The 99,007-nt window shown below is 46.2% G+C and carries 72 protein-coding genes, 1 tRNA gene, 3 rRNA genes and 1 riboswitch; of the genes, 58 read left to right on the forward strand and 18 right to left on the reverse strand.

Annotation, left to right across the window (positions count from 1 at the left end; translation table 11 throughout):
- Positions 1-194 precede the first annotated feature (194 nt).
- Positions 195-2,516 (reverse strand): primosomal protein N', encoded by a 2,322-nt coding sequence (locus tag F557_RS18495; RefSeq protein WP_019000657.1) that lies wholly within the window; start codon positions 2,514-2,516, stop codon positions 195-197.
- Between the two features lie 136 nt (positions 2,517-2,652).
- Here F557_RS18495 and rpmE point away from each other — a divergent pair, with 136 nt between their 5' ends.
- From rpmE to murI, 4 genes are all read left to right on the forward strand, one after another.
- The gene (rpmE, locus tag F557_RS0102385) at positions 2,653-2,868 is read left to right on the forward strand and encodes a 50S ribosomal protein L31 (RefSeq protein WP_019000658.1); all 216 of its coding nucleotides are present in this window, start codon (positions 2,653-2,655) and stop codon (positions 2,866-2,868) included.
- Positions 2,869-3,156: 288 nt separating this feature from the next.
- Positions 3,157-4,407, forward strand: a complete 1,251-nt coding sequence (locus F557_RS0102390) for a malic enzyme-like NAD(P)-binding protein (RefSeq protein WP_019000659.1) — start codon at positions 3,157-3,159, stop codon at positions 4,405-4,407.
- A 190-nt stretch (positions 4,408-4,597) separates the two neighbouring features.
- Positions 4,598-4,776: riboswitch (cobalamin riboswitch) on the forward strand.
- Positions 4,777-4,804: 28 nt separating this feature from the next.
- A complete protein-coding gene (locus F557_RS0102395) occupies positions 4,805-6,655 on the forward strand; it encodes a TonB-dependent receptor domain-containing protein (protein ID WP_019000660.1) in 1,851 nt (616 codons plus the stop codon).
- Positions 6,656-7,493: 838 nt separating this feature from the next.
- A complete protein-coding gene (gene murI, locus F557_RS0102400; RefSeq protein ID WP_019000661.1) occupies positions 7,494-8,309 on the forward strand; it encodes a glutamate racemase in 816 nt (271 codons plus the stop codon).
- Positions 8,310-8,374: 65 nt separating this feature from the next.
- Here murI and F557_RS0102405 read toward each other — a convergent pair whose 3' ends face one another.
- On the reverse strand, positions 8,375-8,947 hold the full coding sequence (locus F557_RS0102405) for a hypothetical protein (RefSeq protein WP_019000662.1): 573 nt from the start codon (positions 8,945-8,947) through the stop codon (positions 8,375-8,377).
- A 504-nt stretch (positions 8,948-9,451) separates the two neighbouring features.
- Here F557_RS0102405 and F557_RS0102410 point away from each other — a divergent pair.
- The 5 genes from F557_RS0102410 (at position 9,452) to F557_RS0102430 (ending at position 15,628) form a co-directional block, all read left to right on the forward strand.
- Positions 9,452-10,990: ribosomal RNA gene (locus F557_RS0102410) — 16S ribosomal RNA — on the forward strand.
- 83 nt (positions 10,991-11,073) lie between these two features.
- Positions 11,074-11,149 (forward strand) — tRNA-Glu (locus F557_RS0102415).
- A gap of 259 nt (positions 11,150-11,408) precedes the next feature.
- Positions 11,409-14,260: ribosomal RNA gene (locus F557_RS0102420) — 23S ribosomal RNA — on the forward strand.
- An 81-nt stretch (positions 14,261-14,341) separates the two neighbouring features.
- Positions 14,342-14,456: ribosomal RNA gene (rrf, locus tag F557_RS0102425) — 5S ribosomal RNA — on the forward strand.
- The 16S, 23S and 5S rRNA genes sit together here with 1 tRNA gene alongside, the layout of an rRNA operon.
- A 626-nt stretch (positions 14,457-15,082) precedes the next feature.
- The gene (locus F557_RS0102430) at positions 15,083-15,628 is read left to right on the forward strand and encodes a P-loop nucleotide/nucleoside kinase family protein (protein WP_245539379.1); all 546 of its coding nucleotides are present in this window, start codon (positions 15,083-15,085) and stop codon (positions 15,626-15,628) included.
- Between the two features lie 293 nt (positions 15,629-15,921).
- Here the strand turns inward: F557_RS0102430 and F557_RS0102435 are convergent, their stop codons facing one another.
- Positions 15,922-17,196: a hypothetical protein gene (locus F557_RS0102435; RefSeq protein ID WP_019000664.1), complete on the reverse strand. Its 1,275-nt coding sequence runs from the start codon at positions 17,194-17,196 to the stop codon at positions 15,922-15,924.
- Between the two features lie 757 nt (positions 17,197-17,953).
- Here F557_RS0102435 and F557_RS0102440 point away from each other — a divergent pair.
- Both F557_RS0102440 and metH read left to right on the forward strand, forming a co-directional pair.
- The gene (locus F557_RS0102440) at positions 17,954-18,874 is read left to right on the forward strand and encodes a homoserine O-succinyltransferase (RefSeq protein WP_019000665.1); all 921 of its coding nucleotides are present in this window, start codon (positions 17,954-17,956) and stop codon (positions 18,872-18,874) included.
- Between the two features lie 59 nt (positions 18,875-18,933).
- Complete coding sequence (gene metH, locus F557_RS0102445) at positions 18,934-22,611, forward strand: methionine synthase (RefSeq protein WP_425425331.1); 3,678 nt, start codon at positions 18,934-18,936, stop codon at positions 22,609-22,611.
- Between the two features lie 95 nt (positions 22,612-22,706).
- On the opposite strand, the gene F557_RS0102450 is transcribed toward metH, so the two are convergent.
- The 4 genes from F557_RS0102450 to F557_RS18505 all read right to left on the reverse strand — a co-directional run bounded on the left by F557_RS0102450 (position 22,707) and on the right by F557_RS18505 (position 27,705).
- Entirely contained in the window at positions 22,707-23,294 is a 588-nt protein-coding gene (locus tag F557_RS0102450; RefSeq protein ID WP_019000667.1) for a hypothetical protein, read from the reverse strand.
- Between the two features lie 229 nt (positions 23,295-23,523).
- Complete coding sequence (locus F557_RS18500) at positions 23,524-23,931, reverse strand: DUF2750 domain-containing protein (protein ID WP_019000668.1); 408 nt, start codon at positions 23,929-23,931, stop codon at positions 23,524-23,526.
- Between the two features lie 36 nt (positions 23,932-23,967).
- On the reverse strand, positions 23,968-26,811 hold the full coding sequence (uvrA, locus tag F557_RS0102460) for an excinuclease ABC subunit UvrA (protein ID WP_019000669.1): 2,844 nt from the start codon (positions 26,809-26,811) through the stop codon (positions 23,968-23,970).
- A 99-nt stretch (positions 26,812-26,910) separates the two neighbouring features.
- The gene (locus F557_RS18505) at positions 26,911-27,705 is read right to left on the reverse strand and encodes a single-stranded DNA-binding protein (RefSeq protein ID WP_019000670.1); all 795 of its coding nucleotides are present in this window, start codon (positions 27,703-27,705) and stop codon (positions 26,911-26,913) included.
- Between the two features lie 434 nt (positions 27,706-28,139).
- Between F557_RS18505 and F557_RS0102470 the strand changes: the two genes are divergently transcribed.
- The 21 genes from F557_RS0102470 to tldD all read left to right on the forward strand — a co-directional run bounded on the left by F557_RS0102470 (position 28,140) and on the right by tldD (position 47,926).
- Positions 28,140-29,135 (forward strand): hypothetical protein, encoded by a 996-nt coding sequence (locus F557_RS0102470; RefSeq protein ID WP_019000671.1) that lies wholly within the window; start codon positions 28,140-28,142, stop codon positions 29,133-29,135.
- Positions 29,122-29,754: a hypothetical protein gene (locus F557_RS0102475; protein WP_019000672.1), complete on the forward strand. Its 633-nt coding sequence runs from the start codon at positions 29,122-29,124 to the stop codon at positions 29,752-29,754. The genes F557_RS0102470 and F557_RS0102475 overlap by 14 nt, the downstream gene beginning before the upstream one ends.
- Complete coding sequence (locus F557_RS0102480) at positions 29,751-30,383, forward strand: hypothetical protein (protein ID WP_019000673.1); 633 nt, start codon at positions 29,751-29,753, stop codon at positions 30,381-30,383. The genes F557_RS0102475 and F557_RS0102480 overlap by 4 nt, the downstream gene beginning before the upstream one ends.
- 19 nt (positions 30,384-30,402) lie before the next feature.
- The gene (locus F557_RS22560; RefSeq protein WP_169335152.1) at positions 30,403-30,723 is read left to right on the forward strand and encodes an MSHA biogenesis protein MshK; all 321 of its coding nucleotides are present in this window, start codon (positions 30,403-30,405) and stop codon (positions 30,721-30,723) included.
- Positions 30,710-32,392, forward strand: a complete 1,683-nt coding sequence (gene mshL, locus F557_RS18510; RefSeq protein WP_019000675.1) for a pilus (MSHA type) biogenesis protein MshL — start codon at positions 30,710-30,712, stop codon at positions 32,390-32,392. Before F557_RS22560 ends, mshL begins: the two co-directional genes overlap by 14 nt.
- A gap of 4 nt (positions 32,393-32,396) precedes the next feature.
- Positions 32,397-33,302 (forward strand): ExeA family protein, encoded by a 906-nt coding sequence (locus F557_RS0102495; RefSeq protein ID WP_019000676.1) that lies wholly within the window; start codon positions 32,397-32,399, stop codon positions 33,300-33,302.
- Positions 33,299-34,594 carry a tetratricopeptide repeat protein gene (locus tag F557_RS0102500; RefSeq protein WP_019000677.1) on the forward strand — a complete coding sequence of 432 codons (1,296 nt, stop codon included), beginning with the start codon at positions 33,299-33,301 and terminating at the stop codon, positions 34,592-34,594. Before F557_RS0102495 ends, F557_RS0102500 begins: the two co-directional genes overlap by 4 nt.
- Complete coding sequence (locus F557_RS0102505; RefSeq protein ID WP_019000678.1) at positions 34,591-36,351, forward strand: GspE/PulE family protein; 1,761 nt, start codon at positions 34,591-34,593, stop codon at positions 36,349-36,351. The genes F557_RS0102500 and F557_RS0102505 overlap by 4 nt, the downstream gene beginning before the upstream one ends.
- Positions 36,351-37,580, forward strand: a complete 1,230-nt coding sequence (locus tag F557_RS0102510) for a type II secretion system F family protein (RefSeq protein WP_019000679.1) — start codon at positions 36,351-36,353, stop codon at positions 37,578-37,580. The genes F557_RS0102505 and F557_RS0102510 overlap by 1 nt, the downstream gene beginning before the upstream one ends.
- Positions 37,581-37,582: 2 nt before the next feature.
- On the forward strand, positions 37,583-38,116 hold the full coding sequence (locus F557_RS0102515; protein ID WP_019000680.1) for a hypothetical protein: 534 nt from the start codon (positions 37,583-37,585) through the stop codon (positions 38,114-38,116).
- Between the two features lie 18 nt (positions 38,117-38,134).
- Positions 38,135-38,833 (forward strand): prepilin-type N-terminal cleavage/methylation domain-containing protein, encoded by a 699-nt coding sequence (locus F557_RS0102520; protein WP_019000681.1) that lies wholly within the window; start codon positions 38,135-38,137, stop codon positions 38,831-38,833.
- An 8-nt stretch (positions 38,834-38,841) separates the two neighbouring features.
- On the forward strand, positions 38,842-39,309 hold the full coding sequence (locus F557_RS20900) for a prepilin-type N-terminal cleavage/methylation domain-containing protein (RefSeq protein WP_019000682.1): 468 nt from the start codon (positions 38,842-38,844) through the stop codon (positions 39,307-39,309).
- Complete coding sequence (locus F557_RS20905) at positions 39,300-39,971, forward strand: type IV pilus modification PilV family protein (RefSeq protein ID WP_019000683.1); 672 nt, start codon at positions 39,300-39,302, stop codon at positions 39,969-39,971. The genes F557_RS20900 and F557_RS20905 overlap by 10 nt, the downstream gene beginning before the upstream one ends.
- Entirely contained in the window at positions 39,971-40,750 is a 780-nt protein-coding gene (locus F557_RS0102535; RefSeq protein ID WP_019000684.1) for a type II secretion system protein, read from the forward strand. Before F557_RS20905 ends, F557_RS0102535 begins: the two co-directional genes overlap by 1 nt.
- Entirely contained in the window at positions 40,740-41,366 is a 627-nt protein-coding gene (locus tag F557_RS0102540; RefSeq protein ID WP_019000685.1) for a pilus assembly PilX N-terminal domain-containing protein, read from the forward strand. The genes F557_RS0102535 and F557_RS0102540 overlap by 11 nt, the downstream gene beginning before the upstream one ends.
- 199 nt (positions 41,367-41,565) lie before the next feature.
- On the forward strand, positions 41,566-42,630 hold the full coding sequence (locus F557_RS0102545; RefSeq protein ID WP_019000686.1) for a rod shape-determining protein: 1,065 nt from the start codon (positions 41,566-41,568) through the stop codon (positions 42,628-42,630).
- A 55-nt stretch (positions 42,631-42,685) separates the two neighbouring features.
- Complete coding sequence (gene mreC / locus F557_RS18525; protein WP_019000687.1) at positions 42,686-43,606, forward strand: rod shape-determining protein MreC; 921 nt, start codon at positions 42,686-42,688, stop codon at positions 43,604-43,606.
- Positions 43,606-44,118: a rod shape-determining protein MreD gene (mreD, locus tag F557_RS0102555; RefSeq protein ID WP_019000688.1), complete on the forward strand. Its 513-nt coding sequence runs from the start codon at positions 43,606-43,608 to the stop codon at positions 44,116-44,118. The genes mreC and mreD overlap by 1 nt, the downstream gene beginning before the upstream one ends.
- The gene (locus tag F557_RS18530) at positions 44,108-44,701 is read left to right on the forward strand and encodes a Maf family protein (RefSeq protein WP_019000689.1); all 594 of its coding nucleotides are present in this window, start codon (positions 44,108-44,110) and stop codon (positions 44,699-44,701) included. Before mreD ends, F557_RS18530 begins: the two co-directional genes overlap by 11 nt.
- Positions 44,698-46,170, forward strand: a complete 1,473-nt coding sequence (locus F557_RS0102565; protein ID WP_019000690.1) for a ribonuclease E/G — start codon at positions 44,698-44,700, stop codon at positions 46,168-46,170. The genes F557_RS18530 and F557_RS0102565 overlap by 4 nt, the downstream gene beginning before the upstream one ends.
- A gap of 229 nt (positions 46,171-46,399) precedes the next feature.
- Positions 46,400-47,926: a metalloprotease TldD gene (gene tldD / locus F557_RS0102570; RefSeq protein WP_019000691.1), complete on the forward strand. Its 1,527-nt coding sequence runs from the start codon at positions 46,400-46,402 to the stop codon at positions 47,924-47,926.
- Between the two features lie 109 nt (positions 47,927-48,035).
- On the opposite strand, the gene F557_RS0102575 is transcribed toward tldD, so the two are convergent.
- On the reverse strand, positions 48,036-48,353 hold the full coding sequence (locus F557_RS0102575; RefSeq protein WP_019000692.1) for a rhodanese-like domain-containing protein: 318 nt from the start codon (positions 48,351-48,353) through the stop codon (positions 48,036-48,038).
- Positions 48,354-48,467: 114 nt separating this feature from the next.
- Positions 48,468-49,031, reverse strand: coding sequence for a ribosome biogenesis factor YjgA (gene yjgA / locus F557_RS0102580; protein WP_019000693.1), 564 nt, complete (start codon positions 49,029-49,031; stop codon positions 48,468-48,470).
- 69 nt (positions 49,032-49,100) lie between these two features.
- Between yjgA and F557_RS0102585 the strand changes: the two genes are divergently transcribed.
- Together F557_RS0102585 and glpX are read left to right on the forward strand one after the other, a co-directional pair.
- Complete coding sequence (locus F557_RS0102585; RefSeq protein ID WP_019000694.1) at positions 49,101-50,453, forward strand: metallopeptidase TldD-related protein; 1,353 nt, start codon at positions 49,101-49,103, stop codon at positions 50,451-50,453.
- 152 nt (positions 50,454-50,605) lie between these two features.
- On the forward strand, positions 50,606-51,640 hold the full coding sequence (gene glpX / locus F557_RS0102590; protein WP_019000695.1) for a class II fructose-bisphosphatase: 1,035 nt from the start codon (positions 50,606-50,608) through the stop codon (positions 51,638-51,640).
- Between the two features lie 105 nt (positions 51,641-51,745).
- On the opposite strand, the gene F557_RS0102595 is transcribed toward glpX, so the two are convergent.
- Both F557_RS0102595 and gpmM read right to left on the reverse strand, forming a co-directional pair.
- Complete coding sequence (locus tag F557_RS0102595) at positions 51,746-52,165, reverse strand: acetyl-CoA sensor PanZ family protein (RefSeq protein ID WP_019000696.1); 420 nt, start codon at positions 52,163-52,165, stop codon at positions 51,746-51,748.
- A gap of 224 nt (positions 52,166-52,389) precedes the next feature.
- Positions 52,390-53,928 (reverse strand): 2,3-bisphosphoglycerate-independent phosphoglycerate mutase, encoded by a 1,539-nt coding sequence (gene gpmM, locus F557_RS0102600; RefSeq protein ID WP_157617730.1) that lies wholly within the window; start codon positions 53,926-53,928, stop codon positions 52,390-52,392.
- A 355-nt stretch (positions 53,929-54,283) separates the two neighbouring features.
- Here gpmM and pulA point away from each other — a divergent pair, with 355 nt between their 5' ends.
- The 4 genes from pulA (at position 54,284) to gpsA (ending at position 59,843) form a co-directional block, all read left to right on the forward strand.
- Positions 54,284-57,670: a pullulanase-type alpha-1,6-glucosidase gene (gene pulA, locus F557_RS18535; RefSeq protein WP_019000698.1), complete on the forward strand. Its 3,387-nt coding sequence runs from the start codon at positions 54,284-54,286 to the stop codon at positions 57,668-57,670.
- A gap of 157 nt (positions 57,671-57,827) precedes the next feature.
- Entirely contained in the window at positions 57,828-58,295 is a 468-nt protein-coding gene (locus F557_RS0102610; protein WP_157617731.1) for a rhodanese-like domain-containing protein, read from the forward strand.
- Positions 58,296-58,341: 46 nt separating this feature from the next.
- The gene (secB, locus tag F557_RS0102615) at positions 58,342-58,836 is read left to right on the forward strand and encodes a protein-export chaperone SecB (protein ID WP_019000700.1); all 495 of its coding nucleotides are present in this window, start codon (positions 58,342-58,344) and stop codon (positions 58,834-58,836) included.
- An 8-nt stretch (positions 58,837-58,844) separates the two neighbouring features.
- Entirely contained in the window at positions 58,845-59,843 is a 999-nt protein-coding gene (gene gpsA, locus F557_RS0102620) for an NAD(P)H-dependent glycerol-3-phosphate dehydrogenase (RefSeq protein WP_019000701.1), read from the forward strand.
- A 100-nt stretch (positions 59,844-59,943) separates the two neighbouring features.
- Here gpsA and F557_RS0102625 read toward each other — a convergent pair whose 3' ends face one another.
- Both F557_RS0102625 and F557_RS0102630 read right to left on the reverse strand, forming a co-directional pair.
- Positions 59,944-60,534 (reverse strand): NifU family protein, encoded by a 591-nt coding sequence (locus tag F557_RS0102625; protein ID WP_019000702.1) that lies wholly within the window; start codon positions 60,532-60,534, stop codon positions 59,944-59,946.
- A gap of 90 nt (positions 60,535-60,624) precedes the next feature.
- A complete protein-coding gene (locus F557_RS0102630) occupies positions 60,625-60,819 on the reverse strand; it encodes a hypothetical protein (protein WP_019000703.1) in 195 nt (64 codons plus the stop codon).
- A gap of 354 nt (positions 60,820-61,173) precedes the next feature.
- Between F557_RS0102630 and pckA the strand changes: the two genes are divergently transcribed.
- Both pckA and greB read left to right on the forward strand, forming a co-directional pair.
- Positions 61,174-62,784: a phosphoenolpyruvate carboxykinase (ATP) gene (gene pckA / locus F557_RS0102640; protein WP_019000705.1), complete on the forward strand. Its 1,611-nt coding sequence runs from the start codon at positions 61,174-61,176 to the stop codon at positions 62,782-62,784.
- Positions 62,785-62,898: 114 nt separating this feature from the next.
- Positions 62,899-63,525: a transcription elongation factor GreB gene (gene greB, locus F557_RS18540; protein ID WP_019000706.1), complete on the forward strand. Its 627-nt coding sequence runs from the start codon at positions 62,899-62,901 to the stop codon at positions 63,523-63,525.
- Positions 63,526-63,558: 33 nt separating this feature from the next.
- Here the strand turns inward: greB and F557_RS18545 are convergent, their stop codons facing one another.
- The 3 genes from F557_RS18545 to F557_RS0102660 all read right to left on the reverse strand — a co-directional run bounded on the left by F557_RS18545 (position 63,559) and on the right by F557_RS0102660 (position 65,581).
- The gene (locus F557_RS18545) at positions 63,559-64,434 is read right to left on the reverse strand and encodes a putative metalloprotease CJM1_0395 family protein (protein ID WP_019000707.1); all 876 of its coding nucleotides are present in this window, start codon (positions 64,432-64,434) and stop codon (positions 63,559-63,561) included.
- A gap of 10 nt (positions 64,435-64,444) precedes the next feature.
- Positions 64,445-64,717 (reverse strand): hypothetical protein, encoded by a 273-nt coding sequence (locus F557_RS0102655; protein WP_019000708.1) that lies wholly within the window; start codon positions 64,715-64,717, stop codon positions 64,445-64,447.
- An 81-nt stretch (positions 64,718-64,798) separates the two neighbouring features.
- Entirely contained in the window at positions 64,799-65,581 is a 783-nt protein-coding gene (locus F557_RS0102660; protein ID WP_019000709.1) for an alpha/beta fold hydrolase, read from the reverse strand.
- Positions 65,582-65,938: 357 nt separating this feature from the next.
- Between F557_RS0102660 and F557_RS0102670 the strand changes: the two genes are divergently transcribed.
- Positions 65,939-67,288, forward strand: coding sequence for an ammonium transporter (locus F557_RS0102670; protein ID WP_044142860.1), 1,350 nt, complete (start codon positions 65,939-65,941; stop codon positions 67,286-67,288).
- A 219-nt stretch (positions 67,289-67,507) separates the two neighbouring features.
- Here F557_RS0102670 and hslO read toward each other — a convergent pair whose 3' ends face one another.
- Both hslO and hslR read right to left on the reverse strand, forming a co-directional pair.
- Positions 67,508-68,398 (reverse strand): Hsp33 family molecular chaperone HslO, encoded by an 891-nt coding sequence (gene hslO / locus F557_RS0102675; RefSeq protein ID WP_019000712.1) that lies wholly within the window; start codon positions 68,396-68,398, stop codon positions 67,508-67,510.
- Positions 68,399-68,430: 32 nt separating this feature from the next.
- The gene (gene hslR, locus F557_RS0102680) at positions 68,431-68,829 is read right to left on the reverse strand and encodes a ribosome-associated heat shock protein Hsp15 (protein WP_019000713.1); all 399 of its coding nucleotides are present in this window, start codon (positions 68,827-68,829) and stop codon (positions 68,431-68,433) included.
- A 254-nt stretch (positions 68,830-69,083) separates the two neighbouring features.
- Between hslR and gspC the strand changes: the two genes are divergently transcribed.
- The 17 genes from gspC to F557_RS20920 all read left to right on the forward strand — a co-directional run bounded on the left by gspC (position 69,084) and on the right by F557_RS20920 (position 98,725).
- Positions 69,084-70,094, forward strand: a complete 1,011-nt coding sequence (gene gspC, locus F557_RS18550; protein ID WP_019000714.1) for a type II secretion system protein GspC — start codon at positions 69,084-69,086, stop codon at positions 70,092-70,094.
- Positions 70,095-70,226: 132 nt separating this feature from the next.
- Complete coding sequence (gspD, locus tag F557_RS0102690) at positions 70,227-72,188, forward strand: type II secretion system secretin GspD (protein ID WP_019000715.1); 1,962 nt, start codon at positions 70,227-70,229, stop codon at positions 72,186-72,188.
- 8 nt (positions 72,189-72,196) lie between these two features.
- A complete protein-coding gene (gene gspE, locus F557_RS0102695) occupies positions 72,197-73,798 on the forward strand; it encodes a type II secretion system ATPase GspE (RefSeq protein WP_019000716.1) in 1,602 nt (533 codons plus the stop codon).
- 2 nt (positions 73,799-73,800) lie between these two features.
- Positions 73,801-75,054 carry a type II secretion system inner membrane protein GspF gene (gene gspF, locus F557_RS0102700; RefSeq protein ID WP_019000717.1) on the forward strand — a complete coding sequence of 418 codons (1,254 nt, stop codon included), beginning with the start codon at positions 73,801-73,803 and terminating at the stop codon, positions 75,052-75,054.
- A gap of 13 nt (positions 75,055-75,067) precedes the next feature.
- Positions 75,068-75,520 (forward strand): type II secretion system major pseudopilin GspG, encoded by a 453-nt coding sequence (gspG, locus tag F557_RS0102705; RefSeq protein ID WP_019000718.1) that lies wholly within the window; start codon positions 75,068-75,070, stop codon positions 75,518-75,520.
- 59 nt (positions 75,521-75,579) lie between these two features.
- A complete protein-coding gene (gene gspH / locus F557_RS0102710) occupies positions 75,580-76,224 on the forward strand; it encodes a type II secretion system minor pseudopilin GspH (protein ID WP_019000719.1) in 645 nt (214 codons plus the stop codon).
- A complete protein-coding gene (gene gspI / locus F557_RS0102715) occupies positions 76,221-76,601 on the forward strand; it encodes a type II secretion system minor pseudopilin GspI (protein ID WP_019000720.1) in 381 nt (126 codons plus the stop codon). The genes gspH and gspI overlap by 4 nt, the downstream gene beginning before the upstream one ends.
- A 19-nt stretch (positions 76,602-76,620) precedes the next feature.
- Entirely contained in the window at positions 76,621-77,220 is a 600-nt protein-coding gene (gene gspJ / locus F557_RS0102720) for a type II secretion system minor pseudopilin GspJ (protein ID WP_019000721.1), read from the forward strand.
- The gene (gene gspK, locus F557_RS0102725; protein ID WP_019000722.1) at positions 77,217-78,278 is read left to right on the forward strand and encodes a type II secretion system minor pseudopilin GspK; all 1,062 of its coding nucleotides are present in this window, start codon (positions 77,217-77,219) and stop codon (positions 78,276-78,278) included. The genes gspJ and gspK overlap by 4 nt, the downstream gene beginning before the upstream one ends.
- A complete protein-coding gene (gene gspL / locus F557_RS0102730; RefSeq protein WP_019000723.1) occupies positions 78,271-79,494 on the forward strand; it encodes a type II secretion system protein GspL in 1,224 nt (407 codons plus the stop codon). The genes gspK and gspL overlap by 8 nt, the downstream gene beginning before the upstream one ends.
- Positions 79,494-79,988: a type II secretion system protein GspM gene (gspM, locus tag F557_RS0102735; protein ID WP_019000724.1), complete on the forward strand. Its 495-nt coding sequence runs from the start codon at positions 79,494-79,496 to the stop codon at positions 79,986-79,988. The genes gspL and gspM overlap by 1 nt, the downstream gene beginning before the upstream one ends.
- The gene (locus F557_RS0102740) at positions 79,989-80,762 is read left to right on the forward strand and encodes a type II secretion system protein N (protein WP_019000725.1); all 774 of its coding nucleotides are present in this window, start codon (positions 79,989-79,991) and stop codon (positions 80,760-80,762) included.
- A 2-nt stretch (positions 80,763-80,764) separates the two neighbouring features.
- On the forward strand, positions 80,765-81,328 hold the full coding sequence (gene nudE / locus F557_RS0102745; protein ID WP_019000726.1) for an ADP compounds hydrolase NudE: 564 nt from the start codon (positions 80,765-80,767) through the stop codon (positions 81,326-81,328).
- A 244-nt stretch (positions 81,329-81,572) separates the two neighbouring features.
- Positions 81,573-86,078: an alpha-amylase family glycosyl hydrolase gene (locus F557_RS23450; protein WP_084761397.1), complete on the forward strand. Its 4,506-nt coding sequence runs from the start codon at positions 81,573-81,575 to the stop codon at positions 86,076-86,078.
- A gap of 61 nt (positions 86,079-86,139) precedes the next feature.
- On the forward strand, positions 86,140-87,828 hold the full coding sequence (locus tag F557_RS18560) for a PKD domain-containing protein (protein WP_019000728.1): 1,689 nt from the start codon (positions 86,140-86,142) through the stop codon (positions 87,826-87,828).
- A 188-nt stretch (positions 87,829-88,016) separates the two neighbouring features.
- Positions 88,017-93,089 carry a PKD domain-containing protein gene (locus F557_RS20915; RefSeq protein WP_157617732.1) on the forward strand — a complete coding sequence of 1,691 codons (5,073 nt, stop codon included), beginning with the start codon at positions 88,017-88,019 and terminating at the stop codon, positions 93,087-93,089.
- A 275-nt stretch (positions 93,090-93,364) separates the two neighbouring features.
- Positions 93,365-98,725, forward strand: a complete 5,361-nt coding sequence (locus F557_RS20920) for an alpha-amylase family glycosyl hydrolase (protein ID WP_019000730.1) — start codon at positions 93,365-93,367, stop codon at positions 98,723-98,725.
- The last annotated feature ends 282 nt before the right edge of the window (positions 98,726-99,007 follow it).

Here is a 99,007-nt window from a genome sequence, read left to right on the forward strand (position 1 = left end):
TTATGTACCGGACCATGAACTTACAACGGTCTAGTACTTTCTTTCATGGGGTATGTCAGGGATAAAACGGCCATACCCTGGGTGATTTGTATGTTTTATTCTGGACAAGCTATGAAAACGAGAGTTTGCGAACCCTGTAATGTGTGGTAAATACTGATTCTGTGATCATCATATACTGTCTACGCAGATTGTCTTTAGAAAGTGGTGGAGGGATCTACGTCAATTACGGTTCGGCAGTTATTCGCCCGTCTGATTTCGTTTTTATGGTGTATCAAAGATGTAAGGAATTTTTGAAGCTCTGCACGGGTATCTGACTCTATGACAATATTAAGATAATATCTGTTGCCTTTTCTTTCCATGGATGCTGCCATAGGCGGGTGAATTTTTGTGTGGGGATACTCTGTACAAATCTCCAGCAGATAAAAATAAATCTCATCCATAAGATCGGATAGAGATCTGTGACTTGGCGAACTGCCTCTGATAACGGCGTGACTGGTTATAGGTGGGAGTTTTAGCCTTTCTCTGCGGGACAGCTCCTCACTTGCGAAAGCGTTGTAACCTTCTTTTATGAGAAGTTCCAGCAAAGGGTGATTAGGCCAGTAGGTCTGAAGAAGTACTCTCCCTTTTTTGGTAGCTCTCCCGGCACGTCCGCTTACCTGAATGATCAGCTGTGCTAGCTTTTCCCGGGAGCGAAAATCTTCACTGATGAGACTGCTGTCAACATTGATTATGCCTACCAGTGTTACTTCAGGAAAATCATGCCCTTTGGCCAACATCTGAGTTCCTATGATTATGCGGTGCTTTTTATCATTAATCTCCTGAAGATATTGTTCCAGTACACCTTTTTTGGTAATGCTGTCCCGATCAATGCGGACAATGCTTTCATTAGGGAAATGATTTTTAAGGCAACTTTCCAGTTGTTCTGTTCCGTTTCCAGTGACTGTAAGATTTCTGCTTTTGCAAAGAGGACATTCCGAAGGGACGGGATATCTGGTTTCACAGTGATGACACAGGAGAATATGACGGTCCTGATGATAACAAAGACTGGAATCGCAATTACTGCATAAAAATATATATCCGCAGTCGTGACAGATAATTTTAGGGGCATAACCGCGGCGGTTAAGCATTATTAAAACCTGATTGTTCTGTTCCAGCTCGGATCGAATTGCAATAAGCATAGAATCTGAAATACCGTGAAACTGTCCTTCCCGGCACATATTAATGGGAATAATTTTTGCTGGCTGGGCATTTCCAGCTCTTCTGAGAAGTTTTATCTCATGGAATTTTCCGATCTTGACGTTGTAAAGACTCTCTAGCGACGGGGTTGCGGATCCGAGAATAATTGGAATATTCTCCATCCGGGCTCTCACAGTTGCGAGATCTCTGGCGTGATAACGGAAGCCGTCTTCCTGGCGAAAAGAGCTGTCATGTTCTTCATCAATAATAATTATTCCCGGAAATCGCATAGGGGTGAAAACGGCACTTCTGGTTCCAATAAGAATGGCGGCATTTCCGCTCGAAAACAGCAGAAATGAATTAAGTCGTTCTTTTGCAGGCATCGCTGAGTTAATGCATACGATTGGGACTGAGAAACGCCGGTAAAAACGTTTTACAGTCTGTGGTGTTAAGTTTATCTCCGGAACCAGTACCATTGCCTGAAGTCCCTTGCGGATTATTTTTTCGATTATGTTAAGATATACCTCAGTTTTTCCGGAACCAGTTACACCGTTTATGAGGAAAACATTGAATCCGCTTTTTGCACTTATTTCAGTGACAGCGCTATTCTGTTCCTCATTCATTGTAAATTCGTGATTAACGGAAATTTCTCCCTGATACCATGGTTTTTGACGTTCCCTTAGATTAATTCGTTTCAGCAGCCCTTTTTTTTCTAGTCCTTTAAGGATTGTGCCGGGGATTCCGATGTTTTTAAAATCCGCTGTTGACAGAGATTGTTTTTGAAGGCAGTTCCAGGCTTCTTTGGCTTTACAGCTACGCCCAAGCAGTTTTTCCGGGGCAGCGGTTTCGGTTTTCTCCCATCCTTCTATCTCTGGCAGTTTTGCAGGGTAACAGCTCTTCAGGAGTGGTGGAAGTGCCGAAAAGAACACTTCACCCACAGGATAATGGTAATATGACGCTGCCCAGAGCAGTACAGAAATTACGTTATGGTCAAATATCGGCACCTCATCAATGAATCTGAGAATCTTCTTTATATTTCCCTGAGTGGCATTGTCCCGTGAAAGTTCATTTTTTGTGTGTTCAGAAACAACTACACCCATAAGCTCCCGGGATCCCACAGTGACCAAAACCCGGCACCCTACCATGATTTTCGGGTAACGATCCGGGGCTTTTTCTGCCGTTAAAACGTCGGGATTTTGATTTTTGTAGGAAGTGGATTCCGAAAATATCAGTCCAAGGGCGTTGTCATCTGGGGAACAGTGATCTTCCGTTGTTTCATCGGGGGTCGCATATTTGAGGGTGTGGTAAATGTGGATATTTACGGCAACTTGCAGATACATTATTTTTATTACACCTATTGCACATTCTCTCTCAATAATATATCATGCGACCCGTTTTTTGACTTTTACTTTAACTATGTGTGGTGTCAGGCGCGAAAGTGGTCTGATGGCGACACAGCCTGAATGAGGTTTTTCCATGAAAAAAGATATTCACCCAGCATATGATTTTATTACCGTTAAATGTTCTTGCGGTAACACCTTCAAGGTACGTTCAACTCTCGGCAAGGATCTCAGCATTGATGTTTGCTCTTCATGTCATCCTTTCTTTACCGGTAAGCAGAAGATAGTTGACAATGCTGGACGTGTTGAGCGTTTCAATAAGCGTTTTGGCATGTTTGGCGCCAAGAAGTAAGCTGAATTTCTCTAAGTTCCATGAAAATCCCGTACTGAAACATGTTACGGGATTTTTGTTTTTTCATTATTATAAAAGTTGTCCCACTGAACAATTTTTGTTTCATTTTCCCAATTTTGTCGCAATATTGTTTATTCTTTGATCACGGCGGGTATTTTTTTGATGGGGATTATGCGATCCCAGCCCGTTTTTGGAGCAGATAATTCTGTTTTTTCAGGTCGTTTTCGTCTGTTTCGGACTTTTCAGATACAATAACAGTCACAGTCCTGTTTATTGGAGTTTTTTCTTATGGCTGACAGTAAATTACATGAAGAAGCTTTGGAATATCACGAACACCCGACACCGGGGAAGATTTCCATCAGCATTACCAAACCCGCGGAGACCGCTCATGATCTGACATTGGCATATAGCCCGGGAGTGGCTGAGCCGGTGCGTGAGATAGCGGACAGTCCTGACAATGCCTATAGGTATACCATCAAGGGCAATCTGGTCGCGGTTATTTCCAATGGAACGGCAATTCTTGGTCTTGGTAACCTAGGACCTCTGGCATCGAAGCCAGTAATGGAAGGGAAGGCCCTGTTATTTAAGAAATTTGCCAATGTTGATGCCATAGATATTGAGGTTAAACACAAGGATATTGATGATTTTGTTAATACTGTCGCCAATATAGCTGATACTTTTGGAGGTATCAATCTTGAGGATATAAAGGCTCCTGAATGCTTTGAAATTGAAAGACGTCTTAAAAAACTTTGTTCCATTCCTGTGTTTCATGATGATCAGCATGGTACTGCCATAGTAACAACAGCTGGCATTCTCAATGCCCTTAAACTACAGGGAAAGAATATTGAGGATTGCAAGGTGGTGTGTCTGGGGGCCGGTGCTGCAGGTGTTGCATGTTCGGATCTGCTTCTTGCCAGTGGGGCGAAGAGGGAACGTTTCTTCATGGTAGACCGCCATGGAATTATTCGTTCTGATCGTACAGATCTTAATGGAGAGAAGCCTCGTTTTGTAAATGATTCTGGTCCAACTACTTTGACGGAGGCTCTTAAGGATGCCGATGTTTTCCTGGGTGTTTCTGGTTCAAATCTGGTGAGCGAGGAACAGGTTAAGAGCATGGCACCGAAGGCTGTTATTTTTGCGTGTTCGAATCCTAATCCGGAAGTGGCTCCTGAAATTGTTAGGAGAGCTCGTCCGGATATTATTTTTGGTACCGGACGTTCTGATTATCCTAACCAGATCAACAATGTTATCTGTTTTCCGTTCCTTTTCAGAGGAGCTCTTGATGTCAGGGCCACAGAAATCAATCTTGAGATGAAGAAGGCGGCTATGAATGCTATTCGGCTTCTTGCTCAGGAACCGGTTCCAGAAGAGGTGGTTAAGGCTTCTGGGGCTGACACCTTGGAATTTGGTCCAGAATACATAATGCCGAAGCCGATGGATCGGCGTCTTGTTAAGCGCGTTGCCAAAGCAGTTGCAGAGGCTGCGGTACGGACTGGTGTTGCTAGGATTCCGATGCCTGAGCATTATATGGAAGACTGATATTTTTTGATTTGCACTAGCCGAAGCCATGGTTAACAGAGTCCATGGCTTTTTTATTTGTCTGTTGTTGTTTTTTGTTATTCACCACTGACAGTTTCTTTGTCTGAGCAGGCCTCTGTTCTGATATCTCTACCTCAATAGCTCTCGATTTTCACATGGTCGATACTATATTTTCCTGAAATTATCCTTGCTCGTGATTATAATTCGCGGTTGTCCGGAGGTGTTTTGCTTAAAAAGGAATCTGGTGAAAATCCAGAACTGTCGCGCAGCGGTAACTTTGTAGCTGATTCTGATAATGACACTGCCTGATGGTGGGAAGTCTCAGAGTTTTAAAGAAGTCCGAATACTTGCCCCGGTGTCTGTTAACTTTTCACGCGTAATGAATAAGGACTTATCAATGAAAATTAAATACATGATGCTTGGGATGCTTTTTCCAGCGATGGTTTCTGCTGAGACCTTAAGGACAGAGGATGTTGTAGTTACAGCTTCCAGAATAATGGAAAGCGAGTCATCTGTTCTGGCACCTGTTGAAGTAGTAACCAGAGAGCAGATAGAAAAAATGGAGCTTCACACCGTTAAGGAGGTTCTTGAACTTCTTCCTGGTATTGATGCTATAAGTTATGGCGGACGTGGCCAGTCCGCAAATTTTTACGTTCGTGGGGGAAAGGCCGAACATGTGCTGGTTCTGCTTGATGGCAATCCTTTGAATTCAACGGGCATTGCTGCTGTTAATCCAAATTATCTGCCCGCTGATATAATTGAAAGAATTGAATATATCAGAGGACATCGTGCCACTGTTTATGGAGCCAACGCCCTGTCTGGTGTTATCAATATCATTACTCGCCCGGCTTACAAAAACCATCAGGAACTGAGTTATTCCTTTGGAACTCATGAGGCTCATGATCTTTCTGTTAATAACGCCGTGGCTCTTTCCGATAGCGATGTGATTAAAGTTGCCGGTGGAGTATCTAGTGCAGAAGGTTATAACGTGCATCCTCTTCCCGGACTTAATGAAGGCGATAGGCATGGTTATAAGAACAAAAATCTTGAATTGTTATATGCGCATACTACTGGTGCGGGAATTGAAATTTCTGGAAGCTATAATTACATTTTTAACCGTGGAGATTATGATAATTCATATTATTCTGACTGGGGGAACGTTCATGAAACAGACCGCAATCAGGTGGAAAGAAATATCTTTAATGTTGGATCTAACTATACCGGAGAGCTATACCGTTATGATCTGGGACTGATGTTTTCTAAGAGTAATGATTATAACTACCCCAAAGGTCAGGCTCTCTACGGCCTTTCATCTTCGGTTTTCAAGGTTCAGGCCTTCAACGGTCACTTTGTAAACTACTGGAATCCTTTAGGGGATTTGCTGACAGGTTTTGGTCTGGATTATGACAATAATGTGTTGGATCGTGATTCCAATACTTACGGAACAAAATTTGGAAATAGGGATATTTCTTTAGTAAACAGAGGATATTCCCTGCTTGCAAAATACAACGATGAAATGTTTCTCGGAGAAGCATCCGTACGTTTGGATGATAATTCCAGATTTGGAACCAAAACAACCTTTGATGCTGGTTTGGGTGTGAAAATTATTCCGTTACTGGCGATCTCGGTACGAGGTGGTACGGCTTTCAGAGCTCCGACTCTTTCGGAGCTCTATTATCCGGCAACATTTGGTCCGGCAGGAAACATTAATTTGAAGCCTGAAAAGTCTTCAAGTGTGGAATTTAATATTAAGGGAGGTGCTGAGAATTTCGGTTATTATTTGAACGGATACCTTAATAATGTTAGAGATATGATAGCCTGGGTTAACGGTTATGAAAATGTATCAAAAGCCAGAATTCGCGGATTGGAAGCCGGATTGGAGTATTCGTTTGCCAAATGGCTTTCAGTAAAGGCTATGGCTGATTTGATGGATCCAGAGGATCGTGAGACAGGAAAGGATATTGCTTACAGATCTCGTCAGACTTATAAGGCTCTCATAAATGGTGAGGCCTGTAATTTTGATTATTTCGGCAATTATCGTTTTGTATCACACAGGAATGTTGGATATGGCCCACGTTTGCCGGGGTATGGAACGGTCTCTATCGGGGTAGGATATACCTGGAATGACAGAGTGCGTTTTGGAGTGAAAGCTGATAATCTGTTCGACAGGAAGTATGAAACACAAAGAGGATATCCGTCTGAAGGAGCCGTTGTTAGCGGAACCATAACTCTGAAAAATTTCTTTTAATGTTTTAAGAGGTTCCTGAAATCTACTCTGTATCATTTCAGAGGTTGTTTTTTTGAAGCCATTTGCGAAAAAACCGCAGATGGTTTTTGCTTTTTATCCATATCTGGGGGATATCGTTGTACGGAGTAGGGGAGGGATCACTTTTATAATACTCGTGGAGTGTTTGGCAGAACTTCAGATAATTAGACAATATCATACTCACACCGAGTTTGTTCCTCTTTCTAATCATTAATTATCGTTCCATAAACTGGCAAAAGCGGTAATTGTGCAGTAATTATGATGTTATTAGCTTATACCTAATTTTTTTGAAATTGTGGACAGATCATTGAGGATAATTGACCAACTCACAGAGTAACGGCATTTTTGACTGTGAAATTGACAGGTTGTTTTATCTTGCACACTCAAGTCCATTATTGGGGATAATTACTACAATGCACAGGTATACCACAGGATATTGAGAGATTTGTAAACACTTTATTCTCAATAATTGTGCATTGTACTGGTAAGCAGATGTATTTTTTTTGAAAGTGATAATTGCAGACTATACAGTAACAGTTTTAATAACATGGCAGTAAGCATTGATTTGTTGTGGATATGTGGGTGTTTATATTTGTTTAGGTGGGGACAGGGGGTGTGATTTGTGAGGTAGTAAAGCGGGTGGCTAAGAGGATATAGTTGTTAACAACATGTGTATTATTTGACGATAAGTGTTAATAAATCCGAAATATTGTGAATAATCAGGGTGTGAATTGTGTTTAAGAACCAGAAGTTAATGATTATCATATTGATGATTTGTTTAACTGGATTGTCGTAAGGAAATGCTTGTTGAGGTATAGAGATGTTTAATGTACTGTTTTTTGATTCAGGGGTGGGAGGTTTGTCTGTTTACCGGGATGTGATAGCTGAATATAAGGATATTGAACCGTGTTTTTTGTTTGACAATGCTTATTTTCCGTATGGCGATAAAGCATCTGATTTTATCAGGAACAGAGTTACTGCTTTGATAAGCAGAATAACAGAGATTTATCATTTTGATATGGTGGTGATAGCCTGCAATACTGCCAGTACCATAGCACTTCAGTCTGTAAGATCCGTTGTAAATATTCCGGTAGTGGGGGTGGTTCCTGCCATTAAACCGGCGGCGCGACTTACAAAGAGAAAAATAATTGGGCTTTTGGCTACTCCTGGAACTGTTGCCAGAAGTTACACTCACGATCTAATAAGGAGTTTTGCTGGCGGAGTTCAGGTACTTAGTATAGGTACTACTGAGCTGGTACGTATTGCCGAGGATATGCTTGCAGGACTCTCATGCAATGTCGAGGAAATTGCAGAAGTGCTAATGCCCTGGACATCTCTTCCTGCTAACAGCCAGCCAGATGTAATAGTACTTGGGTGTACACACTTTCCTCATATTAAAAACGAGATTCATTGTATTATGCCGGAGGCACTGCTTGTTGATTCTGGCAGGGCCATTGGAAGAAGGGTTCGATCCTTGCTGAGCGCAATGTCGGAAAAGAGACAGTCCGTAAGCAGGGAATTTGCTGGAAAAATTGCTTTCTGTACAGATATAAGCATTCTTTCAGAGCAAAACAGGCAGGTATTTAATAAATTCGGTTTTTTGAAGTGTTTGGAATTCAGGCCTTGTGCTGGCTAAGAATTCAGGCAAACGACGTTTGTCAGTACGCAGTTATATTACGAGAAAAAACTCCTCCAGGCGCTTCAGGTTTTAAGAGAATTGTCCATTTTGGCTGGCCTGATAACCTTTACCCGATTTTTTTGGCGTATCAATGCGAGTTCGTCGGGGGTTGCTACGGCGGGGTTTATGGAATCAATATCAGTGTTCTGTGAGGTTCTGGAATATTCTGAACCTCGAATTTTGACGGTAATCCCGGTTTTTTTTGAAGTGTCGTAGCTATTATCACCTTGTCCTGTAATTTTGGCAGGTATTTCGGTGTTGCTGTTTTCTGATTTTACGTCTCTAGGTACATTAACGTCAGAATCGGTATCATGTTTCAATACAGAGTAATGTGCGGAAAGTGTTGTCTGGTTTGCACTTTCTGGCACGGATATATCTGGTCTTGCAGCTTCCTTGTGAGAGGTTGTGTATTTTCCAGACATGAAAAGAGTTAAAGGTGATATAGCACCTGACATGAATATCAAAAAAGTGCTTAAAACGATAAATGCTCCAGTTTCTTCTGCGATATTGTCAATAAATCTGGTAACAAAGATGACATACAAAAGGGAGATAACTAACGCGATAAAGCATGATTTTAGATATTTGGTGGATTTCATTGTGTATGTTACCCCGTATAAAACAGCGCATGAGGAACTTTTGTGCGTAATTCTAGCAAAAACATGAAAACTGTAATGAGCCTAGTCGTTCAATAGAGTGACAATTGTCAGGTGTTGATACAGACGGTAATCGAGTAGAAGTTTGTCTGTATGTTGCTTGATAAATAACAATAAATGCTGAAAATCGTAAAATAATTGAATTTGATGACCATCACATAATGAAAAGTGGTTTGTTTTTGAGCAATTTGATTAAAAAATGGTCAAAAACTTGAAAAAAGAGATGAATTTTGAAAAAAGTGTTGACGAGGTTCAAAAAATCTCTAAAATACGCACTCGCTGACAGGGTAAAGCTCAGCGAAGTTCTTTAACAAACAGTTTAGACAATCTGTGTGGGCACTCGGCAGGAATTATCGGAAGGCTAAAAAAAGAAGTCTCGATAATAGGAACTGCAGAGTGAACAACAAAACAGTTGAATTCATTATTGAGCAAAAGAAACAAACTTTTGAATTGAAGAGTTTGATCATGGCTCAGATTGAACGCTGGCGGCAGGCTTAATACATGCAAGTCGAACGGTAGCAGCAGGAAAGCTTGCTTTTCTGGCTGACGAGTGGCGGACGGGTGAGTAATACCTGGGAAACTGCCTATAAGAGGGGGATAACACCTGGAAACGGGTGCTAATACCGCATAAACCCTGAGGGGAAAAGGATGGGAAACCATGCGCTTATAAATGTGCCCAGGAGGGATTAGCTAGTTGGGGAGGTAAAGGCTCACCAAGGCGACGATCTCTAGCTGGTCTGAGAGGATGATCAGCCACATTGGGACTGAGACACGGCCCAAACTCCTACGGGAGGCAGCAGTAGGGAATATTGCACAATGGGGGAAACCCTGATGCAGCCATGCCGCGTGTGTGAAGAAGGCCTTCGGGTTGTAAAGCACTTTCAGCGGGGAGGAAGCTGAAGTTCGAACAGGGCAGAAAGCAGACGTTACCCGCAGAAGAAGCGCCGGCTAACTCCGTGCCAGCAGCCGCGGTAATACGGAGGGCGCAAGCGTTAATCGGAATAACTGGGCGTAAAGCGCACGCAGGCGGTTATGCAAGTCAGATGTGAAATCCCAGCGCTTAACGTTGGGCGGTCATTTGAAACTGCAAGACTAGAGTACTATAAGGGGAGCTGGAATTCCAAGTGTAGCGGTGAAATGCGTAGATATCTGGAAGAACACCGGTGGCGAAGGCGAGCTTCTGGATAGTAACTGACGCTCAGGTGCGAAAGCGTGGGGAGCAAACAGGATTAGATACCCTGGTAGTCCACGCTGTAAACGATGTCAATTAGGAGTCTAGTCCGAAGAGGCTGGGTTCCGCAGCTAACGCTTTAAATTGACCGCCTGGGGAGTACGGCCGCAAGGTTAAAACTCAAATGAATTGACGGGGGCCCGCACAAGCGGTGGAGCATGTGGTTTAATTCGATGCAACGCGAAGAACCTTACCTGAACTTGACATATACGATGATCTGTCTGAGAGGATGGAGTACCCGCAAGGGAATCGTAAACAGGTGCTGCATGGCTGTCGTCAGCTCGTGTCGTGAGATGTTGGGTTAAGTCCCGCAACGAGCGCAACCCTTGTTCTTTGTTGCCAGCGCGTAAAGGCGGGAACTCAAAGAAGACTGCCGGTGATAAACCGGAGGAAGGCAGGGATGACGTCAAGTCATCATGGCCCTTACGTTCAGGGCTACACACGTGCTACAATGGTTTGTACAGAGGGAAGCGAAGTCGCGAGACGGGGCAGATCTCAGAAAGCAAATCGTAGTCCGGATTGGAGTCTGCAATTCGACTCCATGAAGTCGGAATCGCTAGTAATCGCGAATCAGAATGTCGCGGTGAATACGTTCCCGGGCCTTGTACACACCGCCCGTCACACCATGGGAGTGAATTGCACCAGAAGTAGTTAGCGTAACCGCAAGGGGCGCGATTACCACGGTGTGGTTTATGACTGGGGTGAAGTCGTAACAAGGTAACCATAGGGGAACCTGTGGTTGGATCACCTCCTTAACAGGAAAAGCGTCTGATAAATTGTTGCTGAATGTTCACACAGATTGTTTAAGCTGAATGAAAGAGACAGTGGAATGAAGTATGTCCCCATCGTCTAGTGGCCTAGGACATCGCCCTTTCACGGCGGTAACATGAGTTCGAACCTCATTGGGGACGCCACACCGGTCTCGGAGAGAGAAACCAGAGTAATTGCGGTTCAAGGGAGCTGAAATTACTGCGGTTTTTCACGACTGCAAGTTCTTTAAAAATTTAATCAAGCTGAAAATCAAAAAGAGTTCAAACAAGCAAGTGTCTTGGAACTTTTTGGCGTAAACAAATGTTACGAAACTGAGCTGAAAGAAGTTCAGGATCTTTGTTTAAGAATACGGCGAAGGGAAGAAAGGAAGGGGAACCCCTGACAGACTTTCCGGGGTTGTATGGTTAAGTGAAGAAGCGTGCATGGTGGATGCCTTGGCAATAAGAGGCGATGAAGGACGTACTAACCTGCGAAAAGCCGCGGTAAGCTGGTAAGAAGCGTAAAAGCCGCGGATGTCCGAATGGGGCAACCCGACACAGAAGTGTCATTCCGAAAGGAAAGCGAACCGGGAGAAGTGAAACATCTCAGTACCCCGAGGAAAAGAAATCAACCGAGATTCTCCAAGTAGTGGCGAACGAACGGGGAAGAGCCCAAAATCTCTGCATGTGCAAGCCGAAATGTCTGGGAAGGCATACGAAAGAGGGTGACAGTCCCGTAGGCGGAAGCGGGTGCAGGGTGAAAAACGAGTATGGCGGGACACGTGGTATCCTGTCAGAAGATGGGGGGACCATCCTCCAAGGCTAAATACTACTTATTGACCGATAGTGAACAAGTACCGTGAGGGAAAGGCGAAAAGAACCCCTGTGAGGGGAGTGAAAAGAATCTGAAACCGTGCACGTACAAGCAGTGGGAGCCCGAAAGGGTGACTGCGTACCTTTTGTATAATGGGTCAGCGAGTTGCTTTCAGTGGCGAGGTTAACCGAATAGGGGAGCCGAAGGGAAACCGAGTATTAACTGTGCGCTGAGTCGCTGGGAGCAGACCCGAAACCTGATGATCTAACCGTGGGCAGGATGAAGGTAAGGTAACACTTACTGGAGGTCCCGACCCACTAGTGTTGCAAAACTAGGGGATGACCTGCGGTTAGGGGTGAAAGGCCAATCAAATCAGGTGATATCTGGTTCTCCCCGAAAGCTATTTAGGTAGCGCCTCAATGGATAATTGCCGGGGGTAGAGCACTGTTTCAGAAAGGGGCCCAGCCAATGGGTTTCCGATTTGATGCAAACTCCGAATACCGGCAAGGAAGAAATTGGGAGACAGACGGCGGGTGCTAACGTTCGTCGTCGAGAGGAAAACAATCCAGACCGCCAGCTAAGGTCCCGAAGTCAATGTTAAGTGGGAAACGAAGTGGGAAGGCATAGACAGCTAGGATGTTGGCTTAGAAGCAGCCATCATTAAAAGAAAGCGTAATAGCTCACTAGTCGAGTCGGCCCGCGCGGAAGATGTAACGGGGCTAAACATTGCACCGAAGCTGCGGAATCGCAGAAATGCGGATTGGTAGGGGAGCGTTCTGTAAGGTGAAGAAGGCATACCGGAAGGAGTGCTGGAGCTATCAGAAGTGCGAATGCTGACGTGAGTAACGATAATGCGGGTGAAAAACCCGCACGCCGGGAGACCAAGGGTTCCTGTCCAACGTTAATCGGGGCAGGGTGAGTCGGTACCTAATGATAAGCTGAAAAGCGAGGCAGATGGAAAATCGGTTAATATTCCGATACTGGCATTAGCTGCGAAGGAGGGACGGAGAAGGCTAGGTGCGCCTGCTGTTGGATGCAGGTGAAAGGATGTAGTTCCGGCGCGTACGAAAAAAGGCGAGCTGAAGGATGAGATCTGAGAGGATTGCACTACGGTGCGAGAAGGCATTGATGCCAGGCTTCCAGGAAAAGCTTCTAAGCTACAGGCTAATGCGAGCCGTACCCGAAACCGACACAGGTGGTCGAGTAGAGAATACCAAGGCGCTTGAGAGAACTCGGGTGAAGGAACTAGGCAAAATAGTACCGTAACTTAGGGAGAAGGTATGCTGACGAAAGTGAAGGACTGCGCGTCCGGAGCAAGAGTCAGTCGCAGCGAAGAGGTGGCTGGGACTGTTTAACAAAAACACAGCACACTGCGAACACGGAAGTGGAAGTATAGTGTGTGACACCTGCCCGGTGCTGGAAGGTTAAATGATGATGTCATCGCAAGAGAAGCATCTGATTGAAGCCCCAGTAAACGGCGGCCGTAACTATAACGGTCCTAAGGTAGCGAAATTCCTTGTCGGGCAAGTTCCGACCTGCACGAATGGTGTAACCATGGCCACGCTGTCTCCACCCGAGACTCAGTGAAATCGAAATTGCTGTGAAGATGCAGTGTACCCGCGGCTAGACGGAAAGACCCCGTGAACCTTTACTATAGCTTGACACTGAACATTGAGTACATTTGTGTAGGATAGATGGGAGACAGAGAAACCTGTACGCCAGTATGGGCGGAGTCGACGTTGAAATACCATTCTGATGTGCTTGGTGTTCTAACTTCGGAAGGAGGACAGTGTCTGGTGGGTAGTTTGACTGGGGCGGTCTCCTCCCAAAGGGTAACGGAGGAGCACGAAGGTTGGCTAATCACGGTCGGACATCGTGAGGATAGTGCAATGGCAGAAGCCAGCTTAACTGCGAGACAGACGAGTCGAGCAGATGCGAAAGCAGGTCATAGTGATCCGGTGGTTCTGAATGGAAGGGCCATCGCTCAACGGATAAAAGGTACTCTGGGGATAACAGGCTGATACCGCCCAAGAGTTCATATCGACGGCGGTGTTTGGCACCTCGATGTCGGCTCATCACATCCTGGGGCTGCAGCAGGTCCCAAGGGTATGGCTGTTCGCCATTTAAAGTGGTACGCGAGCTGGGTTCAAAACGTCGTGAGACAGTTTGGTCCCTATCTGCCGTGGGCGCAGGAAGATTGAAGGGGATTGCTCCTAGTACGAGAGGACCGGAGTGAACGAACCGCTGGTGAGAGGATTGTAATGCCAATTGCATAGTCCGGTAGCTAAGTTCGGGATCGATAACCGCTGAAAGCATCTAAGCGGGAAGCGAGCCCTGAGATGAGTCTTCCCAGACCTTGAGTCTGTAAGGACCGTCAGAGACGATGACGTTGATAGGTGAGGAGTGGAAGCGTTGCGAGGCGTGGAGCGGACTCATACTAATGATCCGAGAGGCTTAACCATACAACGCCCGGAAAGTTTGGCGCTTGCGGGTTTGAACGGAAGAAGTGATTTGAGGCGAGATTAAATTTTTAAACCGGATTGCCTGATGAAGATAACGTTCTGGAACCACCTGTATCCATTCCGAACACAGAAGTGAAACGGAACAGTGCCGATGGTAGTGTAGCATTCGCTATGTGAGAGTAGGTCATTGTCAGGCATTTTATTTGAAAGAGGGAGTTCCTTTGCGGAGCTCCCTTTTTTCGTTATTACCCTTTAGTTCTTTACTAGATGCGGTACAGTTTATAGGCCTGAATATATTTAGTACTTACATAGAACTGTTAGAATTTTAATGATCTATGATGTTTTGAGGATCTGTTTTATTATTGATAAGCTATGATACCGTTGCTGACTTCATTATAGGTTTAGTAATTTAAGTTTTAATTGCTAATATCACTCAGTGATTCGGATTGGTTGTACTGCTTTGATAGTGATTCTCTCTTGAAATTTTTATATTGGTGAATATATTTTATATCACAAAATATTGATGCGATAATGCTAGCGAATATGATGTAAAATAGTGAGGTATATGGGAAACTGCTTGCCGTGGTTTTGTTCCTTTTCTTAAAAAGTCCGTGCCTGTTTTTCATGAGAAAAGTTAGTATGTCGTGTTTTTGAATACACAACATGGTGAATTCTTTTAAAAAACGTTTTCACGTGGTAAAATGTAGAGCCGGGATTTATGAGGGAAATTTTTCCAAAACATTTTATAAGCGTTGGCAGTCCCAGTAGTTGTTTATTTAAATCATTTGATTAGTGACCATAATTATGAAGAGTTTGATTCTTGTGACATCACCACCGGCCTGTGGTAAGACATATGTATCTAAGGCAATTGCTAAAAAGTTAGATCATGTTGTATATCTTGATAAGGATACGCTCATTGTTCTTTCTAAACAGATTTTTGTGGTTGCTAATCAGGAATACAACCGCAGCTCTGATTTTTTCGAAGAGCATATCAGAGACTATGAGTACTACGCCATTCTTGATTTGGCTTTTGAGGCTCTTGAATACGAAGATAACGTGCTTATAAACGCTCCGTTTACCCGAGAGGTTAGAGATCCTTCGTATATTGCCGATTTGAGAACAAAACTTGCCAAGATTGGGGCTCGTTTGGTTTTGGTTTGGGTTGATACTTCTCCGGAAACTTGTCACCAGCGCATGATCAAGAGAAATTCTAGCCGTGATACCTGGAAGTTGGAACATTGGGACGAGTATATTTCCCGTTGTAATTTTACCATGCCCGAAAATGTGGGTGATGTTTTTGTGTTCAAGAACAACAACGGAGCTGAATTTGACGAGTCTCTAGATCGGATTGCCGAGTTCCTGAACTGATAGTCACTGTTCTGTGTTGTCAAAAAAAGGAGTCATTACATAATGACTCCTTTTTTATTTTTCTGATTTTTCGGAACAAAGTTCCAGAATCCATTTATGTTTGTCTCCTCGAGGTCTTTAATTATAAAACAAGGGGCGCAGTGACGGATGAGCGAAGGTGTTGACTGTTATAAGAGCATTCACAAATGACATTGGTCAGTAATTCTAAAAACTATTGACCAATGTAATGTCGGTTGAGTGATTATATATTGAGAAAAACAATGATAAACACACCAAACGTCTACAGTATTTTATCAGTTAAAGAATGAATCCACTAACAAACTGGCATTCTCATAATAATTGTATTCAGCATTGAAATTTCCTGACTCCACAGCCCCAAAAAGGCTGATAATAACCAGAATGCCGGTGATTAACGACATTATCAGGAGATGTCTTGATAGTTTTGCTTCTGATAATTTGTCAATAATAAGCAATACTGGCAGAAGACTGAAGGCGAATACTACATTTAGTTCGTCGGATGACAGCAGTACTGGCGCTATACCGGCAAAAACTGTGGTTGCCAGTAAGGCGTATGTGGAAACAACGGAGAGGTAGCCTGAATTACTCTCCGGTTCATTTCTTGTGAATACGTATCCTTTGGCTTCTATTACTGCCGCCCAGTTTCCCAAAACACTCCACAGCATGGTCATAAGTCCTACGATGTAGATCCCTGCCAGCCAGACTATTCGGAAGAACTGTGCAATAATTTCTGAAGCACTGATCCAATTAAAACTTGTTTCCAGAACCAGATGATTCTGTCCCAGAGCAGAACTGAATCTAAGCCAGTATAATACCGATTTCAATATTGGATATACGTGGGTAATTCCAAAGCCTGGATAACCTTCCTGAAAGTCATGGGTGATATACATGCCGGTATTGGTTCTGGCTGCCACAACACCAAGGTATATCAGAAATCCCGAAGCACACGATCCCAAAATCAATCCCAGAATGTTAATGTGAAGGATTTTTCTAATCATTAGGGCCATGGATATCAGGCAAAGTATGGTTCCCGAATAGTGAAAGTGAAGACACCAGCCGATGGCTAAAATATGCAGGGAACTCCAAATAAAATAGGACATGAAGCTTTCAGGGCGATTCCTTAGCTTTACAAGTGTAAGGAGGTAAAGTGCTGCTCCAATTTCCATATATGAAGTGTAGGAGAAATGAGTATTGTAGAGAAACCATGGTGATAAGAGATAGATTATTACGGTCCAGGCAAGAGTTGTCCGTGACACATAGCTATAAAGAGCCCATAATAAAAATCCCAGTGATCCAAGTCTCAGCAGAATCAGCACTAGCAATGGGGATAGTACGCTTTCATAAACCCGAAGCGGTGCAGATATGACTAAAGTCAGCAGATTATTGTCGCTGAAATTCTTTGCATCCTGAAGGTAATGAACGGCAAATCCGTTTTTCAGAATTTCAGTGGCCTCGGCATTCATATACTGGTTGTTTCCGTAGATAACCGCCAGTACCAGATAGAAAAAAGCTATGGTACCTGTGATTAAGGCTAGTTGCAGACGGGACATTTTAAGTTCTCCTGTTATTCCTTAACTGAGGAATGCTTATGTAATCCGTTTCTGAGATTTTTTCACGATACACTTCAGGCGGATCATTGTGTGCGGAGTGCCTGTTCGGCAAATACTCAGGATTCCTCTGAAACTTCAGAGATGTTTTAGCTGAGAAATGCTGATAAAGAGCAGGACGTAGCCCGGCACTGTTTCATTGTAAAACTGTTAGCGTAAAATGTATTCTTTTCTTTAATTTTATTCGGAGATTCTGAGCTTGTTAGCCGAATCTTGAGAAATATCATGATTTTCGTCGCAGCCTTCGGGTCATAACCGGTATTCTTGCAAATTTTCTGGAGGGACTATCCAAGAGTAAAAACGTGTTAGACGGTCATATGTTCAGCACTAACATGAAAATACTGTTCTTGGCAAGCTGCTGTTTCACGTACTGTGGCAGGCTATGTAACTAGAATCCATTGTTAAAGGTTTTATTCTGACTGCGATTTCTTGGTATCAGCAGACTAGCAACACCGAATTTTGAGCTTTAGGTTTCCGAAAGCGAGTGGGGAGCAGACTGTTTATAATGCCTTTTCCAAGTTACTGAGCAGGTTTCTAACTAATCCTCGCTGCCAGTGTATTCAGAACTCTTTCTGTCTGCTCCGAAAACTGGGATTATTCATCATCCGTATTCTGTGTATAATGCTTCCATAGTAGTTATTTTTTACTCTGTGATCATATCACAGTTGACCTATGGCTGAATAAGACCGGGGGACAGAATATGCCGATTAAAATTCCGGATGCTTTGCCTGCTGCATCCATCCTTACTGCTGAAAACGTGTTTGTCATGACTGAGACTAGGGCGGTACACCAGGATATTCGCCCCCTCCATGTGCTGATTCTGAACCTGATGCCAAAAAAAATTGAAACGGAAACACAGTTTATGCGGAAGCTGTCGAATTCGCCATTGCAGGTGGTTGTTGATTTGCTGCGTATTGACAATCATATTTCAAAAAATACTCCCAGAGCTCATCTTGACACGTATTATCAGAATTTTGATTCCGTTAAGGACAGATATTATGACGGCATGATTGTCACCGGCGCGCCATTGGAACACGTTCCCTTTTCGGAGGTAAGTTACTGGAATACCCTTACTGAAATTATGGAATGGTCCCGGGAACATGTTACCTGTACCAGTTTTCATTGCTGGGGGGTACAGGCTGCATTAAAGGTGTTTTACGGATTGGAACCCCAGCTGAGGAAGGTAAAATTGTCTGGTGTTTTTCGGCATAGTACCGCTAAAATTCCGGATCCTTTGATCCGGGGGTTTGATGATTATTTTCTGGCTCCTCATTCCCGGTTCATGGATTTTAAAACCAGGTTTATCGAAGAAAATACTGATCTGGAGGTGCTTGCTGATTCAGATGTTACCGGGGTGTATTTGGCTGTATCTCCGGACAGAAGACAGGTATATGTGACGGGACATCCGGAGTATGACGCCAATACCCTAGATAATGAATACCGACGTGATATCAATGCTGGGCTAGATCCGATTATTCCTGAGAATTATTATCCCAATAATGATCCCTCGGCAACGCCTCTCTGCACCTGGAGGAGTCATGGATTTTTGTTGTTTTCAAACTGGCTGAACTACTATGTTTATCAGGCAACACCGTTTGATATAAGTGCTAAGCGTGACTGACCTATTTTAATTGATGGCTGCTGTTGGTAAACAAACGTGGGGAATATACTGTGAATGCATTGCGAGATACTATTATCCGGGAACTTAATAAGCGCATCCTGATTATAGATGGTGCTATGGGGACAATGATTCAGGGGTTCGGGCTTACGGAAAATGATTATAGAGGAACCCTTTTTAAAGACAGTCCGGTTGATCTTAAGGGCTGTAATGATGTTCTCTGCCTTACACGTCCCGATATTATAAAAAGCATTCATATGTCATATCTGGATTCCGGAGCGGATATTATTGAGACTGACAGTTTTAATGCTACCCCGGTTCCGTTAGCTGATTACCGTCTTTCAGAGCTGGCGTATGAGATTAATCGCAGAGCTGCGGAAATTGCGGGAGAGGCTCGGGATTTTTTTAATAAAAAGACTCCAGAAAAACCACGTTTTGTGGCAGGCGTACTCGGGCCCACAAACCGTACATGTTCCATATCGCCGGATGTCAATGATCCTGGAGCAAGAAACATCACTTTTGATGAACTGGAATCTGGCTACGCTGAAGCTGTCAGAGGTCTTATTGATGGCGGAGCTGATCTGATTATTATAGAGACTATTTTTGACACGCTTAATGCCAAGGCGGCCGTATATGCTGCAGAAGCTGTTTTTGAGGAAAAGAAAACAGTACTGCCGATAATGATTTCCGGAACCATTACCGACGCTTCTGGAAGAACTCTTTCCGGTCAGACTCCGGAAGCTTTTTACAACAGTTTGAGACATGCCAGTCCGCTTACATTTGGATTTAACTGTGCTTTGGGTCCCGAGGAGTTGACCGGTCATGTGGAGGAGCTTAATCGTTATTCGGAAACCTATGTGGCGATTTACCCAAATGCAGGGCTGCCAAATGCCTTCGGGGGGTACGATCTGTCACCGGAAGATATGGCAGCATCTATCAGATGCTGGGCTGAACAGGGACTTGTTAATGTTGTTGGTGGCTGTTGTGGAACCACGCCTGATCATATCAGAGCTATTGCCAATGCCGTTAATGGGCTGTCTCCGCGTCCTTTGCCGGCTACACCTGTTCATTCGTGCCGGCTGTCAGGTCTTGAGCCTCTTACAATTGACGAGAACTCGCTTTTTATTAACGTCGGTGAGCGTACAAATGTTACTGGAAGTGCCAAGTTTAGACGTCTTATAAAATCCGGAGAATTTGAAGAGGCTGTGGATATTGCACGAATTCAGGTTGAGAACGGAGCACAGATTATTGATATCAATATGGACGAAGGAATGATTGATGCGGTATCGTCCATGAGAACGTTTCTTAATTTGATAGCGTCTGAACCTGCCATTGCCAGAGTACCCGTGATGATTGATTCTTCAAAATGGGAGGTTGTTCAGGCCGGATTACGATGTGTTCAGGGGAAGCCGATAGTAAATTCTATTTCCATGAAAGAAGGAGTGTCTAAATTTCTGGAACATGCCAGGGAAATTCTCCGATTTGGCGCTGCTGCTGTTGTTATGGCCTTTGATGAAAAGGGGCAGGCAGATACCTATGAGAGAAAGATAGAGATCTGTACCAGAGCTTATCGTTTATTGACTGAAGAAGTAGGATTTCCGCCGGAAGACATAATTTTTGACCCGAATATTTTTGCAGTGGCCACTGGCATTCCGGAGCATGACAATTATGCCCGAGATTTTATTGAGGCTGTTAAAACCATAAAGGAAACTCTGCCGTATGCCAAAATTTCAGGAGGTGTTTCCAATGTATCATTTTCATTCCGCGGCAATGAGCCTCTGAGACAGGCCATACATACAGTTTTTCTTTACTATGCCATAAGAAACGGTATGGACATGGGGATTGTCAATGCCGGTCAGCTGGCTGTATATGATGATATTCCCGAAGAACTCAGAACATTGGTGGAGGCGGTAATTCTTAACACATCTCCGGACGCTACGGATCATTTGCTTGCTGTGGCTGAAAAATATAAGAACGGCGGTAAATTGAATAATCCCAATGCTCAGGATGAGGATCTTTCCTGGAGAGATGATATTCCTGAAAAAAGAATAGAATTCTCGCTGGTAAAGGGAATAGACAAGTTTATCGAAGAAGATACCGAGGAACTAAGACAAAAGTTGCCCCGTCCGATTGATGTGATTGAAGGTCCTTTGATGAATGGCATGAACCTGGTAGGTGATCTGTTCGGAGCCGGTAAGATGTTTTTGCCCCAGGTTGTTAAATCTGCCCGGGTCATGAAAAAGGCTGTGGCATGTTTGGAACCATTTATTCGGTCAGAACAGAAGTCGGTGCGTTCCAACGGAAAGATTGTCATGGCTACTGTAAAAGGTGATGTTCATGATATCGGCAAGAATATTGTGTCAGTTGTTTTGCAGTGCAATAACTATGAAATTATAGATTTAGGTGTGATGGTTCCGTGTCAGGACATCATTAATGTTGCTATAAGAGAGAAAGCAGATATTATTGGGCTTTCTGGGCTTATTACTCCTTCCCTGGATGAAATGGTTCATGTGGTTAGGGAATTGGAAAAGCAGGGGCTTCATATTCCGGTGATGATTGGCGGAGCTACTACTTCAAAAGCTCATACAGCAGTGAAACTGGAGCATGAATATTCTTCTCCTGTGGTTTATGTTGCAAATGCCAGCAGGGCGGTTACTGTAGCTCAGTCCCTATTATCCGCGGATCTCAGACCGGCCTATCTTAAGAAACTTAGGGAAGAGTATGCCTTTGAAAGACATCTTCATGAGCTGAAATATGCCAGGATGGAGACGGTGTCTTTTGAAGAAGCTGAGCACAGGGCTTTTTGTCCGGATTTTTCCAGATCTAAGCCGGCGTTTCCTTTGTTTACAGGTATTAAAATTCTGGAACTGAAGTTGAGTGCTATAAGACCGTTAATATGGTGGCAGGGATTTTTTAATCTTTGGGAATATCGTAAGGATTATCGTGAGCTTTTGTCTCATCCGGAACAGAATCCTTCTGCAGTAAAGCTTTATGAAGAAGCCAATGCTCTTCTGGACGAACTGGAAAATCAGCAGGATTTTCGGATAAAGGCTGTATTCGGTATATTCCCGGCCGAGCGTTCTGGTAGAAACACGGTAACTGTTCATACGGAAGACGGAGATCGGATATTTAACTTTTTGCGTTCCCAGACAGTTGGAAAAGGAGAAAAGCTGCAGAACCCGTGCCTTGCCGATTTTATTGATACTGTTGATGATGCCATGGGTATTTTTGCCGTGAATGCAGGTGCAGAGGATCTACTGAATAAGTATCGGGCGGAGAATGATATTTATACCGGATTGCTGTTGCAATCGCTTACTGACAGATTGGCTGAGGCAGGAGCCTCTTACCTGCATTATCTGATACAGTCAAAATACTGGGGCTATTCCCAGGAATCATCAGATCCGGAAGATATTTTTCTGGAGAAGTCTCCGGGAATCCGTCCGGCTCCGGGATATCCATCTTGTCCGGATCATCATGAAAAACAGCTTATCTGGGATATTCTGCATCCTGATACTGCAATCGGGCTAAAACTTACCGAAAGCTTTATGACACTTCCGGTAAGTTCGGTAACTGCTTATGTTTTTGGAAACAGCGAAGCTGAATATATAACTGTGAGCGGAGTAGGCAGAGATCAGCTGGAAGATTACAGCAGACGTACTGGCAGAAATGTTGCGATCTTGGAAAAAAACCTTGCTTCCTGTTTGGGATATATCCCCGACAGCCTGAAGATATCTGACTGAAAAAGTAAGAACAGCCAAGGCAGGCAGAGGGCTACTACTACACCAGAGTTTGCGTCGGACGTTGGACAAATATGCTACTTATCAAGCACCTCTGTTCAGCAGCCGTCGGTAATAACGCGGATCTGCAATCCTTTCAGGTTGCCGTCAAATTTATAGTATGTCGGATCCTGAAAGCATGGTGTATTGTAGAAAATATAGCACATGTTTTTATATGTCCACTCATCCTCGGATTGGAAGGCATCCGGTATGGGCAATCCCTTCTGGGTTACTAGTATCTGCGTGGCGTCTTTGTTCCATTCTTTATATACATACAGCCATTTGGTATTTGGCTCGGGTTTGTCATCTTCCTTTAACCCGATATTGAAATCAAGAGCCCTGATAATCCCGTCAGGTGTGGCATCTGGAAAACCGCATCTCATTTTGATTTTTTCATCATCAGTACACGATTGGCCTTCTCCTTTGGGGCAGAAATAGCCATCGGGATCGATGTGTCCTTTTACAGCAGCTTTGGCATTAACAAGATCCGCAGTGTATCTCATGGTTCGAACCATAGATTTCAGAATATCGATACGAGCCGCGGTATGGCTACCGGCAACAGCTTCTGGGTGCAGAATAAAAACAGAAGACAGAACCGTGAGTGCTGCGATATTTTTCAGCGAAAAAAACTTGTTGCATAACCCCATAGCCAGGCATTCCTTTTGAAACAATAAAACAGTTCCGATTCATGTTTAATACTGAAATCCTCTTGTCAAAATTTTATTTTTTTGCAGGAATCATATCCATGTTTTAGTATCTGAATTATGACTAAGGCACCGTTTTTATCGTGATGATATTTGTTTTGCAAATACTTTCTGATTATAAAAAAAACCGCCGGTGCATTGACGGCGGTGTAATATTTTCAGGGATATGAAATTATTTTGCGGAATCGTAATCGAAATCTTTTTGAAGATCGGCATCGGTTACTATGTTGCAATCATTTTCTCCAACCGGGAATACTGCGTATTCGATGCCGGAAGCGCGGAGCTGGGGTAGCCAGGTTTCAAGAAATACTGCCAGACTTATTGGCTGCGGATGATAGCCGCTGGCGATTTCATTGTGTTCAGCATAGTTGAGAGCGTAACGTTCATGACTCCAGACAGGCAGCACGCTGATAGTTTCCTCATTTTCATCGGTTTCCAAAAAGAGGATATCGTCTTCCTCTTTTTTTAGCACAAAAATTTCCAGTCCCTTTTTGGCACTTTCCACAAAATAATGATATCGGTACTCGGCATTAAGCTTTAATGCAGCATTGTACTGAATGTCGTCCAGTTTGAAAGACATAGCGTATCCTCTGTAATTATTGAAACCTTCAAGGCGCTATTTTAAGTAGTTTTTGAGAAATTGTCCCGTGTATGATCCGTTTTTATGGCAGTTTGCTACAATTTCTTCGGGAGTTCCTTCTGCGATAATCATTCCGCCTCGGTCTCCGCCTTCTGGTCCCAGATCAACTATATGGTCGGCACTTTTAATCACATCCATGTTGTGTTCGATAACAACAATGGTATTTCCCAAATCCCGCAACCGGAAAAGTACGGAAAGCAACATTTTTACGTCATGGAAATGAAGTCCGGTGGTAGGTTCATCCAAAATATAAAGTGTTGATCCGGTTTGAGGTCTGGAAAGTTCTTTAGCTAGTTTGATTCTCTGAGCCTCTCCTCCAGAGAAGGTGGTGGCGCTCTGCCCCAGAGAGATGTACGAAAGACCTACATCACAAAGAGTTTGCAGCTTTCGTTTCAGCAATGGAAAAGCGCTGAAAAAATCTAGGGCTTCTTCAGCTGTCATGTTAAGAATCTCATTGATATTCTTTCCCTTAAATTCGATATCAAGAGTTTCGGGATTATATCTCTTACCGCGGCATTCTTCGCATTCAACATATACATCAGGGAGAAAGTTCATTTCTACTTTGATGAGTCCGGCTCCCTGACAGGCTTCGCACCGACCGCCCTTTACGTTGAACGAAAATCTTCCTGGTTGGTAGCCTCTGGCCCGGGCTTCCTTGGTATCGGCAAAAATGCTTCTGATGGGGCCGAAGAGGTCAATATATGTTGCAGGATTGGAACGTGGTGTTCTGCCAATGGGAGACTGATCAATGCTGATTACCTTGTCAAATAGATTCAGTCCGGAAATTGATTCGTAAGGAGCAGGGTGTGCGAGAACTGCTCCGTTGAGCTCTTTTTCGGCGGCCAAAAAAAGAGTGTCGTTTATCAGAGTTGATTTGCCAGACCCTGAAACACCGGTAATACAGGTGAAAAGTCCGGCTGGAATTTTCAAGGTTACGTTTTTAAGATTATTGCCAGAAGCTTTTCTAATAACCAGATAATCCTTGCCGTTTTTCCTTCTTGACGGGATAGGAATGCTCAGTTTCCCGGAGAGATACTGTCCAGTGAGAGATGATTCGTTTTTAACTATTTCCGCAATTGTTCCTTCAGCGACCACATTTCCTCCGTGAATTCCGGCCATAGGTCCCATATCGATAATGTGATCGGCTTTTTTGATAGTGTTTTCATCGTGTTCCACCACAATTACAGTGTTCCCCAGATCCCGGAGGTGGAACAGAGAGTTCAGAAGTCTTTCATTGTCTCTTTCGTGCAGGCCGATGCTGGGCTCATCCAGCACGTACATTACACCTGTAAGACCGGAGCCTATTTGGCTAGCCAGTCTTATCCGCTGGCTTTCTCCGCCGGAAAGAGTTTCGCTAGAACGATTGAGAGTGAGGTAATCAAGACCGACATTTACCAAAAAATTTAGCCGATTTGATATTTCTTTTAGAAGTCGTTGTGCAATTTTTTGGTTCTGTGATGAAAGCTCCAGTGTTTTAAAGAATTCAAGGTTTTCTCTGACAGTCTGATTTCCCAGTTCTGAAAGCGAAAATTCTCTGCCGGAGACATCTCTCAGAAAAACATGACGATATCCTTTTTTAAGGCGGGCTCCATTGCATGATGCACAGGGGAGCGCAGTGAGATATTTGGCAAAATCTTCTTTCTGTCGGTCAGGAGCTTCCTTGTATTTTCTGGTGAAATTTGGAATTATTCCTTCAAAAACGGTAGTTTTGCGGTATTCTCCTTCTCCGAAGCTGAATGCTATTTTTATTTCGTCAGTACCGGAACCGTAAAAAATTTTGTGAATGACATCCAGTGGTAAATCTTGTAACGGCACATCAAGGCTGAACCTGTATTTTTCAGAAAGAGCTCTTATAAAGGAAAAATTATAGCTTGAAGAGGGACTCCAGTATTTTATTGCTCCGTCGTTGAGAGATTTTCCTTTATCAAGAATAAAGCTCTCCGGAATAAATACTTCCTTTACACCCAAACCGTCGCATTCCGGGCAGGCCCCGTTGGGGTTGTTGAAGGAAAAATTTCGAGGTTCGAGTTCCGGCAGGGTGTAATTGCATATCGGGCAGGCATATTTGTCAGAAAAATCGAGAGCCGGAAAACAGTCATCCATGGATACAGCCCGGGCACGACCTTCGGCCATTTTGAGAGACAATTCCAGCGCATCTGCTATGCGTTGTCTGATTTCTGCTGATGATCTGACTTTAAGACGGTCGATAATTATCTCAATGGTATGTTTTTTGTGAAGTTCCAGTTCTGGAGGATCGGATAGCTCGCAGTTCTCTCCGTCGATCCGTGCTCTTATGTATCCTTGTCGCGACAGATCGCTGAGAAGCTGCCGGTATTCCCCTTTGCGGTTTCTTACTACCGGAGCCAAAATCATGATTTTTGAATCCTGTGGCAGGGACATGATGGCATCAGTCATCTGTTTCACTGTTTGGGCCTTTAGTTCACACCGATGTTCAGGACAGCGGGCAATGCCGGCTCGGGCATACAGAAGCCGGAGATAATCGTAAATTTCGGTTATGGTTCCTACGGTTGATCGGGGGTTGTGAGAGACCGCCTTCTGTTCAATGGATATTGCTGGAGACAGTCCGGTTATGCTGTCCACATCGGGCTTGTCCATCAGATCCAGAAACTGCCTGGCATAAGCGGACAGAGATTCTACGTATTTTCGCTGACCTTCTGCATAAAGAGTGTCAAAAGCCAGTGATGATTTTCCGGACCCGGACAGTCCGGTAATTACGCAAAAATTGTTTTTAGGAATTTTTACACTTATGTTTCGGAGATTGTGGGTGCGGGCTCCGGTAACAGCAATTTCCGCTGGCATAGGTACTCCTGGAAGCAATGAAGTATAAGATGGGAGGCTACTGAAAAAAACGGAGCCAGAGCTCCGTTTTTGAACTTACGCAATTAAAGCTGAGGCAACTCAGAATGGCAGATCGTCATCCTTGAAAGGACGATTGTCGCCATCATCGGACAAGGCAGGTTCTCCGGAAGGAGCTCCGGCAGAGTTACCAGCATTCTCCGGTATCTGAAAACTGCTGGGATTCGGCATTGCCTGGGATGGCTGGGGCATCACCGGTTTTTCCGGAAGTTCCTGAGACGGAGGGGGCAGGGGAACAGCCCCTGCTGGTGTGGCGTTTCGGAAATTTCCGGCTCCTGAATTGTTCATTTGGGAGCCAAAGCCACCTCTCTGGGGGTATCCAGAATTGTTTCTGTAGCCTCCCTGGTTTGACATTCCTCCCGATTGTTGCGGATAATCACCCTGCTGCTGGTATCCGCCCGGAGCCTGCTGAAAACCTCCGTTCTGCGGATAGCCGTTCATGTTCTGGTAAGCACCAGGCTGTGGGAATCCGGCATTTGGATACCCGCCGTTCCCCTGTTGCTTAGAAGAAAGAAGGTGAAGCTCGGTAACATGAATTTCCGTTGTGTATCTCTTGATTCCTTGCTGATCCTCGTAGGAACGGGTTTTGATTTTGCCCTCAACATAAATTTGGCTACCCTTTCTCATGTAGTCCCGGGCGATTTCGGCAGTACGTCCCCAGAAAACCAGCCGATGCCACTCGGTCTGCTCAGTTATATTTCCGTTCTGATCACGATAGCTTTCGTTGGTGGCAAGACCAACAGTGGCGATGCTGGTGGAACCGTTGGACAAAACTCGGAAATCCGGTTCTGCCGCGGTATTTCCCAAAAGGATAACCTTATTAACTCCGCGTACCATAAATAATCTCCTATAACGTCCTGCTGACGGCAATTACGTGCGGAAACCGTCAGCCATTGCCCGAAAGAAGCACCTGAAACAGGCAGTTCGTTCGGTATGTCTCCTGTATTATAACTATTTTTACAAAAAATAAAAGTATTCACAGAATATAATGTCCGGATGATGAATTCCGGATTGGAAACGGTGATCATTCTTATTGTTTTATGAGGAAATATCAAGATTTTCATCAAGTTTTCTGCAGGAAATCGTTTCAGCAGTCATTTTTCTTAGGCATGAAACTCCGGTTTGCGTTTATATGTGGCGGTTAGGCGTAGTAAGTATTGAAAAATGGAAAATCATAAAGGCAGATCTAAAAATGACACTTTATGATATAGCAATAATAGTTCCGACGTGCTAAAGTTCAATTGCTTGTAACGGAGAGATAGGGTTATTTTATGTCAAGGAAAAATCAGCCGAATGTGGCTGTCGCCCTGAGAGCGGACGGTGTGTGGTTTCTTTCCCTGAATCGTGACAAGAAAAAAGCGGATTTTAAGGCCTGCAATTCAACACAGGACTGGATCGTTGCGATAAAGGATCTTTTTGGAAAAAACGGAGTGCATGCGAAAGATCGGGTTTGTGCTGTACTGGATGTTTCTCTTACCAGTTCAATTCAGCTACCACAGAATGAAACTCTTACTGACGAAGAGCTTCATGGTATCGCCATGTACAAGGATCTTGAAGGAGCGGTTGCCGGTAAAATCGGAGATTATACATGGGATTTCTATCAAGCATTTACCAGCAAAACCTCGCACCCTATGCTGAATTTTGTGCTTGCCGAGAAGAGACTTATTGCTCTTATATCGGATGTGATTAACAGTATTGCGATACTGGATTCCATTTCTATAAGCACTTTGGCAATGGCCGATTTTATTTCTTTTTATCAGTATGAAACCGTTAAAAAAAAGGATGCGTCCATTCCTTTACAGTATGTGGAGCAGCTGGCTTTGCTTCTTTATATGGAAAAGGGCAAGGATCTTACGGTGTACGGTGTTTATAACGGTGAACTCTGCTATACACGTGTTATGCGTAATTATCGTGGACTTGAGGGCAATGTTCTTTTAGGAAACGAGACCGGGCTTCTTGAGCAGCTGGATATGGATCTGCTACGGCTGTGCGATGATTTCTTTACCGCAAGACTCGGGCTTCCGCCGGTAACAAAAATGATTATTCTGATGGATACAGATCAGGTGGAGACTATTTCTCAGACACTTGCTGAAAACAGACGTTATGTCGAGGTGATTCCGAGTTCCAAGCATCTTTTTAAAAATTCTAAGCCGTCATTTGCAGTGTGCGATGACAAAACTGTTTGTGAGCTATGCGACATCGGGGTGCAATATCTTCCCCTTTACGGAGTTCTTAAGGGAGGAAGTTTGAAAAGTGCGCAGGAGTAGACTTGATTTATACCGTCCGGAATTCCGTCCCAAGAAGGTAATACTGAGTATTGAGCACATGATCATTGTCTGGCTTTGTGTGGCCGGTATTATAGCTCTTCTGATTATGAACGCCAGTGAGGAGAACAGGCGTATCAAAAAACAGGAGCAGGAACTTAATGAACAGCTAAGCGATACTCAGGCGCAGTTGGCGGAGGTTCAGGCCAGAGTGGCGGTACAGCAGCTTGACAAGGTTCTTCAGAAGGAAGTTCAGGATCTGAAGGTTCTCGTTGACAGCAAGCGAAAGATGTATGAGCTTATCAGTTCCAGTGATAAGCTGAAAAGTCATGGCTATGCCGGTTTTATGTACGGTCTTGCTGAGGTTAGTTCATCTGATATCAGTGTTACTTCTTTCAGACTTTCAGGGCTTAATGCCAATATATCTGGTATTGCCAGCAGATCAGATTCAGTGCCGCAACTGGTTTCGCGTTTTGGAGTTAATGAGAATATGAAAGATGTGACCTTTGGTGCTCTCAGGATTTACACCGACAGCGAAACCGGGATACTGCACTTCAGTTTGTCCGATGCTGAAGCTGTAGGCGGAAAGGAATCCGAAGATAACGGAGAATCCGAAAAATGAGCTACAGAGATCTACAGAAAAAGGTAGCTTCCCTTTCAATGCGAGAGCGGATACTGGTGTGTCTTGTGGGAGTTGCTCTGTTTGTCTTTCCGGGATATCTCTCTTTTGTGGACAGGTATAAAACGGATACCAGAAGAACCCAGGACAGCATGGGAGCCAGGGGCGCCGAACTGGCTGAAGTTCAGGAGGAGCTTGCCAAGTGGCAGGGGATGCTTACTCAGAATCCTAATGATGTTCTTCGCAGTGAAAAAGAGGAGTATCAGAAGATTCTTGCCGAGTTGGATGAAAGTCTCGACAGGGAAACGATGAATCTGATAAGTGCTTCTCAAATGGCGGGAATTCTGACAGGGGTGCTGTCCGGGAATTCCTCGGTGAAAATTACAAAAACGGAATCGGTTCCTCCACGGCTTTTGTTTCATAAGGATGATGTGAAGCTGTACCAGCATGGAGTGATTATTACTCTGAACGGCAGATACATGGATATCATGAGATATCTTGAAGGTTTAGAAGCCATGAAAACCAGCTTTTTCTGGAAATCGTTCGATTACAGGGTAACAAAATATCCGGAAGCGGAAGCGGTTCTGGAAATATACACGCTCAGTATAAATAGGGACTTTATTCGTGGTTAAATTATCATTGGTATTAACAGTGACTGCGTATCTCTGCTTCGGAGCAGCCGAAGCAGGAGTGCTGAGAGATCCAACGACACCTTTGTACGGAACAGTGCAGACTGCGGCCAGTAATACAGGAAAGGGCAGTCTGAAGCTACAGGCCATAATGCGGGGAAATGGCAGGGCTCGTGCTGTTATAAGCGGACAGACCTGTTATTTGGGGCAAAAGTGTCAGGGGTATGTTCTGATATCCTTAACCAAAAGCAGTGCTATCATGATAGCGCCGCAGGGAGATGAAAGACTTGAGTTATCGCTTTATACCTCCGGAAGACGTGAGACTAAAAATGAAGATAAATAAATTCTCGGTTCTGGCGCTGTCCGTGGCGCTGGCTCTAACATCTGGCTGTACCTACAGGCATCCGGCTCCGACTGAAATTAAGGAGGAACTGATAAATGCTACCAGGGCTCCCGCAAAGCTTGCGGTGCCGGAAGAGGTTCTCAATGAACTTAATCCTGATCTGCCAGTTCAGAATGAATCTTTTGCCGAAGATTCCAAGAGGATAAGCGTGGCGGCAAATGAAGTTCCGGCAGCGGAATTTTTTGCAAGGCTTATGGATAATTCAGGCGCTTCCGTGGTGGTACATCCGGATGTTTCTGGCACCATTACTGTGAATCTTGACAATGTCACTGTTGATCAGGTTTTTGATGCAGTATACAGAATGTACGGATATCGTGCTGAAAAGCAGGGTAAAATTTATTTTGTCTACCCTGCCGGAGTTCATACCGAAACCATTCCGGTGGATTATATGCTCCTAACCAGGGAATCCACCACTTCCGTATCTATCAGCAATAATTCCCTCAGAGACGGAGATTCCAGTTCAGATTCCTCCTCCTCATCAGATTCTTCCTCATCCAACAGTTCTTCTGACAGTGACAGTTCCGACAGCTCCAGCGGGGTTTCTTTAAGCACCAATTCCAAGAGCGATTTCTGGACGGAACTGGAAAAGACTCTTGGTAAGATCCTTGGCAGCGGGGAGGGGCGGGTGGTCAGTGTGAATCCGCAGGCTGCCACGGTGACTGTCAGAGGCATGCCCTCTGAAATTCAAAATGTCCGTGATTACCTTAATCAGACTAAAAACGCACTCAGAAGACAGGTGGTAATTGAGGCCAAAATACTGGAAGTTCATCTTAATGAAGATTATGCTCAGGGAATTGACTGGAGTCTGATACTGGGTAATCCGAATTCTCAGTACGTGAAGGGCCTGGGAAACAGCGCTGCCAGCACCAGTCATATAGAAGGGAGCGTGTTTTCTCTTCTGGGAGGTGGCTTTCAGTTCAGCATGTCAGACAAGCGCTATTCCGTGCTCATTAATCTGCTTCAGACTCAGGGGGATGTTACCACTTTGTCCAGTCCGAGAATAACAGCACTTAATAATCAGCGCTCTGTGATGAAGATTGGCAAGGATTCCTACTATCTCACCGATATAAGTACGGATTCCAGTACCTCCAATTCAGATAATAACATTGTTTCCTCGTCTTTTGATTTTTCGCCTTTCTTCAGTGGTGTGTCATTGGATGTACTGCCTCAGATAAGTGATGACGGCCGGATTTTGATGCATGTTCATCCAGCAGTAATCAGTGTTCAGGATGATAATAAGACTATTAATCTTGGAGAAGGCAAGCATATGGAACTGCCTCTGGCTACTTCGGATGTCCGGGAGACCGATACTGTGGTTGAAGCTCAGTCCGGCGATGTAATTCTGATTGGCGGTCTGATGAGACATGAAAAGGGAACTCAGGAATCAAAGGTCCCAGTGCTTGGAGATATTCCTCTGGTGGGAGAGCTGTTTAAGAACCGCTCTATCTATGACAACAAGTCGGAACTGGTAATTCTTCTTCGTCCGGTAGTTGTAGGCGGAGATACCTGGAGACAGGAAATTAAGAGAAGTACTGATCTTCTGGAAAAATGGTATCCAGATAATGCGGAGGATAAGCCGCGGGGCTTTGTAATGCAAGGTACAGACTGATTTTATGTATGAAAAGTTTTTTGGCCTGGAACAGAAGCCCTTTGGACTGACCCCAAATACCAGTCTTTACTTCGGACTTCCTCCTCATGAAGAGGCGGTGCAGGTTCTTGAAGAGGCTCTTCGCGAAGGAGAGGGGTTTATAAAGATTACCGGTGAAGTGGGAACCGGTAAAACTATGGTTCTGCGGCTTTTTCTTTCTAGGCTGGCCGACGAGTTTGAACTGGTATATATTCCAAATCCGGTATTGAGTCCTGACGAATTCAAGATTTCCATTGCCAGAGAACTGGATATCAATACGGCGAACTGCACTACCCTTTCGCTTAATGACGATATCAACAGAAAGCTTCTTGAAATTCACGCTGCGGGACGGAGGACGGTTCTGGTTATAGATGAGGTTCAGTCTGTGGCAGAAGATACCCTGGAAGCTATCAGGCTTCTCGGAAATCTTGAAACCGAGCATGACAAGATTATTCAGATAGTTCTTTTTGGTCAACCGGAGTTGGATGAGATGCTTGACAAGCAGAATCTCAGACAGCTTCGGCAGAGAATCGCCTTTTCATATCATTTGCGTCCTCTGACTGAAGATGAAACGGAGGCTTATCTTAATTATCGCATGCAGAAGTCGGGATATTCCGGAAAGCCGGTGTTCGGCCATCGTTCGTCCAGAGACATATTCAGGTTCAGCGGGGGGATTCCCCGGCTTATAAACATTATTGCCAATAAAAGTCTGATGCTGGCATACGGTTATGGGGTGCATGACATTTCGAGTGCCATGGTGCGGGAAGCGGCTCTTGATACTGTAGATGTAAGGAATAATAAGTCTGTTATGCTGCTGTACATATCGTTAGGAGCTTTCTTACTGCTGGCTGTAATTGGCGGGGTGATACTTTCCAGTGGAGGGTTTGAATGAGTGTTATAAATAAAGCCCTTTCCGAGTTGGATAAAAGGGAAAGGGGGGCACAGTACGGGAAGTATGTACCGCCGAAAGAGAAATCTTCTTTTTTCCCGGCTTTGGCAGGTGCTGGAATTATGGCAGTGGTGGCTTTGACAGGAGTTGCCGGCTATTTTTATTACACCTTCGGAAAGCAGCAAGTTCCTGCTACTGGCAGCACTGAGGCGGGGCAGACCGCTATTGGTCTTTCAGACGGTACTTCGGTAAGTGTTTCTCCGGGAAGTAATATCTCCAAAGGAGGAGCCGACCAGACTGCGCAGTCTTCTGAGACTGTAAACGAAGACAGGGGAGCTCCGGCACAAAGCAGCGACAGTGTGGAACTGATGCTTTTGGCTGAAGGCGCAGTTAATCAGGAAACCGGCGGAGTTGTTCCGGTTTCTGCTCCTGGAGCTCAGCCCGCTAGAGAAGTCAGTGGAAAGCCGTTGGATTCTTCATTGGCAAAAGATGTGCGTTATCCCGGAAATGCCTCTGAAAAACGAATTTCTGCTCATTCCGGTGCAGTCCGGACTTCAAAAGTAATTCCGGATGTTTCTGACGGTGTACAGATTGCCGATATTGCTTCTCCGGAAATTATAATCGATGACAATGCTCCGGAGAATTTTGTGATTGTTGAGGAACCGCGGGTACAGGCAAGAAATTCTCCTTCTATGAGGGTGAAGCAGAAAAAACTAACACCAAAGGAAGAGGCGGATCTTCTCAGAAAGGAGGCAGAAAACTCTCTTCTTCGAGGGGACAATACCGGAGCAATCAAGTCCTACGAGGTGCTTCTTAAAAAGAATCCCGGAGATAGCAGGACCCGAGAAAAGCTGGCCAGCCTTTATTATGGAAAAGGGAGATCTCTTGATGCCATTAAGACTCTGGATCGGGGTATTATTCTGGATCCTGCCCATTATGACTACCGTCTTTATCTGGCACGTATTTATTCAGCTCAGGGGCAGGATTCTCAGGCTATTAAGGTACTGAGACAGGGAAATCCTCCGGCTCGCGGTAACATGGATTATTATGCGACTTTAGCCGGGCTGGCTCGGAAGAATAACGATTATCCTGAAGCGATAAGAGCTTATCAGAAGCTGGCCAGTGCCGAAAAACAGGATGGTAAATGGTACCTGGGACTGGCTATTTCGCTGGAGGAAACCGGAAAGGTCCGAGAAGCTCTTGATGCATACCGTAAGGCATCGGCTCTTTATCTTAGTGCCCAGTCCCGTAGCTTTGCGGAGCAGAGAATTGGTGTGCTGGGAGGAAAAAAATGACAGAAAGCAAACCTCAGCAGAAACGACTTAGAATCGGAGATGTGCTGGTACAGTCCGGAGTTATCACCGATGAGGATGTGACCAAGGCTCTGGCCTACTCCCGTGCCCACAGCATGAAACTGGGACAGGCCGTGGTGGCAATGAAACTGGCTTCCGAGAGCGATATCTGCAAGGCTTTGGGGCAACAGCTGCATATGACAGTGTTTGACGACCTGTCCAAGATTAATATCGATGCCAGTACAGTACAGCTCTTGCCGGAAGCCATGGCCAGAACTCTCCATGCTTTGGCCATTTCCCGCAACACCAATCCAATTTCAGGAAGTGATGTTATTACGGTGGCGCTTTCGGATCCCCTGGACTACCCGGCACGTGACAAAATATCTGATCGTCTTAATCAGTACGATGTTGATTTTGTCATTTCTCCGGAGGCTGAGGTCATCCGCTGTATTTCCATGTTTTACAGGAATACGGATGCCATAGCCAAGTTTGCGGATCAGCTGCAGACACAGGTTACTAAGAACCCTTTTGAAATAAATACCATTGAAACCCTCGGAGAGGAGGGCGGTTCAGATGCTGCGGTGGTTAATCTTTTGCGTTCGGTGTTTGAGGACGCCATTAATTCCGGAGCTTCGGATATTCATATAGAGCCTGATGCGAATGTTCTGCGTATTCGACAAAGAATTGACGGAAGCCTTCGGGAACAGGTTCTCAATAATGTAGAAATTGCCCCGGCGATATCCCTTCGTCTTAAGCTTATGTCAGGCCTGGACATTTCTGAAAAGCGTCTGCCTCAGGATGGGCGTTTTCCGGTGGTTATTTCTGGCAAGAATATTGACGTGCGTTTGTCCACATTGCCGACACAGTATGGCGAATCAATGGTAATGCGACTTCTGAATCAGTCAAACGGCCTTTTGTCATTGGATAAAACCGGAATGCCGGTAGACATTCTAAATCGTTTTCGCATTCAGTTGCATCGTCCTCATGGAATGGTTCTGGTTACGGGCCCTACAGGATCCGGTAAAACCACCACTCTTTACGGCTCTCTCAATGAACTTAACGATCCCTCGGTGAAAATTATTACTGCTGAGGATCCTGTGGAATATCGTCTTCCCAGGATCACTCAGGTTCAGGTAAATGAAAAAATTCATTTGGATTTCAATACAGTGCTTCGTTCTTGTCTTAGACAGGATCCGGATGTAATTCTGGTCGGGGAAATGAGAGATCAGGAAACCTGCGAGATTGGCCTTCGCGGGGCAATGACTGGTCATCTGGTGCTGTCAACACTGCATACTAACGATGCTATTTCCAGTACGTTACGCCTTATGGATATGGGGGCTCCGGGATATCTTGTGGCCGGATCCCTGAGAGCTGTTTTGGCGCAGAGACTGGTGCGTAGAATTTGTCCCAAATGCAGTGCGGAGTGTCCGCCAGATCCGGTACAGATGAACTTTATTCAGGATGCTTTGGGAATTCCGGTGGAGCAGCAGAAACAAGAGCATTTCCGGATGGGAAATCAGGGGCGGGGCTGTCAGTACTGCAATTTTACAGGATATAAAGGACGTGTAGGTGTTTTTGAACTTCTGGTGCTTGATCAGAATATGATGGATGCTCTGAGACGCAATGATAATGAAGGTTTTGCCATTGCTGCCAGAGAATCGGAGAATTATAAGCCTCTGGCAATGATGGCCTATGAATTTGCACAGCAGGGACTTACTTCCATTGAAGAGGTTATGAAGCTTGCGGAGATCAATAAATAATGCCGTTGTACAGTTATAAGGCCAAGGATGCTGGTGGTGGCTACAAGCTCGGCAAGGTGGAGGCTCAGACAGAGGCGGATGCCATAGACGAGGTATCACGCATGGGGCTGATGCCTATTTCCATCGAGGAGTCCCGGGGGTTTGTCGGTGCTAGCTTCAGCCTTGATTTAAAGGAACTTCTTCGCGGGAGAGTCGGACTGTCGGAGCTGGTGATGCTGTGCCGTCAGATGTATTCTCTGTCAAAGGCCGGAGTTCCTATAATCAGGGCGATCGGAGGATTGGCAGATTCGACTGATCATTACGGCCTTAAAAAGTCTTTGACAGCTCTGAACCGGGATCTGATAGGAGGCCGTTCTCTGACTCAGGCGATGAGCGATCAGCCAAAAATCTACAATTCTCTTTTTGTTTCCATGATTAATGTAGGTGAAAACACCGGACGTCTTGAGGACGTTTTCTACCAACTGGCGGAATATTTCAGTCTGGAGCAGGAAACACGAAAGCGCATTTCCAGTGCCATGCGTTATCCCTTTATGGTTATTATCTTTATAGGAGTGGCCATCACCATCCTGAATATTTGGGTGATTCCGGTTTTTAGCACCATGTTTGCAAAATTCGGTGTAGAACTGCCGCTGACTACTAGGATTCTTATAGGCACTTCGGCTTTTTTTGTCAGTTACTGGCCTTATATGCTTGGAATTGTAGTGGCGCTTCCGTTTGTGATCCGTCGGGCGCTACGGGTGAAAAGCGTGCGTTATCAGTGGGATCGTCTGAAGCTCCGAATTCCGGTTATCGGTTCTATTCTGCGCCGGGCTCTTCTGGGCCGTTTTTGCCGTAGCTTTTCACTGATGCTGCGAGCAGGTGTGCAGCTTAATATGGCTCTCACGCTGGTGGCCAGTGCTATTGATAACAGATTCCTGGAAGAGCGGGTAAATGTCATGCGACGGGAAATCGAGCACGGAAACTCACTTGCTACAGTTGCTGTGCAGAGCAACATGTTTACTCCCCTGGTGCTTCAGATGTTTGCGGTAGGGGATGAAACCGGCCGCGTAGACGAGCTTCTTCTGGAGGCGGCAACCCATTACGAAAGGGAGGTTGATTATGATCTGAAGGCTCTGACTTCCAAGATTGAACCCCTTCTGCTGGTTTTTGTGGCCTTGCTAGTGGGGGTTTTGGCATTGGGTATCTTTACACCTATGTGGGATATGTATGGAGCCATGCAGGGTAAATAGTTATGAACAGGGAGGATAACAGTAACGAAAAACTGTTGAAAATCTGGCAGTTTCTCTGGGTCTGTTCGGTTATTGTTCTGGTTGTCTGTATTTTTGTGAGCAATTTTATCCTCCCGCAGTCGGATCGGACATTGGAAACCTCCATGGATACTGTGGCTCATAATTTCGGAGAACGTCTGGCGCTTCTTCACAGCCTGTGGCTCCAGGACGGAAAAAGAAAGAACATGAAGGTTCCTTCATGGGTAAATCTCTATGCTGGGGCCGATGAAAGCCGATTGGGCTTTAATCCCGACAGAGTGGTGTATGTCATGAGTCCGCAAGGCTGGCCGATGGATGTCAGGGGTATTTCCCGAGATGGGCAGGAACCCTGCAAGCTGATTTGGCTTGGCCTGTTGGGACGTGATGAGTCTCTTTTTATCGCTAAGGTTATGGTGAGGTCAAACCCTGACAAAAATGAGTGTGTGTTCACTACAAACGTATCCGGATTCGTTTATAATTATTCTGACGGTTCTGTAAATAAATTCTTAGCCGAATAAGCTTGGTAGGGTATTGTTATGATTGGAAATCGAACCAGAGGTTTTACTTTAATTGAACTGATTATTGTAATTGTTATTCTCGGTATTCTGGCTGCTACGGCTCTGCCGCGTTTTCTTGATGTGACTGAAGAGGCCAAAAAAGCTAGCGTCGAGGGGATTGCCGGCAATTTTGCCACCGGTATCCTTTTGGTTCGCGCCCAGTGGGAAGCCAAAGGTCGGCAGAAGGTAAACAATATCAACAGCACCCTTTATGACGGAACCAGATTCTATCTGACCACTCCTACAAACACTAAAATCAATGACGGTACCATGAGTCCGGGATATCCGATTATGGCGACCACCGCAGGAGCAACCAAGCCTTCCACTATTACTGATGAAAGTGCCAGTGGCTTTGCTGTTCCCAATAATCTGGCAAACTGCATTAATATCTGGGAGAAGATGCTTCAGAATCCGCCCCGTATTACCGGAGATATCAATGCTCTTAACAGTGATGACATTGACTATAAGTATTTTGTAACCTACAGTACCGGTGCAGTGGACGGATCTACGGTATCTGGGTACGGGATCTGTCGTTATTATCTGGTGCTTTCCCTGGAGAAGGGGGACACTGGTTCCTACAAGGCTCCGGACGCTGATAACCATGATCGCTACATGAGCTTCAGCTATATTCCCTCTCTTGGGCTGGTGCAGCCTCATATAAACAGCAGTGCCAATTAGAGGAATCTATGAGGCGGAGTTCCGGTTTTACTCTGGTTGAACTGGTGACAGTGCTGGTTCTTATCGGAATCCTGGCAGTGGCAGCCACCGCGAAGCTGACAGCTGCCAACGGTCAGGAGTACGTTTCATGCCGGGAAGCCGCAACCCGTCTGGCTACAGTTCAGTCCATCAATATGAATCAGGGCAGCAGTCCTGATGTGAGGTTTTTTATCAACAGAGATGGTGTCTTTGGATACTGCATCGGGCTGGACTGCTCCAACACCCCGGCTACGTGGCATGGTATCGGAGGGGGGGATCGGGTCGTGGCAGATACCGATGGCTATATTGGTTTTGACTATCTCGGAAAAGTTCATCAGGGCAATACAACCCTGGGGCTGAAGGAGGCTGGATACTATCAGTTTTCTTTCAGACCGTCTCAGGGGGCGGGCAGCTGTGCGGTTCGTGTATATCCGGAGGGAGGGATCGCATGGAAGTAGCAGCCAAGGGCTTTACTCTCGTTGAACTGGTTATCGGCATTGTGGTTATGGGAATTGCTGTGGCCGGTATTACCAGTATTCTCTTTTCATTTGCCGTGTCATCGGCCAATCCTGTATTTGAGGTGAAATCCTCGCTTCTTGCGGAAAGGGTTTTTCGGGAAATTCTAGCGCAGGAGTACGATCAGAATTCTGACCATCATGGAGGCGTATGCCGTTGTGGAGAGACTGTTGTTTCCGGAGGGGAACGGCTTTGTGATATTGGATCCTGTACCGCCGAGAGTGGCTACGGTCCTGATACCCCTGAGGAAAGAGCAGCGCAGTATTCATCTGTTTTTAATGATATTGATGATTATGATACTTCTAGGTTATGTGCCGTTAAAACAGGTAGCGTTGCTTGTCAGATGTATGCTAGTCCTGACTTCTGCAACGGGCTTGATTCCTGCAGTGGGGTACCGGCAGATTTTTTCCTGGGAAAAAACTACAGTGAGTGGAAGGCATCAGTTCAGAAGGATTTGCCCGATGCCGGATATGCCGGATATTACGTAACAGTTCGGGTTTCTCAGGTCGCTGTAGGAGGTTTTGCCTTTAAAGAGATTCGGGCCAGTGTCTTGGATCCCCGGGGCGGGGTATATCGCCTGTCGGCATTGCGGGGGAATTACTGATGCGCGGTAAATCGGGCTTCACTCTTATAGAAATTGTAATTGTCATGGTGATAATGGGTATTACCGTGGTCAGTGTGGCGGGATTTGTATCCCAGGGGGCACTGCTGATGGCAGAGTCCTCTGCACGGGTTGCGCTGGCACAGTTTACCAGAAATGTCACAGAAAGAATTTCGCGGGAAGTCCAGGGAAGCATTCCTTATCAGGTTTCCATATCCAAAGACGAACATGATAACGGAGTTTTAAGCTTCAGGGTTCCTCTTTATGTTTTAAGGGTGTATCGAGTTTCGGAGGATTCGGCTTCCGCTCTGAAATATGCCTATGTTTTTCCCTCGAAAGGGACCGGTTTTACATGCGAGAGTATCGCTTCTTCCCACCAGGACCGGGTGAGTATTCTCGGGATACTGAAAAGTGACGGTTCTCTTTCTGAGAAAAAGATTTCCGGGGGAGACTGTGCCGCATCAGGAAATTTTATCAGGTTCGATATTTCCGGTCTGGATGTGGATTCCGGGCTGAATAGGCTTTACCTGATGAATGACTGGAGTCAGGTGTCTTATTCTATTGGTTCTGAAGGATATCTTTTGTATCATCGGGGTGCCTCTGTTGCCACTATCAATGCAGATGGAAGGAACAAGGTTAAGAAGCTTCTTTTTGAGGTTCCAGGCAGTTCCGGACAGCAGAATGCTTCGCATCTTAACAGTGTTTTTATGGCTCTTTTCAGTGAAACTGACAGCGAAACAATGAGCGTGGAGCAGCTTCTGGAGGCGGAAAATGTACTATAAGTCCTGTTCTTTTTCCCGCGGTTCTATGCTGATAACTGCAGTTTTTGTCCTAGTGGTGTTTTCCGGGATCGCCGCTGTTCTCGGACAGATTTTGATTCAGGATCGTCAGGTTCAGCTTAATGCCGTTCTGGGAAGTCAGGCGAAGCTTATGGCTGAGAGCGGTTTGGAATACGGTATGTCCTCCCTGTTTTCGCTAGGACGGGAAAAATCGTATTCTGAAAACACCGAGGGCTACAGTAGAGTATGGCAGGCCATCAGGAACGATATTAAAACCTCCGGACACGCTTCATACGATTTTATTGAAAAGGAGAGCGGAGTTTTCGGAAACTGCAATGCAGCTGCCGCAGGTTCCAATACATATTTCTGCAAGGATCTTTATTCTCAGTGCTGGCTTTCCAGACTTACTGTGGAGGCCGTGGATCTGGCTTATCTCAGTCCTGGAGACAGCACGGTTTCTCTTGATTCTCGTATAGAGTACACCGTAACGTCCGAAGCTTCCTGTCAGATTCCCATTCTTGATGATGACAACGGCCGGTCCGATGACGTGTATACCATTATCAGAAAGGCTGAGATTACGGCTACCGATTTGCGCTACTCCGGTAGCCGGATAAACTGAATCTTTTCCAGTAACAGTCTTCTTGCCTCCGCCTGTTGCCGGGGGCGCTTTAAGTTCGTTCGAAGCCATGCCAATACATTGCTTTTTCGGCGGGGGCAAATAATTAAAATCACCGGTTATATATGCTATAATCCGCACCTGTTATTATGAAGAAGGTTCCTTATTGGAATCCTTAAAGATTTATTTCCGGAATTTTAATATGTTTAAGAAACTCAGAGGTCTTTTTGCAAATGACCTGTCTATAGATCTGGGTACTGCCAATACGCTTATATATGTCAAATCAAAGGGTATTGTACTGAATGAACCGTCAGTGGTTGCCGTCAGTGATGAAAGACGTGGCGGTTCGATGACATCCGTAGCTGTCGGACGGGAAGCCAAGCAAATGCTGGGAAAAGCTCCTGAGAATATCAAAGTGGTTCGTCCGATGCGCGACGGCGTTATTACGGACTGCAAATATACGCAGAAGATGCTGGAAGAGTTTATGCGTATAATTCAGCATAAAACCAACAGATTTATGGGGATAATCAAGGGATCTCCGCGGGTACTGGTATGTGTGCCTTACGGATCTACCCCAGTGGAAAGAGCTGCTATCAAGGCGGCAGTAAAACGTTCTGGCGCCAATGAGGTATTTCTGATAACCGAACCCATGGCAGCAGCGGTGGGGGCAGAGCTTCCGGTAACTGAGGCCAAAGGATCTATGGTTATTGATATCGGCGGCGGTACTACGGAAGTGGCTATTATCTCGCTGGGTGGGGTGGTTTATGCAGCTTCTGTCAGAACTGGCGGGGACAAGCTGGATGAGGCTATTATTTCCTATGTCAGAGACAAGCACAGAATTGAAATTGGCGAAGTCACCGCCGAGAATCTGAAGATCCAGATTGGCTGTGCCAGCGAGAATGATGAGGATGAGAAGCTTTCTATGGAAATCCGAGGCCAGAGCATCATTAATCAGGTGCCCATGTCGGTAACCATCACCTCCGAAGAAGTGATGGAGGCTATTCAGGATCCTCTGAAGAATATTCTCGGAGCGGTTCAGGATGCCCTCAGCAATGTTCGTCCGGAGCTGTCTGCCGATATTTCCGATCAGGGGATGGTTCTGACTGGAGGCGGGGCTCTTTTGCGTAATCTGCATCGTTTGATTTCGGAAAAAACGAATGTAAACGTCCGGGTTGCCAAAGATCCGCTCACCTGTGTTGCCAGAGGCGGTGGTGCAGCACTGGAGCTCTATGATTCTACCGGATATTCGCTGTTTGAACGCGGGTAACCGAACCGGTATAGCCCCTTATGATGGGGCTTTTTTGTTTTGAGGTCCGTGGGTAATGGTTGATAAGCTGAGTTATTTTGGAATTTCTTCAACTGCCAGGTTCATTATCTGCGGTATTTTTTCGCTCATACTCATAGTGTGTGATTCCCATTTTAATTACTTCAGGGATCTCCGTTATACTCTCGAAAGCTGGCTTACTCCAGTCTATTATGTTGCCAATATGCCTGTGGTATTCGGAAGAGGAATTTCCGAAAGTCGCTATTCTTATCAGGAGCTTTTGCGGGAAAACAATTTTTTGAAACGGGAGATTTCTGATATCAGGGTTGACCTGCTGCGCTATGACAGTCTGGTGGAGGATAACGAGCGTTTAAGACGGCTCAGCAATTCCCCTATACAGGATGATTTTCGCAAAATCGGGGCTGAGGTTATCATGGTTGATACCAACCCTTTTTCTCTTACAGTGATGATTAACCGGGGAACGGATGACGATGTTTATGAAGGTCAGCCGGTGGTTAACGAGGAAGGAATTGTCGGTCTGGTAATCAGTGTTTCTAAATCCACCAGTAGGGTGCTCCTGATATCGGATCAGAATCATGCTGTGCCAGTTGTAGTTCTGAGAAACGGTATTCGGGCCATTGCATCGGGAACTGGAGTGGTTAATGAGCTTAGTATTATTAACATGCCCAGAAATGTGGATATCAGGGAAGGTGATCTTCTGGTAACCTCTGGACTGGGTGGAAAGTTTCCCCGAGGATATCCGGTAGCTAGGGTCTCAACATTTGACCGTCGGGAAGGGGTGCAGTTTGCTGAAATCAAGGCACAGCCCACGGTTTTTCTGGATCGCCTGAGACACATGTTTCTGATATGGGTGCCGGAATCCCAGAGGGATCAGTTTTATTCCGGAGTTGCTGATGTCGGGGATCGGAATAAAACTGATTCGCAGAATGGTGAAAACAATAAATCCGGAGGTAATTAATGAATATCAGACACGCCGGTGTTTTTGTTGTTATATGGGGTTCGTTATTTATCGGTCTTCTGTTATCCCTGGTAAAGCTTCCGGCAGAGGCTGATATTTTTTCACCGAATTATGTGGTATGCGTGCTTCTGTATTGGGTTATTGTAGTTCCCGAAAAAGTAAATGTCGGAATTGGCTGGCTTACCGGACTTTTTTTCGATTTCCTTCTGGGGGCGACTTTGGGCATCCATGCTGCAGCTTTTGCTTTTATGTCATGGATTGTTGCCTGTCAGTTTAAAAATATTCGTTACTATTCGTTGATTCAGAAGACCATCGTTGTTGGGGCGGTTAACTGTCTGGGACAGTTTCTCCTTTTCTGGGTGGAGCATATCTTTGGGGTGGTAACAGTGGATTATCAGGTATTCTGGTCATGTCTTTCCACAGTGTTACTTTGGCCGTTGGTGTATCTTGTTTTAACTTTGATTTACGAAGCGGTATCTCCGAAAAGTGCTCTTGAACTGTATGACTACTGAACTGATATTGGCTTCCGGCTCTCCTCGGAGACGTGAGATTCTTGAAAAGCTGGGATTTGTTTTTCGTGTACTTAGACCCGAAATCGATGAATCTCGCCATGATGGGGAATCCCCTGAGGCGTATGTGAGACGTCTCTCATATGAAAAGGCCCGGGCAGTTCAGAAATTCCCCGGTGTATCTCCTTTTACTGTTATTCTGGCAGCTGATACCACTATTGACTTGGATGGTGATGTTATCGGAAAACCGGCCTCAAAATCTGATTTTTTTGAAATAATGACACGGCTGGCCGGAAATACTCACCAGGTTATTACCGGATTTACGGTACTCTGTGGCAGGGATACTCATATTGAGACAGTGGTGAGTCAGGTTAGCTTTTGCCGGCTTACTCCATTTGAGATTGAATGGTATTGGAATACCGGTGAGCCATGCGACAAGGCTGGCGGATATGCGATTCAGGGAATTGGCCGTAAATTTGTCAGTGATTTTCATGGCAGTTTCAGCAATATTATCGGTCTGCCAGAAGATGAGGTTCTTCGGGGACTCTCCGGATTTGGTGTTTTTCCTTCTGGGGGGCATGGATGAGAGTTTTGTTCATTGAGGATATTCCGGGATCCTTCAGGGCAGGAATAGCTGACGACGGAATCCTTACGGATTTCGTGATAGCTTCTGGAGAGTGTTCGAAATCAGTGTATCCCCGCAGGGGGGCTGTATATTGCGGCAGGGTAACGAGAGTTATCCCCGGTATGGCTGCTTTTGTGGATATTGGCGATTCCCGGGCAGCGTATCTGGAGCCGGGAAAAAATGGTTTTTCTCAGGAAGTTATTCCTGGTGGCCATGTTCTTGTTATGGTGGAAAGAGAGCGTGTAGGTTCTAAAGGGTGCCGGCTTTCATTGGAACCGGTGATTACCGGAAGGTATCTGGTGCTTGAGTCTGGGGCAGGCCAAAATCGTATATCACGGAAAATTCCATCTCCCAAAAGAGATTTAATCACAGAAATTGCTGACCGAATGGTGGATAACCATGTTTATAAGTATCCAGGACATTTTGTGATTCGGACAGCGGTTGCCGAAATCCCGGATCAGGATATTTTTGATGTTCTAAAGACTGAGGCCAATTATCTTTATGAGGTTCTCGGCAATCTTAAAAGCACGGCCTGTGCTTCCGGCCGGGTCGGTCTTCTTTACGATAGTCCGGATGCAGCTGAATGTCTGGTAAGAGACAATTCTTTAGATGCCATAGTTGTAAGTTCAAAGGAGTCTTTCCGCAGATTTTCTGCAGTTACTGAGAAATATTTTCACGATTATCCATGGGGGCCTGAACTCAGGATTTTTGAAAGAAGTGAGCAGGAACTGCTATTTGATAACTGCGGACTGGATATTCAGATTCAGAATTCTTTTCGGAGAACATGCAGTCTTTCCTCCGGCGGAGAAGTTGTTTTTGATGAGGCAGAAGCTCTTACGGCTGTGGATGTTAATTCAGGAAGCGCAATTTCAGGATCTTCTGATGAAGAAAAAGCTTTTATGGTCAATAAGGAAGCGGCTATGGTCATTCCGTCCCAGATCAGGGTACGGGGAATAGGCGGTATCATAGCGGTTGATTTTCTTAACATGCGTAATAATATGCACAGATCCGAAATTTTGCGCATTTTAAAAACTCTGCTTAAGAAGGATTCGCTGGTTTCCCGGGTTTCCGATTTCTCCGAGCTGGGGATTGTGGAGATTTCCCGTATGAGAGTTCACGACAGCAATCTTGTGCACCATTCTGAAGTGTGTCCGCTGTGCCATGGCTCTGGGAGACTTCCGGATGTGGATATGGTTCTTGGGGCTATTTCCCGGGAATTGTTCAGGAGAAGTGTAGCGTATCATGATTATGAACAGATTCTGATTCTGAAAGACGGACTTCTGAGTTTTTTTCGGTCCAAAAATGGTCGTTCATTTTTAGGGAGGCTTTCTTCTGAATTGGGGATAACTGTTGTTATTAGGGAAATGACAGGGGATTCCCGGGACTCATGGGCAATTATTTCCGGTAACAAAAATCAGAGTGTGCAGTAATTTGCAATCAGCAAAGTCCGCAATTTCAGTCCGGGGCAGACAGTACCCGTTTGGTTTAAAATGTTTTTTGGAATGCTGTTTCCCGGGAACTCTCAATCAATGGGGGAATCAGCGTTTTGGCAATTAATCGGCACTGTTTTGCAAAACTAAGGTAAAACGTTTGCGCTGTCGCTTTTTTACGGATATTCTGACAGCCCGAAAATGCAGTAAACAGGAGTACCACCGCAATATGTCCTTTGATTCCTCACAGGCACTGATTTCCTATGTTGAAGATCATTTGCTTAAAGCAAATAATCTTGATATTTCCTATATTGAAAAAATGCTGGGACGTCTTAACAGCACAAAAATTGATTTCGGTGATATATATTTTCAAAAAAAGATTAGCGAGTCATGGTCGATAGATGACCAGGCTGTTAAAAACGGCAGTTTCTCAATAGATCAGGGCTTTGGCGTCAGATCGGTTCTGGGTGAAAAAACAGCCCTTGCCTACTCTGATGAAATTAATGAAAGAGCCTTGCATCAGACGGTACGTGCCGCCAGAAGCGTATCCAAGCAGGCAGGTTCTGGAGAGGCTAAGATTGATTTTTCCAAAGGATATCGGGTACGCATAAAGGATCAGTTTGATCCCATAGGCTCCATGTCGCGGGATCTGAAAGTTTTTATCCTGCGGGAAATGGATTCTTTCGCCAGATCTCTTGATCCCCGGGTGGTTCAGGTGATGGCTTCACTAACTTCATCGGACAAAGAATTTCTGGTGGCTAATACTGACGGAACACTGGCGGCTGATGTAATTCCCGGGGTTAGTCTGTCGTGCTCTGTCATAGTTGAGGAGAACGGAGTTCGCGAGAATGGCTCCAGTGCTTCTGGTAAAGCTTCGGATTTGAATTTTTTCCAGGAGGACGTTCCGGTGATTTCCATGGATTTTATCAGGGGGATTTCTCCTGACGCGGTATCCGGAGCGACGGAAAAACGTTATCTTGCCATCGCCAGGGATGCGGTCAGGAACGCACTTGTAAATCTCAGAGCACGTCCAGTTGAGGCTGGGGAGCTTACTGTAATTCTGGCCAGCGGCTGGCCAGCGGTTCTTTTTCATGAAGCTGTAGGACATGGTCTTGAGGCTGACGCGGTCAGAAAAAGTACTTCAGTGTTTGGCGGAAAAATCGGGGAACAGGTGGCATCGCCACTGTGTACGGTTATTGATTCCGGTATTATCAGCAATGGTTCAGGTTCCTTTAATGTTGACAGCGAGGGAACCCCGGCTCAGGAGAACGTTCTTATCGAAAACGGCATTCTTAAAGGATATATGTATGACCGGAGCAATGCCATGCTGATGGGGGCAAAATCAACTGGTAACGGGCGTCGCATGGATTACGACTGCTGTCCGATTCCCAGAATGACCAACACCTTCCTTGCTCCCGGTACAACACCAAGAGAGGACGTCATTGCCAGTGCGGATCACGGTATATATGCCGTGAATTTCCAGGGCGGTCAGGTTGATCCCTCAACTGGAAAATTTACCTTTTCCATGAGCGAGGCTTATGTTATCGAAAAGGGGCAGGTTCTTTATCCAGTAAAAGGAGCCACTCTCATTGGAAACTGTATTGATGCCCTGAAACAGGTGTCGCTGGTGGGTAACAATCTTTCATTTGACAGGGGGAGCGGAGCCTGCGGCAAGGAAGGACAGTCCGTAAGAGTAGGGATCGGGATGCCTACCATAAGACTCGACAGTATAACTGTGGGTGGTACTAAAGGCTGACAAGCAGCCTTGCTTCCTGTCCCGCGAACTTCTCATTATTCATAGTTCAGGACGCTTTGGGTGATGTGTGTCCAGTCCCCTTTTGGGACACCGGAGCTCCTGATTACTTCTACTTGCGGGAGTTGATGTACTTTTCGGCATCCGGAACGCCGCCCAGGTTTTCAACTTTTGAATAACCTGCCTCATTGAGAGCTGCCTTGGCGATTCCCGCTCTTTTGCCGCTTCTGCAAAATACGTAAATATTGTCATCCTTGGAAATGTTCTGCTTCTGAACTCCTGCCACAATATCGGTATGGACGATGTTTACACTTCCGTCAATATGATATTCCTGATATTCCTGGGGGCTTCTGACGTCGATGTAAATGTCTGCCGCGAATGCGGGACACAGTGTCAGGATGCTGGCGATAAACGCTATTTTTTTAATCATGCTGATATTCCTCACCTTGATAAACAAAAGTTAAATTGTCTGCCGTTTGCCACGAGAACTTTTTTCTGAAGAACGGCATTGTCATGTCAAATCACATTATAGGGAAACTGGATCCTATTCCCCGTTTCCGGACGGATTATCGGAACCGTCTCTGAGATATTTAAATAGTTCCCGGTAAAAACGTTTTTCCCCAGCAGGGTTTTCCATTTCCATGCGGGCTCGTGTTGTCAGATTCCGCAACTTCTGCCGATCGTATTCCGGATGCTCGCCAATAAGCCTGTTTATGGCTGTCATGCCTTCGTTTATCAGACTGTCCCGCAGTTCTTCAAGTCTGTGAAATGCTGCATTTCCGGCTACGCATTTGCTTTGAATGGCCTCCAGAGCGGTATTTATGGCGTCGACTTCAGATTCATCCAGAGAGCGCATCAGGGATTCAATGTGCAGAAATTCCCGGCGGAGCTCCTCCGATCTTGGCTTCAGCTTTTTGGCATGAAGACAAGCTTCTCTGAAGCTGTCATGATCGCCGAACGGAATTCTGTTAAACTCTGATTCGGAAAGAGAGACAAGCTTTTTTCCGATATCCCGGAGCTGGTGAGAATGTCTTTTACGGGAGCTTCGGGACACCCATCCATCGTCAGTGTCTGTCTCGTGGTAAAAATTATTATGATCTTGTTGCATTGGTTCAATATCCTGACTTGATTTTAGTGTATTCTATCAGACACTTCAGAGACACAGGAATTTTTTACAATGAAAGAACGGATTTTGGCAGAAAAAAAAGATCTTGAACTTATTGCGGAGATGGCAGTCGATTTTGCTCGCTGTGAGGGGGCTGATGAGGTGGTGGTCAAGATGAATAAGAGTACCGGTCTTGACGTATCCTGCCGGCATGGAGAGCTGGAAAACATCGATTTTAATAAAAGTCGCAGTCTTTCTGTCAGTGTGCTTAGAAATCATCAGAAAGGATATGCTAGGACTGCGGATTTTAGTGATGGAGCAATCAGGGAAACAGTACGGGCGGCTCTTTCAATCGCAAGAACCACTATGCCGGATCCTTTTGCAGGACTTCCGGAAAGGGATGAGTTTGCCTGGGAGCCTGAAGATTTTGATATTCTTCATCCGGAAGAGCCAGATCCGGACGATTGTCTCAGGACGGCGGTCAGACTGGAGGAGCTTGCCATGTCCCGGGATCCTCGCATTACTGATTCGAGAGGAGCCGGGGTTTCCAATCACTATGGAATGAATATCATGGTGAATTCTGCAGGTTTTATGTGCAGTGAGGCCAATTCCTATTTTTCCAAATCGGTATGTGTTATGGCTGATGACAGTACCGGAAGACAGACAGGGGCCTCCTACACCAATGCTGTTGACAGCCGTCTTCTTCTTTCTGATGATTTTCTGGCTCGGGAATCGGTAAGGGAGGCCATTGAATGTATTAATCCCCAAAAAATTCCTACCTGTACCTGTCCGGTGATTTTTCGGTTCGACTGTGCTCCGGAGATTATATCACCGGCAGTAGGTGCGATTTTCGGGATGAATCAGTACTATAAGTGCTCTTTTTTGCAGGATTGCCGTGGAAAGCAGGTTTTTCCGGAATGGTTTACCATGAGTTCGGATCCCAGGGTTCGGGGTCATATTTCAGCTCTGTACTGTGACAGTGAGGGGGTGGCCACCCGCAGGTGTGATCTTTTCAAAAAGGGGGTGGCTGTTGATTATCTTCATTCCTGTGTCAGTGCCCGGAAGCTTGGTGAAAAAACGAACGGTCATGCCGGAGGTGCACTGGGAATTGTTACTTTGTCAGATGAAAGGGGCCCAAAACAGAGTTATAAAGATCTTTTGCACAGCATGGACAAGGGGCTTGTGGTAATCAGTACCATGGGACAGGGTATTAATACCATGAATGGAGATCTGTCAGTCGGGGTTACCGGCTTCTGGGTTGAAAACGGTGAAATTCAGTATCCGGTGTCCGGGATAACCATCGCAGGTAATCTGAAAAATATGTATCAGGGAATCCGCGGCATTGCTGATGATGCAGATGAGAGGCAGCGTTTCAGGACGGGCTCTGTTATGATAGACAGAATGACCGTTGCTGGCGGAGAATGATGTTTTCACGTTCTTGTTTTCTGCTTTCGGAGTTGAATTGTACCTTAAAGTCTAAAAGCTGGTACATACAGATTTTTTTTTGCAAAAACAGCTGTCTCAAATTAAAATCTGAAATGGTTCGTTTGGGGTTTTTGTGATATTCAGGAATTGTTATGAAACGTGAAATGTCCTTGGAGTTTTGCCGTGTTACCGAGGCGGCTGCTTTGGCTAGTTATCACTGGCTGGGCAGAGGAGACAAGAATGCTGCCGATGATGCTGCGGTGCATGCCATGCGCTATATGCTTAACGGAATAAAGATGAGCGGTGAAATAGTGATTGGCGAAGGCGAGATCGATGAAGCTCCCATGCTCTATATCGGAGAGGCAGTAGGTGAAGGAGGAGATGGTGTTGATATTGCTGTGGATCCGATAGACGGTACCAGAATGACTGCTTTGGGACAGGCTAACGCAGTAGCAGTCCTAGCGGCGTGCGACAAGGGCGGTTTTTTGAAAGCCCCGGATATGTATATGGAGAAGCTGATTGTCGGGGCGGGGGCGAAAGGCGCGATTGATCTGAATCTGCCACTTAAGGAGAATATCGAAAATATTTCCCGGGCTATGGGAAAGCCGTGCAGCGAGCTTACCTGTGTAACTCTTGCAAAACCCCGTCATGAAAGTGTCATTAAAATGATGCATGAGATGGGGCTTAAGGTTTATGCCTTTCCTGACGGGGATGTTGCTGCATCAATACTTACCTGTATGCCCGACAACGATATCGATTTTCTTTATTGTATAGGCGGAGCCCCGGAGGGTGTTATCAGTGCAGCAGCAGTTAGGGCTCTTGACGGCGATATGAATGCGCGTCTTCTGCCACGGGATGTGGCCAAAGGAGCTACACCTGAGAATATTGAAAAGGGCAGGGAAGAATCCAGGCGCTGCCAGGAGATGGGAATTAATCCGGGGACTGTTCTGCATATCGAGGAAATGGTTCGCAATGACAGTTCCATTATTTCTATCACCGGAATTACTGACGGCGATCTGGTGTCGGGAGTAACTCTTAACGGTTCTCTGGCACGCACTGAAACTCTTCTGATTCGCAGTTCATCCAGAACCATACGCAGAATCAATTCTCTGCATCAGCTTAACAGAAAGTCCAGCACTCTGTATGAATTGGTGTTCGGAAAGGAAAAAGATCAGACTTCGTTATAGGGGATAGGATAACCCCACTGTACCGACAGGGGATGCATGACGAAAGGAATCGGCATCCCCTTTAAATTTGTCACGTAACAGTCAGGAAAATTCTTCGACAGCAGATTAATCGCAGTCTTCTTCGTCATCATCAAAATCCTCCCGGTATATAAATACCAGAGGATCATCCGGAGATTGTACAAACCCTTGCATGCCCAGAAAATAAATCAGGCCATCCTGCTCATTTACTGGCACGGTTTTAATGTCGAAGGATACCGTATTGAACCCGCTCTCAATAATGTAAGCGCAGGTTTCTTCTATCAGATATTTGCCGACGCCTCTTCTTCTGGTAATGTCCCGAACCTTGAGGTAGACGATGCTGTCGTTTTTTGATACGGAAATGCCTACAACACCGTCATTGAACACGGCCGTGTGGACATCTCCCATTTTTTTGAGTTCAGAATAAGCAAGCGGAGTAATGAGCTTGCCAAGACTTTTTTCCCATAACGCATCCGGAGTATGGTTATGGAAAACTGTTAATCGCATATTCCTGTTTTCCTAAAGATATAAAAAGGTTCGCCCGTAATATTTTATTAAAGACACGAACCGCCGGTTAGAATATAAACCATATTTCAGGGCAGATCCATATTCACAGTGAAAATGACACTGTTTTTGTGTGGTGGACACAGATAAAAAAGCGCCTCCCGGTTGTGAAGAGGCGCTCATGTTTTGTTATATGTCAGTTGCCTGGCTGGGGCAAAAAAAACAAATTACTCGTTTACCAGCTTAAACAGAGGTTTTCCGGTCATTTCGGGCGGAATTTCCATTCCGGTGAGAGAGAGAATGGTAGGGGCTAAATCCGAAAGCCGCCCCCCTGATACTGCCTCGGCCTTTCTGCCAAAGTATATTAAAGGTACCGGAAGGTTGGTATGAGCAGTATATGCAACCCCGGTTTCGAGATCCTTCATGCGTTCAGCATTGCCATGGTCAGCAGTAATAAGACACTCTCCGCCTACCTTTTTCAGAGATTCGACTACACGACCGATACAGTGATCTACGGCTTCACAGGCTTTCACGGCGGCTTCATATACTCCGGTGTGTCCTACCATGTCGCCATTAGGATAATTGCAGATAATAACATCATACTTGGCACTTTCAATTGCAGCGCAAAGCTTGTCGGTGAGTTCTTCGGAGCTCATTTCGGGCTGGAGGTCGTAGGTGGCTACCTTGGGACTCTGTACCAGAATTCTGTCCTCTCCCGGGAATACGGTTTCCACACCGCCGTTGAAAAAGAAGGTGACGTGAGCATATTTCTCGGTTTCGGAAATTCTGAGCTGGGTTTTTCCATGTTTGGACAGCCATTCACCAAGAGTGTTTACCAGATCTTCGGGAGGATAGGCACAGGCTGCATGAATATCTGTGGCATATTCGGTCAGCATTACGAAGTTAATGGCCGGGCGAGCCTTGCGAGAAAAACCGCTGAAGTCGTCATTGGCAAAGGCACGGGAGATCTGGCGGGCACGGTCAGCACGGAAGTTCATGAAGAGCAGGGTATCACCGTCGTTCATCTTTACCGGATCGCCGATAACGGAAGCCTTGATGAACTCGTCGTTTTCATCACGGCCATAAGCAGCGTTGAGAGCGTCAGTGGCAGTGGCGAAAGGTTTAAATCCGGAGATGGCCTGGGTGAGCAGATCGTAGGCCTGCTCCACGCGATCCCAGCGGTTGTCACGATCCATGGCGTAATAGCGGCCTACCATGGAGGCGAAACGTCCGGTACCGATTTCCTTGAAAAGAGCCTCGAAACCGTCAATGGAACTCTGGGCACTTCTGGGCGGAACGTCACGGCCGTCAGTGAAGGCATGGAAATATACCTTCTTGGCTCCCTTCTGAGCCAGCAGTCGGAATACGGCCTTGATCTGATCTTCGTGGCTGTGCACTCCTCCCGGAGACATCAGTCCCATTACATGAACAGCACCGTCTTTTGCCAGAGTGGCATCAATTGCCTCGTTGAAAGCCTTGTTTGTAAAGAAATCGCCGTCGCTGATGGATTTGGCAATCTTGGTAAGATCCTGGTAAACGATACGGCCGGCACCGATGTTGGTGTGCCCGACCTCGGAATTACCCATCTGTCCGTCAGGAAGACCTACATCAATACCCGATGCCTGAATATCAGTACTGGCGTAGTTCTTTGCCAGCGCGTCAAGATTCGGGGTGTTTGCATTTGCCACGGCATTAAATTCCCTGACCGGATTGTCGCCCCAGCCATCCATGATTATAAGTGCAAAAGGTTTCTTTGCCATTTTTATTCCTTCCTGATAGTAACGGTGTACACCACCTTTTTCAACCCGAACATTTTACACCAAAACATGAGATTTCGGAGAGATGGGAGAGGAGAGGCTCTTTAACCCGGCTGGTGCTTTTTAATCCGGATTTGGTGATGACTGCTGTTGCGGTGTTATACGGAATAAGCTACGGGACCTTTTAAGTATTTTTTTGCAATACCATTTTCTTTTTGTTTGAGGGATGTCATTAAAAATCATTGTTCATTAAAGTATCATTACTCCCATGATGCTGTGTATGCATTTCGGATATCAGCATATGAATTCAATGCGTTTCGTTTGCGGGATGCATGTTTAAAACCATAAAAAAGGACTATTGAATATGACCTTGAAGAAGAAAAAACTGGGGCTTGCTATCAGTGCTGCCGTCTTTTCATGTACCCTTGCCGCCTGCGGCAGTTCCAGCAGCGGCGGCGGTGGCGGTGGTGATGGGTTTAACCCGGAGAATCCCAGCTACGTGCCTGCAGCCGGCGGGGAAGCAGTATCCCCGGGCGGACTTCATGCCCCGGGCAGCGAGCTTGATTCTGTGCCGAACAAGCTGGTGGTGCAGGTTCTGGATGAGGAGCTGGGAACTAATGGAACCAAGGCGAATGAGGCTTTGAATTATACCGTTCATCGCTGGGTTCATGAAGAGTGTGCTTCAAATATAGGAGCTAGCCAGGGTTGGGATGATATCAGTGATGTTCCTGTTGATCAGAATGAGTACGGTATAGTATTTGAATTTGATCTCAGCGACAGTACTCAGGACGGCTGTGCCGGATTTATTTTAAGAGACCCGGACAAGAATAAATTCATTGAAGAAAATCAGCGGCTTGCATGGACTGCTGCAGATCATGAAATCACCATTACCAAAAAGCGTGTGGAATCATATGGTACCCGTGATGAAGCCTTCAACGATCTCTATGCTCCGGTAGCAGGACTGGATGCTGAGGATGCTTCTGCACACTGGGTAAGCAGCAATCTTCTGGTGTGGAAGAACAATAAGGATCAGAATGGCAAGGAGCTTCATGTTCGTCTTCAGTACAATACCGATGCTGTTATTGAAGCGGACGGAGAGGGACTTCTTAATGGCGATTATGTGAATCTTGAAAAAACACAGCTTCCTGAGGAGATTATTCAGAAGAATCACAATCTCAAGGACTTCCAGGCCTACAAGATTCCTGACGGCACCAATCTCGATCTTAAGAAAATTCTTCGTGGCGAGGCTCTCCTTCTGGGACTTGGCGATAAAAATCTGGTGAAGAAGGCTGCTCGCATTCAGACTGCCATGCTCATCGACGAGCTCTATGCTGAAAATGCGGTCAGAGTTCAGGACCTTGGTGCGACAGCCAGTGCTGACGGCGTAACCTTTAAGGTCTGGGCTCCGACTGCCAGGTCCCTTACCATTCATATCTGGCCCGATGCTGTTAATGATAAATGGCAAGACGCAGGCGGTGAAATGGCGTTTGACGAGGAAACCGGAGTCTGGTCGTATACCACCGACAAAGCCGATACCGAAGGTACGGCAGCCTATAAATACCAGATTCAGGTATATCATCCGGCGACCAGGAAGTTTGAAGAAATGTGGGTAACCGACCCGTATTCCCTCAGTATCTTTTCCGGAAATTCCGCATTAATCGATCTTGATAATGCCAAAGCAAAGCCGGATGGCTGGGACAGTGTAAAGGCTCCCCATTCTCAGGCTACGAGTGCCGATATCGCTTCAATGGTGATTACCGAATCTCACCTGAGAGATCTTACAGTAGGAACCGACAAGGGCGTCACCGCAGCTCATCAGGGTAAATATCTGGGTCTTACAGAACTTGATTCGGCAGTGGGCAAGCATCTTAAGAAATTAAGCGATGCCGGTGTTACCCACATTGAGCTTCTTCCGATGTATGACATTGCCTCTATCAATGAGGAGGACGTATTCAGCGGCAAGACTGCGGATGTTACCATTACCGGCCAGGAGTTCTGTGCCCGTATTGAGGCAGAGACGACTGAGCCTATCAATGTTTGTGGTGATAATCGTCTGGTTTATGATATTCTCGCCGAAGAATCAGCAAACGACAATGAGGATGATGCGAAGGTTTCTACCTTCCTGGGCAATTATGTGAAGGAAAAGGACTCCTATAACTGGGGCTATGATCCGTGGCACTATCAGGTTCCTGAGGGATCCTATGCTACCTCCATTGCCGATCCTTATGCCAGAGTCAAGGAAATCCGTGAAATGATTTCCTCTCTCAAGAACGATTACGGCATGAATGTTATTCTTGACGTGGTATACAATCATACTGACGGAGCCGGAGTTGAAAAGGATTCCTCAGTACTGGACAAACTGGTTCCCTGGTACTACAACCGTCTCGATCCTGAAACGGGTAATGTTCTGTCAGACACCTGCTGCTCCGACTCTGCTTCGGAACATAAGATGTTCGCCAAGCTGATGGAGGATACTCTGGTAACATGGGCTAAGGACTACAAGATCGATGCCTTCCGTTTTGACCTTATGGGCTATATTCCCAAGCAGGTTATGGTAGACACTCTGGCCAACGTTAAGGAAAGAGCCTCCAACAAGGAGATGTATTTCTTCGGTGAAGGCTGGGATGCCGGTTCCGCAGCTAATGTGGTTGGCGGTGAAAATAATGCTACTCAGATTAATATGCATGATACCCTTATCGGTACCTTTAATGACCGTATCCGTGACGGTGTCAGAGGCTCCGGTCCGTTTGACCACGGCGATGCTCTGATTAAGCTTCAGGGGTTTGCTACCGGCCGCTGTTCTGAAATGAATGACAAGAGACTTGACCCGGATCAGGATCCGGATTATTCCTGTGCTGTTGATGCAGTAAATGAATCGGATTATGGCATGCATCCTCTTAACTGGCAGGACGTTATAAGAATTAGTATGGCTGGTAATCTGAGAGACTATCCTCTCAAGACCTATACCGATGAGGTCAAGACCGGCAAGGATATCTCTTACTGGGGAGCCATTGCAGGCTACGGCGATTCACCGATCAATACCATCAACTATGTGTCCAAACATGATAATCAGGCGGTATTTGATCTGATTATGTACAAGGCCAAGAAGACCAATACCATGGAAACCAAGGCCAAGATGCAGGGCATTGCCGTGGCTACCGTAATGTTTGGTCAGTCTCCGGTATTTGATCAGCAGGGTACGGATCTTTTAAGAACCAAGTACTTCCAGAATGATAGCTTCAACACCGGCGATTTCTCCAACAAGGTGAATTATGCCGCTGATCAGGGTAACGAGTTTATTCCGGGAGCTCTGGTGAACAAGGAAAAGGACCTGGCAGACTGGGGTGCTATTACCGAGGTATCCGAATACAACTCTGATGTTGGTGCTGAGCTTAAGTCCAAGATGTCAGATACCTATAACGCCATGCTGACCATCAGAAAAGAGCACGATCTGTTCTATCTTGGCGATGCCGAGCTGATTAAGCAGAATGTGTCATTCCTTAACGTTGGCAAGAACCAGGAGCCGGGGCTTATCGTGATGAAGGTTACTAATCCTGGGGATACCGGAGTCGTTGGTAACAACATGGCCGTGGTGATGCTTAATGCCAAGCCGGAAGCCACCAGCTTCACTGTTGCCGATGTTGAAGAAGCCAAGCCTTTGGATACGGGCCCTCTCTACAAGGATGGCTGTTCCATCAGCGGCAAAAAAATTACAGCACAGCCGTGGACCGTGTGCGTGTTTGCCAAGTAATCCGCTAAGCTAGCTTAGGTAGGTCTTATAGAGGCCGGGATCATTCAGGTGGTTCCGGCCTTTCTTATGACGGGAATATGCCAGGAGATATCATTTTTTGAATAGTGTTCTGCGGTGTGTTATCATTCACGGGGATTTTCAGGCAGGAAACAGAAATATGAACGAATCAGTTGATGCGCTCTCGTTCGGAGCGGAGCTCGTTACCTTTGCTACCAATCATTTCATTATGACCATGATTTGGATACTGGGGTTCGGATATCTTATATGGCTTCAGATTAACATTATGATTGACGGAATCAAGTCTGTGGATCACAATAAAATGGCATACCTGATGAACAGCCAGGGGGTGGGGATCGTTGATATTAGAAGCGGTGAGGAATACCGCAAGGGTCATATCCCCGGTTCGGTATCTGTGGAAGTGTCTGAAATTCAGAAGCAGAATTTTTCGCTTATCGAAAAATATCGGAATTCCGGGGTGGTGATTGTCGGCAAAACCTATGGTGATTCCGAGGCCTATAATTGTGCGAAGGTTCTTAAAAAGAACGGTTTTAAAAATACTTTTCTGCTGGACGGTGGTATCCTTGACTGGAATGGCAGTGGACTGCCCACCGCAACTGGCAAATAAGTTTTGTTCTCTAAAATAGTATATTATTGATATTTAGGAAAATATAATGGCTGAAAACAGCAATGAAAATGCAGCCGGTACCCAGAATCCGGCTTTTGATATCATCAGACTTTATGTAAAGGATCTTTCTTTGGAAACTCCTAATACTCCGAACGTATTTCAGAAGGAGTGGAAGCCTGAGACCAAGCTTGATCTTGATGTTAAGCATAACGTTATAGATGAAGCTCATCATGTCTACGAGGTGGTGCTGCGCATCACTGCAACTGTATCCATTAGCGGTGAAACAGCATTTCTGGCAGAAGTAAATCAGGCTGGCATTTTTCATATCGAGAATTTCCCCGAGCAGCAGGTTGATCATATGCTGAACGCCTTTATTCCGAACATCCTGTTCCCCTACGCCCGTGAACTTGTATCTGACCTCAGCAACAGAGCAAGCTTCCCTCCCCTTAATCTTGCGCCGATCAATTTTGAGGCCGTTTACGCTCAGAGGATGCAGCAACAGGCCCAGGCTGCCGCTCAGCCTCAGTCAGAAAACAAGTAACTTCTGAGATGAAGTATTCAGCGTCAATAATAGGGGCGGGATCTTACGGAACCGCCCTTGCTGTTTCCCTAACGAGAAATGGTAAAAAAGTGCTTCTCTGGGCCAGGGAGGAGGAGTGCGTTCTTGAAATGCAGAAATCCCGCTCCAACAGCACTTTTTTACCAGGGATCTCTTTTCCGGAGACGCTTGATATTACTGGTGATCTGAAAGAGGCAATGTCCGGTTCGGATATTATTTTGCTCGCGGTTCCCAGCAAGGCTTTCGGAGAAGTCCTGAGAAGCATCAGGCCTTACATGACATCTCGTCATAAAATTGTCTGGGCAACAAAGGGACTGGAAAGCGGTACCGGAAGACTACTCAGCGAGGTAGCCGAGGAAATTCTGGGAAATAATATTCCCTTTGCTGTGATTTCGGGGCCGACTTTTGCAAGAGAGCTGGCAACAGGGCTTCCTACGGCTATTGCGGTGTCCGGGAATAATGATGCCTTTATCAGAGAATTTTCTGAGATTATTCATTCCAGTAAAAATTTCAGAGTTTATCCCAATCCCGATTTCATTGGAGTTCAGATTGGCGGGACCGTTAAAAATGTTATTGCCATAGGTACCGGTCTCTCTGACGGTCTTGGTTTTGGTGCCAATGCCAGAACTGCTCTTATAACCCGGGGACTGGTGGAAATGCAGCGACTGGGGGTGGCAATGGGGGCAAAACCGGTAACCTTTATGGGGATGGCAGGGTTAGGGGATCTGGTGCTGACATGTACCGATAATCAGTCTCGAAACCGAAGATTCGGTCTGGCTCTCGGACAGGGGGCAACGCCAGAGGAGGCGATGAAGTCTATCGGGCAGGCGGTAGAAGGGTGGTATAACACTAAGGAAGTTCATGCTCTGTCAGAAAAGCTGAAGGTCGACATGCCTATCTGTGAGGAAATTTATCAGGTTCTTTTCAATGGCAAGTCTGCCAAGGCGGCCACGGCGACTCTGCTATCCAGACGCATGAAAGATGAATAGGGTTTGTCCTTGTCGTTTCCTTTTCTTAAAAAAGTCCCGGTTTCGGGACTTTTTTGATTAGGAAATAATCGGCACAGGGCGGAAGCAGTTGTGTTTGATACTACTTAGCCAATGTGTAGGTTCTTTCGGTTACTTCATGAACGGTGGCATCCACAACTTCCTTAATCATCCCAGGAAATGCCTGTTTCAGATTGGCCTCGATGCCGTCCTTAAGAGTCATGTTTACCATGGAGCATCCCTTGCAGCCGCCGGAGAATTCAATTTTGACAATGCCATCGGAGGTTACCTCCGTAATTTTGGCAAATCCTCCATGTTCGGCCAGTGAAGGGTTAATGGTACGAAGCATGTAGCTTTCCAGCTGGTCTCGCAATGGGGCATCGGCGGGAATGTCGCGTTTTTTCAGTTCCGGTGCTTTGAATGTCAGGGTTCCGTGTCTGTTTCCAGAATCTTCATAATCTATAACTGCATTTTCTAGGTAGGGCTGACTCATGCGGTCAATAATAACATTAAAGCCTTCGTGCCTGAAAACATCATCCTGAAATGAAATGGAATTTTTGGGACAGTATAGTATGCCGCATTCTACTCCCGGAGTTCCGGGATTGGATACAAAAACCCGAATGCCGGTTTCAGGAGCCTGTTTGCTGAGCAGTGTGCGGAAATATTCTTCCGCCTTTTCGGTTATGGTAATCATTTTCAAAAATAAGATTCCGGAAAAGAGAACATGCTGAAAAGAATAAAGGAGCAGAAAATCCGCCCCTTTGATAAGATAAAACTCAGGATCTTATACGCCGTGAGGCTCATCTTCGCCATTAAGACCGTTATCATTGAGATGCGGCTTTAACTGATAGGAAATATTGCCGTCTTCATCCTTTTTCATGGTGATGTCGCCGCCGGTCATAAGCATTGACTTTACTGCTGCCATTTCGGTTTTGATTTCTTTGAGAAGTGCAAGGATCTCGTCGTTTTTGTCTGCCATGGAATGGATACCTCTGTGTAAAACTGTTCGTGATACCTTTAGTAACTGTTTTAAAAACTGTTTTCCGGTATCGGATTTATGGATTGCCGGGTGCAGATTCTGCCATAACAGAGCAGTGTAATAAAGAAGATATACCGGGAATTTTTTTCAAAACAGGGCATATATCATCTTTCGCGTCAGAGCTATGGAGTTTAGAGGCCTGTTTTCAGGATCAGTTTCACGAACCAGTGCCGGACTTCACCTTTTTTTAGGTAAACCTGAAATATATAAATAGACTAAAGCATGATGATCACTTACAATCATTCATGGTCTTTTTTTAATTTTTTGCTGTTATAGATTGGAGATAATTCATCCATGGCATTTGATAAGAAGGTACTTGAAAAGTACGGTATCACCGGCGCAACCGAAGTTCTTTACAATCCCTCCTACGAGGTTCTTTTTAACGAGGAAACCAAGGAAGGTCTTACCGGTTTTGATGTTGGTCAGGAAACCGAGCTCGGTGCAATCAATGTAATGACCGGTGTTTATACCGGCCGTTCACCGAAGGACAAGTTCATTGTTGATGACGAAAATTCCCATGATACCGTATGGTGGACCAGTGAAGAATATCCGAACGACAATCACCGTGCTACCAAGGAAGCCTGGGATGCTGTGAAGGATCTTGCCAAGAAGGAACTTTCTAACAAGAAACTCTATGTGGTTGATGGTTTCTGCGGTGCCAACAAGGATACCCGCATGAAGGTTCGCTTCATTGTTGAAGTAGCCTGGCAGGCTCATTTTGTAACCAATATGTTCATTCGTCCTCAGACCGAGGCTGATTTTGAGCAGGAGCCGGATTTTATTGTTTACAACGCATCCAAGGCCAAGGTTGAGAACTTCAAGGAGCTGGGGCTTAATTCTGAAACTGCAGTTGTATTCAATGTAACCACCAAGGAACAGGTCATTCTCAATACTTGGTATGGCGGTGAGATGAAGAAGGGAATGTTCTCAATGATGAACTATTACCTTCCTCTGAAGGGCATTGCTTCCATGCACTGTTCTGCAAACTGCGATATGAACGGCGAAAATACCGCTATTTTCTTTGGTCTGTCCGGTACCGGCAAGACTACTCTTTCCACTGACCCGAAGCGCAAGCTGATCGGTGATGATGAGCATGGCTGGGATGATAACGGCGTGTTCAATTTTGAAGGCGGCTGCTATGCTAAGGTTATCAACCTGGATAAGGATTCCGAGCCGGACATTTACAATGCAATTCATCGTGATGCTCTTCTCGAGAATGTTACCGTTGATGCTAACGGCAAGATTGATTTTGCTGATAAGAAGGTAACCGAAAACACCCGTGTTTCCTATCCTATTTATCACATCAAGAACATTGTTCGTCCGATTTCTTCCGCTCCGGCTGCCAAGCAGGTTATTTTCCTCTCTGCTGATGCTTTCGGCGTTCTGCCTCCGGTATCTATTCTTGACAAGGGTCAGACTCAGTACTACTTCCTTTCTGGCTTTACCGCCAAGCTGGCTGGTACCGAAAGAGGAATTACTCAGCCTACCCCTACCTTCTCTGCTTGCTTCGGTCAGGCATTCCTGGAACTTCATCCTACCAAGTACGGTGAAGAGCTGGTTAAGCACATGGATAAGAGCGGAGCCAAGGCTTATCTTGTAAATACCGGCTGGAACGGCACCGGCAAGCGTATTTCCATCAAGGATACTCGCGGCATTATCGATGCAATTCTTAATCACAGTATCGATCAGGCAGAAACCAAGGTTATCCCGATCTTCAATTTTGTAGTTCCTACCAAGCTTGAAGGCGTTGATACCAACATTCTCGATCCTCGCAACACCTATGATGATCCTGCAAAGTGGGAAGAGAATGCTAAGGATCTTGCAGCTCGTTTCATTAAGAACTTCAAGAAGTATGAAGGCAATGATGCAGGCAAGGCTCTTGTAGCTTCCGGTCCGAAGCTCTAATCTGCCTTAGCGCTGTCTTTAATATTAGGGAGAGGCCACCGTCTTGGTGGCTTCTTTATTTTAGGGATTTTATAATAAATATTTTGGTTCGTTGTTGTTTTTTTGGAGGGGAATATGGGCATTTATGTTACCCGGGAAGGGCTTATGCTTATAAAGCAGGAATTCAATGACATCTGGACAAACATTCGTCCGGAGGTAACTAAAAAACTGGCATGGGCTGCTTCCCTGGGAGATCGCAGTGAAAACGCCGATTATCAATATAACAAGAGGCTGTTACGGGAAATTGATATCTATGTTAAAAGACTTTCTGATATTATTCGCGATGCAGAGGTGCTGGATCGCAGTGCGGAAGGAAACCGTAGCAGGAAGGTTTTTTTTGGGGCGTATGTTGAAATTGAAAACGATGACGGGGATATTAAGCATTTTCGAATAGTTGGGGCCCCTGAGGTGTATGGCCGTCGTGGCTATATCTCCCTTCAGAGTCCAATGGCTAAAGGTCTTCTCAATCACGAAGTGGATGATGAGGCGGTTATTATGACTCCCCGGGGCAAGGTATCGTGGTATATAAACCGTATATCCTATCAGCACGAGGATTGGTTTGGGGAAGAGGATAAACCGGTATTTCAGTTTTCTAGTTCCAATGAATACAAAGAGCCGGAAATCATGAGTGACGAAGAAATCCAAAAGGCCAGAGATGAATACCTGAAACTCCTTGCCAGGCAGAGTGACAGCCGAAGCTAGGGCTTCTGATAAAAACTGACACTTTTTGGTTTATCAGGCAACGGCTTGGAATCCCGCTCCCTGAGGAGCGTTATCCGGGGAATAAGCCCTTTTAAGTAGCTTGGCGAATCCTCGGTGGGATGAGGATAAATCCTTCACTGCCTCGTTTACGTTTTTTTCGGGATTTTCATCTTCCCCTTCTTCGGTATTTGCGATTTTGGAAGGTTGAGCTTCGTTTGTAGCATCCTTAGACTTTTTGACGTTCTCTTCAGCAAGTTCCCTTCGTGCTTCAGCTTCCTTCATTGCGGCTTCGGCAGCTACTTTGCGATCCTGCCCCGAAGGTTCCTGAGGTGCCAAAGCAGCTCTCTGTACCTGTTGCATTTTAGCAATGGTCTTATCAGGCGAATCCTCAACGCTTACGGATATTTGCACCTCGCCGTCGGTGATATATTTTTTGCCGTCAGGACCGGTTTCATATGTATATGACGGACTGGAAGCATACTGGCCGCCTGTGGCTTTATGCTGTTCCTCGTGGGTCCGTACTTCCTGATCCCGGGCCTTCATTTCATTCACCACGGCCTGTTCAGCATCAGTAAGAACCGTTCCGTCGCTCTTTTTGTCATTTTGTGATGCTGAGGCCTCAGCACCATTTGAAGCTTCTCCCTGTCTGGCGGAGGATTTACTGTTTTCATCCTGTTTTCTGATTTCCTTTTCAGCACGCGCCTGAGCCTCCGGACTTATGGAAACCATATCAGGTACCGGTTTTGCGAGAGGAGAATTTCTGTTTTCTGATTTCGCGCTGTTACCGTTACTGGCCTCTGTTCCGGAAACATAATTGGCAGCAGATGATTTTATGGCACTGTAATCCATTCCCTCCATGGCCTTCTGATAGCTGTGGAGCGCCAGTACAGAACCGTGAATCACATTCATAGCTGACCTCTCATACCTTCATGTCAAGGAGTGTGCCAAGAGTATTATAGCCGGCGGATATTACCTTTGCTCCGGCCCGGGCATATATCTCTCCCTCTTTTAGTGAAGCCACGCTTTTTTCAGGATCGGGAGCGGTAATCGGATCTTCTGAAGTTTCGGCAGGACTGTAATTCCGGGAAGTGTTTATATGTGCCAGTTCTGCGGCGCTCCTGTTAACAAGAGCCTGACCGTTCATAAACCCCTGGATGCCATTCTGTATAATGGACATGCTTCCAATATTCATACGACCTCCGTTTATTCTTGCAGATGACAGGACACAACAACTCATATTAATTGTACAAAAAATGAGCAATATTACCCAGGACTAAGTTGCATATTTGTCGAGGAAGTCTAAAAGTATTTTTCTGAAGCTTTCCGGTTCGGAGATAAACGGAGCATGAGAGCTATTCTGAAATACGTGTATCAGGGAGTGATCGTTTACGGGCCAGACAGAACTTCCCTGATATGGTACCAGCCGATCCTTTACTCCGTAGAGGTGAAGGGCCGGACATTCCACACGTGTGAGACAGCCTCTGAGATCTTCGTCTGCCAGAGTTTTTAATCCGGCCTGAAGTTCGTAATAAGAGGGAAGAGGCACGTCTTTTAGCAGATCCTTGATTTCTCTGATATCGTTTTTCATAGTGGGAGAACCCATGGCCTGTAAAGATAGAAAACGGTCTATAACTCGATAGACATTGTCCTGTGTCAGAAGACTCTGGAGTTTAATTAATAGTTCTGGAGGGGTTCCCGGCCAGTGTTCTTCGGGCAAGGAGGTAAATCTTGGAGAACTGGATACTGTTATCAGTCCGCGAACCCTTTTCGGATTCATTATGGTGTAGCGGAGAGCCAGCACTCCACCCAGGGACCAGCCCATGATAATAATATTGTCAGGGAGCGTCTCCTCGAGATTGATTATGGTTCCATACGCTCTGTTGGCAGGGATGCTGTTATTGAGTCCGTACCCAGGAAGATCCAATAAGATAACCCGATAACGAGGTGCCAGGTAGGAAACAATACTCCGAAAAACATCACTGGCAAGTCCCCAGCCGTGGAGCATGACAATTTTTGGAGATTCGGGATTCCCGAATTCACGTGTTCTTAGTTTCATGATTCCCCCCCTCGCTCGAAAATGGAGATTTCAAGCAATTACTGTGGCCCTGATTAAGGATAACCTTTTTGCACTTGTGAATAAAGAACTCCCCGGATTGTTTCAGATATGAACATGATCTGGAGAACCATAATAGTTTCCAGTTCATAAATATTCATGAGAAAGAGTTTCTTTTCGGTGCATCTGGTCGTGTGGTATGCATGATTATTGTGCATATAAAGGGGAGATGTGGTTCCTTTCCTGCTAATTCTACAGGAGTGAATACCATCAGAAGTGCATAAAAATTTTTTTTTCGAGTTGGCAGGATATTTGCTTAATACTGGAAAACATGAGTTTGATCACTAAATGGAGAAATATATGGGACGTGCAATTTTTCTGACGTGTCTTTTACTGATGACAGGTACTTTAAATATTGCGGGAGCAGAGGAGTCAGTGAACTCTGTGACATCTCCTGGAGAGGCTGCAGCGCAGCTTAGTCTGGTAGATAACAGTTTTGTAATGATATGCGCTGCCCTGGTAATTCTGATGTCAGTGCCTGGGATTGCACTGTTTTACGGTGGCCTGGTTCGAGTTAAGAACATGCTTTCGGTGCTTACTCAGACTGTTATGGCTTTTTCGCTGATGTTTGTTCTTTGGGCAGTTTTCGGATATTCAATGGCCTTTGGAACCAACGACAGTGAGTTTCTTAATAATTTTTCGGGCGGGCTGGATAAATTTCTGATGTTTGGAGTACTCCCAGAAAGTGTTAATGGGACTCTTTCGGAATTTACCTTCTTTTCGTTTCAGGGGGCTTTTGCCGGGATAACATCATGTCTGATACTTGGTTCCTTTGCTGAGCGTATCAAGTTCAGTGCGCTGATTTTTGTCCTGGTTTTCTGGTTCGTGCTTTCCTATGTTCCAATCTGTCATATGGTGTGGGGAGGCGGTTATATTGACAGTGCTTGGCATGCCTTGGATTTTGCAGGAGGGACTGTAGTTCACATCAATGCCGCTGTCTGTGCTCTGGTGGGAGCATATTACTGCGGGAAGAGAATCGGTTTCGGGAGAGAGCGGATGGCACCTCATAGTCTGGTAATGACTATGATTGGAGCTTCTCTTCTCTGGGTGGGCTGGTTCGGTTTTAATGCCGGATCCGAGCTGACCCCGGATGGAGTAGCCGCACTCTCCTTTGCAAATACCTGTGTGGCACCGGCTGCTGCAGCTCTTTCATGGATGTTTCTGGAATGGCTGTTTCAGAGAAAACCCTCCCTGCTGGGTGTATGTTCCGGAGCTGTTGCCGGGCTCGTAGCCATTACTCCGGCATGTGCCTATGTCAGCATCGGCAGCGCTCTTATAATAGGTCTTGTAGCCGGTGCGGTTTGTCTCTGGGGGGTTCACGGTCTTAAGAAACTGCTGCGGGTTGATGATTCGCTTGACGTGTTTGGTGTTCATGGCACTGGCGGTATTGTGGGAGCTCTTTTGACTGGCGTTTTCTGTTCCCCGGATTTTGGCGGTACAGGCTTTAAAGAAGGCTGGGAGAGTATTTCAGGACAGTTTACAGGACAGCTGGTTTCCGTTGTCATGACCATTGGTATCAGTGGTGTGGTTTCAGTTCTCGGGTTCTTTATTGCCGACAAGCTGTTCCATGGAGTACGTGTCAACCAGGAAGAAGAACGGGAAGGCCTGGATCTGGCATGGCACGGAGAAAGAGCCTACAACCTCATATAACTCTGAGAGATGGGAATTGATTATTCCTGAAAAACAAATGAAGGGCGGCGTTGCAGTCGCCCTTTTTGTTGTTGTCAGTGCTCTGTTAAGGCTTGGGGAATGTTGGCAGAGTGTGAGCGGTGTGTTTTGACATACCGTCCGCAAAAATGAGAGTCCAAATTCTTCCCTGTCTGGTTTTTATGAGAACCGTGGCCTATGGGAACTCCCGTGAAAATCGTGTTATTTGCTTCTATTCCTGGCTTCGGCAATGATCTGGTGTACTTCATCCGGGAGGTAAACGAACTCCCTTCCACAGCAGTGGCAGCTTACTGATATTTTTTTCTGCTCCTCAAGAATTTTCTCCAGTTCTTCGGGGGGCATGCACACGAGACTTTCCCTGAAATGAGCTTTGGAGCAGACGCACCTGAAGCTGATGGATTTTGGAGGGAAGGTGTTGACGGATTCCTGGTGGAAAAGCCGATATAGGACATCATTGCTGTCGAGAGACAGGATTTCTCCTTCTGTCATGCTGTCAGCAAGAGTGGCAATGTGGGTAAAGTCGCTGTTCAGCTTTTCTGTATTTTCAGTCGGAAGCTTCTGAATGAGCATTCCTGCTGCCTTTTCTCTGTCCGGGTCAGAATAGATCCATATTCGGGTTTCTATTTGGACTGACTGCCGGTAATAGTCCTCAATGCACTCGTTGAGATTGTCATGTGAGAGATCGATGATGCCCTGATACTGGGTTCCGGACTCGGGAATAATGGTAATTGTCAGAACTGGATTTTTCCCTAAAAGTCTGCTCCAGTGACAAATCCCGTCCACATCTCCATCCAGGGAGGCCAGACCACGGGTTTCCTGATTGTCATTACTGTTAATGTACGCATAGACAAGGGACCCGTTTCCGCGAAGCTGAAGCATAATGCTTCCCTGAAACTTTACTGTTTCTGTCATGAGGGCAATGGCAATCTGCATCTCACCAAGAAGCTTCCGGATGTTGCGCGGGTATGAATGATCCGCAACCAGTTCCCGGAACGCCTTGTCGGTTTGTGCTATTTCACCGCGGATATCCATTTCGTTGAAAATGAAGCGTTTAATTGTGTCAAAACTCTTTGATGCTGTACCAGCCGTCATGATGCTGTCCCTGTAATATTTTTTGTATTAGGTTAAATGTTCGGAGAGTGCTTAAAACTGATAAGCGCTCTGCGTTCCTTCTTGTTGGGTTTGTCGTCAGGATGTGGAGCCAGAAGGGCGTTTAAACGGTGGAGTTCGCTGTTTCTTTCGCGTTTTATTTTGCTTTCGCTGGTTTCTTCATAGAGAAGGTGAGCTAATGAGGGCTGGCGTCTTACATCGCTTATTCCCCTGACGATGATATCAAGTTCGTTGAATCCCTGGCGCAGAGAAATTTTTGCACCGATTTCCACAATACGGCAAGGCTTGACATGTGCTCCGTTATAGTGAACTTTTCCGCCGTCAATCATGTCTCTGGCTATGGAACGGGTTCTGTAGAACCTTGCAGCCCATAGCCATTTGTCGAGCCGGACTTGCTCAGAATTATCATCCATGAGGTCTCCTGAAACTTCAGTCTGAGTGCTAAAATCAGTTCGCGTATTATAATACGGTTTAGGGCGGAAGAGGATTGTTATGTGAATGGGCGGAACTGGCTCGCGAATGATCTGATTTCGGTTCCGGAAGCCAGTAATCTTCAGCAAATTATGAGAAACCTTGAAAATTTATGAAAAACTCTTTGCATGAAAAGCTTCTATTGATGGACAATTGCGGGGTTTAGTTATTTTGCTCTCTTTGTGAGATATATTACATGTCGTCTTTTTTCGATAAAGCCATTAACAGAGTACGTGGCGGTTTCTCGCGTATTACAAAAAAGAAGAGCGGTTCAGAGTATGCGGCTGTGTCCGGGCAGGCTGTTGCCAGAACAGAGGCTGCATCTCCTCAGGAGCAGGAAATGCTGGAGAGGGCGCGTAATCGCTACTATACGAAGATTTCCGGATACCTCTTTTATATCCTTTCGTTTATCGTCTGTTATGAAGCGGCAGCCTATTTCTGGTACAAAATTCCTTCGGTGAATTCTTCTTTGGCCGGACTGTCCGCAGCAGAGCTGAAGGCGATAAGAGAGCAGAACCGTAATATTGATGTAACGGCTCTGCCGCTTTTTGGCGTCAGGCCTGTGGAAAATTCTCAGGCTTCGCAGGCCGGGAACCAGCAGCCCTCCGGTCCTGTTTCCAAGCTGGATGTTAAAATCACCGGAATCTCTGCCAGTAATGATCCTCAAAAGGGATCAGTGGCAGTAATTAACAAGTCCCATGAGGAATCCTACGGTGTAGGGGACAAGATTGAGGGAACCCAGGCGGTTGTGTCGCAGATTCTGGCGGACCGTATTATTGTCAAAAACGGCGGTCGTGATGAAACTATAATAATGCCTGCAGACAACTATCAGTCTTCTGATCAAAGACCTTCGGGAGATTTTCAGAAGACTAAGCCTGAGAATCATGCAGCAGCCAAGTCTGACGTTAAACAGGTCAGAACCGAATTGCTTTCCAATCCTGGAAATCTTTTTAAGTACCTCAGCATAAAACCGGCTATGAAGGATGGCAAGCCCGCAGGTTATGAGCTCAATCCTGGTTCGGAGGGAAAGATGTTTCTTGATGCCGGTCTGAAACCAGGAGACATTGCTGTGGAGATGAATGGCTACGATTTGACTGATACTAATCAGGCAATGCAGGTTATGGGACAGATTCAGGACATGACAGAAATAACACTGGTAGTGGATCGTAACGGGGATCGCCAGACTGTTACGCTGAATCTGAATTGATTTTATTAGGTTACGGGGAAGGTGTGATTATCTTTTCCGTTTTCGAAACATAATGCTTAGAGATTACCGTCTCATTCAGGATGAAATCCTGACTATATGAACTGTGCCTTGTCAGGCTATTAAGGGGATCATATGAACACCAAGAAATTTTTCGGCAAATCCTGCTGTGCTCTGGCTTTGTCAGCTGCACTTCTAGGAGGATCTCTCAATATTGAGGCCGCTGAATTTTCTGCCAGTTTTAAGGGTACGGACATAAACGAATTTATTAATACTGTTGGAAGAAATCTCAATATGACGTTTATTATTGATCCGGCCGTAAAGGGAAAGATAAACGTCAGAAGCTATGATTTGCTTAATGAGGAGCAGTATTATCAGTTTTTCCTCAGCGTTTTGGCCGTATATGGTTATGCTGTGGTTCCCACCGATACCGGAGTGTACAAGGTGGTTCGTTCTGCTGTGGCCAAAACAGCCGGTGTTCCGGTTTCCGAGGATGGAGCTATAGGTGATGAAATGGTCACTAGGGTAGTTCCGGTAAAAAACGTTAATGTTCGGGAGCTTGCCCCGCTTCTGAGAGGTCTCATTGACAATCAGGGGTCCGGAAACGTAGTACATTACGAACCGTCAAATGTACTGCTTATTACTGGCAGAGCAAATGTGGTGAACCGTCTGGTGGAAATTGTTAACAGAGTTGACAAGGCAGGAAATCAGGAGGTTCAGATAGTCAAGCTGAAACACGCTTCTGCCACAGAGGTGGTCAGGGTGGTGCTGTCGCTCATTAAAGATGACAAGGGCAATAGTGCTACATCTCCGTTGATGACCCCGAAGCTGGTGGCAGATGAAAGAACCAATTCGGTGGTGGTTTCTGGAGAGCCGATTGCCAGGCAGCGTGTTATCACCATGATAAATCAGCTGGATATGGAGCAGGCTGCTTCAGGAAATACCAGAGTGTTTTATTTGCGTTATGCCAAAGCGAAGGAGGTTTTGGAGACCCTTAATGGTGTCAGCAAATCTCTGACTGGTGATGAAGGCAAGGCTTCTAATGGTGCCACGGCATCGAAGATTAATATCTATGCCAATGAAGCCACCAATTCCATTATTGTGAATGCAGAGCCCAACTATATCAAGCAGATTGAGGAAATTGTCAGAAAACTTGATATCAGAAGAGCTCAGGTTCTGGTTGAGGCTATTATAGTTGAGGTTAATGATGAGACAGCCGCACAGCTGGGTATTCAGTGGGGAAATACCAGCGGAGGAATTGTCCAGGGACCTTCGGATGTTTCTCAGGCGCCGGTTTCAGGAATGTTTACATCCGATGACGTAGGTCTGACCAATATAGCAGGTAAAATCAACGGGGCTGGCCTAGGCTTTTATCACGGAAACTGGTTCGGCCTTTTGACAATGATGCAGAGCAATGCCAAGAATGATGTGCTTTCCACTCCGAGCATTGTGGCTCTTGACAATGAAGAGGCCGAGTTTAACGTGGGTCAGGAGGTTCCTGTTAAGACCGGAACGCAGACTTCCACTGACTCCAGTTATCGTTACGATACTATTGAAAGAAAGACAGTTGGTACCAAGCTCAAGTTTACTCCCCAGATTAATGAGGGAGATAGTGTGCTGCTGACTTTGGAGCAGGAGGTGTCAAGTGTTGCCTCCACAGCCAATACCACGAACGGCGAAACCTTTGATGTGCGTACCATCAAGAACAGCGTGCTGGTTAAGAGCGGTGAAACTGTTGTACTGGGCGGCCTTATGAATCATACCACTGTTGAGACTGTCTATAAGGTTCCGCTTTTGGGCGATATTCCCATTATCGGTGAGCTCTTCAAGCAGACATCCAGTTCATACAAGAAGCGCAATCTAATGGTTTTCATTCACCCGATTATTATCAGAGATGATGAAACCTTTGCTAGCATTTCCGGTGGCAAGTACAACATGTTCCGTGATGAACAAATTAAGCGTAACAAGGAAGGACTCAGACTTCTACCAATAAGACTAAGTACTCCCGTGCTGCCGGCATTGGATTCCACCATTGTGATTGCTCCTGACACCGTTCAGGAGGTCTCTACTGACAGCAGTGCGGTGTCCGGAATTTAGGAGGTTTCATGTCTGAAGAAAAAAGACCCCTGGATGACGAACAGGAGGAAACCGCTCTTGTGGAAGAACTTCCGGCTGAGGAAGAGTCTGAAACACCTCCCACCCCGGAAGAAGAGGCACTGCAGAGAGTACAATCCGTAGTTCCTTTGGAGGACAGGGCAAAACTCCCTTTTTCATATGCCAGAGCTAATGGCATACTTCTCAGGACTGAGAACGGGAAGGCCGTTCTTTACTGCAAGGAAAAGCCTGCCATGGCCTCCCTTATGGAGGTGCGCCGTCTGGTACAGGCAAATTTCAGCGTAGAAATTGTTGAAGCCGATAAATATGACGATCTGTTTACCGACACCTATCAGCACGACAATTCCGAGGCGCAGCAGATTGCCAGTGATATGGGAGATGATGTGGAGGATCTCAGCCTTGCCGATGATTTAAACAAGGCCGATCTTCTTGATAACAGCGAAAATTCTCCGATGGTGCGGTTTATAAACGCCATGCTGGCGCAGGCTGTAAAGGAAGAGGCTTCGGATATTCATGTGGAGCCCTATGAGAACAGTCTGGAAATTCGTTTCCGGGTGGATGGGGTGCTACATGAGAACATTTCTCTTGAAAGAAAATTCACTCCTTACCTGATATCCCGTATAAAGGTTATGGCCAAACTGGATATTTCTGAGAAGAGAATTCCCCAGGACGGTCGTATTTCGCTGACGGTTGGCGGAAAGCAGGTCGATGTCCGTGTTTCCACCATGCCAACATCCTATGGCGAACGCATAGTTATGCGTCTTTTAGACAAGAACAGTGTCCGGCTGGATCTTAATGACCTTGGCATGACACCGAAAATCTGTGAGGATTTTATGAGAATCATTCATATGCCTCATGGAATAATACTGGTGACCGGACCTACTGGTTCCGGTAAGTCTACCACCCTTTACGCCGGCATTTCTTCCATCAATACCAAGGATATCAATATCCTGACGGTGGAGGATCCTGTGGAGTATGATCTTGAGGGAATCGGCCAGACTCCGGTTAATCCCAAGGTTGACATGACTTTTGCCAGAGCTCTCCGGGCGATTTTGCGTCAGGATCCTGATGTTGTTATGATAGGAGAAATCCGCGATCATGAAACTGCTGAAATAGCTGTTCAGGCCTCCCTTACCGGACACCTGGTGCTGTCAACCTTGCATACCAATACTGCGGTGGGGGCTATTACTCGTCTCAAGGACATGGGAATTGAGCCTTTTCTTCTTTCAACGTCCCTGCTGGGTGTTTTATCTCAAAGACTTATCCGTACACTTTGCAAGCACTGCAAGCAGCCGGTGGAGACAACCCCCAGGGAAATGCAGATCATGGGGCTTGATAAGCCTCAGGTCATCTACAAGGCTGTGGGCTGTCCCGAGTGCAATAATTCGGGATACAAGGGTCGTTCCGGAATTCATGAGCTGGTTATCGTAAATGATGATGTGAGACAGGCCATTCACGGAGAAGACGGCGAGCTGGGGATCGAACGGGTAGTTCGTCCTACGACCCCTTCCATTCGCGATGACGGTATTGCAAAGGTTCTTGCGGGTATTACCACTATTGAAGAAGTTCTCAGAGTTACCAGCGGAGATTAATAATGGCTTCCTATCAGTATGTGGCCGTAAACGGATCCGGAAAACAGAAACGCGGCAAGATTGATGCGGATTCACCTAAAGCTGCTCGTTCAAAGGTCAGAGAGCTGGGACTGATGCCTGTCAGCATAAGCGAGATTTCGGCTCAGGCTATCTCGAGCGGAAAGGGCAGGGGGGATTCCGGAGAAGAAAAGTTTTCGTTTTCCAGACTGTTTCAGCCCAGTATGAGCAGTTCTTCGCTTACCCTGATTACACGCCAGATTTCCACATTAGTATCATCGGCAATGCCTATTGAAGAATCTCTCAGAGCGGTATCCCAGCAATGTGATAATCCCAAGCATGCAGCTATTATTTCCGGGGTTCGGGAGAAAGTGCTGGAGGGGCATTCACTGGCTGATGCTATGAGGAAATACCCCCGGGTGTTTGATGACCTCTATACGGCCATGGTTGCTGCCGGAGAAAAATCAGGACATCTGGATGAAGTGCTGGAGCGTCTGGCTGACTATACAGAAAGCAAGCAGGAACTGAAAGGAAAGATTGCCCAGGCACTGATTTATCCGGTGATGCTTACTTTGGTGGCTGTTTCGGTGGTGGGCCTTTTACTGTCATCTGTTGTCCCCAAGGTGGTGGAGCAGTTTGTTCATATGAAGGCAACACTCCCTAAATCAACACAGATACTTATGGCTATGTCGGATTTTGTGAAGAATTACGGCATCATGATTGTCCTGGCTGCTGGGGTTCTGGTAACAGTGTTTATGGTCCTGATGAAAAAGCGGACTTTCAGAGAGAAGGTGCATGCTGTGATTTTGCGTCTTCCTGTGATTGGCAAGGTTAGCAGGTCTCTTAATACTGCACGTTATGCTCAGACTCTCAGTATTCTTCACTCAAGTGCGGTGCCCCTGATTGAAGGAATGCATATCAGTAGTGATACCCTTACAAATGTTATTGCCAAGGAGAGACTGAATCAGGCTGCTGAAAGTGTTCGAGAGGGTAAAGGTCTTGGCAGGTCGCTTCAGGAGACCCGCCTTTTTACTCCGATGATGCTGCATATGATTTCATCCGGAGAGAAGAGCGGCGAACTTGACAATATGCTTGGCAGGGCTGCCGTTAACCAGTCTAACGAGTTTAAGCGCAATGTAACCATGGCTCTTTCTATTTTTGAGCCGCTATTGATAATTTCCATGGCAGGAATTGTTTTATTTATCGTAATTTCCATACTGCAGCCCTTAATGCAGATGAACAGTATGGTTAAAGGTTAGTTCAGGAGAATTTATGAAAAGAACTCAGGGTTTTACCCTTCTTGAAATCATGGTGGTTATCGTCATTCTTGGCCTTCTGGCCGGACTGGTGGTGCCGAACGTCATGTCCAGCCTTGACGAGGCGAATACCCAGAAGGTGGTAAGCGATATTAATGCCTATGAAAGCTCTCTTAAACAGTATTTTATGGATGCCAAGAGCTATCCGACAACTGATCAGGGACTGGATGCGCTGGTGACTAAGCCAACATCGGCTCCAATCCCCAAGAAATACCGTTCTGATGGCTATATGGATAAGCTTGCTAACGATCCGTGGAACTCTCCCTACTATTATAAGAGGCCTTCTGATCATGGTCAGAAGCATTATGATATTTTCAGTGCTGGCCCGGATGGAGAACCGGGAACCTGCGATGATATTGGAAACTGGAATGTTGATAATCCGCCAGCATCTGACTGTGCCAACAACTGATTCCGGCTCTGTTAAAATTTGTTTAAAGCCGGTTCAGACTGGCTTTTCAGAGGAACATGATGCATAAGCTTGCCGGTTTTACTTTGCTTGAAGTCCTGATGGTTCTGCTGATCATGGGACTGATGGTTTCTGTGGCGACCTCGGCTCTTCCCGGGGGAGGAACTTTGGAAGGCACCGCTGATGAGCAAGCCGACAAGCTTATACTTATTATGGAAGAAATCTCTGACCGTGCTGCTATGGAGGGGCGGATAATTGGCCTCCATGTCAATGAGCATGGATACAGTTTTATGATTCAGGCCCGGACTTCTTCTGGCCAGCCTACTAATCTCAGTCTTAAGGATGAGCTTATGCGAACATACTGGGATCAGCTTTCGTGGGTTTCCTATGATGCCGAGGATGTAGCAGTGAAGCGTGATTTTGATGAAGGTGTGTCGGTAACACTTGACGTTGGTGGTTTAGCTGTTGAAACTGCGGATTCCATGGCAGAAACCAAACTCGAGACGGTTGATTTTAAGGCTGATGCCCGGGATGTAAAAAAAAGAGAGCTACCTCAGATTTTGTTCTACCCCACCGGTGAAGTTACGCCATTCAGAATTAATTTTCTGGTGTCGGACGGCTCTTTAGATCCGCACATTCCGGTAATGATAATCGGAGAGGAGATTGGAAATTTCAGACGTTTTGATCCGGAGAGTGATCGCCTGTGAGACGTTATTTTAGAAATAATCATGGTATGACTCTTCTGGAGGTTCTGGTGGCTCTGGCAGTGTTTGCTCTGGCAGGCGGGGCTGTTATTACCACTGTTTCCAACTCTATTAATGGGATAAACGGGCTTGAAGAAAGCTACTTCTCCCAGATGGTTGCTGATAATGTTATTGCTGAATTCAAGCTGACTCGGAGATGGCCCAATAATAGCTGGGTTACCAATAAGATTGAGTTTGCCGGCAGGACCTGGTATTACCGTTATCGTGGCCAGTCCACACAGGATGTGAATTTCAAGGCATTGGAAGTTGAGGTTTTTGTTGATTCTCATGTTAACACCAGTACTCCCGTAGCAATACTGAAAACATATCTGTACAGGTAGAGAGAGGATATCGCGCTGTATGAGAAAATCCGGCTTTACCCTTATTGAGGTTCTTGTTTCGATTATGATAATGGGGGTGATCGCCCATGGAACCTATGCTCTGATGTCCACTACTTTTACGGCAAGTCAGACCGTGGAGGAAGATACTGCCGCTTTTCATGCCTTTCATAAGGCTATGAATATTTTAAATCAGGATTTTGTGCAGATGGTGCCGCGAGTTGCCCGTATGGACGGCTCTCCCTCCAGAACCATAATTCAGGTCGGGGAAAATATGTTTCAGTCTGAAGGTACCGGTATTAGCTTTATGAGAGGAGGAGCTCTCACCCCTGGAGCTGAGCTGCCCCGGGGTGAGGTTATGAGAGTATGGTATCGTGTTAAGAACGGGCAGCTGGAACGGGCGGTGTATCCATATCCCGACACTGTTATTGGATATGAGCCGCAGTTTTATCCCTTGCTTAAGGGGGTTAAGAATTTCAGAGTGTTCTTTTACCGGCAGGGCAGCTGGTCTCAGGGCTGGATTGACAGGGTAAAGATTTCTTCGGGGGTCAAGGTTGAGTTTGAGTCCGAGGTTTATGGCAAGATATCCCGGGTATTCTATATTCCGGCGGGGGATGTATGATGGGATGCAGACTGTCGGGCGCCCTTAAAAGAAAACGCGGGGTGGCGCTTATTATGGTTCTGGTGGCCGTAGCCATAATGGTTATGTCGGCGGCAGTAATCACAGTTCGTTTTAACCGAGTTTTTTTTGTTACCAGAAATGCCCTGGATTATCAGAGAGCTTCCTGGTACGTGGACGGTATAGAAGGCATCATCAGAAAGTACATGATTGATGACTTTAGAAAAACAAAAGGCAAGGTTTATAAAGGTATGACCTGGGCTCAGCCGAATCAGGTGGTTCCTCTGGATGAAGCTGTAATCGCCGGTGATGTTCATGATGAACAGGCCTGTCTGAACATAAACGGACTTCTGAAGGAGGTAACTCCGGATCACGAGACTCCGGAAGAACGCGATAATATCGACAGCCGTCTTCTGAATGGCCGTTTTCCAGTACTGGTGTTTCGGGAACTGCTTGTAAATATGGGGGCCGATGAAACTCAGGCTGAAACAGTTTCTGACTCAGTGGTGGACTGGCTCGATGCCGACAGTGTTATGGTTTCAGCCTATGGCGCCGAAGATGAGTTTTATGCTGCCGGAAAAATGCCTCATGTAACTGCCAACGGACGTTTCTATGAAAAGTCCGAGCTCAGATATATCCATGGCATGACGCCGGAACTGTACCGGAGGATTGAGCCCATGATTTGCGCACTTCCTACTGATGATTTTGTTGTCAGCATAAACATGCTCAGCTACAGGCAGGCGCCGCTCCTTCAGGCCATGCTTATGGGGCAGATATCCCTGGAGGAGGCAGTGGACCTTCTTAGAACCGGAATCCCTGAATACGGCTGGGATTCCTATGCCGGTTTTCTCAGGGAGGAAACCATAAATAATGCTGTTCAGTCAATGAACGGGCTGCGGGGACGTTTGCAGAAAATTATCACTACCAATTCAAGTTATTTTGTGGCAAATGTAGTTGTACAGTTTGATGATGAGAAATTTGCCTTCAGATCCAGATTTTACCGGGACGGGGATACCAGCCTGAAGGTGTACCAGCGTCTCAGAGGAGAGCTTCATGAGTGAGTATTTGTTTTTAAGACCGACCCTGATAGATCCCAGAAGCTATCTCTGGTTTTCGTACGACGATACCAGCCACAATGTTCTGGCCACAGGAACTGTTAATACCCTGGAAGAGCTTAAGGATGTCGGCGGTGATTCTCCTGATCGGCCGGTGGTGATTCTTTATCCTGTATCTTCACTGAAATTTAAAAAGGTCACCTATCCTGGAAAGCTAAAAAAGCATGTCTATGAACCGGTACTTTATCAGATTGAGGATGAGTTTGCCGAAGATATAGATAATTTTAAGGCCCATATGATGGCCCGAAGCGGCAAGGATTATGAATTTCTTATTTTCAGAAGGAATGAATTTACGGATCTTGAACAGGCTCTCAAGGGATTGGGATTTACGGTAACAACTATTGTTCCCGATGCACTTACCCTTCCAGAACCGGTTCTTAATTCTCCTGTAAAGGACAAAAATGAAGATAATTCAAAAGAAATATATATCCTTAATATTGGGGATGAATGGATTGTTCGAGACGGTGTTAATTCCGGTGTTTCAGTTCCGGCGGACTGGCTTTCCGAATATGTGACAGATCTTCCCGAGGGTGTTTCTGCGGTATCGCTGAGCGTGATTCCCGATGAACTCCGGGAAAGGGTCCGGGAGGAGCTTACCGATTCTCCTCTTGCCAGGATGGCAGAAGGAGCCATTCACAACAAGGTCAATATGTCCAGCTACCAGCGAAAGCGCAACATTCAGTTCAAGTTTATGACTTCCTGGGTGAAGGTAGTGGTAATGGGACTTGTTTTTGTTACTCTCTGGAACATGAACATGAATATGCGCATAAGTTCTGTTATCAGGGAAACCCAGGAATACCGCAATCAGCAAAGAAGTCTGTTCAGCCAGATTATGGGCGGCAGCGGACGGGTAAATGATCCGGTTTCCCGGATGAAGGAAATTCTCAGTAATTCCTCCCCCATCGGAACAGATGAAGGATTCATTGATCTTGTTAAGCTGGTATCCGGAAGAATCCTGAATAAAAAAGGAATCGAGCTTGTTAATATGAAGTTCGAGCGTTCCAGGAGAGTGTTTGTCATCCAGTTCCTTGCTGATTCCGGAACGAATATCGACAGTTTTGTGTCGGGATTCAGCCCTGAATTTACTGGAAATATCATTGACAAGAAGCCAAGCCGCGAGAGACAGCTGGTGTCAGTTCAGCTAAAGAGGAGAACGAAATAATGAAGGATCGTTTGCTCAGTTACTACCGCAGCAGAACCTATCGGGAAAAGATGGTGCTGGGACTTCTTCTGGCAATGATAATTCTGATGGTGTTTTTTTCACTGCTCATTTACCCTAAGGTAAGAGATGTCAGGAAGGCGGAAATGGCTTTGGAGGGAGCGAAGAGCGGTTACAGCTTTCTGCTTACCAATGCTTCCCGGGTAACGCCTGGCAGTCAGGGGGTGGTGAATTCTTCCACCAGCGTCCGTGCCGCGGCTGATAATCTTTTGCGTACGGCCAAGATTACCCGGTATAAATTGCGGGCTCAGGGAGATAACAAGGCGGATGTGGAAATTGAATCAGCAGTACCGTTTTCCGGCATTATTCAGGCTCTCAGCAAGCTGGAAAGTGACTACGGCATTACCGTGGATGACATTTCCATCGACAAGCAGGGCGATGGTCTGGTATATGTATCGCGTCTTAGCCTGATACGTCTTACCGGGGAGGAAGAATAAATGATTAAGAGGATTGTATTCCGGACACTGTTCATTATCTTCTTTTTTATATTTTTTGTGCTTTATTTGGCACCAGCTAATAAGCTTTTTGCTTTTGTCAGTCTGCCTAAAGATATCAAGGTATATGATGTCAGAGGAAGTCTCTGGAAAGGCAAGATTTCGACGATGGATGCCTCAAATATCCGTATTAACAATATCAATTGGAAGCTGAACTTTTTCACAGTGCTTTTTACCAAAGGTCTGTCTTTAAAGGTGAATGATCCCCGTCTGGTCAGAGGAAGTATGGGGGTAAATGCCTTTTCTCTTGCCGATAACCCGCATTTCAGTTCCATTCAGCTTAACGGAGATCTTGAAAATATTGTCCCTCTGATTGACAAGAATCTTCCATTCAGCCTTACTGGAAATGTCGGAACTGATATTTCGGATCTTGTTATCAGCAATAAGGGAACTCTGGTAAATATAAAAGGTTCTGCAGTGGCCCGAAATGTTATCCTGACCACTCCTTTTTTGCCTGATGTTTCCGTGGATCTGGGCAAAATCGAATTATCGGTGCAGGGTAATCAGAAGAGTGTTGTCCTGAAAATCGATCAGAATTCTGAGATGCTGCGGTTTACCGGCAAGCTGGAATTATCTGAAAACATGTCGGCCTATAATCTTACTGGAAATCTTAAACCCAAGGGTGATATGCCTTCTCAGCTGGCAATGTTCATGGGAACTATCGGAACTCCAAATGCGGAGGGCAGTATTCCGGTAAGTTTTCAGGGTAAATTTTGATTATGAGTCGTGATCTTGTGCTTCCCGAGATTACCGGGGTTAGGGATGTTGCCAGAAGCCGGCTTTTTCGGATTGAGGAGGTGGGGCTCTGTTTTTCCAACGGTACCCAGGTTCGCTATGAGAGAATTCCCGGGGGAAACGGGGCTGTTATGGTTATTCCCTTTGACGGCAAGAGCTTTATGTTCACAAGAGAATACTGCGTCGGCACTGAATCTTATGAACTTGGCTTTGTAAAGGGGAAGATCGATAGCGGTGAATCCCCAGAAGAAGCCGCTCTGCGTGAGCTTCAGGAGGAAATAGGCTTCGGGGCCCGCAAACTTACCCATCTCCGTACTATTACCTTTGCTCCGGGGTTTATGGGGCTTATGATGTATATTTTTATGGCCGAGGATCTCTATCCTTCCAGACTTACCGGTGACGAGCCAGAGGAGATTCAGGTCTTTCCATACAGTGTTTCTGAAACCAGAGATCTGGTTCTTAATCCCGATTCGCCGCTTCGCGAAAGCCGTTGCATAACCGGATTGGTCCATGCTTTAACAATTGTTAACAAATATCCCCTTGTTTAACATTTAGTTTTACTTCCGTTAACTGATCCGACGCCTGCGGATCTTTTGTTTCATAGCGTTTCACACATTTACCCTCCTCATTGTTCTAAAATGTAAAAAAAATGTTAAAATTGTGACTGAACTAAATTTTTCAAAATTTCGGAATGCTATAATCAAAGCTAGTCAGCTTTATTGAAAGCGTTGTCAATTTTCAGAAATGATTTAGATTTGAGCTGTCATTGTTGCCTACGAACGGAGTGTGCAAATGAAACTTATTAGAAACAGGCGAATGCTGCTGGCCGCTGCAGTATCCGCCATAATGTTTTCCGGTTCAGCCTATGCTGCGAACTATGAAGAGGAAATGATTATCGTTCATCCATTTCAGTGGAGCTATGATAGTATCGCCAAGGAATGTACCGAATTTCTCGGACCTGCCGGATATGACGGTGTGCAGATTTCCCAGCCTGCCGAGCATATAAATCGTTCTGATGTCTGGTGGGCAGTATATCAGCCGATTAGCTTTACCAGTTTTACTACCATGACAGGTAATGAACAGCAGCTGAAGAATATGATTAAAGCCTGTAATAAAGCTGGTGTTAAGGTGTTTGCCGATGCTGTTTTCAATCAGAGAGGTTCAGATTCCGGCACCGGAATCGGGGGAACCGGGTATGGTTACAAGAACTATAATGACGGCTTTGACGGCAGTGATTTCCATGGAGACTGCTCAATTACTGGTTATACTAATGCCGATATTGTAAGAAACTGCGCTCTTTCCGGTATGCCTGACACAGCTACCGATAATCCTAGCACTCAGTACAAGATAGCCCAGTACCTGGCTCGTCTGATGGATATGGGCGTCTACGGCTTCCGTATCGATGCTGCCAAGCACATGGGGTACAATGATATTAATGCCATTCTTGGAAAGACCAAGGAAATTACTGGAAGACGACCTCCTGCATATTTGGAAGTAATCGGCGCCCCTAATGAAGCTGCAGATATACAGCCAGACAAGTATACCTTCATTGAAAATGCGGTGGTAACTGATTTTGGCTATGTATGGGATGTTAAGCAGAGCTTTGGCAGCGGAAATTACGGTAAGGCTCTTGAGCTGAGCACCTGGCTTGGTGACAATGCCGAAGTTTTTGTTAATAATCATGACGACGAGTGGGGGCGTGCTTCGGCAGGCTCTTCCTCTATGAAGACTCAGAACAATCCTGATTACGATCTGGCCCAGTCCTGGCTGGTGGTATGGCCGGTGGGCAAAGTTCGTCAGGTTTATTCCGGCTTTAAGTTTGATGTAAAGGATAGTGACGGCAGTCGCGTTAGCGATCAGACGCATGATCAGGGTGGCCCTATCAGTTCTCCGCGCTGCGAGGGCGGCTGGCTGTGTCAGCACAGAAATCCTATTGTACTCCAGGCAGCCCGTTTTGCCAGAGCTACCAGAGGCCAGAAGGTAACCAGTAAGGGCTTTGATAACGGAGCTCTCTGGATTAACCGCGGGAGCAAGGGGTTCTATGTAATGAACACCACCGACAGCGAATTTGAGAGAGAATTCAATGTTGAAGTTCCGGATGGCACCTATAAGAACATTCTGAGCAGCAACGATTCCAGCAAATGGTCAGATATCACCGTAAGCGGTGGCAAGGCAAAGATTAAGGTAGGTGGCAAGAGTGCCGCCGCCATCTGTGTAGGTGAATTTTGCGGCAAGGCTATAGATCCTTGTGTTTCGGATCCTAATAGTGCAGGCTGTCTGTGTAAGGATGATTCTGACAAATTTACCTGTTCTGCCTACTGCAATACCCACGGTTTCGATTCTGTGGAGTGCTCCTGCAAGGGACAGTCTCTGGTTAACGGAGTCTGCACCTCCTACTGCTCCGAGAATCTTGAAGCTGATGGCTGTCACTGTCTTATGAATCCGGATGCTGATGACTGCCAGAGCAGTTATGAGGCCACCCACGGCAAGCTTTGCTACGCCGGTTCCTCCAACGGCTGGACTCATGACCCTATGACCTTTAACAAGCGTACCGGCATGTGGACCATTGATCTGGTGCTGACCGGTGAGGGCGAAAAGTCCGGATCTAAACAGCGTTTCAAGATTACTGATGGCTGTGACTGGATAAAAGGTAAGATTTACGGTGTGGGGTCAGGCAATAAGCTGGCTCTTAATGAGGCAGACAATTCTGACGTGGATATCAGCTCTTACGTCGGCGAGTATACTCTCAGCATTCGCGATTCCGATATGAGCTATACTCTTACCGAAAAGCAGGCTGCTCCCGATGTTACCGCCGCCTTTACTGCTTCCGTGAAGAATCTGACTGTAACTATTGCCAACAGCTCCTCAGGTTCCAATCTGTCTTATAAATGGGATTTCGGTGATGGCAAGACCTCCACCGATAAGGCTCCTTCTCATACCTATGAAAAGTCCGGCACCTATACCATCAAGCTTACTGTGAAGAGCGGTTCTGCCTCAGCAACTCAGAGCAAGAAGGTAACTGTTTCCTCCGGCAGCACCGTAGGTACCATAACCAAGGTAGCAATCAGATCCTCCGAAGATGGTTTTGGCACCACCATGATGCAGAAGGGATCCGGAAATGTATGGACTATTGAAAACTATCAGTTCAGTACTGACGGCAAGTTCAAGATTGAAGCTCTTAACGGATCTCAGTGCATTATTCTCGGTGGTAAGAATGGCGAGTCGCTCACTGCCGCTGGCGGATTTGTCCCGGTTTCCAAGGGTGTTTATGATATTACCTTTAATTCCGACACCATGATGCTTACGGTTAAGGAGCATGCGGTAACTCCGGATCCTGAGCCGGATCCTGAACCGTCAGACAATACCAAGAAAAACTGTGATGCTGATTCCTCTACCACCAACTGTGAGAAGGGGGCCTATACCCATCAGACTCTCGGTGCTACCTACTACAAGGATCGTACGGTATTCCGGCTTTGGTCTCCTGATTCCAGTAATGTGTCAGTTGACGTAAAAGGCAAGACCTACAGCATGACTAAGGCCAGCCTTGATGGTTATTCCGATGTTTACGAGGTTACAGTGCAGGGTGATCTCGACGGAGTTCCCTATCAGTTTAAGGTCAACGGCAATGCAGTGCGTGACCCGTACGGCAAGATGGTGGTTCCCGCCAGTTACAACGTGAATGGCAAGTCTGTTACTGCCACTGATAACAGAAATGTGGTTATGAATATGCGTGCCACCGATCTTGCTAACGGCTGGGCCAAGCGTCCTGTTCTCACCAACCGTGAGGATGCCATCATTTACGAGGCTCATGTCAGGGACTTCACCGTTGATCCTTCATCCGGTGTTGACGCCGATAAGAGAGGCCGTTATCTTGGTATGGTACAGACCGGAACCACCAATAACGGGATGAAGACCGGTATTGATCACCTTAAGGAACTTGGGGTAACTCACGTACAACTTCTGCCGGTATACGATTACGGTACCTGCTCTGATGTGGATTCCCAGGATGACTCCTGCTACAACTGGGGTTATGATCCGGTGAACTTCAATGTTCCTGAAGACCGTTATACTTCTGTTCATAAGTCAGAGAACTACAAGCAGAAGGTTAAGGAATTCAAGACCATGGTTGATGAGTTCCATAAGAACGGTATCCGTGTAATTATGGATGTGGTCTACAATCACACCTATAATCACGAAATGTTCCAGAACATCACCGGAAAATACTACACCTCAGTAGATCTTTCCGGCTGTGGCAACTCCGTTGATGCCAAGAATGATATGGTAAGCCGTTTCATCAGAGATTCACTGGAGTATTGGGCTACCGAGTACAACATTGACGGCTTCCGTTTTGACCTGGTGGGAATATTTGACGTAGAGGACTTCCGTTCCTGGGGCAAGTATCTGAACGAAACCTATCCGGACAGAAACTTCCTCATGTATGGTGAACCCTGGAATGGCTATGCTACTGATCCCAGTGAGGGCACTCGTGTCAGAATGGGATCTATTAAGAAGGCTGCCGATGCTCATGTTGGCGTGTTTAACGGAAAATACCGTGAGTGTGTCAAGGGTGCGAGTGACGAGGCTGCCGGCGGCTTTATGTTTAACAAACAGTACCATGATCTAGGAGCCGGTGCCAGTACCAATTTTGACTGTGTAACTGCAGGCATGAAGGGTGCTATCGGTGATAATGACAATCCTTGGACTCCGTTCTTTGCTGCGGATCCGGAGCAGTCCATTAACTACCTCACCGCTCATGACAACCTTAACCTGACGGATAAGATTAAGAAGTATGGTGCTACCGGTGACTATGCCTCCAGACTTCAGGCCTACGGTAATGGTCTCATGCTGGTGAGTCAGGGTATTCCGTTCATTCACTCCGGTGAAGAATTCTCCAGAACCAAGAACATGAATGGAAACTCCTATAATACTCCGGGCGATGTGAATAACGTCAAGTGGGGTCTCAAGAAGACTAATGCTGCCGTGTTCAATTACTATCGCGATATGATTGCCATGAGAAAGGCTCACCCGGCCTTCAGAATGACCACTAAGAGTCAGATCGAAGAAAATGTTACCGCCACCTGGCTGGCTGACAATGCCTTCCAGTATGACATTAATGGTTCTGCAGTAGGTGACTCCTGGAAGAAGATCCGGGTAGTTGTCAATAGCGGCAATCCCGTTGATGTTTCCGGAGTTGACGGCTGGAAGAAGAAGGTTGATGGTGTAACGGTTAATGCCGATGGAACGTCCGGTTCCAATAAAGCTGACGGTACTGCTGTAACTATCTGGTATCAGAACTAAGAGTCTCGCCGGGCTCCGGAGAGATCCGGAGCTCCTACACGAATAATGAGGTTTAATAAAAATGTTAAAATTTAATAAACTTACGGTAGCGATGCTTTCCGCTATTGCCCTGACAGCCTGCGGAGGCGGCGGCGGTTCCGATTCTAACGAAGATAATCCTAATCCGAATCCGGATTCTGCTGTTCAGAGCTATGTTTTTCCGGTACAGGTAAATACTCAGACCAATTCGGTTCGTGGTGGTAATTCCGGTGCTGCTGGTCTGGTGCAGAGTCTTGATGAGGTCGAGTCTCAGGGCAGTGATGACAGTCTGGTGGTATGTATTGATACCAACGATGATGACAGCTGTCTTGGTGAATCTGTAACGGCTCCAGTTAATCAGTCTGGTATTGCAGAGCTTAAATGGACCAGTAGAGATCTGGTTTCCTTTACTGGTATGAAAATCATCTCCGTGCAGAGCAACGGATCCGTCATGCAGTTCAAGCTGGCGGATTTCCCGGAGCCTACTCTTGTCAACAATGTATACTCCTTCAAGAAGCTGTTTTTGAATCCGCTTTCCAGTACGCAGTCCCGTATTGGCAGTGTCAAGGCCTTCAAGGACCTTATTGGAGACACTTCAACCGCTGTTCAGGATTTTGCTACGGCGGATCCGGCTAACTTTGATGACAGCTACAAGGCCTTACTGGATATCCTTTATCAGGAAGGCATGACCTACAATAAGGTTATCAAAGCTAACGGTATTGAGCATACAATTTCCGGAAATTACGAGAAGATTACAGCGTATCTTCGTAATAATACCAATGAAGGTGCCAGGCTTACTCTGGTAACCGAGGTTATGAAGGCCATCGCCAAAGGTGAGGCGGATCCGTTCGCCAATCTTGGAAATGGCGTGGTTTCACCTGATAACCATATTCCGACGGCTGATTTCAGCTACTCAGCAGACGGGCTTACTGTTACTTTTACCAGCACCTCCACAGATCCTGATGAGGATATTCTGGAATATACCTGGAATTTTGGTGACGGTTCAGCAGTGGTTAGCGATGAGCATCCGGTTCATACCTATGCCAAGCCTGGCAGTTATGATGTAAGTCTGATGGTCTCAGACGGGGCTCTCTCGAATTATATCAGTCAGACTGTCAAGGTAACTGCTGGCGGTGATAACCCTGTTGCTGAAAATACCCCTCCGGTAGCCAGCTTCAGTTATAAGACCAACCAGCTGAAGGTTACCTTCACCAATTCTTCTTCTGATGCTGACGGTGATCTGCTGACTTCGGTGTGGAACTTCGGAGATGGCAATAAGGTGCTTGCTAAGAATGATTCAAGTTTTACCTATACCTTTGCCAAGGCTGGTACCTACAAGGTAACGCTGACAGTTGATGATGGAGTGGATTCGCATACTGTAAGTCAGGAAGTAACTGTCAAATCATCTGGTGGTAATACTCCGGTGGATCCGGATGATCCGACGAATCACGCTCCGGCAGCAGCTTTTGATGCGGCAAGTAACGGTCTAACGGTTTCTCTTACCAATGCATCCACTGATGAGGATAATGACAATCTTACCTACATGTGGGATTTCGGTGACGGTGCTACTTCAACTGACGCAAGCCCGACCCATACCTACAAAAAGGCAGGTACCTACAAGATTGTTCTTACGGTGAGTGACGGAAAGGCAAGCAGGGATACTTCCAGAACTGTTGAGGTTAAGGTTCCTGATCCTGATGATCCTGAGGCTCTGAAGTGTACTCTTGACTAGTAAAGTCTGAGTTTTAAAGTTATGAAGGCCACCTTTTGGGTGGCCTTTTTCATATAAATGCTTTGTTAACAAGTTGTTATTTAAATGTTAAATAGCGTGATAAATATCGCTTTTTTTTGGTTTATAGTTGGTTAAAATTTTGCCAATGAAATTGTTTTCAAAAATTTTCTCTTCTTTAGGGCATTGTTATGCAGCACAAATATTCAAGGATTTCGATGGCCATGCTTCTGGCCATGGGGCTTTCAGCATGCGGTGGCAACGGTAATTCCGGGAGTTCGCAGTCCGATTCCGGCAGCAGTGCGTTCAGCGCATCTTCAGCTAACGGGGCATTATCGGTAGTGGCTTCTGTTCAGGGAGCAAATGCAGATTTTGTATCCGATGCACTGGTGTGCATTGATTCCAACGCTAACGGTGTTTGTGATGCTGATGATGCTGGTGGTGTCTATACGGACAACAGCGGCAAGGCCACGCTCGGGAATCTTTCTGAAAACGATCTTTCTACAGAGAATAATCTTATTGCAGTGCTTCGTGACGGCAGTGTTTACAAGTCCAAGGTAGATTCATCTCGCTTGGACTTTAATTCCAGAAGCGGCATTGCCGGTCAGATTGCGGTTACTCCGCTTTCGACCATTGCTGCTTCCTATGCGGAAGAGAAGGGGCTTTCCATTCAGAATGCCAAGAATGAACTGGCTGAGACCCTGGGTACTGAACCGGTGGTTTTTGATGATACCCTCGAAAAGGGTGCCGCTCCTCAGGTTTTTGTGCAGGGCCTTTCCGAAAAGAAAGTAATTCTCAATGCCAATGTGATTCTTGATAATGACGGGGTTATCAGCAGAATTGACACTGCTCTTATTGACAGCAGCCCGGAGTCTATTGTTGATTTTTATCTTGCCAACGGGAACTTCAACGTTCTTTCAAAAATTACCAAATTTGCCAATAATCTCCCTGAGGTTGCCTTTACCTCTGCAGTAACAGACTGCCGGACTATTTCCTTTAACGCCGTGGCAACCGATGCTGACAATGATACTCTGGTGTATCGCTGGAATTTCGGGGACGGCAGCGCCATTTCCAAGCAGCAGAATCCTACGCATACCTACGCTCTTAAGAAAACCTTTGATGTAATGCTGAGTGTTTCCGATACCTTCGGGGAGACGAATGTAACACATAAGGTGAAAATTGATAATTCCCGCTGCGGCAGCAATGCAGCATCTCTGTTTTCATTCCAGAACAGACCTTCCGACCCTTATGTTGTTGAGTTCTCCGATATGTCCACAGGTGATATTGTGGAGTATTTCTGGGATTTCGGTGATGAGCAGTCTTCAAGTCTTTCTAATCCGGTGCATAAGTATGATAAGGCTGGTACCTACAATGTATCCTTAACAGTTAAGTTTACTGATGGCCGCATTATCAATTCCGATTTGATTCCGGTTACCGTAGGCGAGGCTGTTAATTCTCTCCCGGTGCCGATGTTTGATGTCAGAACCGACGGTCTCAGAGCGGAGATTGTTAACAAGTCATACGATAAGGATGGTGACTCCCTCTCTTACAGGTGGATTTTCAGCGATGGTACCGAATCCACGGAGGTTAACCCTTCTCATTATTTTGCTTCTGCCGGAACAAAGTCTGTTACCCTGATGGTATCGGATGGTAAGATTACTACCTCTCTGACCAACGTGTTTGACCTGGCTGCCACGAATGATCTTGCAGCCAGCATCGTGATGGCCTCCAGTTCCAATCAGAATGTAACTCTGAATGCCGTAACCAGAAATGCTTCTGGCAACGCTGTTTATTCGTGGACCATGGGAGATGGCACTACTCTAACCGGGAAGTCGGTAACTCATACTTATGCCAGAACAGGTGTGTATGATGTGGTTCTTACCGTTCAGGACGGTGACAAGACCGTAAAGACCAGCAAGGTCGTTAGAGTCTCCAGCGATTCCGCAAATCATGCACCAGTTATTGATTCTATTGTGGCGGCAGTAGCACCGGGAGACACGGAAAAGGTTCTGAGTTTTGCAGCTTCGGTAACTGATCCTGACAATGATGAATTGGTGTATACGTGGGATTTCGGTGATGGTGAAAAGTCTGAACTTGTGCGTCCGGTTCATACTTATGCCGCTCCGGGGACCTACAGCGTAAAGCTTACAGTTTCAGACGGCAAGGAAAGCACATCCTTTGGCAAGACTATAACTATAGATCAGGTAGATAATCATGCTCCGGTAGCTGATTTCCAGGTAAGCAGCAAGGATCTTGTGATTACCTGCAAGGATGCTTCCTATGATGAGGACAGCGATAATCTCTCATATAGATGGGATTTCGGAGATGGTACTTCCTCTTCTGACAGAAGTCCTTCTCACACCTATGCGAAGAATGGGACTTATACCGTTACCATGACTGTATCCGATGGCAAGCTTTCTTCTGCGGTTACCATGGAGGTAACTGTTCAGTCAAATACTGTGGTAACAGGTAATCATGCTCCTGTGGCAGATTTCCACTATAAGTTTACTGGTCTTTCAGGTGTTCTTACTGCCGCGGCTTCCGATGCTGACAAGGATGAGCTCTCCTATGTGTGGAGTTTCGGAGACGGTCTTACCAGTACGGAAAAGAATCCTAAGGTAACCTATAAGACCGGTGGCGAGAAGACCATTACTCTTACAGTGTCTGACGGCAAGACTTCTTCAGAACCCAAAGCTTACAAGGTTACTCTTGCAGCTGATACTGTGAAGATTCCTCAGAAGTCCGGTATCTACTACAAGGGAGATGCGGATGGTATTTACATCTGGGCTGGCACCAATGTACAGCTTACCGGGAGCTGGCCGGGAGCAGCAATGACAAAGGCATCGGAAAGCTCCGACTGGTCATTCTATGATACCTCGTCAGTAAACTACGATAGTATCAACATGATCTTCCTGAAGTCCGGCAATAAGCTTACCGGTGATATCACCAACGCCCCGGTTACCGGATGCTACGACAATGGTCAGTGGACTCCGTTGGATTCCTGTCAGCTGGCAGGTTCTCAGGCTCAGGTGGTTGAAGGCGGTGCTTCGCTGTCTTCCGAGAGTAATAATAACAGCAACAACAATAGCGGAGGAGAGAGCGGTCAGCCTGGTATAGTTATTGGCGATATTGCCTGGAATTCCATGGATTATGCCAAAACCATTGCCTCTTCAGATGTCAGAGTGGCCTCAGCCCCTTATGTCACTACCAATTTGGCCCCCGGTAGCTATCACGAGGACAAGACGGTAACACTGGGACTGCAGGACGCTGACTTTAATACCACCGGAGGAACTATCTACTATACTTTGGACAATTCGGTTCCCACCGAATCCTCAGCAAAGTACACCGGCCCGATTTCTCTTAAGGATACCTCTACCGACGGTCTTGGTACTGCCTACAGACTTCGTACCCTCTCTGTCGGCGAAAACGGCATGAAACAGGAACAGCATTTCTTCTGGTTTATCAAGAAGAACGGCACTATCGCTTCAGCCACTGATTTCCGTGACGAAACTATCTACTTCGTTCTCACCGCCCGTTACAAGGATGGTGATGAAAGCAATAACTACTACGACAGAGACCGCTACGATGCTACTGATCCTAGCTGGAGAGGCGATTTCAAAGGACTTATTGAATCTTTGGATTACATCAAGTCTATGGGCTTTACTGCAATCTGGATCACTCCGCCGGTAGAGAATCGCTCAGGTCTTGACTATCATGGCTACCATGCCTATGACTGGTTCCAGCCGGATCTTCGTCTGGAAAGCCCGGGAGCAACCTACTTCGATTTCATCAAGGCTGCTCATGCCAAGGGGATAAAGGTTATTCAGGACGTTGTGGTTAATCATTCTTCCAATTATGGTATTCGCGGACAGGCCTGGATTGAGAAGATTCCGACCAAGTACTATATCGATCCTAAGTACGGTAAAAACGGTATAGACATGGGCGTGTATCAGAAGAATATTGGTGACTACCAGTCCATCAATCGTTGTGATAATGACAACCCGGTGGCTCCGGCATGGCACAGAAGCCTCTGTGCCGGAGATCCCAATGCCGAGGCTACATTCACCGTTCATTTTGCCAAGGGTGATGTTACCGTAACCGGAGATGTTAATTCCGATAAGGGTATCGATGCGAGATACTTCTGGAATCCGGCAGTACAGAACTACCTGCCTGAGAAGTGGTACCATGTAGGCTATACCAATAACTGGGAAGCAGTGGATGAGGTACAGCTCCGCAGCATGGCCGGTGACTGCGTGGATCTCAAGACTGAGGATAAGATTGTCCAGGATTACATGAACTCTATGATGAAGATGTATCTGGACATGGGGGTGGATGCTATCCGCATGGATACCATGAAGCACATGCCGAGAGAGGATCTTAAGGCCATGACTGATGTCTGGAGAGCCTACAAGAAGAATCTCTTCGTATTCGGCGAGGCTCTCATCAAGGGCTATGGTGATAATACTCCGAATCAGCTTCATCCGTGGTTCTATACCAGAACCAGCGGTCCTGCTGAAACTCCTTCCGGAGATTCTGGCATCAGCGCTTTGGATTTCCCGCTGATGAGTCAGTTCCGGAACACTGTCAGAAATGGTTCTCTTGGCGGCCTGGCCGAGCCCATTAATGCTTTTGATTCCAAGTATGCGGATCCTACCAAGCTGGTAACCTTCTTCCAGAATCATGACCTTTCAAACGACAACACCTGGTCCGGTTCCGGTGCCAGAATGTGCTGTGATGATCCGGCTCAGATGGCTCTCGGTATGAACGTTCTCTGGTTCTTCCGCGGTATTCCGGTAATGTACGCTGGCGATGAGAACAATCTCCGTGCTGGAATGACTCCGGATCTTGCTGGAAACAATGACCTGGTTGGCGATACTGGACGTCTCTATATTGGAAATGATATAGGAACCGGTAAGGATAAGTATGGTATTGTCGCTCATATGGCAGACCTGAATGCTATCAGAAAGGCTTCCATTGCCATGAGACGCGGTAGCATGAAGATCCTGAATGGCGGTGATCCGATGGTGTTCGAGCGTACTTATGAGTCCGAGAATGCCATTGTTGCCATGACCGGCAGCGGCGGAGCCTCAGTAACCGTTTCCGGAGCCACTGACGGAACCTACACTGATCTGGTCACTGGTGCGAAATATACTGTGAGCGGTGGCAGTGTGAACTTGGGCAGTATTCCGGCTTATTCGGCCAGAGTTCTGGTTAAAAATTTCTCCGGTTCTGTTCCGGCGATGAAGGGCAAGTTCCTGAAGTAATGTAACATTTCCTGACCTACACGTCATAATACTTAACTAAATGCGACAGAGATCTGTTTTTGGTACAAAAACAGGTCTCTTTATTATGAAAGCGGGAAAATTGTGAAAATTGCTGAAAAAGCTTTCAGGGGCTTTTTGATTTTTGTTAACCATGTTAAAAATTTGTAAACAAATTGTATATTTTGAGTTTGCTGTTTGTTTATAATTTGATTATAATTTGATTACTGTACTTACTTGAAAGTCTTTTCAAAAGACAAAATAGGGAACATTGAAATATGAAATTTACAAAATTAGCTATTGCTATGATGTCAACCGCAGCTCTTACAGCCTGCGGCGGTGGCGGCAGTTCCGGTTCTAACAATGACAATCCGAATCAGGACCTTCAGGGCAATGTTGTTCAGGATTTTCAGTTTGATGCCTTTTCCAGCATGGATGTAGCTCGTGCCGTTACTAGCGATAATTTCGGTCAGGATTCTAAGACGACTGTCTGTCTTGATAGAGATGGCAATGGTACCTGTTTTGGTGAGGAATACTGGGTTACCGGTACCGGACTTTCATTCAGTAAGGAGCTTAGCTGGCCGGCTGATCTTGATACCTCCGGCATGAATATTCTTGCTGAAAATGATAATTTCACCTATTCGATTCCTGCTGATTCCGGAGCTGGGGCTGTAGCTCAGGCTTCTTCGTCCAGCCGGGCGAAGGTTTATGTCAACCCTGTTACCAGTGCTGGCAGCGATCCTCGTCTTGGCCCGGATGCCCTTCTTAACGGATACAATGGTGACAAGTATAGCAGAACAACCTTTGATCCCAGAACTCCTTATGGTCAGCTGGATCAGGAAATCAAGACTCTCGGTGATTCTGTAGCTTCTCTTGTACAGTCTGCCTCTGCCCAGGGAATTTCCGAGGCTGATCTTAAGAGCATCGTTTCCGGGGCTCTCGCAGCGATTATTGAAGCCCTTAAGGATTCCGGTGTCAGTGATGTTCAGATTGTAATCAACGTAATTAACTCCAGTAATTTCAATAATCTGCCGAATGATAATGGCAGTGGAGTTTCCAATAGTGCTCCGTTTGCCGAATTTACCTTTAATGTTAGTGCTGATGGCTGGGTCACCTTCTCCAATTCCTCTTCAGATCCTGATAATGACAATCTGACCTATAAATGGAAATTTGGCGACGGAGCTGAAAGTTCCGATGTTTCTCCGAAGCACCAGTATACCCGTAACGGCTCCTTTAATGTTTATCTTGGTGTTGCCGACAGCAAGAATGCCGTTACCTATGCTACCAAGCATGTGAATGTTGATACCGTTTCTGCTGCGGATCAGGAAGCTGCCAGCTTTGCTGCCAAGGCCAGCACTGACGGTAGTGGCCTTGTAACAGTAACCAATAACTCAACTGTCGAGAATGTAAAGGAATACCGCTGGGATTTCGGTGACGGCACCGGCGCTGTAACCGGCGCGGCTCCTTCCCATACCTATGCCAAGTCTGGTACCTATACTATTAAACTGCAGATTATTACCAAGAACGGAATAAAGTTTACTGATACTCATTCTGTGAAAGTAACTGTTTCTTCCGGAAATACTGATCCGGGTAATACCAATCCTGGTAATACCAATCCTGGTAATACCAATCCTGGTAATACCGATCCTGGTAATAATAATCCGGGAAATACAGATCCGGTTACACCAAGTGTTTGCAGCGAGAGCGATCCTTATTGCAATGGCAACATCGATCCTGAGGGATGTGATCAGCAGTGCACAGAAACGGAGGTTGAGGTTAGCTGCTCCGAGGTTTCTTCACAGTCTCAGGCTTCTGCACAGGGGGCCGGCGATGTTTCCACTGCTGCTTTGTCCTCTATTGAGATGTCCGGTGTCTATGCCACCAATCCTAACGGTCAGGTAGGCAAGAATAAGACCATCTCCTCCATGAGCGACTGGACTTCCGATATGCTTATCGCTCAGGGCGCTGCTAATGACGATCCCCGTGCCTACCGTGGCTATCACGAGAAGTCAGTAGACCTTTATGGCTTCTATGCAGCCTGGGATGATACCAATCTTTATCTCATGGTTGAACTGCCAAATCTTGATGAACGCGGAGAGACCGGAAGTGATTTCGATTATTCTAATGATAAGTTCCTCCCGATGGGCATCGGCATCCGTACCGGGAAGCGTGTTCTTGGTGACGGCGAAATGGAGGCCTCCAGCAATGACCGCAATCCGTGGATAAAAGATAAGTCTTATTCTATCAAGGAAGGTATTGATACTCTCCTTATGTTCCATCCGCAGGAATACGGCACCCCGGGACTTTTCTTCACTAATAATCAGGGTGAATTCTCGTATGATTCCAAGTCTGGTCTCCTGGTTGGCTTTAAGGATGCCGGGATTGTGCTTTCAGGCGGTGTTGCCGGTTCTGTAAGCTCCAAGTTTATGGGTATTGCCGATAATTATGGTAAGGACGGTGAGGCCTGGAAGACTGGTTCTTACACCGATCTTAAGGCAAGTAATGCAAATAATCCGCATCTCTACCAGGTAACCATTCCTTTGAAGGCTCTGGGGATCGATAAGGCCTATCTTGAAAGCACCGGTATCAGTGCCATGGTGTTCTCAACCTTTGGTACTTCAATGATGGATGCTCTTCCCTGGACTCCTAATCTGGTAGATGCTGCTTCGGCCCCTTACTCAAAGGATGATTCCACCTCTGCTGAAAAGGAAGATCTGGATATCTATGATGTGCATCTGGCATCCATCGGCAAGCTCCAGACAGGTGGTGTAACTCCTGTTACCCCGGTAACTCAGGATAATCCTGTTGTTAATCCGACAGTATGCAAGAAGAAGGTTGTTTCCTGTGTACCTGAGACTCTCCCGGCTCAGTGCAGCGCAACGGATCCGATTGAGGTTTCCGTAAGTCATGCCGAGGCAGCAACCGATACTGCTGTAACCACCAGTGTTAAGGTTGCCACGGGCTACAAGGGGGTAACCTACAAGTGGACTACCTCCGACGGTCAGAGTGCCACCACCAAGTATGACGGCACCGAGAAGAGCTTCACCTTCAAGCGCGGCAGTGCAGACAAGACTGTAACTGTAAAGGTAACCGCCAGCAATGCCAGTGGTTCCAGAACCGGTTCTAAGAGCTTTACTGTTAAGGTTCCTGCCTGTGCCAACTGCTCTGCTCCGTCTCCGGTTCTTGACAGTAAATGGGCCAAGGTTCTTGACGGTGTGGACACTGCCAACATCTATGTTGACAATGGTACCAGTTCAACCTGCAAGGCTCCTGAGGGCGCAGTAATTCTGAAACATGACGGCTTCTCCAGTCCTACCCTTTGGCTTTATACAGATAAGACCAACTACACTGGTGGTACCTGGCCTGGTGCTCCTATGACCAAGATTGATGGCTGTACCTCTACCTTCTACAGCTTCAAGCCTTCCGAGTCTGTAAGTGCAGCTTCAGCAATCTTCTCTGATGCCGGCAACAACCAGTATCCGGGACAGGAGCAGCCTGGTGTCGAATTTACAACTGATAAGCCATGCTTCGATTTTGACGCCAAGACCTTCAAGTCTGCTGATGAATGCGGTCTTTCTGCTGCCGAGGTTAGTGATTCTGCCTATATCTTTGTAGGCGGAAGCAAGACTGCCTCCGGTGCAGTAATCACCATCAGTCAGAAGGATGATGACGTAGCCAGCGGTTACAAGGATGTTTCTCTGATGATGGCTGGCAAGGGAGTAACTGCTGAGACTACTGGCACCTTCTACTTCGGTGATGATGCCTCCAAGGCTGTGAAGTTCGTAAATGGCCAGAAGATTCGCATTGGTGAAGACATCCAGGCCACCGAAGATCCTCAGGAGGTTAAGCTTACCGTTGTCTATAATGACTCCAAGGCAACCTATACCTTCAAGAAGGTTAAGTGGACTCAGCCGGTAGCCGGTGATGTGCAGTTTACCTGGAACAATGCCTACATGTATTTTGTAATTACCGATCGTTTCCAGAATGGTGATTCCTCTAATGACGGCAGTTACGGCAGACCTCAGAAGGATGCTTCCGGCCATGCTACCGCAACCTTCCATGGCGGTGATATCAAGGGCCTTACTGAGAGACTCGACTATATCAAGTCTCTCGGAATCAACTCCATCTGGCTGACCGCTCCTTACGAACAGACTCATGGCTGGGTAGGCGGTGGTAAGAAAGGTAACTTCCAGCACTATGCTTATCATGGTTACTATGCTATGGACTTTACCTCCATGGATGCCAATATGGGAACCGTTACAGACTTCAGAAACTTTGTAACTGAAGCTCATAAGCGTGGCATTAGAGTTGTGGTTGACGTGGTAATGAACCATTCCGGCTACGCTACCCTGAAGGATATGTGCGATTTCAAATTCGGTAATACCACTGATGGATCTGATCCTTGCACCAAGGTTGACTGGGTTCCGGGTGGCGGACAGAGCTATCACGATAAGCCGATCTCTGAGGCTCAGAATTCCAAGTGGGATAACTGGTGGGGTAAGGATTGGCTGAGATTCGGTGCTTACGGTGGCTGTGGCAGTGATGACCTCACTACCTGTAGTTCGTACCTCCCTGACTTTAAAAATGAAGCTAGCGGTTCCAGTGTTGGTATCCCGGGCTTCCTGCAGTCCAAATGGCAGACTGCCGATGCTGCTCATGACATACCGGCAGCCAAGCAGTACCGTTCCGGCAATATGTCGGTGGCAGACTTTGAGGCTCACTGGCTGGCTTCCTGGGTTGAGGAGTTTGGTGTTGACGGCTTCCGTTGCGATACCGCCAAGCATGTTCAGAAAGAGACCTGGGGCAAGCTTAAGAAGTACTCTCAGGAAGCACTTCAGAAGTGGAGACAGGCTCATGCCGGCGGTGATGATCCGGCAGCCTCCTGGACTGATGACTTCTTCATGACTGGTGAACACTGGGGTTTTGGAACCGATCCTTCGGATGGGTCAGGCTATGGCAGAGTTGGCGGATTTACTTCCATGATCAACTTCTCACTCGGCTGTTCTGTTCCTAGCACTAATACCTGGTCTGAGTATGCCCGGATGTTTAATGATGGTACCAAGGCTCCGGCTTTGAATGCTCTTACCTACGTATCCTCTCACGACACCGCACTGTGCCGTCCGGGTGATATGAAGGCTCTGGGCACCGGTCTTGGACTCCTGCCTGGCGGTGTACAGGTTTACTACGGTGATGAAACCGGCCGTCCTAACGACAACGGCGGATCCGGCAACGATGCCGAGCATGGAACCCGTTCCGACATGAACTTCCCGTCTGATATCGGAAGCCAGGCTGCATGGGCTGCCAATGTGGATACTCTGAGCACCTCATTCTCCTCTGATGCCACCCTGGCTCACTGGCAGAAGGTTGGTCAGTTCCGCTTCCGTAACCCGGCAGTAGGTGCTGGTAAGCAGACCGCTCTCAGCGATGGATCTCTCTGCCGTACCTATAATGACGGGCAGGGTATTGACAACGCTGTGGTAATTCATGTTGGTTCTGCTTCCTCAGTTGATGTAGCTGGCTGCTTTGAGGACGGCACCGAGCTTCAGGATGGCTATTCCGGAGCTACCGGTACCGTATCCGGTGGAAAGATCAGCCTCTCCGGAACTAAGGATCTGATCCTCCTCGAAATCAAGCGCTAAGCGTTTTCGGGTAAGTAACAGTAAATTAGGAGCACCCCTTCGTGGGGTGCTTTTTTATTTAGGACTGCTAGATATTTGCCGGTTTCAGAAACAGATGTTTCCTGAAGTTTGGCGCGTTTGATCTCTGTCACGTGCCGGCCAATGTTTTGGAAAACAGTTTTTATGAACAAATATGTTTGTCTTAAAATGGATGGGATCTTTTACCGATAACAGCTGGTGCTATATCGGGCTGGAATATGTGTGTCTTTTTTATTTAGTGTGAACGATTATGACTATAAGAAG

Source organism: Succinimonas amylolytica DSM 2873, from assembly GCF_000378405.1.
Lineage (GTDB): Bacteria > Pseudomonadota > Gammaproteobacteria > Enterobacterales > Succinivibrionaceae > Succinimonas > Succinimonas amylolytica.

What these genes read in the sequence shown, in the direction of transcription:
- gspJ (WP_019000721.1), top strand. Translation starts at nt 76,621, where the DNA reads ATGAGAAAATCCGGCTTTACCCTTATTGAGGTTCTTGTTTCGATTATG.
- rpmE (WP_019000658.1), top strand. Translation starts at nt 2,653, where the DNA reads ATGAAAAAAGATATTCACCCAGCATATGATTTTATTACCGTTAAATGT.
- gspF (WP_019000717.1), top strand. Translation starts at nt 73,801, where the DNA reads ATGGCTTCCTATCAGTATGTGGCCGTAAACGGATCCGGAAAACAGAAA.
- F557_RS0102500 (WP_019000677.1), top strand. Translation starts at nt 33,299, where the DNA reads ATGAGTGTTATAAATAAAGCCCTTTCCGAGTTGGATAAAAGGGAAAGG.
- mreC (WP_019000687.1), top strand. Translation starts at nt 42,686, where the DNA reads ATGGTTGATAAGCTGAGTTATTTTGGAATTTCTTCAACTGCCAGGTTC.
- F557_RS23450 (WP_084761397.1), top strand. Translation starts at nt 81,573, where the DNA reads ATGAAACTTATTAGAAACAGGCGAATGCTGCTGGCCGCTGCAGTATCC.
- F557_RS0102450 (WP_019000667.1), bottom strand. Translation starts at nt 23,294, where the DNA reads ATGGGGTTATGCAACAAGTTTTTTTCGCTGAAAAATATCGCAGCACTC.
- F557_RS0102545 (WP_019000686.1), top strand. Translation starts at nt 41,566, where the DNA reads ATGTTTAAGAAACTCAGAGGTCTTTTTGCAAATGACCTGTCTATAGAT.
- F557_RS18500 (WP_019000668.1), bottom strand. Translation starts at nt 23,931, where the DNA reads ATGTCTTTCAAACTGGACGACATTCAGTACAATGCTGCATTAAAGCTT.
- gspE (WP_019000716.1), top strand. Translation starts at nt 72,197, where the DNA reads ATGTCTGAAGAAAAAAGACCCCTGGATGACGAACAGGAGGAAACCGCT.
- F557_RS0102575 (WP_019000692.1), bottom strand. Translation starts at nt 48,353, where the DNA reads ATGATTAAAAAAATAGCGTTTATCGCCAGCATCCTGACACTGTGTCCC.
- F557_RS18530 (WP_019000689.1), top strand. Translation starts at nt 44,108, where the DNA reads ATGACTACTGAACTGATATTGGCTTCCGGCTCTCCTCGGAGACGTGAG.
- F557_RS0102625 (WP_019000702.1), bottom strand. Translation starts at nt 60,534, where the DNA reads ATGATTACCATAACCGAAAAGGCGGAAGAATATTTCCGCACACTGCTC.
- F557_RS20915 (WP_157617732.1), top strand. Translation starts at nt 88,017, where the DNA reads ATGCAGCACAAATATTCAAGGATTTCGATGGCCATGCTTCTGGCCATG.
- F557_RS0102510 (WP_019000679.1), top strand. Translation starts at nt 36,351, where the DNA reads ATGCCGTTGTACAGTTATAAGGCCAAGGATGCTGGTGGTGGCTACAAG.
- F557_RS0102495 (WP_019000676.1), top strand. Translation starts at nt 32,397, where the DNA reads ATGTATGAAAAGTTTTTTGGCCTGGAACAGAAGCCCTTTGGACTGACC.
- glpX (WP_019000695.1), top strand. Translation starts at nt 50,606, where the DNA reads ATGAAACGTGAAATGTCCTTGGAGTTTTGCCGTGTTACCGAGGCGGCT.
- mreD (WP_019000688.1), top strand. Translation starts at nt 43,606, where the DNA reads ATGAATATCAGACACGCCGGTGTTTTTGTTGTTATATGGGGTTCGTTA.
- F557_RS18545 (WP_019000707.1), bottom strand. Translation starts at nt 64,434, where the DNA reads ATGAATGTGATTCACGGTTCTGTACTGGCGCTCCACAGCTATCAGAAG.
- F557_RS0102480 (WP_019000673.1), top strand. Translation starts at nt 29,751, where the DNA reads ATGAGCTACAGAGATCTACAGAAAAAGGTAGCTTCCCTTTCAATGCGA.
- F557_RS18495 (WP_019000657.1), bottom strand. Translation starts at nt 2,516, where the DNA reads ATGTATCTGCAAGTTGCCGTAAATATCCACATTTACCACACCCTCAAA.
- F557_RS0102630 (WP_019000703.1), bottom strand. Translation starts at nt 60,819, where the DNA reads ATGGCAGACAAAAACGACGAGATCCTTGCACTTCTCAAAGAAATCAAA.
- F557_RS0102655 (WP_019000708.1), bottom strand. Translation starts at nt 64,717, where the DNA reads ATGAATATTGGAAGCATGTCCATTATACAGAATGGCATCCAGGGGTTT.
- F557_RS0102405 (WP_019000662.1), bottom strand. Translation starts at nt 8,947, where the DNA reads ATGAAATCCACCAAATATCTAAAATCATGCTTTATCGCGTTAGTTATC.
- greB (WP_019000706.1), top strand. Translation starts at nt 62,899, where the DNA reads ATGGGCATTTATGTTACCCGGGAAGGGCTTATGCTTATAAAGCAGGAA.
- F557_RS0102660 (WP_019000709.1), bottom strand. Translation starts at nt 65,581, where the DNA reads ATGAAACTAAGAACACGTGAATTCGGGAATCCCGAATCTCCAAAAATT.
- nudE (WP_019000726.1), top strand. Translation starts at nt 80,765, where the DNA reads ATGAGTCGTGATCTTGTGCTTCCCGAGATTACCGGGGTTAGGGATGTT.
- yjgA (WP_019000693.1), bottom strand. Translation starts at nt 49,031, where the DNA reads ATGCAACAAGATCATAATAATTTTTACCACGAGACAGACACTGACGAT.
- F557_RS20920 (WP_019000730.1), top strand. Translation starts at nt 93,365, where the DNA reads ATGAAATTTACAAAATTAGCTATTGCTATGATGTCAACCGCAGCTCTT.
- gspH (WP_019000719.1), top strand. Translation starts at nt 75,580, where the DNA reads ATGCATAAGCTTGCCGGTTTTACTTTGCTTGAAGTCCTGATGGTTCTG.
- F557_RS0102505 (WP_019000678.1), top strand. Translation starts at nt 34,591, where the DNA reads ATGACAGAAAGCAAACCTCAGCAGAAACGACTTAGAATCGGAGATGTG.
- gspC (WP_019000714.1), top strand. Translation starts at nt 69,084, where the DNA reads ATGTCGTCTTTTTTCGATAAAGCCATTAACAGAGTACGTGGCGGTTTC.
- mshL (WP_019000675.1), top strand. Translation starts at nt 30,710, where the DNA reads ATGAAGATAAATAAATTCTCGGTTCTGGCGCTGTCCGTGGCGCTGGCT.
- F557_RS0102535 (WP_019000684.1), top strand. Translation starts at nt 39,971, where the DNA reads ATGCGCGGTAAATCGGGCTTCACTCTTATAGAAATTGTAATTGTCATG.
- F557_RS0102390 (WP_019000659.1), top strand. Translation starts at nt 3,157, where the DNA reads ATGGCTGACAGTAAATTACATGAAGAAGCTTTGGAATATCACGAACAC.
- F557_RS0102610 (WP_157617731.1), top strand. Translation starts at nt 57,828, where the DNA reads ATGAACGAATCAGTTGATGCGCTCTCGTTCGGAGCGGAGCTCGTTACC.
- F557_RS18505 (WP_019000670.1), bottom strand. Translation starts at nt 27,705, where the DNA reads ATGGTACGCGGAGTTAATAAGGTTATCCTTTTGGGAAATACCGCGGCA.
- pckA (WP_019000705.1), top strand. Translation starts at nt 61,174, where the DNA reads ATGGCATTTGATAAGAAGGTACTTGAAAAGTACGGTATCACCGGCGCA.
- hslR (WP_019000713.1), bottom strand. Translation starts at nt 68,829, where the DNA reads ATGGATGATAATTCTGAGCAAGTCCGGCTCGACAAATGGCTATGGGCT.
- gspM (WP_019000724.1), top strand. Translation starts at nt 79,494, where the DNA reads ATGAAGGATCGTTTGCTCAGTTACTACCGCAGCAGAACCTATCGGGAA.
- F557_RS0102470 (WP_019000671.1), top strand. Translation starts at nt 28,140, where the DNA reads ATGTCAAGGAAAAATCAGCCGAATGTGGCTGTCGCCCTGAGAGCGGAC.
- F557_RS0102585 (WP_019000694.1), top strand. Translation starts at nt 49,101, where the DNA reads ATGAAAGAACGGATTTTGGCAGAAAAAAAAGATCTTGAACTTATTGCG.
- gpsA (WP_019000701.1), top strand. Translation starts at nt 58,845, where the DNA reads ATGAAGTATTCAGCGTCAATAATAGGGGCGGGATCTTACGGAACCGCC.
- tldD (WP_019000691.1), top strand. Translation starts at nt 46,400, where the DNA reads ATGTCCTTTGATTCCTCACAGGCACTGATTTCCTATGTTGAAGATCAT.
- gspD (WP_019000715.1), top strand. Translation starts at nt 70,227, where the DNA reads ATGAACACCAAGAAATTTTTCGGCAAATCCTGCTGTGCTCTGGCTTTG.
- F557_RS20900 (WP_019000682.1), top strand. Translation starts at nt 38,842, where the DNA reads ATGAGGCGGAGTTCCGGTTTTACTCTGGTTGAACTGGTGACAGTGCTG.
- F557_RS18560 (WP_019000728.1), top strand. Translation starts at nt 86,140, where the DNA reads ATGTTAAAATTTAATAAACTTACGGTAGCGATGCTTTCCGCTATTGCC.
- F557_RS0102395 (WP_019000660.1), top strand. Translation starts at nt 4,805, where the DNA reads ATGAAAATTAAATACATGATGCTTGGGATGCTTTTTCCAGCGATGGTT.
- secB (WP_019000700.1), top strand. Translation starts at nt 58,342, where the DNA reads ATGGCTGAAAACAGCAATGAAAATGCAGCCGGTACCCAGAATCCGGCT.
- pulA (WP_019000698.1), top strand. Translation starts at nt 54,284, where the DNA reads ATGACCTTGAAGAAGAAAAAACTGGGGCTTGCTATCAGTGCTGCCGTC.
- F557_RS0102670 (WP_044142860.1), top strand. Translation starts at nt 65,939, where the DNA reads ATGGGACGTGCAATTTTTCTGACGTGTCTTTTACTGATGACAGGTACT.
- murI (WP_019000661.1), top strand. Translation starts at nt 7,494, where the DNA reads ATGTTTAATGTACTGTTTTTTGATTCAGGGGTGGGAGGTTTGTCTGTT.
- F557_RS0102595 (WP_019000696.1), bottom strand. Translation starts at nt 52,165, where the DNA reads ATGCGATTAACAGTTTTCCATAACCATACTCCGGATGCGTTATGGGAA.
- gspG (WP_019000718.1), top strand. Translation starts at nt 75,068, where the DNA reads ATGAAAAGAACTCAGGGTTTTACCCTTCTTGAAATCATGGTGGTTATC.
- F557_RS0102515 (WP_019000680.1), top strand. Translation starts at nt 37,583, where the DNA reads ATGAACAGGGAGGATAACAGTAACGAAAAACTGTTGAAAATCTGGCAG.
- F557_RS0102520 (WP_019000681.1), top strand. Translation starts at nt 38,135, where the DNA reads ATGATTGGAAATCGAACCAGAGGTTTTACTTTAATTGAACTGATTATT.
- gspL (WP_019000723.1), top strand. Translation starts at nt 78,271, where the DNA reads ATGAGTGAGTATTTGTTTTTAAGACCGACCCTGATAGATCCCAGAAGC.
- gspK (WP_019000722.1), top strand. Translation starts at nt 77,217, where the DNA reads ATGATGGGATGCAGACTGTCGGGCGCCCTTAAAAGAAAACGCGGGGTG.
- hslO (WP_019000712.1), bottom strand. Translation starts at nt 68,398, where the DNA reads ATGACGGCTGGTACAGCATCAAAGAGTTTTGACACAATTAAACGCTTC.
- F557_RS0102540 (WP_019000685.1), top strand. Translation starts at nt 40,740, where the DNA reads ATGTACTATAAGTCCTGTTCTTTTTCCCGCGGTTCTATGCTGATAACT.
- F557_RS20905 (WP_019000683.1), top strand. Translation starts at nt 39,300, where the DNA reads ATGGAAGTAGCAGCCAAGGGCTTTACTCTCGTTGAACTGGTTATCGGC.
- F557_RS0102440 (WP_019000665.1), top strand. Translation starts at nt 17,954, where the DNA reads ATGCCGATTAAAATTCCGGATGCTTTGCCTGCTGCATCCATCCTTACT.
- F557_RS0102565 (WP_019000690.1), top strand. Translation starts at nt 44,698, where the DNA reads ATGAGAGTTTTGTTCATTGAGGATATTCCGGGATCCTTCAGGGCAGGA.
- F557_RS0102740 (WP_019000725.1), top strand. Translation starts at nt 79,989, where the DNA reads ATGATTAAGAGGATTGTATTCCGGACACTGTTCATTATCTTCTTTTTT.
- uvrA (WP_019000669.1), bottom strand. Translation starts at nt 26,811, where the DNA reads ATGCCAGCGGAAATTGCTGTTACCGGAGCCCGCACCCACAATCTCCGA.
- F557_RS0102435 (WP_019000664.1), bottom strand. Translation starts at nt 17,196, where the DNA reads ATGTCCCGTCTGCAACTAGCCTTAATCACAGGTACCATAGCTTTTTTC.